The organism is Bacteroides cellulosilyticus (assembly GCF_020091405.1).
GTDB lineage: Bacteria > Bacteroidota > Bacteroidia > Bacteroidales > Bacteroidaceae > Bacteroides.
Window position 1 is genome coordinate 3,808,296 of record NZ_CP081903.1, and the last position, 115,343, is coordinate 3,923,638.

At 43.7% G+C, this 115,343-nt stretch carries 104 protein-coding genes and 7 pseudogenes (1 of these 111 only partly in view); 75 read left to right on the forward strand and 36 right to left on the reverse strand.

The genetic code is table 11. From position 1 onward, the window contains the following. Positions 1-248: 248 nt before the first annotated feature. The 4 genes from K6V21_RS13885 to K6V21_RS13900 form a co-directional block, all read right to left on the reverse strand. Positions 249-1,229 (reverse strand): lytic transglycosylase domain-containing protein, encoded by a 981-nt coding sequence (locus K6V21_RS13885; protein WP_224318975.1) that lies wholly within the window; start codon positions 1,227-1,229, stop codon positions 249-251. A gap of 209 nt (positions 1,230-1,438) precedes the next feature. Then, entirely contained in the window at positions 1,439-2,164 is a 726-nt protein-coding gene (locus K6V21_RS13890) for an SDR family NAD(P)-dependent oxidoreductase (RefSeq protein WP_224318976.1), read from the reverse strand. 33 nt (positions 2,165-2,197) lie between these two features. Next, the gene (locus tag K6V21_RS13895) at positions 2,198-2,623 is read right to left on the reverse strand and encodes a secondary thiamine-phosphate synthase enzyme YjbQ (protein WP_224318977.1); all 426 of its coding nucleotides are present in this window, start codon (positions 2,621-2,623) and stop codon (positions 2,198-2,200) included. Between the two features lie 97 nt (positions 2,624-2,720). After that, positions 2,721-3,581, reverse strand: coding sequence for an ion transporter (locus K6V21_RS13900; RefSeq protein ID WP_224318978.1), 861 nt, complete (start codon positions 3,579-3,581; stop codon positions 2,721-2,723). Positions 3,582-3,710: 129 nt separating this feature from the next. Between K6V21_RS13900 and K6V21_RS13905 the strand changes: the two genes are divergently transcribed. From K6V21_RS13905 to K6V21_RS13915, 3 genes are read left to right on the forward strand one after another with little or no spacing between them, the layout of a single operon-like run. After that, a complete protein-coding gene (locus K6V21_RS13905) occupies positions 3,711-4,457 on the forward strand; it encodes an SGNH/GDSL hydrolase family protein (protein ID WP_217715865.1) in 747 nt (248 codons plus the stop codon). Positions 4,458-4,480: 23 nt separating this feature from the next. Then, entirely contained in the window at positions 4,481-5,251 is a 771-nt protein-coding gene (locus K6V21_RS13910; protein WP_224318979.1) for an SDR family oxidoreductase, read from the forward strand. Between the two features lie 26 nt (positions 5,252-5,277). Further along, complete coding sequence (locus K6V21_RS13915; protein ID WP_007666016.1) at positions 5,278-5,742, forward strand: MaoC family dehydratase; 465 nt, start codon at positions 5,278-5,280, stop codon at positions 5,740-5,742. A 159-nt stretch (positions 5,743-5,901) separates the two neighbouring features. On the opposite strand, the gene K6V21_RS13920 is transcribed toward K6V21_RS13915, so the two are convergent. The 7 genes from K6V21_RS13920 to K6V21_RS13950 form a co-directional block, all read right to left on the reverse strand. Next, positions 5,902-6,903 carry an IS110 family transposase gene (locus K6V21_RS13920; RefSeq protein ID WP_224318936.1) on the reverse strand — a complete coding sequence of 334 codons (1,002 nt, stop codon included), beginning with the start codon at positions 6,901-6,903 and terminating at the stop codon, positions 5,902-5,904. Positions 6,904-7,249: 346 nt separating this feature from the next. Further along, on the reverse strand, positions 7,250-7,558 hold the full coding sequence (locus K6V21_RS13925; protein ID WP_224318980.1) for a nitrous oxide-stimulated promoter family protein: 309 nt from the start codon (positions 7,556-7,558) through the stop codon (positions 7,250-7,252). Between the two features lies 1 nt (position 7,559). Then, on the reverse strand, positions 7,560-8,114 hold the full coding sequence (locus tag K6V21_RS13930) for a GrpB family protein (RefSeq protein ID WP_224318981.1): 555 nt from the start codon (positions 8,112-8,114) through the stop codon (positions 7,560-7,562). 37 nt (positions 8,115-8,151) lie between these two features. After that, complete coding sequence (locus K6V21_RS13935; protein WP_007666010.1) at positions 8,152-8,424, reverse strand: zinc ribbon domain-containing protein; 273 nt, start codon at positions 8,422-8,424, stop codon at positions 8,152-8,154. Between the two features lie 38 nt (positions 8,425-8,462). Beyond that, complete coding sequence (locus K6V21_RS13940; protein ID WP_118423649.1) at positions 8,463-9,209, reverse strand: GNAT family N-acetyltransferase; 747 nt, start codon at positions 9,207-9,209, stop codon at positions 8,463-8,465. Position 9,210: 1 nt separating this feature from the next. Continuing rightward, positions 9,211-10,062 carry a GyrI-like domain-containing protein gene (locus tag K6V21_RS13945; protein ID WP_224318982.1) on the reverse strand — a complete coding sequence of 284 codons (852 nt, stop codon included), beginning with the start codon at positions 10,060-10,062 and terminating at the stop codon, positions 9,211-9,213. Between the two features lie 46 nt (positions 10,063-10,108). Then, positions 10,109-10,561 (reverse strand): GNAT family N-acetyltransferase, encoded by a 453-nt coding sequence (locus K6V21_RS13950; protein ID WP_007666007.1) that lies wholly within the window; start codon positions 10,559-10,561, stop codon positions 10,109-10,111. A gap of 400 nt (positions 10,562-10,961) precedes the next feature. Between K6V21_RS13950 and K6V21_RS13955 the strand changes: the two genes are divergently transcribed. The 13 genes from K6V21_RS13955 to K6V21_RS14015 all read left to right on the forward strand — a co-directional run bounded on the left by K6V21_RS13955 (position 10,962) and on the right by K6V21_RS14015 (position 22,996). Then, positions 10,962-12,710, forward strand: a complete 1,749-nt coding sequence (locus tag K6V21_RS13955; RefSeq protein ID WP_224318983.1) for a helix-turn-helix domain-containing protein — start codon at positions 10,962-10,964, stop codon at positions 12,708-12,710. Positions 12,711-13,102: 392 nt separating this feature from the next. Continuing rightward, positions 13,103-13,321, forward strand: a complete 219-nt coding sequence (locus tag K6V21_RS13960) for a hypothetical protein (protein ID WP_007666005.1) — start codon at positions 13,103-13,105, stop codon at positions 13,319-13,321. Next, positions 13,318-14,496 carry a DUF3575 domain-containing protein gene (locus K6V21_RS13965; protein WP_224318984.1) on the forward strand — a complete coding sequence of 393 codons (1,179 nt, stop codon included), beginning with the start codon at positions 13,318-13,320 and terminating at the stop codon, positions 14,494-14,496. Before K6V21_RS13960 ends, K6V21_RS13965 begins: the two co-directional genes overlap by 4 nt. Positions 14,497-14,517: 21 nt before the next feature. Then, on the forward strand, positions 14,518-15,426 hold the full coding sequence (locus tag K6V21_RS13970; RefSeq protein WP_224318985.1) for a FimB/Mfa2 family fimbrial subunit: 909 nt from the start codon (positions 14,518-14,520) through the stop codon (positions 15,424-15,426). A gap of 40 nt (positions 15,427-15,466) precedes the next feature. After that, positions 15,467-16,426: a fimbrillin family protein gene (locus tag K6V21_RS13975; RefSeq protein WP_224318986.1), complete on the forward strand. Its 960-nt coding sequence runs from the start codon at positions 15,467-15,469 to the stop codon at positions 16,424-16,426. Between the two features lie 28 nt (positions 16,427-16,454). Next, positions 16,455-17,345, forward strand: coding sequence for a fimbrillin family protein (locus tag K6V21_RS13980; protein ID WP_224318987.1), 891 nt, complete (start codon positions 16,455-16,457; stop codon positions 17,343-17,345). Between the two features lie 39 nt (positions 17,346-17,384). Further along, entirely contained in the window at positions 17,385-19,013 is a 1,629-nt protein-coding gene (locus K6V21_RS13985; RefSeq protein WP_224318988.1) for a fimbrillin family protein, read from the forward strand. Positions 19,014-19,150: 137 nt separating this feature from the next. Further along, entirely contained in the window at positions 19,151-20,605 is a 1,455-nt protein-coding gene (locus tag K6V21_RS13990) for a metallophosphoesterase family protein (RefSeq protein WP_224318989.1), read from the forward strand. 214 nt (positions 20,606-20,819) lie between these two features. Continuing rightward, on the forward strand, positions 20,820-21,281 hold the full coding sequence (locus K6V21_RS13995) for an HU family DNA-binding protein (protein WP_224318990.1): 462 nt from the start codon (positions 20,820-20,822) through the stop codon (positions 21,279-21,281). A gap of 177 nt (positions 21,282-21,458) precedes the next feature. Then, positions 21,459-21,626 (forward strand): hypothetical protein, encoded by a 168-nt coding sequence (locus K6V21_RS14000; RefSeq protein WP_224318991.1) that lies wholly within the window; start codon positions 21,459-21,461, stop codon positions 21,624-21,626. Between the two features lie 293 nt (positions 21,627-21,919). Next, a complete protein-coding gene (locus tag K6V21_RS14005) occupies positions 21,920-22,171 on the forward strand; it encodes a hypothetical protein (protein WP_117987381.1) in 252 nt (83 codons plus the stop codon). 1 nt (position 22,172) lies between these two features. Then, a complete protein-coding gene (locus K6V21_RS14010; RefSeq protein ID WP_224318992.1) occupies positions 22,173-22,583 on the forward strand; it encodes a type II toxin-antitoxin system VapC family toxin in 411 nt (136 codons plus the stop codon). A gap of 95 nt (positions 22,584-22,678) precedes the next feature. After that, positions 22,679-22,996 carry an MGMT family protein gene (locus K6V21_RS14015; protein WP_007665990.1) on the forward strand — a complete coding sequence of 106 codons (318 nt, stop codon included), beginning with the start codon at positions 22,679-22,681 and terminating at the stop codon, positions 22,994-22,996. On the opposite strand, the gene K6V21_RS14020 is transcribed toward K6V21_RS14015, so the two are convergent. Then, positions 22,986-24,161 (reverse strand): MFS transporter, encoded by a 1,176-nt coding sequence (locus K6V21_RS14020; protein ID WP_224318993.1) that lies wholly within the window; start codon positions 24,159-24,161, stop codon positions 22,986-22,988. The genes K6V21_RS14015 and K6V21_RS14020 overlap by 11 nt on opposite strands. A 43-nt stretch (positions 24,162-24,204) precedes the next feature. Further along, positions 24,205-24,648: an HD domain-containing protein gene (locus tag K6V21_RS14025; RefSeq protein WP_007665988.1), complete on the reverse strand. Its 444-nt coding sequence runs from the start codon at positions 24,646-24,648 to the stop codon at positions 24,205-24,207. 101 nt (positions 24,649-24,749) lie between these two features. On the opposite strand from K6V21_RS14025, the gene K6V21_RS14030 reads away from it, so the two are divergent. Then, positions 24,750-25,052, forward strand: coding sequence for a GNAT family N-acetyltransferase (locus tag K6V21_RS14030; RefSeq protein ID WP_021967813.1), 303 nt, complete (start codon positions 24,750-24,752; stop codon positions 25,050-25,052). Positions 25,053-25,121: 69 nt separating this feature from the next. After that, positions 25,122-25,958: a deoxyribonuclease IV gene (gene nfo, locus K6V21_RS14035; RefSeq protein WP_007665986.1), complete on the forward strand. Its 837-nt coding sequence runs from the start codon at positions 25,122-25,124 to the stop codon at positions 25,956-25,958. A 93-nt stretch (positions 25,959-26,051) separates the two neighbouring features. Here the strand turns inward: nfo and K6V21_RS14040 are convergent, their stop codons facing one another. From K6V21_RS14040 to K6V21_RS14055, 4 genes are all read right to left on the reverse strand, one after another. Further along, positions 26,052-27,350 carry a glycoside hydrolase family 28 protein gene (locus K6V21_RS14040; RefSeq protein ID WP_224318994.1) on the reverse strand — a complete coding sequence of 433 codons (1,299 nt, stop codon included), beginning with the start codon at positions 27,348-27,350 and terminating at the stop codon, positions 26,052-26,054. 177 nt (positions 27,351-27,527) lie between these two features. Then, positions 27,528-29,153, reverse strand: coding sequence for an RluA family pseudouridine synthase (locus K6V21_RS14045; protein WP_224318995.1), 1,626 nt, complete (start codon positions 29,151-29,153; stop codon positions 27,528-27,530). A gap of 65 nt (positions 29,154-29,218) precedes the next feature. Beyond that, on the reverse strand, positions 29,219-30,694 hold the full coding sequence (locus K6V21_RS14050) for a sensor histidine kinase (protein WP_117987375.1): 1,476 nt from the start codon (positions 30,692-30,694) through the stop codon (positions 29,219-29,221). A gap of 229 nt (positions 30,695-30,923) precedes the next feature. Further along, the gene (locus K6V21_RS14055; RefSeq protein WP_224318996.1) at positions 30,924-31,865 is read right to left on the reverse strand and encodes a GNAT family N-acetyltransferase; all 942 of its coding nucleotides are present in this window, start codon (positions 31,863-31,865) and stop codon (positions 30,924-30,926) included. A gap of 73 nt (positions 31,866-31,938) precedes the next feature. On the opposite strand from K6V21_RS14055, the gene K6V21_RS14060 reads away from it, so the two are divergent. The 3 genes from K6V21_RS14060 to K6V21_RS14070 all read left to right on the forward strand — a co-directional run bounded on the left by K6V21_RS14060 (position 31,939) and on the right by K6V21_RS14070 (position 36,092). Beyond that, positions 31,939-33,384: a DEAD/DEAH box helicase gene (locus tag K6V21_RS14060; RefSeq protein ID WP_118295159.1), complete on the forward strand. Its 1,446-nt coding sequence runs from the start codon at positions 31,939-31,941 to the stop codon at positions 33,382-33,384. A 206-nt stretch (positions 33,385-33,590) separates the two neighbouring features. Next, positions 33,591-35,195 (forward strand): sensor histidine kinase, encoded by a 1,605-nt coding sequence (locus K6V21_RS14065; protein ID WP_007665975.1) that lies wholly within the window; start codon positions 33,591-33,593, stop codon positions 35,193-35,195. A 39-nt stretch (positions 35,196-35,234) separates the two neighbouring features. Next, entirely contained in the window at positions 35,235-36,092 is an 858-nt protein-coding gene (locus K6V21_RS14070) for an MBL fold metallo-hydrolase (protein WP_224318997.1), read from the forward strand. On the opposite strand, the gene K6V21_RS14075 is transcribed toward K6V21_RS14070, so the two are convergent. Both K6V21_RS14075 and K6V21_RS14080 read right to left on the reverse strand, forming a co-directional pair. After that, the gene (locus K6V21_RS14075) at positions 36,085-36,264 is read right to left on the reverse strand and encodes a hypothetical protein (protein ID WP_117706544.1); all 180 of its coding nucleotides are present in this window, start codon (positions 36,262-36,264) and stop codon (positions 36,085-36,087) included. The two genes, K6V21_RS14070 and K6V21_RS14075, sit on opposite strands and share 8 nt — an antisense overlap. 27 nt (positions 36,265-36,291) lie before the next feature. Beyond that, positions 36,292-36,984 carry a glycine zipper family protein gene (locus tag K6V21_RS14080; protein ID WP_224318998.1) on the reverse strand — a complete coding sequence of 231 codons (693 nt, stop codon included), beginning with the start codon at positions 36,982-36,984 and terminating at the stop codon, positions 36,292-36,294. A 198-nt stretch (positions 36,985-37,182) separates the two neighbouring features. Here K6V21_RS14080 and K6V21_RS14085 point away from each other — a divergent pair, with 198 nt between their 5' ends. From K6V21_RS14085 to K6V21_RS14105, 5 genes are read left to right on the forward strand one after another with little or no spacing between them, the layout of a single operon-like run. Beyond that, entirely contained in the window at positions 37,183-38,379 is a 1,197-nt protein-coding gene (locus tag K6V21_RS14085; RefSeq protein ID WP_224318999.1) for a hypothetical protein, read from the forward strand. Positions 38,380-38,391: 12 nt separating this feature from the next. Then, on the forward strand, positions 38,392-38,943 hold the full coding sequence (locus K6V21_RS14090; protein ID WP_007665964.1) for a condensin complex protein MksE: 552 nt from the start codon (positions 38,392-38,394) through the stop codon (positions 38,941-38,943). Further along, positions 38,927-42,589 carry an ATP-binding protein gene (locus K6V21_RS14095; protein ID WP_224319000.1) on the forward strand — a complete coding sequence of 1,221 codons (3,663 nt, stop codon included), beginning with the start codon at positions 38,927-38,929 and terminating at the stop codon, positions 42,587-42,589. The genes K6V21_RS14090 and K6V21_RS14095 overlap by 17 nt, the downstream gene beginning before the upstream one ends. Further along, positions 42,586-43,455, forward strand: a complete 870-nt coding sequence (locus K6V21_RS14100) for a hypothetical protein (protein WP_224319001.1) — start codon at positions 42,586-42,588, stop codon at positions 43,453-43,455. Before K6V21_RS14095 ends, K6V21_RS14100 begins: the two co-directional genes overlap by 4 nt. A gap of 48 nt (positions 43,456-43,503) precedes the next feature. Beyond that, complete coding sequence (locus K6V21_RS14105) at positions 43,504-45,258, forward strand: SWIM zinc finger domain-containing protein (RefSeq protein WP_224319002.1); 1,755 nt, start codon at positions 43,504-43,506, stop codon at positions 45,256-45,258. A 241-nt stretch (positions 45,259-45,499) separates the two neighbouring features. Here the strand turns inward: K6V21_RS14105 and K6V21_RS14110 are convergent, their stop codons facing one another. Beyond that, complete coding sequence (locus K6V21_RS14110) at positions 45,500-46,240, reverse strand: HipA domain-containing protein (protein WP_224322045.1); 741 nt, start codon at positions 46,238-46,240, stop codon at positions 45,500-45,502. Between the two features lie 399 nt (positions 46,241-46,639). On the opposite strand from K6V21_RS14110, the gene K6V21_RS14115 reads away from it, so the two are divergent. The 6 genes from K6V21_RS14115 to K6V21_RS14140 all read left to right on the forward strand — a co-directional run bounded on the left by K6V21_RS14115 (position 46,640) and on the right by K6V21_RS14140 (position 52,715). Next, positions 46,640-47,071, forward strand: a complete 432-nt coding sequence (locus K6V21_RS14115; protein WP_224319003.1) for an HU family DNA-binding protein — start codon at positions 46,640-46,642, stop codon at positions 47,069-47,071. 56 nt (positions 47,072-47,127) lie between these two features. Beyond that, positions 47,128-47,220 (forward strand): smalltalk protein, encoded by a 93-nt coding sequence (locus tag K6V21_RS14120; protein WP_217713909.1) that lies wholly within the window; start codon positions 47,128-47,130, stop codon positions 47,218-47,220. Positions 47,221-47,426: 206 nt separating this feature from the next. After that, on the forward strand, positions 47,427-48,659 hold the full coding sequence (locus tag K6V21_RS14125) for a Cof-type HAD-IIB family hydrolase (protein WP_217713908.1): 1,233 nt from the start codon (positions 47,427-47,429) through the stop codon (positions 48,657-48,659). Then, positions 48,656-50,707 (forward strand): toxin-antitoxin system YwqK family antitoxin, encoded by a 2,052-nt coding sequence (locus tag K6V21_RS14130; RefSeq protein WP_224319004.1) that lies wholly within the window; start codon positions 48,656-48,658, stop codon positions 50,705-50,707. The genes K6V21_RS14125 and K6V21_RS14130 overlap by 4 nt, the downstream gene beginning before the upstream one ends. 14 nt (positions 50,708-50,721) lie before the next feature. Further along, on the forward strand, positions 50,722-51,765 hold the full coding sequence (locus K6V21_RS14135; protein WP_224319005.1) for an alcohol dehydrogenase: 1,044 nt from the start codon (positions 50,722-50,724) through the stop codon (positions 51,763-51,765). A gap of 146 nt (positions 51,766-51,911) precedes the next feature. Continuing rightward, positions 51,912-52,715, forward strand: a complete 804-nt coding sequence (locus tag K6V21_RS14140; RefSeq protein WP_224319006.1) for a TrmH family RNA methyltransferase — start codon at positions 51,912-51,914, stop codon at positions 52,713-52,715. Positions 52,716-52,993: 278 nt separating this feature from the next. Here K6V21_RS14140 and K6V21_RS14145 read toward each other — a convergent pair whose 3' ends face one another. Next, on the reverse strand, positions 52,994-53,803 hold the full coding sequence (locus tag K6V21_RS14145) for a hypothetical protein (RefSeq protein WP_224319007.1): 810 nt from the start codon (positions 53,801-53,803) through the stop codon (positions 52,994-52,996). A 338-nt stretch (positions 53,804-54,141) separates the two neighbouring features. Beyond that, positions 54,142-54,345 carry a hypothetical protein gene (locus tag K6V21_RS14150; RefSeq protein ID WP_224319008.1) on the reverse strand — a complete coding sequence of 68 codons (204 nt, stop codon included), beginning with the start codon at positions 54,343-54,345 and terminating at the stop codon, positions 54,142-54,144. A 563-nt stretch (positions 54,346-54,908) separates the two neighbouring features. Here K6V21_RS14150 and K6V21_RS14155 point away from each other — a divergent pair. The 29 genes and pseudogenes from K6V21_RS14155 (at position 54,909) to K6V21_RS14290 (ending at position 86,678) form a co-directional block, all read left to right on the forward strand. After that, on the forward strand, positions 54,909-55,256 hold the full coding sequence (locus K6V21_RS14155; protein WP_224319009.1) for a hypothetical protein: 348 nt from the start codon (positions 54,909-54,911) through the stop codon (positions 55,254-55,256). Continuing rightward, positions 55,229-56,212, forward strand: a pseudogene (locus K6V21_RS14160) (IS3 family transposase); the annotation flags it as partial. The gene K6V21_RS14155 and the pseudogene K6V21_RS14160, both read left to right, overlap by 28 nt. 277 nt (positions 56,213-56,489) lie before the next feature. Beyond that, positions 56,490-57,884: an ATP-binding protein gene (locus K6V21_RS14165; RefSeq protein WP_224319010.1), complete on the forward strand. Its 1,395-nt coding sequence runs from the start codon at positions 56,490-56,492 to the stop codon at positions 57,882-57,884. An 11-nt stretch (positions 57,885-57,895) separates the two neighbouring features. Next, positions 57,896-58,510, forward strand: a complete 615-nt coding sequence (locus K6V21_RS14170; RefSeq protein ID WP_224319011.1) for a hypothetical protein — start codon at positions 57,896-57,898, stop codon at positions 58,508-58,510. A 78-nt stretch (positions 58,511-58,588) separates the two neighbouring features. After that, a complete protein-coding gene (locus K6V21_RS14175; RefSeq protein ID WP_224319012.1) occupies positions 58,589-60,421 on the forward strand; it encodes a DUF262 domain-containing protein in 1,833 nt (610 codons plus the stop codon). Positions 60,422-60,670: 249 nt separating this feature from the next. Next, on the forward strand, positions 60,671-60,946 hold the full coding sequence (locus tag K6V21_RS14180; protein ID WP_224319013.1) for a hypothetical protein: 276 nt from the start codon (positions 60,671-60,673) through the stop codon (positions 60,944-60,946). Positions 60,947-61,430: 484 nt separating this feature from the next. Then, positions 61,431-62,015 (forward strand): metallophosphoesterase, encoded by a 585-nt coding sequence (locus K6V21_RS14185; protein WP_224319014.1) that lies wholly within the window; start codon positions 61,431-61,433, stop codon positions 62,013-62,015. After that, a complete protein-coding gene (locus tag K6V21_RS14190) occupies positions 62,015-62,779 on the forward strand; it encodes a metallophosphoesterase (protein ID WP_224319015.1) in 765 nt (254 codons plus the stop codon). Before K6V21_RS14185 ends, K6V21_RS14190 begins: the two co-directional genes overlap by 1 nt. Positions 62,780-62,792: 13 nt before the next feature. Beyond that, positions 62,793-64,106: a hypothetical protein gene (locus K6V21_RS14195; protein ID WP_224319016.1), complete on the forward strand. Its 1,314-nt coding sequence runs from the start codon at positions 62,793-62,795 to the stop codon at positions 64,104-64,106. Positions 64,107-64,299: 193 nt separating this feature from the next. Then, positions 64,300-64,620: a helix-turn-helix domain-containing protein gene (locus K6V21_RS14200; RefSeq protein ID WP_224319017.1), complete on the forward strand. Its 321-nt coding sequence runs from the start codon at positions 64,300-64,302 to the stop codon at positions 64,618-64,620. Positions 64,621-64,623: 3 nt separating this feature from the next. Next, a complete protein-coding gene (locus tag K6V21_RS14205) occupies positions 64,624-65,883 on the forward strand; it encodes a type II toxin-antitoxin system HipA family toxin (RefSeq protein ID WP_224319018.1) in 1,260 nt (419 codons plus the stop codon). Between the two features lie 326 nt (positions 65,884-66,209). Further along, entirely contained in the window at positions 66,210-66,431 is a 222-nt protein-coding gene (locus K6V21_RS14210) for a helix-turn-helix domain-containing protein (RefSeq protein ID WP_224319019.1), read from the forward strand. A gap of 2 nt (positions 66,432-66,433) precedes the next feature. Then, positions 66,434-68,938: a class I SAM-dependent DNA methyltransferase gene (locus K6V21_RS14215; RefSeq protein ID WP_224319020.1), complete on the forward strand. Its 2,505-nt coding sequence runs from the start codon at positions 66,434-66,436 to the stop codon at positions 68,936-68,938. Beyond that, complete coding sequence (locus K6V21_RS14220; protein ID WP_224319021.1) at positions 68,905-69,105, forward strand: hypothetical protein; 201 nt, start codon at positions 68,905-68,907, stop codon at positions 69,103-69,105. Before K6V21_RS14215 ends, K6V21_RS14220 begins: the two co-directional genes overlap by 34 nt. Continuing rightward, entirely contained in the window at positions 69,102-70,292 is a 1,191-nt protein-coding gene (locus tag K6V21_RS14225) for a restriction endonuclease subunit S (protein ID WP_224319022.1), read from the forward strand. Before K6V21_RS14220 ends, K6V21_RS14225 begins: the two co-directional genes overlap by 4 nt. After that, positions 70,289-73,483, forward strand: coding sequence for a type I restriction endonuclease subunit R (locus K6V21_RS14230; protein WP_224319023.1), 3,195 nt, complete (start codon positions 70,289-70,291; stop codon positions 73,481-73,483). The genes K6V21_RS14225 and K6V21_RS14230 overlap by 4 nt, the downstream gene beginning before the upstream one ends. Further along, the gene (locus tag K6V21_RS14235) at positions 73,483-74,193 is read left to right on the forward strand and encodes a M48 family metallopeptidase (protein WP_224319024.1); all 711 of its coding nucleotides are present in this window, start codon (positions 73,483-73,485) and stop codon (positions 74,191-74,193) included. The genes K6V21_RS14230 and K6V21_RS14235 overlap by 1 nt, the downstream gene beginning before the upstream one ends. Before the next feature lie 9 nt (positions 74,194-74,202). Beyond that, positions 74,203-75,450 (forward strand): AbiH family protein, encoded by a 1,248-nt coding sequence (locus K6V21_RS14240; RefSeq protein WP_224319025.1) that lies wholly within the window; start codon positions 74,203-74,205, stop codon positions 75,448-75,450. A 1,523-nt stretch (positions 75,451-76,973) separates the two neighbouring features. Further along, a complete protein-coding gene (locus K6V21_RS14245; RefSeq protein WP_224319026.1) occupies positions 76,974-77,288 on the forward strand; it encodes a hypothetical protein in 315 nt (104 codons plus the stop codon). 377 nt (positions 77,289-77,665) lie between these two features. Beyond that, complete coding sequence (locus tag K6V21_RS14250) at positions 77,666-77,953, forward strand: LPD11 domain-containing protein (RefSeq protein ID WP_224319027.1); 288 nt, start codon at positions 77,666-77,668, stop codon at positions 77,951-77,953. Between the two features lie 157 nt (positions 77,954-78,110). Continuing rightward, a complete protein-coding gene (locus K6V21_RS14255; protein ID WP_224319028.1) occupies positions 78,111-79,139 on the forward strand; it encodes a helix-turn-helix domain-containing protein in 1,029 nt (342 codons plus the stop codon). Positions 79,140-79,146: 7 nt separating this feature from the next. Beyond that, positions 79,147-79,722 carry an ATP-binding protein gene (locus tag K6V21_RS14260; RefSeq protein ID WP_258771452.1) on the forward strand — a complete coding sequence of 192 codons (576 nt, stop codon included), beginning with the start codon at positions 79,147-79,149 and terminating at the stop codon, positions 79,720-79,722. A gap of 317 nt (positions 79,723-80,039) precedes the next feature. Next, entirely contained in the window at positions 80,040-80,588 is a 549-nt protein-coding gene (locus K6V21_RS14265; RefSeq protein WP_224319029.1) for a hypothetical protein, read from the forward strand. Between the two features lie 490 nt (positions 80,589-81,078). Next, positions 81,079-81,165, forward strand: a pseudogene (locus tag K6V21_RS26750) (metallophosphatase); the annotation flags it as partial. A 496-nt stretch (positions 81,166-81,661) separates the two neighbouring features. After that, positions 81,662-82,818 (forward strand): annotated as a pseudogene (locus K6V21_RS14270) (site-specific integrase); the annotation flags it as partial. 574 nt (positions 82,819-83,392) lie between these two features. Continuing rightward, positions 83,393-85,201 (forward strand): reverse transcriptase domain-containing protein, encoded by a 1,809-nt coding sequence (locus tag K6V21_RS14275; RefSeq protein ID WP_224319030.1) that lies wholly within the window; start codon positions 83,393-83,395, stop codon positions 85,199-85,201. Positions 85,202-85,602: 401 nt separating this feature from the next. Continuing rightward, a complete protein-coding gene (locus K6V21_RS14280; RefSeq protein ID WP_224319031.1) occupies positions 85,603-85,875 on the forward strand; it encodes a hypothetical protein in 273 nt (90 codons plus the stop codon). 33 nt (positions 85,876-85,908) lie between these two features. Beyond that, entirely contained in the window at positions 85,909-86,076 is a 168-nt protein-coding gene (locus K6V21_RS14285) for a hypothetical protein (protein ID WP_224319032.1), read from the forward strand. Positions 86,077-86,081: 5 nt separating this feature from the next. Next, positions 86,082-86,678 (forward strand): annotated as a pseudogene (locus tag K6V21_RS14290) (GNAT family N-acetyltransferase). Positions 86,679-87,174: 496 nt separating this feature from the next. Here the strand turns inward: K6V21_RS14290 and K6V21_RS26680 are convergent. Then, complete coding sequence (locus K6V21_RS26680; protein WP_258770893.1) at positions 87,175-87,303, reverse strand: hypothetical protein; 129 nt, start codon at positions 87,301-87,303, stop codon at positions 87,175-87,177. Between the two features lie 315 nt (positions 87,304-87,618). On the opposite strand from K6V21_RS26680, the pseudogene K6V21_RS14295 reads away from it, so the two are divergent. The 6 genes and pseudogenes from K6V21_RS14295 to K6V21_RS14320 all read left to right on the forward strand — a co-directional run bounded on the left by K6V21_RS14295 (position 87,619) and on the right by K6V21_RS14320 (position 91,990). Continuing rightward, positions 87,619-88,153, forward strand: a pseudogene (locus K6V21_RS14295) (sigma-70 family RNA polymerase sigma factor). 31 nt (positions 88,154-88,184) lie between these two features. Further along, on the forward strand, positions 88,185-88,577 hold the full coding sequence (locus tag K6V21_RS14300) for a hypothetical protein (RefSeq protein WP_224319033.1): 393 nt from the start codon (positions 88,185-88,187) through the stop codon (positions 88,575-88,577). Between the two features lie 736 nt (positions 88,578-89,313). Then, the gene (locus K6V21_RS14305) at positions 89,314-90,522 is read left to right on the forward strand and encodes an AAA family ATPase (protein WP_224319034.1); all 1,209 of its coding nucleotides are present in this window, start codon (positions 89,314-89,316) and stop codon (positions 90,520-90,522) included. Between the two features lie 12 nt (positions 90,523-90,534). Then, the gene (locus K6V21_RS14310) at positions 90,535-91,116 is read left to right on the forward strand and encodes an RloB family protein (protein WP_224319035.1); all 582 of its coding nucleotides are present in this window, start codon (positions 90,535-90,537) and stop codon (positions 91,114-91,116) included. 35 nt (positions 91,117-91,151) lie between these two features. Continuing rightward, the gene (locus K6V21_RS14315) at positions 91,152-91,598 is read left to right on the forward strand and encodes a hypothetical protein (RefSeq protein ID WP_224319036.1); all 447 of its coding nucleotides are present in this window, start codon (positions 91,152-91,154) and stop codon (positions 91,596-91,598) included. Further along, the gene (locus tag K6V21_RS14320; RefSeq protein WP_224319037.1) at positions 91,559-91,990 is read left to right on the forward strand and encodes a hypothetical protein; all 432 of its coding nucleotides are present in this window, start codon (positions 91,559-91,561) and stop codon (positions 91,988-91,990) included. The genes K6V21_RS14315 and K6V21_RS14320 overlap by 40 nt, the downstream gene beginning before the upstream one ends. Positions 91,991-92,049: 59 nt before the next feature. Here K6V21_RS14320 and K6V21_RS14325 read toward each other — a convergent pair. Continuing rightward, positions 92,050-92,187, reverse strand: a pseudogene (locus K6V21_RS14325) (IS4 family transposase); the annotation flags it as partial. A gap of 506 nt (positions 92,188-92,693) precedes the next feature. Here K6V21_RS14325 and K6V21_RS26825 point away from each other — a divergent pair. The 5 genes and pseudogenes from K6V21_RS26825 (at position 92,694) to K6V21_RS14350 (ending at position 99,513) form a co-directional block, all read left to right on the forward strand. Continuing rightward, positions 92,694-92,903, forward strand: a pseudogene (locus K6V21_RS26825) (helix-turn-helix domain-containing protein). An 83-nt stretch (positions 92,904-92,986) separates the two neighbouring features. Continuing rightward, on the forward strand, positions 92,987-94,411 hold the full coding sequence (locus K6V21_RS14335; protein ID WP_224319038.1) for a DUF3375 domain-containing protein: 1,425 nt from the start codon (positions 92,987-92,989) through the stop codon (positions 94,409-94,411). Then, on the forward strand, positions 94,408-94,992 hold the full coding sequence (locus K6V21_RS14340; RefSeq protein WP_007855929.1) for a DUF4194 domain-containing protein: 585 nt from the start codon (positions 94,408-94,410) through the stop codon (positions 94,990-94,992). The genes K6V21_RS14335 and K6V21_RS14340 overlap by 4 nt, the downstream gene beginning before the upstream one ends. After that, positions 94,967-98,362, forward strand: coding sequence for an ATP-binding protein (locus K6V21_RS14345; protein ID WP_224319039.1), 3,396 nt, complete (start codon positions 94,967-94,969; stop codon positions 98,360-98,362). Before K6V21_RS14340 ends, K6V21_RS14345 begins: the two co-directional genes overlap by 26 nt. Then, a complete protein-coding gene (locus K6V21_RS14350) occupies positions 98,359-99,513 on the forward strand; it encodes a Wadjet anti-phage system protein JetD domain-containing protein (RefSeq protein ID WP_007855926.1) in 1,155 nt (384 codons plus the stop codon). Before K6V21_RS14345 ends, K6V21_RS14350 begins: the two co-directional genes overlap by 4 nt. Before the next feature lie 463 nt (positions 99,514-99,976). Here the strand turns inward: K6V21_RS14350 and K6V21_RS14355 are convergent, their stop codons facing one another. The 5 genes from K6V21_RS14355 to mnmE form a co-directional block, all read right to left on the reverse strand. Then, positions 99,977-100,747 (reverse strand): hypothetical protein, encoded by a 771-nt coding sequence (locus tag K6V21_RS14355; protein WP_224319040.1) that lies wholly within the window; start codon positions 100,745-100,747, stop codon positions 99,977-99,979. 323 nt (positions 100,748-101,070) lie between these two features. Next, positions 101,071-102,411, reverse strand: coding sequence for a hypothetical protein (locus K6V21_RS14360; protein ID WP_224319041.1), 1,341 nt, complete (start codon positions 102,409-102,411; stop codon positions 101,071-101,073). Positions 102,412-102,414: 3 nt separating this feature from the next. Further along, positions 102,415-103,191 carry a metallophosphoesterase gene (locus K6V21_RS14365; protein WP_224319042.1) on the reverse strand — a complete coding sequence of 259 codons (777 nt, stop codon included), beginning with the start codon at positions 103,189-103,191 and terminating at the stop codon, positions 102,415-102,417. A 1-nt stretch (position 103,192) separates the two neighbouring features. Then, positions 103,193-103,777 carry a metallophosphoesterase gene (locus K6V21_RS14370; protein WP_224319043.1) on the reverse strand — a complete coding sequence of 195 codons (585 nt, stop codon included), beginning with the start codon at positions 103,775-103,777 and terminating at the stop codon, positions 103,193-103,195. 899 nt (positions 103,778-104,676) lie between these two features. Further along, positions 104,677-106,074: a tRNA uridine-5-carboxymethylaminomethyl(34) synthesis GTPase MnmE gene (gene mnmE, locus K6V21_RS14375; protein WP_224322047.1), complete on the reverse strand. Its 1,398-nt coding sequence runs from the start codon at positions 106,072-106,074 to the stop codon at positions 104,677-104,679. Between the two features lie 113 nt (positions 106,075-106,187). Here mnmE and K6V21_RS14380 point away from each other — a divergent pair, with 113 nt between their 5' ends. Then, on the forward strand, positions 106,188-108,146 hold the full coding sequence (locus K6V21_RS14380) for an ATP-binding protein (RefSeq protein ID WP_408912607.1): 1,959 nt from the start codon (positions 106,188-106,190) through the stop codon (positions 108,144-108,146). Positions 108,147-108,157: 11 nt separating this feature from the next. Here the strand turns inward: K6V21_RS14380 and K6V21_RS14385 are convergent, their stop codons facing one another. The 4 genes from K6V21_RS14385 to K6V21_RS14400 form a co-directional block, all read right to left on the reverse strand. Continuing rightward, on the reverse strand, positions 108,158-109,036 hold the full coding sequence (locus K6V21_RS14385) for a nucleoside phosphorylase (protein ID WP_007215880.1): 879 nt from the start codon (positions 109,034-109,036) through the stop codon (positions 108,158-108,160). Positions 109,037-109,136: 100 nt separating this feature from the next. Further along, positions 109,137-110,138: a flotillin-like protein FloA gene (gene floA / locus K6V21_RS14390; protein ID WP_007213154.1), complete on the reverse strand. Its 1,002-nt coding sequence runs from the start codon at positions 110,136-110,138 to the stop codon at positions 109,137-109,139. A 26-nt stretch (positions 110,139-110,164) separates the two neighbouring features. Then, the gene (locus K6V21_RS14395; protein WP_007215881.1) at positions 110,165-110,635 is read right to left on the reverse strand and encodes an NfeD family protein; all 471 of its coding nucleotides are present in this window, start codon (positions 110,633-110,635) and stop codon (positions 110,165-110,167) included. A gap of 6 nt (positions 110,636-110,641) precedes the next feature. Then, positions 110,642-112,072: a tetratricopeptide repeat protein gene (locus tag K6V21_RS14400; protein ID WP_217713885.1), complete on the reverse strand. Its 1,431-nt coding sequence runs from the start codon at positions 112,070-112,072 to the stop codon at positions 110,642-110,644. A gap of 232 nt (positions 112,073-112,304) precedes the next feature. On the opposite strand from K6V21_RS14400, the gene K6V21_RS14405 reads away from it, so the two are divergent. Together K6V21_RS14405 and K6V21_RS14410 are read left to right on the forward strand one after the other, a co-directional pair. Further along, entirely contained in the window at positions 112,305-113,060 is a 756-nt protein-coding gene (locus K6V21_RS14405) for an ATP-binding protein (RefSeq protein ID WP_029427707.1), read from the forward strand. Between the two features lie 30 nt (positions 113,061-113,090). Next, positions 113,091-113,459, forward strand: a complete 369-nt coding sequence (locus tag K6V21_RS14410; RefSeq protein WP_224319045.1) for a DMT family protein — start codon at positions 113,091-113,093, stop codon at positions 113,457-113,459. A gap of 30 nt (positions 113,460-113,489) precedes the next feature. On the opposite strand, the gene K6V21_RS14415 is transcribed toward K6V21_RS14410, so the two are convergent. The 3 genes in view from K6V21_RS14415 to K6V21_RS14425 are tightly spaced (at most 9 nt apart) and all read right to left on the reverse strand, a layout consistent with a single transcriptional unit that may run on beyond the window. Further along, a complete protein-coding gene (locus tag K6V21_RS14415) occupies positions 113,490-114,512 on the reverse strand; it encodes an FAD:protein FMN transferase (protein ID WP_224319046.1) in 1,023 nt (340 codons plus the stop codon). 9 nt (positions 114,513-114,521) lie between these two features. After that, on the reverse strand, positions 114,522-115,103 hold the full coding sequence (locus tag K6V21_RS14420) for a manganese efflux pump MntP family protein (RefSeq protein WP_217713881.1): 582 nt from the start codon (positions 115,101-115,103) through the stop codon (positions 114,522-114,524). Between the two features lie 3 nt (positions 115,104-115,106). After that, on the reverse strand, positions 115,107-115,343 hold the 3' portion of the coding sequence (locus K6V21_RS14425) for a DUF6048 family protein (protein ID WP_217713880.1). The gene runs 534 nt beyond the window's last position; 237 of the gene's 771 nt are visible here — the last part of the coding sequence; the start codon falls outside the window, past its right edge — the gene reads right to left on this strand; its stop codon occupies positions 115,107-115,109.

Below are 115,343 nucleotides of genomic sequence, written 5' to 3' on the forward strand. Positions count from 1 at the left end.
CCCTTTTTTGAGGGGAACTCTGTGCTTGTTTAGGAAATCCGTTTCGGCGGATGCCCTTCAGAATGCCTTGTAGGGCACTTTTTGAGCCGTACGCACGGAGCAAAAACTGCGTGCGCTTCCCGTTAAAACTCCTTGCGCTTCCATTTTCAACTCCTTGCGCTTCCATTTTTAACTCCGTGCGCACGCAGTTTTCACTCCTTGCGCAGGCGGTGGAAGAACCGATGCCGGAATGGTGTTAATTCCTTACATCAATTAATCACCCAATTCTTATTATGGGGTACCGTCCGCTTCGGGTCGTAATGCATTCCCGCCTGTGTCGGTATTTTAAGAACGTATGTACGCCCGCTTTTATTTTGCAGGGAGGTGTCGCGCAACCAGGGATTGGCGTCCTTCAGTTGGGCATAGGTGACGCCCTTGTTTCGGGCAAACTGCGCCAGGTTGTCGATACCCGTATTAACGGTGACCTCCGTATAAGGAATGGCCGGATAAAGCTGTTCCCGTTTCAGCAGGAAGCCGTAGCGTTGCGGATTACTGATGACGGCTTTGGCGGCAAGCAGGCGGAACATATAGCGGGAAGTCTCCTCAACCAGCCAGAGGTCTACGGCCTGGTCTACGAGTTGCTTTCTCAGTTCGGAAGAAATGCGTCCCTGTCCGCCATTGTAGGCGGCAGCTACACAAAGCCAGTTGCCGTATCTCTGGTAAGCATCTTTCAGATACTTGCATGCCGCGCGGGTTGCTTTTTCCACATGATAACGTTCATCAACGCTGGGGTTGACTTCAAGGCCGAATTCGCGTCCGGTGGTCTGCATGAACTGCCACATTCCGGCGGCTCCTGCCGGACTGCGGGCAAGGGTGTTCAGGTTACTTTCTATGACGGCAAGATATTTGAAGTCATCGGGCACACCGTTTTCTTTCAGTATCGGTTCGATGATGGGAAAGAAGCGGTTCGCACGCTTGATAGTCAGCATGGTGGTGGAGTGCATGTAGGTGAACGACATCTGTTCGCGGTCCATGCGCTCGCGGTGGTCGTAACGCGTCAGATCAATTTCCTGTCCGGCAAAGCTGATTTTATCCGGTACGGAAGGGGAGGTGACGCAATAGGGAACTTCGGATTTAACGGATTGCTGTTCAGGGTCCAGCGTACTATGTCCCAGCAGGAAAGGGAGTGCGGCGCCTGCACACAGGGCAACTGAGGCGACTATCAGGATGTGTATAGAGTTCTTTTTCATTTTCGGAATGTAGTTTAATTTGGAGGTCGAATATACGATATTTGCGGGAATGGGGCAAGGAATCGGAGCTCTTTATAAATAAGTAGTTAGTAGCAAGTAGTAAAGTAGTAAGTAGGAGATACTTCGAATTAGAACTACCTCTATAAACAGGACTATTCTACTAACTACTAACATGTACTAAGTTATTTTTTTAACGATACTAAGTATGCTCAGTTCCTTATAGGTAATCTTTCCCATAGCCACCGGGGTATCATCCTCCAAAAGAAGACGAGCACCCGATATCTGCCATCTATAACAACTACCCGTTGCTTTCGGTTCAGTGCGCGGACGATGCTCGTCGCTACTTGTCCGGCTTGCATCAGCATGGGGAATTTACCGCTTTTCAACAGGTCGGTGGCTACAAAACCCGGCCGTATATCCGTGAAGTGAATATTCAGGTGTTGCATCCGGGCGAGTTGTGCCAGGGCGTCGATATAGGTGTTCTGGAAACGTTTTGTTGCGGAGTAAGCCGGGGCAATGCCCAATCCCTTGGTGCCTGCAATGGAGCTGATGACGGCAATATGTCCTTCGCCCCGTGCTTTGAAGTAATTGAAGGCGGAGGTTACCATACGGGTAAAACCTTCCACATTGGTGCGGGCGGTGTTCAGTTCTATTTCGGGCAGCAGGTCAGGGTTCTGACTGCCGATGCCGGAGCTCAGGAAGAACAGATCCATGCCTCCCAGCTTCCGGATAAGGGTTTCCAGTTGGGTGGGGGCGTCTGTTTCCGTCACGTCCAGTCGTTGGATTTCTATTTGCCTGAGGGCGGTGGCTTGCAGGTTCTTCAAGGCCTCTTCCCGTCTTCCGGCAATGCCGATGTGCCAGCCTTGCTGAACCAGCAGCCGGGCTACTTCTTCTCCTATGCCGGAGGTGGCTCCTATGATAATGGCTCGTTTCATTATTGCTGTATTAGTAGTTAGTTTTCATATATTCTATTGTCCGATGACGGTTGCTACTATTTTTCTTCCACCGCCACGATTGCGGAATTCACAGAGGTATATACCTTGCCAGATACCCATATTCAGTCTGCCGTCAGTGATAGGTATGCTCAGACTATTACCTGTCAGGGTCGATTTGGCATGGGCGGGCATGTCGTCATCTCCTTCGCAGGTATGCATATAGTAGGGTTCCCGTTCTTTCACCAGGTGGTTGAAGATGGCCTCCATATCAGTCTGGACATCCGGATCAGCATTTTCATTGATGCTAAGCCCGGCACTGGTATGCTTGATGAACAGATGTAAGATTCCGGCTTGCGGCAATCGGGGCAGATTACGTATTATTTCATCCGTTATCAGGTGAAAACCACGTGTACGGGGACGTAGGGTAAATTCTCTTTGAGTAACAAAACTTTGTTCCATTTTATATATTGTTTAAATTAAGAATTAAGGATGAAGAATGAAGAATGAAGAATTTCCTTTCGGAGTACTTTTATAGCGCAGCTAGATTCTTCATTCTTCATTTCTCATTCTTCATTTCATTGAGTGATGAACCGCAATACTTGCAATATTGTGCACCCTCATCGTGTCCTCGCCTGTGACAGTTGGGACACTCTCTTGCCACATTCTTTTCATGTCTTTTCATCAGCGACACGGAGACAATTCCGGTGGGTACTGCAATAATCGTGTAACCTGTCAGCATGACACAACCCGAAAGGAATTTCCCCAGGGCGGTGACAGGAGTTATATCTCCGTAACCTACGGTGGTAAGGGTGACGCAGGCCCAATAAATACTGTTGGGAATATTGCTGAACTGTGTATTGGGTTTTCCTCCTTCAATCATGTACATCAGTGTTCCGATAGATATCACCAGAATAACCACAAACATAAAGAAAACTGCGATTTTCTTGCTACTGTCTCGTAGTGCTGTCAGTAGCATTTGCCCCTCTATCCAGAAGTTGAATAGCTTGAAAACGCGGAATATCCGTATCAGGCGGAAGGCCCGTATAATAAGCAGATAGCGTGCTCCGGGAAACAGGAAAGCAAGATAAAGAGGTAGTGTAGCCAGCAAGTCAATGATACCGAAAGCACTGAAAGCATATTTGGAAGGTTTAGGCGAACAATACAACCGGGTGATATATTCGAAAGTAAAGAAAGCGGTCAGTAAATACTCCATAACAATGAATGGAGTTTTCAGCCATACCGGTAATCCTTGCAGGCTTTCCAGGATAACAAGTCCTACGCTAAGCAATATGCACCAGATCAGGGTAACATCGAATAGCTTCCCGGCAGGTGTGTCAGCTTCGAATATGATGACATATAGTTTTCGCTTCAAAGCCTGATTATGCATCAGTTCTGTGAATTTATCTTTCAGTTTCATGTTTCGTAATGTTTGTCACAAAAGTAGGAAAACCTTTCCGAATAAGAAAAAGGGTACTTGACTTTTTGTAACTTGCTGGAATATGGAGTATATTTGTTACCTGTTTTCACGATTTAAAAGTAAACAACCATGAAAAGAATAATAACCTTTGCCATCGGGATTTTGTTCATAGCCCTGTCAGCTGTTGCCGGTGGACAGCGTGTCTTGTTCATCGGAGACTCTATAACGGACGGTAACTGGGGAAACAGTTGCGGAACCGCCAAGTCTTCTTCCCAGCGTACGCTTTGGGACATGAACCATATCTACGGCAGTGGATACATGTATTTGTGCGCTACTTATTATCAGGGCAATTATCCGGAAAAAGAATATGAATTTTTCAATCGTGGCATCAGTGGAAACACATTGGAAGACCTGGAAAAGCGTTGGGAGGCGGATGTGATTGATATGAAACCGGATGTTCTGTCCGTTCTGGTCGGAACGAACGATATACATTTCTATTTGCAGAGTGACAAGAAAAAGCCTTTCGATTTTGCGACTTGGGAAAAGCGTTACCGTTCGTTGTTGGATCGCTCTTTGCAAGCTAATCCTAATTTAAAGATCGTATTGGGCGCCCCTTTTGTGGCGAATACCGGAAATATGCGTAAGAGCGCTGATTTTGCAGAACGTGATAGTCTGGTACGTCGTTGTGCGGAGATCGCGAAACGCGTAGCGAAGGATTATAAAGCTGTTTATCTTCCTTTCAACAAGATGTTCGATGAAATATTGAAAACAATTCCAACATCTAAAGATACATATTGGATATGGGATGGAATTCATCCTACTCCCGCCGGGCACAAGCGTATGGCAGACCTTTGGATAGAATGTGTAAAGCTGTAATTCCTCTAAAAAATAATGAGCGTATGAATAAAGTATGTGTAGTAACAGGTGGAGCCGCCGGTATCGGTCGTTGCATTGTCGAGATGTTTGCGGAATCGGGATATACGGTGTATTTCATTGATAAGACACCCGAGGCGGTGGAACTGGCGGAAGGAAAGATGTCGGAAAGAGGGCTTTCGGTAACAGGCTTTGTCGGAGATATTGCCGAGGAACAGACGCTGCGGGATTTTGTAGACTTTGTCTTATCCATAGAAGATCAGATCGACTGTCTGATAAATAATGCTTGCCTGACAAATGGAGGTATATTGAGCAACTGTTCGTATGAAGACTTCCTGTATGTGCAACGTGTGGGAGTAGTGGCTCCTTATTTCCTGGCTCTGTCTTTTAAAGACTACTTCAGTGGTGCAGGAGCCATCGTGAATATATCTTCTACTCGTGCTTTCCAGTCGCAGGTCAATACGGAAAGTTATACGGCAGCCAAAGGTGGAATAACGGCTCTGACTCATGCGCTTGCGGTCAGTCTTTCGGGAGTTGCCCGTGTGAATTCTATTGCTCCCGGTTGGATTGATACGGGAAGCTATCATGAAGAGGATTATGTGCCGGCATATACGGAAGGAGACATCATGCAGCATCCCTCGCAAAGGGTAGGAGAACCGGCTGATATAGCCCGTGCAGTTCTTTTCCTTTGTGACGAACGGAACTCCTTTATCAACGGGGAGAACATTACGATTGACGGAGGCATGAGTAAACTAATGATTTATCATAATGATTATGGTTGGGATTATCAACCGTAGAAACTATTAAATATAAAAAGAGAATAATGGAAAAAGTAATTATCAACTCGTACGAGGAATTTGAAAAGCTGGTAGGCCAGCAGATTGGCGTTTCTGATTATGTAGAACTTTCGCAAGAGCGCATCAATATGTTTGCAGATGCTACGTTGGACCATCAATGGATACATGTAGACACGGAACGTGCAAAAACAGAAAGTCACTTCAAGACTACCATTGCGCACGGTTATCTCACTTTGTCTATGCTTCCGCATTTGTGGAACCAGATTATTGAGGTAAACAACCTGAAGATGATGGTTAATTACGGTATGGAGCAGATGAAGTTCGGGCAGGCGGTGTTGTCGGGACAAAGCGTGCGTCTGGTGGCGAAGTTACATTCGCTGGCAAATCTGCGTGGTGTGGCGAAAGCAGAGATTAAGTTTACAATTGAAATAAAGGATCAGCCTAAGAAAGCGCTTGAGGGGATTGCAGTGTTCTTGTATTATTTCAATTGAGGTATCCTTTTCTTTATTGGGATTGACTTATATCTGAGCGGTTATGAATCTTTTCACCACAGAGTAACACAGAATTCTAAGACCTGAGCAAATAATTCGGTCTAAAAACACTGTTAATAAAACCAAACGAGTAGTGGAGCGTAATGCTTCCCTGCTCGTTTATTCTTTATACGTGATTAAATCAACAAAGGGTGTCCCTCTTCTGACTACTGCAAACATTCTGCACACAAGTTTAAACTTTACCGCATTCAGCACTACTCCATGTTCTTTTCCCTCTTTTCTTTTCCTTTCATAATACTCTTTGAGTTCCTTATCCCATACAACGGCCGATCTTGCAGCCTGCGATAGATCCGCTTTCAATAGTCTGGCTCCCGTAGCACATACCCTTGTTTTCCCTTTCACACTGGTTCCTGAAGAATGTTCAAAAGGGGCAATACCCAGATAACAGGCATATTGCCGTGCGGTTTCAAATGCCTTGAAATTATTAGTATGTATGATTGTATTGATGGCATTAACACTACCAATCCCTTTAATGCTGTTAAGAAGCTGATAGTTTAAGTTCATAGTCGGATCAGAGCTGACAATCCCGTGCATCTCATCTTCTACGCTTTGAATTTGTTTTTCCAGAATCTTAACCATTTCTTCTGCCCGCCTGCTCGTAGAGGTGGACTCCCGGTCTTTTCTGTCCGTGATAAATCCCTTGTTTTCAGTCAGATGCTTAACCAGGCGTTTCCTTTCGGACGACAAGTCACGCAAGATAAGGACAGCACTGCCGGAAAGTTTGGAATAGGTCAATTCATCCCGATGCAAGTAACCGTAGTAAGCTATCCGCTCGGCATCCACACGGTCATTCTTTCCACGGACAAGCCCCAGAGAACGCTTTAAATCCAGAGGAGTGAAAGAACTGTAATCTTGTTTACATGACTCTAAAAACAGACATAAATCATAGCTGTAAATGCCTGTATTCTCCAAGCAGATGACAGTCTGTTTAGGAGAAATACGCTTCTGCTTCATCCAGGCAAACAATGCTTGATAACCCGTTTTATTATTCGAGACTTGCTTGTAGTTTGTCTCATCCGCATGTTTCTTTGCGGGATCGTAAATAACAACATCAAGTGTTTTTTTACTGATGTCAATGCCAATAAACCATTTCTTTTTCATAACTTCGCATTACTTATTTGAAGTTAACCATAGGTTGAACTCACTAAATCCTTTAATAGGCCAACGACCTAAAATTCTAATTGGGACGATTCAACTGAAAAGGGAGGCAGGACTAGTTCTGTGTATAGGGCTTCTGCCTAGATCTCACAATAGGTCACCCGCTTCCCTTGGTTAACTCTTATTAACTACAAAGGTAATATTTCAACCCTAAGTTTTAGTAATGCAAATCTAAAGGAGTCTCACAGAGTTTAATCAATTTGAAATCAAAAGAATAGAACTCCGTGATACTCTGTGTTACTCTGTGGTGAAAACTCATTTCTGCACAGATATGAATTGATACTCCTTCTTATTTCTTCCTAATATATTCCTGCCACAAATGCCGGATAGCCGCCACCGGATGATAGAGCAACATTCTCGGTCCTGCCCATCTCATCACTACTCTCATTCGTTCCCTCATTTCCGGCTTATAGCAATGCACGGTACAAATCCGACAAGTTGATTTCCCGTCTCCGAACGGACAACGTGAAAGCCGTGTCTGCGCATACTCCAACAATTCCCTGCATTGCGGACACAGTATTCCGTTCCCCTCTTTCTTCCGGCAGTAGAGGCGAATCATCTGTTCTACGGTTTGCTTTTCCTTTTCGATGCGGGACATACTATCTTTTACGGGCTAATTGAACGATGCTTGTGATAAACTCCGTTTTACTTTCTGTATAAGTATCCCTGTCATGTTCATATCTCTTTTTCAACTCCACCTTTAATTCTCCGTATTTGCGAGCAACTTCCGGATGAAGTTGAAGATAATGGCAGAATATGGGTTCATCCCAATCGCCGGCATATCGCACATGCAGGTGGTAAGCCTGACCTTTGAAGCCCTGAGGGGTATATCCTTTCATAAACATCATGTGCGGTGCCGGTTTACCGGGCTGATATGTATAGATATACCCTATGCTTTCAATCTTTCTGATAAAGGCTTCGGTGTCGGTATCTTCTTTTATCTCTAATAATATGTCTATGGTAGGTTTGGCTATCAATCCTTTTACGGCTGTGCTCCCTATGTGCCGGATGCGGAATATGCTTTCCCCGACAAAGGCTCGGAGTTGTTCTTCTTCCTGTATATACAAGTCTTTCCAATTCTCCTGATGTTCCGTCAGGAGAATTGGAAAGAGAGTCCATAATTCTTCATCAGACATATCATTCAGTTCTTTCATAACAGATATGGTTGATTAAGAAAGATATTCCTGTTGGTTAATTCTGCCAGCGTTTCAGCTTCGGAAACTCTTGCTTCATCATGGCAATTGCCTCTTCTTTAGTCACTTTCTGTTCCGAGTCTTTGTTGAATTCCTCAACAAACTGAGCACAGTGTTCTATCATTTCGTCCATGGTGCAGTCCTGAGTGAACTTTCCATTCTGATAACAGTAAGTACAGTAGTCTGCGCTGAGGCTACCGTCAGCATTTGTTCCGCAAACTTCATTGGATGTCAGCGGCATTCCGCAGCTCTGGCAAAATTTCATTTCCATAATTGTTCTTGATTTTAGAGTTTTATAAATATGTATTCTTATTTCAATTGCAGCAATTTCTTTAGCAATCCTTCATTCAGCAGATGTACAGTCTCGAACTTCCCGTTATAGAATACCGCCCAATTATTGAAGATGCAAGGCAGTTGCTTGGCTTTCTCCAGCGTGTCGACTTCTATCAACTGCAAAGGCACCTGATTATTCTCACAATAATTATAGATTTGCTCGATGCAGTTGGGAATGTAAGGACATTGCACGCCGTAATATATAGTCAGCTCTTTATTCTCAATAGTCTGTTTCCTTGCATCCGCCGTAAATTGCGGTTGGCTGCCGTCAAGGGAAAGAGCTAATAATTCGTATTCGTCATTAATGCTATCCACTACCTTGAAGCCATATTTCAGCATGAATTTCTTGTCGGACAAGAAAGGCTTCTTCTTTTTGGAAGACAGCACACAGATACCCGATTTCCCTTGTGCCTTGGCATCGTCAATGCACGATTGCAACAGGGCTTCTCCATACCCTTTCCCCTTGTAGCTGCCTGCCACCCACAGGCAGTAGATATACAGATAGTTATCCCCCGTCACAGGCACCCACGCCTTTTCCAGCGGGGCATACTCGATAAATACCTTGCCTTGTGCATCCAGTTTGCGGAAGACGTGCCCTTCTTTTACACGTTCGGACAACCAGTTCCGCTTATCATTTACACCTGTTTGGTGCTTCTTATCAGAAATGGCGCAACATAAATGTTCGCTCATGACATTATCTGGATTCAATGTGATAAATTCCATATTATTTCTTTTGTATTGGTATATAGATTTTTGTTATCTGTTTTGCCGGATTGTCCGACCACGTTACATATTCTTCAAAAGAGAGTGCATTGCGCAATCTTCCTTTTTCTTTGGAATAAATATAAGTATAGGCACGAAGCAAACCTGAATAGCTTCCCTTGTAAGTATAGACTGCATATTTCCCACTCTCTATCGTCAATGTTCCGATGGCACCCGATGGTTTTATTCTTTGCGCAACGGAGGCGCAGGCATAGAAACGGCATTGCTTTTTCTTTGTAATAGTCGGATCATCGAAGCTGATGCCAAACCAGCGGGTGGCTTTGGATTGTAGCTTGTTTTCCTTCAGAAATCCGCAAAGTTTTCCCCAACCGAGCTCGTAACTCTCTTTTTCTCCATACGGACCGATAATACGGATATAGGCTATGTACATTGGGGAAATGAGTAGGACTTCCGGTTCGTCCAATCCGATAAAAGCAATATCCTCTATCGGAGTTGTTTCAGGAGTGTTAAAGGTCAATGTATTGCCGAAAGCCACCGGAGAAACGCCAAAATATCGTTTGAATGCTTTTGAGAAAGATTGTGCCGTGTCATATCCCATCTTTTCGGAGAGTTCCTGCAAGGATAAATCTCGCGTTTGCAGATACATCACAGCCCTTTCCATTCTTTGGCGGGTGATGTATGCCGAAAGTGTTTCTTGCAGATAGGATTTGAAAAGCCGATGGAAGTGATATACGGACATGTGCATTTCCGCCGCCAGCATTTCTAAAGTCAATGCTTTGTGCAGATGGGTATGAATATAATCAATGACTTGATTTATTAATTCCTGATGTCCGTATGTGGTTTCTTCCTTCATTTGCTATGTTTTGATGCAAAGGTAGGGGAAACCTTTGGAAGAAGAATTATCCATTCTTGCTAATTTTTAAATAAACCATGTCCCGCAATTGTTTTCCGTCCTCATACATGGGGTGGTCGTAGTTCTTGATGAAGAAATCGGGTATCCGGTGGGAGTAGGTGAAGCCGCACCGTTCATAAAACGGTATGGTATAAGTACTGTCTCCTGTGCCCACTAACATCGTCTGATAGCGGTCTTTGTAGTGCTCCAGCAGAAACTTTATCAATTGTGTTCCATATCCTTTGCGCTGATAGTGCGGATAGGTTGCAATGTTCTTTATTTCATAGGTTCCGTTTCCTTCATCGGTGATTACGCAGGCGGCTTTTAAGTCTCCGTCGTAGAGGGCAAACATTTCTCCGCGTTCCAGATAAAGGTCAATCATAGATTCCTGCTCGTCTGCGAGAAGCAGGAGTTCGAGGAATTCTTTCTTGTTCTTTAAGATAGGTACGATATTAATCATATAGTATTGACTGAATTGTTTTCAAATTCCCCAAAGATAGGTAATTGAAACGGGACAGGCAAATACCTCCTCTCTTTTCTTGTCAAATAAATGAAGCGAACCGGTAGTTGCGGGTTGCGTCCTGTAGTGAACCTGATTCAGTCGTATACTGAATGCCATTCAGTCGTATAGTGAACCCTATTCAGTCGTATACTGATTATCCCCCCTTTCATAAGATGCTCAGGGCCGTTTTCAACGTGAAGTGGCATAACAGTATAAAATGCAGTCAATAACCGGTTTACATGAATCAGATTTTTTTCTTATTGAACAACAATTTTCTTGTGTTAATTGGCTGCCAATTGATAAATTTCTGTAGTTTTGTAACTTCTGAATTCAAAATTTATACTAACACACAACAAATATGAAATATAGAACTTGCCTGACAACACTTCTATACAGCTTCCTTTTAGGACTCATCCTGCCCGCTTCGGCACAAAATTCTCTTCAACACCAGAAAGACTCTTTACGTCATGCCCTCGAACATGCGGAAGGCATTGATAAGTTGCAGACTTACAACAAACTGTACTACATCTATATGGCAGAAGCCGGCGATGACCAGAAGATGGATACGCTGATGACGCTGTTTGAGCAGGCGGAAGCCGAAGCCATCAGGCAAGGCAACACACAAATGCAGGGAATGGTGTACGGCAATAGGATTATCTCCTATATAAACAGGAGCGAGCACGACAAAGTCATAGAAAAGGCGCCCGCCTATCTCGACTTTTATATCCGGCACGACTTGTGGAAATTCTATTATCAGATACACATGCAGCTTATCACCGCCTACAACCTGAAAGGAGACTATGAACTGGCGGCCGCCGAAGCCGGGAAAATGTATACCCGTGCCCGGGAGCGCAAGGACAAGGCAGGAATGGCAACCGCACTCTATGCCACCGGCATCATCTATAACCTGCAGAAGAGGCCGAAAGAGGAAGAAGACTGCTTCCGGGAGAGCATCAGCCTGTTGTGGGAAGTTTCCGGTTACGATAATATCCTGACGCAATCCTATGCCTTCCTGTGCGTGTCGCTTCGTGCACAGGCACGCTATGACGAGCTGCTGCAACTGGTGCCCGAATATGAAAAAGCCATCGCCCGCTTCGAGAAAGCCACCGGCAGGGTGCAGCCCGAAGCTCGGGGAAATCTTTATGTGGCACTGATGAACACCTATATAGATATTAAAGAATATGACAAGGCGGGCATATACCTCTCCAAACTTGAAGGTAGCGTCAACAACAGCATGTCGAAATTCGAACTGCTGCGGGCAAAGGCGCTGATATTGCAGTCGCGGGGAGATTACCGCACGGCACTTGCCGTTATCGACAGTGCCGTAATACAGGTTCAGGAATCGGCTTTCAACCTCAATGCCGTGCGTAAGATAAAGATGGAGATACTGGCACGGGCGGGGCGCAATGATGAAGCGTTCAGTCTGCTGGACGAAATCATTGCGGCGAACGACAGTATAAATAATGTGGAAGTCAACGCCCGCTTTGACGAACTGCGCACCCAGTATGAGGTGGAAAAGCACATTGCCGAGAAAGAGCGTAATTTCCATTATTTCCTGTTTGCCCTTGGCATTTGCCTGGTTTTGGTGTTGCTCCTGGCAGGCGTCTTCTACTATAACCGGATTATTTCTACCAAGAACCGCAAACTGTACGAGCGAATCAAGGAACAGGACAGGCTGGCGGAAGAACTCTCCAGAATGGCACAAACCTGCGAAAGTACCGCATCGTCGGAAGTCCTGCCGCAGACATCCGATACTGCCGCCACCGTTGAGCAGCACCGGCTGGTTGCCCGTTTGCGCGAGTATCTGCTTTCCGGTGATAACCTTTCTAATGCCGAGATGAACCGTGACGAGATTATCTCCGCGCTCGGCACCAATAAAAACCTGCTGACCGATGCCGTTAGAGCCGTGGCGGGGAACTCTCCCATGGAGTATATGCGCATGCTGAAACTGGACGAGGCACGCAAGATGCTCGACCATCATCCCGAACTTACGATTGAGGCGATAGCTTTCAGTTGCGGCTTCAATGTCCCGAGCACCTTCTACCGTCTGTTCCGAAAACAGTATGGCATCAGTCCGGCGGAATACAGGAAACAGGCAAATAAATGATAATTTGTCGCGCAAAGCGCGATAAGTAACGAGCTACAAGCTACAAGTGACAAGTACCTTTCGGCGTGATAGCCGGGCGAATTATTATTCGCCCACGAGTACAGCGCAGCAACTCGTTACTGGTAGCTCGTAGCTCGTAACTTAATTTAGCGGCTTTGCCGCTAAATTATCATTTATACTGCAAACTAATCATGAACATCTACTTATCAATCCCCCAAAAATCAAAAGCACGGTCCATCCGTGCTTTTTTGTGCCCACATGCCCCAGAAATGTCTGAGGAGGGTGTGTTGCAATATATTTGGGACAAAATGCAATAAAGTCGGGACAAAATGCAATAGTGTTTCATCCGTAAATCGCTTCTTTTGCAGCATGATTTCTAAAGAACAAGAGCGATGAACGAATACATGTATCTTCTTATTGTGGCATTCATTTTTTGTATGGTAATAGCCATTTTTTGCCTCTTCCTGTATTGCCGGAAGATTGAGCGGAAGTGCAACCATTGCATTGCGAAAAGCCTTCGCGAACTGGACCGTATGTTTAAAGAGCTGGAACGCATGCAGGTGGAAAGGGAAACTATCGAAAAGATACTTAAAATAAGGATAAACCTATGAAACACTTACAAAGACATCTACTGGTTCTGCTCCTGGCGCTGCTGCCGGGAGTGGCAAGTTTCGCCGGAGAAGCGGCGGACAGTCTCTACATCTTTCGCTTTGTGCAAGGAAAAGATGCGTTCTACGCCCCCTGGCGGGACAACAGTGCGCAGCTCGAAGCACTCCTGACCCTGCTACGTGCACACCGGGAGGCCATTCTTTCGGGCAGCATTCCGGTGCGCGTGGATGGATATTGCACCGGACAGGCTCCGGACGAAGAGAACCGGCGCATGGCTGCCGTGCGCAGCAACCGGGTGAAGTCGGAACTTATCGGACGGGCAGGAGTGACGGAAGCCTGCTTCGTGACCGCCAACCATGCCGTGGAGTACGCAGAAGGAGTGCGGAATGTAGTGACCGTGAAGCTGTGCATCCCCGCCGATATCAACGAAACGAAAGAAGATTTACCCGACGCGGCTGACACGGATTTAAAGATTGTTCAGCAGGAGCAGAAAGTTGTTCAGCAGGAGCAGAGGGCTGTTCAGCAGGGGCAGAAGGCTGTTCAGCAGGAGCAGAAAGCTGTTCAACAAGAACAGAAAGCTGTTCAGCAAGCCCAGAAGCCTGCCCGGCAAGCGAAGAGCGAAGCGGCAACCCCGGAACAGCCAACACCCACCTGCCGGAAAGAACAATCCCTTTCCCTTCGCACCAACCTCTTGTATGACGCCTTCCTGCTGCCTACCCTTGGCGTGGAATGGCGCATCAGCCACAGCATCGGCCTCAAGCTCGACGGCAGCTTCTCCTGGTGGGACGGCAATCACGGCAAAGTGCAGAAAGTGTGGCTCGTCAATCCCGAAGTGCGGTGGTATCTGCTGCGCGACAGACGCTTCTACGTAGGCGTCTCCGGCAGCTACGGCGAGTACAACATATATAAGTATCTGCCCGGTAAACTGCTGAAGGGCGACACCGGCTATCAGGGCAAGCTATGGAATGCGGGCGTGACGCTGGGTTACCAATTATCCCTCTCCCGCAGTTTCTCCCTCGACTTCAACCTCGGCCTGGGCTATACCCGTTCCGCCTACGACAGCTTCGGCATGACCGACGGCGTGCGTATCCATAAGCAGCAAGGCGGAACAAAGAACTTCGCCGGCCCCACACAAGCAGGCATCAGCCTCGTGTGGACTATCGGAAGCAACAAGTAGAACCATCTAAAACCAACGCATATGAAAAGGAACATCAGACAGTGTCTTATCGTAGCAGCCACAGCGCTATCCTTTGCCGCCTGCGACGTGAAAGACCCCATCTACAACACCCCGCACCCGGAGCAAGGGGCAATTACCCTCGTTACCGACTGGAGCGGCATCGGTGAGGGACTGACCGCACCCGCAAGCTATACGGTAGAAGCCGGCGGCTACTCCGCCACCCTCACCGGCACCACCAACCTGCTCGAACCTCTTTTTGAACCGGGCAGCTACCACCTGCATATCTACAACACGCCGCAGCACATCACCGTTTCCGGCATCACCGCCACCGTCGCCGGGGCTTCGGGCAATGTGGACGGTGCGGGCCCCTTCGTGCAGGAGATGCCCGGCTGGCTGTTTACGGATGCGGTGGATGCCGTGATAGAGCCCGATACGGAGCAGACATTCACCGCCGTGATGCAGCAGCAGGTGCGGCAACTGACGCTCGTCATCGAGCCTACGGGCAGCACCACGGACAGGATAGAGCACATCGAGGGCTACCTGTCGGGCGTAGCAGGTACGCTGGATTTTTCTGCCGGCATCTACGCCACACCCACAAACGTGGAATTGCAGTTCGCAAAGATAACCTCCGGCGCCAATGCCGGGAAGTACGCGGCAACCGTGCGCCTGCTTGGCATAGCGGGTGAGCAGCAGAAGCTGAACGCCATCATCTGCTTCACGGGCGGCAGCCCCGAAGCCCTGAATCTCACGAGCGACCTCACCACGGAGCTTGCCGCCTTCAACGCCGACAAGCGGAAGCCCCTTACCTTGGGCGGGAAAGTAGTGGAGACGCCTACCGGAGCCGACTTCTCCGCCACCATTACCGACTGGACACCGGGCAACGGCGAGGGCGGCGAAGGCGGCTCAGCCGGAATGGAAACGAACAATTAAATGAATTATCACTATTAATAACACTAAAAAAAGTAAGATTATGAAACTTAGAAACTTATCAATCATTGCCGCAGCAGCCCTTGCGCTTGCCGCCTGTAACAACGACAACGAAGTAATCACCGACAACTGGAACGGCGAAATCCGCCTCACCAGCGGCATCACCTCCCAGACCCGTTCCTACGGCCTCGACACACAGCTTGGCGCAGGACTGGAAGTATCTGCCTGGGTAGACGACAGCAAAAACCTCCCCCTCTACCAGAACAACGTGCTCACCGCCGACGGCACCGGCGGCTTCACTTACGCCAGCGACATGTACTACATCTCGCCCGACCCCGTGAACATCTATGCCATCCATGCCAACCCTGCCCCGGTGGGAGATGACTTCCCCGCATCGGTGTCCCACGAAGTGAAGGCCGGCCAGACCACGAAAACCGCCTACGCCGCCTCCGACCTGCTCTATTCCACCAAGCGGAACGTGGCCCCCACCGCCTCTAACGTGACCCTCACTTTCTACCATTTGCTATCTAAAGTAGAAGTAGTGCTGAAGCGCGGCAACGGCGCCCCCGACCTCACCGATGCCATCGTGACCCTGGAGAACACCGCCCTGAAGACCACCTTCACCCCCAAGAAAGCCGCCGACATGAGTAGCGAGGCCGAACGCCGGGCGATGATAGCCCTCGCCGCCGACCCCAACCCCGCCACTCCGATTACCATCCCCACGGTGGTGACGACAGACTTTAACGCCACCAATCTCCAGTACGCCGAAGCCATCGTGGTGCCCCAGGAACTAACCGCAGGCACCGTCTTTATCCGCGTGAAGCTGGCGGACAATACGAATTTCGTCTACAAAATCCCCGCCGGAGATGCCTTGGAGCTGCAAAGCGGCAAGCGGTACATCTATAAGATAACCGTGGACTATAAGGAACTGAGGCTGGAAACCGAAATCAAGGACTGGGAAACCGTAGGAGCACCCGTAGAAGGCTCTGCATTTCAGGAGTAACCCATAAACAATAAATATAAAGAAAAAAATGAAGAAGACGAACATACCAATATATATAATGTACCTGTGGGCAGCCTTGGTTTTGGCTGCCTGCACAGGCGATGACGACGCGGCATGGCCCGAAGGCGGCGTGCCGCTGGAACTCTACGCCGCCGTAGAGGGATATTCCTCCGCCAACGCCCAGACACGGGCTACCACTGAAAATAGGTGGGAAGGGGGAGAAGTGGTGGATCTGCGGATTAAGATCGGGGGTATGACTTTGGCATCATCCCTCGACGTCGATTCCGATGGAAAGCTGATTACAAATGATGTCGGCTGCACTTGGAAAAGCCCGGATGAAGAAAAGGAGATTTATGGAATATATCGTTCGCCGACAGCTTCTTCTTTATTCTCTGTACTGGCCGACCAGAGCAATGAAGGATATCAGGATAGCGACTACATGTTTGCTCCCCGCATCCTCATCACCGTAACGTCCCCCGATAAGACCCTCGTCTTCCGCCACGTCACAGCCAAGGTGGTGGTACACCTTAAAGCGGGCAACGGCGTGACCAACGATGAACTGCAGGGCGCCACTGTAACCTTTGAAAACCTCACGTGCACGGGAGGGAGTATCGATTCCAGCAATGGAACCGCAGAGCAAGTGCCCCCCGGCATCGACCACATCACCCCCAACGAAGTGACCCCTGCCGCCGACGGATACGTACGCACCGTGCGCGCCCTGCTTCCTCCCCAAAATATGTTGGGACGGAAGTTCGTGAAAATAGTCATCGGAGGAAAGACCTTCTACTACACCCCCGCCGCAGGCGAAGCGGACTTCTTCAGTGGCAAGATGTACGAGTACCGCCTCACCGTGACCTCGGAAGGTATCAAAAATATCGACATGGAAGGAGGAGGAGGTACGTGGCATCCGGTCGAGTAGAACAGTAGCAACTAAATTCATCAATAAAAAAGAGACCGTATGAAACAACATCATTCCATATTTCCCCCGGCAGCATCCCTGGCCTGCGCCCTCATCCTGATGCTGGCGGCATGCACGTCCGATGCACTGGACGAACTGCCCCCTGCCGGCACCGACCCCGATGCCCGCCCCCTCACCATCACCGTGAGCGACGGCGGCATGTACGCCACCGGGCAAACCCGCGCCCAGGAACGCGGTTACAGCACCGTCTTCACCGAAGGCGACCGCATCGGCCTCTACGTGGTGAAGGACGGAACCCTGGAGGTGAAAAACCTCTGCCTTACCCTACAGGGAGGCAAGTGGACGCTGCCTGCCGGCGCTTCCCAGCTTTTCTACTCACCCGATAAGAGTTATCATGCCTATTATCCCTACCAGAACGATAACTATATGAACGGCAAGGTATCGCCCGGCGACGAAGACTTCTTTAAGCTTTTAGTCGAGGCTTGGTCTGTTAAAGACAACCAGAGTACCTACGCCCAATACACAGCCTCCGACCTGATGACGGCCCGTGGCGTGTATAACAACCATACGCTCAGCTTCGCGATGGAGCACCGCATGTCTCTGTTCATCCTTCAGGTGCCTGCTACGAAATATACCTATACCGAAAAGATAGACAGCCGAGAGATTTCTAAGAGTTATTACCGCTACACGGCGGTGATCAGTGAAAATTTATATTGGCAGGAGAACCCCTATACGGCCCGCCTGTTGGTGAACACTAAAAGCCTCGCGCTCTTGGATCCGGGACCGTATAAGTATTACTACGACGGAACTGAGGAGACTTTCAATTTTGACTATTCCCAATTAAATCTTCAGCCCGGAAAATACACCGTCCACCAGGTTGACGACAGTAAGGTGACAGAAGTATTCCGGTCGTTAAAGGCGGGTGACTACTATATGCAGGACGGCAGCATCCTGCCCGGGGATGAAGATGTCAAGCCGTTCCGTGATGAACTACGGAAGAGTTGTCTCGGCGTAGTCTTTTGGGTGGGCGAAATCGAGGGGATGCACTGGACGCGGACCGGCGACAAAGCAGGCGACCGCCTGCTGATGCGCGACCATCCGGAGTGTGTGCACGGTATGGTCGTTGCGATGCGCGATGCCTCCTCTCAGGAGGTGAAGTGGGCCACCGGAAAGGGGGCGACTGAGGGTATTTATGAGTGGGCCGAATCATTCAAGGACTTCACATCCGGAGAGCAGGCCGATTGGGAAGAAATACAGAAATCCGATCTATCTTTCGGTTATTGCAGTTCCCGTTTAATGGCACTTTACGGCTCTCGGAACAGCGACACCACCTTTCCTGTCTACGATGCGATAGCCACTTATGCTACCGCGCGCCCCGCGCCCACAGGTAGCAGCGGGTGGTTCTTACCGGGCAAGAATGAGCTTGCCACACTGTGTTTCGGTGTGCCCACTAATTTTGCTGGCGATTACACGCAACTGAATATGCTCAAAAAAACAATCAATCCCCAGATTGATAAGGCGGTCGGTGATAAGCTTATCGGGAAGTATTGGAGCGGCAACGAATGGGGTAGTCTAGATAAGGTCTGGCATGTAGATGTCACCACCCCCGACTATGGCGTGAAGCTCAAAACCAATACCTATAAAGTCCGTGCCGTGCTGGCCTTTTAGCGGCCTGCGTGCGGAAGCTGCGAGATAAAACGATTTATTAACCCCCGTCCCGCCAAAGAAAGGAGGACACACAGCTACAGGACGGTGTGCTCAAGTGACAAGCATTATAAAGTAATAACCATTAAAAAAGAAATGATATGAGTTTAGGATGTTATCTGGAGTTTATAAACCGCTCCTTTAAGAGTATCATAGTCAACGTGAATATACGTGAAGCAAAACAATGGGAGAAGAATAGTGACAGCCCTGACATTGTTTATAACAATAGAAAGATTTACGATTATGACTCAAGTGATATGGAAATGAATGAATTTCTGACAGATTGCAATGGAGAATTCTTTTTCGAGATTGAAGTGGAAGATGAGAACGGGACAACTGAAAGACAGAGAGTGGTGTCAGATTCGAAAACACCTTATTTCAATTTGAAAGAAGGACGGCAAAGCAAGGTGCGCAGAAGTGTTTACTATTTCGTGGACAAGGGCTTCTTTGTGCGTGTAAGCCGTGGAAAAAAACTGCGTCGCATCGGGTATGAACACATAGACTACGGGGTTGAAAAAGGAATATTCAAAGTGGAAGTATTCAGCTGTTCGCAGAAACGTTTAGCTGTAGTGGCCGATTCGCATTTGTGTGACGACAATAAAGCGGAATGTAACGATTTTGTTGACAAAATAGTGAAAATACAAAACCGACCGGATTTTATTGTGATGTGCGGTGACTTGACGGGAAACAATTATCCGGCTGAAAAGAAAATAGTGGAAAAGGACCTGATTGAGGAACTTGAAGCAAGAAACTTCTCGGTATGCGAAGGATTGGGAAATCATGATGTGCGCCATTTCATTTCTGACGGCGGAATGATGAACTACATAAAGAAAAGAGACCGGAGTGCAGACGGCAAACTGGATGGCTATTACAAGGATGATAAGAAAAAGTTGCATTATCATTGGGAATTCCATCTGTGCAAGGATGAATACATGGTTATAGTGAACTGTTTCATGCTGAATCTGGTGCCAGGGTATGGCGAACTTGGACAAGTAGAAAAGTACAATAATAAAGAGAAATCCAAGGACGTTATAAAGGTGGAAAAGGATGAACGGAATCCGTTCTATTCGCTCGAATATCTGAAAACACACTTGGAGGGGTATGCAGAGGCTAATAGAGGAATGAAGAACTGTGGTACTGTTCGCCATGTGACCTTGTTGTTTTTCCATATCAACTATGAGAGTGAGTCCGCCGGAACAGACGGTTTAGGTCCGGAAAGATGGTGGCCTTACAGTGGTAGGGGAGCCTTTGGCAAGGTAATAGATAATAATAAGATGTGTCGGGTAATCGGTACGTTTTTCGGGCATAAACATGATTTGTCTACTTCCATCGAAACCTTGAAGACTCCGGAAACTGACTGGAACTATGACCTGAAAGGCTTTAAGGTGGCTTCATATCTGACAAATGTCACTTTCCTCGATTTAGAACTGGTAAAAGAAAAGGGAGAGTACGTCCTGAAAGGCTCGGTGAACTATCTGAAGACTAAAGATATTGATAAGAAACTCAGTGGCTGTAAAAAAGTAAATGAATTTTCGTTTAACTTCAACGACTTGTAACTTCCGTCATCATTTCATAAAGCAAACATCAGGCAGAATAAACCTTTACACTTTGCACATACACCGGAGCCTGCCTTTTTGAGTCTACGACAAGGCATCCTCAAGTCGGCGACAAGACCGCCTCGTGTCGGCGACAAGAGCCTCCCGAGTCAGCGACAAGAGAAACACAGGCTCCGGCGCATTTATTATTAACCTTTAAAAACAAGTAAAAATTATGCCATTCTGGAAAAAGATGCTTAATCAGAAACAAGCGGTTTACTACCCTCGCGCCATCGTGAAGGGCAAACCGGTGGAAACGGAGACCATTGCCAAGGACCTGGCAAAAATCTCCACAGTGAGTAACTCCGACGTTCAAGCCGTGCTGGGCGACATTGCAGGCGTGATGCACACCCGCATGAGCCAGGGCAAGAGCGTCCACATCAAAGGACTGGGCTACTTCCGCTACGTGCTCGACACCACCGGCGTGAAGGACCTCAAGGACTTCGACTTCGAAAAGCAGGTGAAAGCCGTCCGCGTGGAGTTCGTCCCCGAACGCTCCCGCCTCAGCAGCGGCGCCTACACCCGCGCCCTGGTGGACAGCGAACAACTGGAATGGATTGAACTTTCAGCCACCACCGAAGACCAGGACCCGTCGCAAGGCGGCGATGGCGGGCTTGACGAAAATCCGCTGGGATGAGGCTGAATAAGTCCGGGAGCGGTCACCGGACTTATATTCAAAAAAACATGCTCTTGCAAGGTACTTTTAGAAAAGTGAATGTTTGAATAAAATTCGCTTTTCTAAAAGTGTTTCGTTATATTGGCATTTATCCCTACTACAAAGAAGCCGGAGAAGATTTTTCTAAATAACGCCAATTTGATGTACGCCCTATCCGGTAAAATCTCGGAAGGTACAATGCGTGAAACATTTCGCAAGACCTTCGATCAGATTGCAGACCTGCCGAACAGCTACCTTGCTGTCGATGATATCGAGATAGGTAATGGAAACCGGATACCGCTTTGGATGTTTGGCTGTTTATATTAATGGCTTTCGTAAAAATAAGTTTGTCTGTCGGCAAAAACAGAAATAATGAGAGGATAGAAAAGCATCTCTATAAGAACTTTAACTATCTTTGTATCGTTATTCCCGACAGATAACTACTCAGGTATAATACATATTGATAATCAGGATGACAGATACTCTTTCCAAAACAAACTGCAATTAACCAGGTTAATATGAATTTCAACTACTGATTGGCATGAATAACTATTTTATATCGGGTTTGTTGTATATTGGGGATAAACCTGTATCTTTGTTACATTAAAAAACAGAGCGTTATGGACAATACATTAAAGCTGACCGAAACCTATTGGGAAATGCTAAAGTCACTGAATGATGATATAAAATTGCGATTAGCCACCCGGTTGACTGCTTCTGTTATTGCCGGTAAAGATGCCCGCAAAAACAGGACTGATGAGATGATAGAAAAGCATCTCGGTAAATGGAAGGATGAAAGAAGTGCCGAGGATATCATAAAGGACATTTATGCAGGACGGAATAGTATTAAGGCTCCCCTGAATTTTGATTAAAATGAATAAATCGTCAAAGTATTTGCTTGATAGTAATATTTGTGTCTATATCCTAAGAGGGAAGAAAGGCATGCGCGAACAACTTCAAAGAGTTGGGTGGGATAATTGTTGTATTTCGGAGATGACTGTTGCCGAACTTTTATATGGTGCTGAATGTAGCAGTGAGATTGAAGAGAACAAAAAAGAAGTACTTTCATTTTGTGCTGATATTGAAATCATTCCTGTAGGAGTGGCTTTATCAGAATATGCTCACCAAAAAGCAACTTTAAGGAAAAAAGGAAGCCTTATCGATGATTTAGACCTCCTAATTGGCTCTACAGCGGTAACTATTGATTGTATTATGGTCACGGAAAATGTGAAGCATCTTAATAGGATAGAGAATATTCAAATAGAAAATTGGATTGCCATTTAATGATTATTTTCTTAATGCTCGCCTCATCAGGCAGATTATCAATCCGATGGAATAAAGTATCTTTGCGCATCTTCTGCAATAATTCATGAAAAGTTATGGATCAGGTATCATTCCGAAATGAAGTATATAGCGTAGTCGCCTCCATCCCTTCGGGGCGCGTACTGACATACGGGCAAATCGCCTATCTTGTAGGCCGTCCCCAGTGCTCCCGCATGGTGGGACAGGCTATGCACAACGCTTCCGAAGAGCGGAACCTTCCTTGCCACCGGGTGGTAAACAGCCAGGGACGACTGGCGCCTTGCTGGACGGAACAACGCGAACTGTTGGAAAAGGAAGGTGTCGCTTTCAGAAAAAACGGATGCGTCGACCTCAAGGCATGTGGCTGGGAAATCTTGAAAGAATCTATTTCTTAGCAAAGATGTTGATAACCAACGAGCAGCTTGTCAGTAAAATACCTGTCCCTATCACTCCCGTCCAACCGAAATATTGCCACGAAGTTCCGGCAAGGAAAGTTCCCGTGGAACCTCCGATGAAGTAGGTAGTCATAAAAATCGTATTGATGCGGTTGGAGGCTTGCGGACAAAGGGCGAATGCACTTGTCTGGTTGCTAAGCTGAATGCATTGCATCCCTATATCTATCAATAATATACCGGCTATGATGCCTACATAGCTGTATTGTCCCACATACAGGGTGATCCATGCACTGATAATCAGCGTACAACCTATGTAAGTAAGCCGTTTCACTCCGAGAATATGTATATATCTGCCGATGGATGATGCCGTCAGTGCTCCGGCTATGCCGCAAAGACCTAACATACCTATGATATTGTTTCCCGCAAAGAAAGGTGCCTGCTCCATTTTGAAGGCCAGACAACTCCACATGGCAAGGAAGGAACCGAATGAAAAACCTGCACGTAGCGAAACGATGCGTAGTTGGGGGTATTTCCTGACTAAGGAGAACAGGGATTTCATCAAGCCGAAGTATGTCCCCCGGAAGTTGGAAGGGAGGTCCGGAAGTATCCTGATGATGACGATGAGGCAGACAATCATCAGTCCGGCGGCAACGAAGTAGATGAAACGCCAGCCCATGTATTCGCCTACGATGCCGCTCACTACGCGCGAAGCCAGAATACCGGTCAGCAATCCCGAAAGGATGATGCCCACATTCTTCCCTTTGGTTTCGGGAGTGGAGTATTGCGCCGCAAGAGGCATGAACACTTGCGGAATGACGGAACATGCACCTGTCAGCAGGGAGGCAAAAAGTATCAGGTGGATATTGGGAGCCAGGGCAATGGTGAGCAGGGAGACCACCAGCACGGAGATATTCACAAGGATGATGTTCCTTCGGCGGTATAAGTCTCCCAATGGAATGATGAAAAGCAATCCGAGCGCATAGCCTATCTGCGAGAACATGGCTATCAGATTGGCGGTGAACTCGCTGATGTTCAGATCACGGCTGATACGGTTCAGTAAGGGTTGATTGTAGTATATGTTGGCCACCGTTACTCCTGAAATGATGGCGAGTGTCCAAAGTAAGGACGACGGTATTCCCTGATTTTCCTTTAGTTCTTGTTTCATGCCGCAAAGGTAACTATTTCATGAAAAACGAACGCATATATTATCAATGATTCATATAGAAAGGCATCAGGCGGTGATAGGCTTTCAGGTATTTCTTCAATCTGCTGATTTCTTTTTCCCCTATGCAGGGCATACGACGGACGTCCATATTATCCGTCAGGTCGTGAATTTTAACGGCAATCGCGAGGGGATTGGTAGCGCATCTTCCGATGTATTCCTCGTAGTCTTCTTCATCGGATAGCTTCGTAACGCACCGCACGGCTTCGATGATTTCATCCGGGAAACCCTCTTTCTTCAGGTCTTCGCACGTCCATTCCGTGTCTTCCACCACATCGTGGAGGATGCCGACAATCTTTTCTTTCAGGTTACGTCCCATATTCATGACGCGGATGGGGTGGTGCAGGTACTCCTGTCCGTATTTATCTTTTTGTCCTTTATGAGCCTCGGTGGCGAGGGCGATGGCGTGAGAGAGAAGATGATTGTCCATAAGATTTTTTTTAGAAGTGTTCGATACAAAGTTACTGAAATCTGTTATTTAATATAGAGAGTCTTGTTATTTATTTATTCACCCAATAAAGGAAACAGATTATGAATATAGAACATTATCCCGAGAAAAAAGTTTTTCAGACAACGGTGGATGGGGAAACTGCCCGTCTGATGTATCATGTCACTGATGGTGCGCTGGATGTGCGCCATACGATTGTTCCCGATGAAATCAGCGGGAGAGGCATTGCCTCTGCTTTGGTAAAGGCGGCTTATGACTATGCTTTGGCCAATGGATTAGTGCCGGTGGCAACATGCTCTTATGCCGTGGTTTGGCTGGAAAGACATCCTGAATATAATGGAAAGACAGGAAAGGATTATGCCGGAGAAGGGACGTGTGCACTCTAAATTGATTTTGCCATCTTCGGATTTTTCTCTATCTTGCTTCCGTTTTTAATCATCATATAAAGAACAGATATGAAAAAATATATTGGAGCGCACGTGAGTGCAAGTGGTGGAGTAGAAATAGCTCCCGTTAATGCCCATGAGATAGGTGCGAATGCATTCGCCTTGTTCACAAAGAATCAACGGCAATGGGTAGCCAAACCGTTGACGGAGGAAAGCATTCGCGAGTTCAAGGGCAATTGTGAGAAATTCTCTTTTGATGCCCGCTATATCCTGCCCCATGATAGTTATCTGATTAATCTGGGGCATCCGGAAGAAGAAGGATTGGAGAAAAGCCGTGCCGCATTTCTGGATGAGATGCAACGTTGTGAGCAATTAGGCTTGCAACTCCTGAACTTCCATCCGGGAAGCCATCTTAATAAGATTTCGGTGGAGGAATGTCTGGATAAGGTTGCCGAGTCCATCAACATTACATTGAGCAAAACGAAAGGGGTAACGGCCGTTATTGAAAATACGGCAGGGCAGGGTAGCAATGTAGGTAATGAGTTTTGGCAATTGAAGCATATCATCGACCGGGTAGAAGATAAATCACGTGTAGGGGTATGCCTGGATACTTGCCACACCTATTCGGCAGGTTATGATATAGTAGGGGAATATGATAAAGTATTCCGTGAGTTCGACGAGGTAGTTGGCTTCAATTATTTGCGGGGCATTCACTTGAATGATACGAAGAAAGAGTTGGGTAGCCATGTAGACCGCCATGATAGCATCGGGAAAGGCTTGTTAGGGATTGATTTCTTCAAGCGTTTTATGAAAGACGAACGTTTCGACAACATGCCTGTCATTCTGGAAACACCGGATGAAACGCTCTGGGCGGAAGAAATAAAGTTGTTGCGTAGCTTTGAATAGTTATTTGTATGCTATATAAAAACAATAATTCCTGCAAAATTCGATTCTCTCGGAAACTTTGCAGGAATTATTGTCTATAGCTATTTCTTAATTTTATTGATTCACCTTCACATTATCCCATTCAAACGATGAGATCACTGACTTATCGCAATCTCCATTCTTCGCCTTGATATTCAGATTCTCGAACTTGAAATTCGACAATTTGTATTGTTCGGATGCACTTACGTTGAAGAATACATCACAATCGAAGTCAATATTACGCATCGTCACGTGGTCTGAGTAGGACATCGGAACATCCTTCCGGTCCTTGAGGTCAAAGAATTGTGTCCACGGCTTGACGTAGAGGAAACTCTTGGCATTTCCTTTGATGTCTTCAACAAGGATATACTCGTAATTCTGAGGAGTGTCGGCACGCATTTTCAACCATAGCAAGCGGCTTGCCTGATTGATTGTGCAACGGCGGAGGATAATATTACGGTTATGAATAGATTCGCTACCACAAGTCAGTGCACTATGGCAGAAACCATACGTACAATCTTCTATAATAATGTTAGTGTTACTTCCGTTGTTGGAATCCTTATCAGCCCACGGGCCTTTTCCACCTTTCAGAGCAATGGCATCATCGTTAACCGAGAGATAGCAATTCTTAACCAATACATTGCTACATACATCAATATCAATAGCGTCCGTGCTGGGAGCCTTGACCGGAGCTGCCGGAGAGAAGATGTATAAATTCAGCAATTTCACATTATTACATTTATAAATATGCGTTGTCCAGAACGGAGAATTGATGAGACGTACTCCTGAAATCTGTACATCATTGCTATTGGAAATGTGTACTAGGCGCGGACGCAACTCATCCATATTGGTACATTTAGGAATGACGGAACGGCGCAACCAGAAAGATTTCCAATAGCGCAGACCGTTACCGTTGATTGTGCCTTTGCCGGAGATGGTGAAACCATTGACTCCGTCAGCATTCACCAGTGCGGCGAAATACTTCAGTGATTGCCCCTCTATGCGGGTATTGATTATGGGGAAATTGCTGATATCATCGCTACCTTTCAGTACGGCTCCTTCTTCCAGATAAAGATGGGTTTTCGGTTTGAAGAAAAGCGCACCACTCAGGTAAGTACCTTTCGGGATGATGACTACGCCACCGCCTTTGGACGAAGCCTGGTCGATGACCGCTTGAATCTTTTCTGTTTGCATCAGGGTGCTATCATTTACAACGCTATAATCTGTAATCTTGTACTTGTCACCCAGTGTTTCAATATTTACGATTTCGTTTTGTCTGAACCAGTCGGGAATAGGAGTTCCGTCAGGAAAATTCTCTTGTGCGAAAGAGGACAGGCAGAAAAGTAAACTACATGCTAAAGTTACGAATTTCATGGTTTTAATCATTAGTTGGTTAATAGTGCTTGATCGGATAGATTTATCCGTTTGCAAAAATAGGGAATAAAATCCGGATATGGTGGGAATGAAAAGGTTCAATTCCTAAGCTATTTGTCAGTTTATATAGGCTTTTTGACTCTCTCTTGTGAAGGAGAAAAAGAGAAGAAGCAATCATCAGAAGTCAGCCTTTTCCGTGATACGGATGATCCGTCCGTCGGCGGGATGGGTAAATTCGATGGACTCGGCATGCAGGTAGAGGCGTTTATCCTTTCTCCCGTAAAGCTCGTCGCCTATGATGGGACAATGCAGACCTGACGGATGTGCGGCATGCACACGGAGCTGATGAGTGCGCCCTGTATGCGGATGAAAAGCTATGCGTGTGCATTTGTCCGTCCGCTCAAGAACCTGATAATGAGTGATGGCGGGTTTGCCGTACTCCATGTTCACCACCTGCCGGGGACGGTCCAGCGGATCCGGACAGATGGGAAGCTCGATGGTTCCCTCGTCTTGGGGAATGATGCCGTCGAGCAGGGCTATATACATTTTTCGGATGCTATGATTCTTGAACTGGGCTTGCAAGTGTTGATGCACCTTTTTATTCTTGGCAACGATTAAAAGTCCCGATGTAGCCATGTCCAGCCGGTGCACAATCATCGGCCCGTCGGCTTCCGGATAGAGTTGCCTTGCCAGACTATATACGGACTCCTTTTCACCCTTACCGGGCACAGAGAGCATTCCGGAAGGCTTGTTGACTACCAGTAACCATTCGTCCTCATAGACTATTCTTAATTTCCCGTAGCCCTGTTCCGGAAGTTGTAGCATAGGATTTTCTTCTACTTCCAACCCTTGAAGCATGTGTTGCAAGATAGGCTCGCACTTACCTTTACAAGCGGGATAATAATAACCATGATGGCGGATTTCGGCTTTGGGAGAGTTGCCCCACCAGAACTCTGCCATAGCAATGGGTTTCCAGCCGTGCAGATAGGCTTGTTGCAATAATTTAGGGGCGGCACATTCTCCGGCACCGGCGGGAGGAGTTTTGTGCACGGTTTGGCTGAATATATCACACAAGGTTTTCACCTCCTTCCGGTAGTTCAACATTCTGAATTGCCCGAATAATTGTTGTTGCAGGGCGGCGGAACGGCTTTTGCGTTCCACCTTCAACTCTTGAATTAGTTCTTCCCGGTTATTGACTTCCACTTGCAAAGCGGCTATCTTTTCTTTCCAGGAACGTTCCAGCCGTTTGTATTCCGCTTTTTGAAATTGGCTTTCGCGTATCAGGCGGGCTTCTTCTTCGGTAGTGAGTCCGGCTTCCTTTCTACGCAATTCTCTTTTCTCTTTCGCTTCTTTTAATTGTTGTTTGGCTATGTCCAGTGCTTCCCGGGCTTGTTGGTGGGTCCGGGTGAGCTCGGACAACAAAGAAGTGTATTCCTTGTCCTCTTCCAATTGCTTGATGCGCCGGTTGATGGCGGAGATGTTTTCCTCTTCGACTTTGAAGAAACCTTGCGGTTGCAACAAGTCATATACGGGCGGAACGAAGTAGGAGTGTTGGTTCTTCCCCGCCAATATGCCCGAAAACGCCGCCAGGTAACCAATCTCCCTATTTCCGGTCTGCACCACCAGCACTCCGAACATCTTCCCCCGACTTAGTTCTTCTTTCCATTCATGTTGCCGGTTGAGATAGTGTTGCACCTCTTCCGCCGCCATCACGCATAATGGATGGGGAGTGTAGCAGAAAGGATAAGTAAACCTTTCCGGAAGTGGAATATTTGCTATGGAAGTCTTGAAACGGTGCAACATAATGGCGCAAAGATACTCATTTCTTATAATAAGCGTATCATGGTGCCGTGCTTTCTGATTATATATTATCCGACGGAGAAAAGTTCTTCACTCTCATTATGGTAGGGTAGGGTGAAGGTGAACCGGCTTCCCTTTCCGGCCTCGGAGCTAACGGAGATTTTTCCACCCAGTTTTTCAGCTATGACCATGCTTATGGAAAGCCCCAGGCCGGTGCCCTGAACAAATTCGTCTTGCTTGTAGAAACGTTCGAATATCATCCGTTGTTCTTCTTTCGGAATGCCTTTTCCGGTATCTTCCACATAGATGGAAATTTCATAGTTCGAGAAGTCTATCTCATATCCCAGTTTTATGAATCCCGACTTGGTGAATTTGGCAGCATTGTTCAGGAAATTGGTAATGATCTGACTAAGCCGGTTCACGTCCGTATGGATGAAGAAGGTGGCATCGGGCACTTCTTTTATGAACTCAATCTCCTTGGGTATCAATAAGGAATGAGTCATGTACATATTGTCAATCCAGCTATTCAGGTTGCAAGTTGAAAAGGAGAAAGCCATTTTGCCGGATTCGATACGAGATAATTCCAATATGTCGTTTATGAGTTTTAGAAGAAGTTCGCAATTGCTATTGATGGTATTGATAAAGTCCGCTTTCTCGTCATCGGACAAGTCATCTTCACTGACCAACAGGTTGGAGAAGCCTACGATTGCATTGAGCGGTGTGCGTATCTCATGGCTCATATTGGCGAGGAATGATTGCTTAAGTTCTGCCTCTATCGCCAGGTCTTTGGCCTTCATCAACTCTTCTTCTTTATCTTTGAAGTGTTGCACATTAGTCACCAACCCTATGATGGAGGCGGTTTCCGCCATGGCTTTCGTGGGGTTGACATAGCGAAGTTCGTACCAGATGTACCCTTTGCCATTGAAGTTGCACCGGCATTGAGTATGTGCTTTTGAATCTTCCTGGCTCTTTACCCGGTAGAAGGTGGTCAGCACATCCGTTCGGTCTTCCGGGTGTATGGCCTCGGTCATCTCTTGTAGAGTGAACGTGCGGAAAGGCATGTCCAGATGCTCAAAGAATTCTTTATCGCATGAGAAGGTGTTGGTGGATTCCACATATTTCCAGGCATAGATATCGCTCTTTTCAAGTGATAATGATAGCAATTCCTTTTCCCTGATTAATTCCCTTTGGGTGGCACGTTTCCGTTTTGACTCCCTGAAATAGAGGAACAACGGATATAGGATGAAAAAACAAATGGCAAAGGCGCCCAGGGTAAAAATACCGATAAGTAGAGTTTTGTGATGCTCGATGCGGAAAGGTATTTTGATTATGGTGTAGTCCTCCTGCGAAGTCTCTTCTGCATTGATTTCTGTATTCAGAATCTTATTAAGGTTCTTGTAAACGGGTAACAACTGTTCGTAAGAGTGTGTGAGGATGTGGTGGCATTGGGTATATTGCACTTTTTGCGCATGCATCTTTGTGAATAGAGCAAGGAGAATTAAAATGACAGATACCCTTTTGAGTATCCGATATCGTTTTTTCATAGAGTCATTTTTTTGAGCTATATTATTTGTCATAAAAGCACGCGCCTATATCCGTTACCAGTGGAGATTCTAAAGAAAATCTCATTCGCAAAGTTACACGATTATTTTGAATTCCCACACAAATGGATAAAAATGTGAGGATTAACTTCGTTTGTATCGTAACGCTGAATTTATGATGTCTTAAAAAAGGACTATATGAATGTAAATCTTATTTTTCCCTTTTATAGACTCATTTTTGATGTTTCGGATTTGTCAGGTAATAGCATTGATGGTCATATACATGTCCGTCATAAGTCACTTCGGCCTGATGAAGCGTACCCTCATGCACAAAGCCCTGGCGTTTCAATACTTGTTGAGAGCGCTCGTTATGGGGGTAACAGTTAGCGGTGATAAGACTTAGTTTTAGCGTGCCGAAACCGTAGTTTAGTACCGCTTTTACCGCCTCCGTCATATAGCCTTTTCCCCATTGAGCCTCGTCGAGCCAATATCCCAGCATACGTACTTGCGGGTTTTCGCGTCTAGGGTCGGCGATGATGCCGATGGAGCCAATCAATTGCCCGTTGTCTTTCAGGGTAATGGCCCATACCCCTTTCTGGGATAAGAATACGGAGCGAAGTACTTCCCGTGATTCCTCCAGGCTTGCGTGAGGTTGCCAACCCGCATTGTTTCCTATGTTGGGGTTTCGGCAACAGGCAAAGAGGGCCTCTGCATCGCTCTCCACGAAGGGGCGTAGTAGCAACCGTTCCGTTTCAATTGGGGCGTCGGGTTCTTCCGAAGTTTCTTCTTTCCGATAGACACATTCTACGCGGTTTCCGTCAGGATCAAGTATGACGCTTTCGAAATAACCATCGCCTGAAGTGCGCGGTTCTCCGGCTATGGTATAACCGTCTGCCCGGAGTTGTTCCGTAGTCTTGAGTACGTCCTCTTTGCTTTGAAAGGCAAGGGCGAAGTGGGTGAGACCTAACCTGTTTTCTTCTATCAGAGTGTTTTGCACGTCCGTGCGGCTCATTAATTCTAATGACGGACCTTCATCAAAGTAGATGAAGTATGATTCGAAACCTTTCTTGGGGTTGATATATTTTTCGTTGCTCTTTCCGCTAAAATACCGGATATAGAAGTTCCTTAATTCCTCCAGGCGGAAGGTCCAGATGGCGATGTGATGTACTCTCATGATTCCTTTTTCATGCAAATATAGTGATAATTCCCTGTAAAATCGTACCTTTGTGCCGTAATAAAAAGAAATGATGACATTTAAACAGATGAATATTTCGGAGCCGGTGTGCCGTGCGCTCCTCGAAAAAAACTATTCTACCCCCACACTTATCCAAGAACAAGCTATACCCGAAGCCCTGACCGGCCGTGATTTGTTGGGACTGGCGCAAACCGGAACCGGCAAAACCGCCGCTTTCGCCGTACCCATCATCGAGCAATTGCTTGCCGCCCCTATGCCCCAACGCAAAGGTGCTCCGCGTAGCATCCGTGCGCTTATCCTGACCCCAACCCGGGAGTTGGCGATTCAGATTGATGAATCGTTGGCGGACTATACACGCTATACGACCTTGCGCCACACGGTTATCTTCGGCGGAGTGAAACAAAAGTCGCAAACCGATGAGCTTCGTGCCGGGACGGACATCCTGACGGCTACTCCCGGACGTTTGCTCGACCTGATGTCGCAAGGCTTTATCCGCCTCGACGATGTTCGCCACTTCGTTCTTGATGAGGCCGACCGTATGCTCGACATGGGATTTATCCATGACGTCAAACGCCTCTTGCCCAAGCTCCCGCCCAAGAAGCAAACCCTTTTCTTCTCGGCCACCATGCCCGATAGTATCGACCGTCTTGCCAAGAGTTTGTTGCACAATCCGGCGCGTGTGGAAGTAACTCCGGCATCCAGTGTTGTGGAGATTATCAGCCAGTCCGTCTACCGGGTAGAGAAACCTCAGAAGAAAGAATTATTGGCTCAATTGTTGCTCGGAGAGGCAGGCCATCAGGTGCTGGTTTTCTCCCGTACCAAGCATGGAGCGGATAACATTGCCCGCTACCTGTCTCGTCGTGGCATTGCTTGCGAAAGCATACATGGAGACAAGTCACAGAATGCCCGCCAACGTGCGTTGAGCAACTTTAAGGAAGGGCGTTCCAATGTGATTATTGCTACGGATATTGCTGCTCGGGGCATCGATATAAAAGGTCTGGACCTGGTTCTCAATTTTGATTTGCCCGACGTTCCGGAGACCTACGTGCACCGTATCGGACGTACGGGACGTGCGGGTTGCGAAGGACGTGCCATTGCTTTTTGCTCAAGCGAAGAAGCCCCCATGTTACGTGAGATAGAGAAACTTACGGGTATAAAGCTGGTGCAACAAAAGCACAATTTGCCTTCTTTGGGAGAGCCTGCCGCTTCTCCTACTACTTCTTCTACCCAAAACATTGCACCCAAATCGCAAAGCCGCACTCAGGGAGGAAGACCTCAGAACAATAGGAGGCGGGAGGACAGAAAGAGACCGGTCGAACCAACCGGAAGCACTCAAAAGGCGGTGGTATCTGCCGAAAAGCCCAAGCGGAATAATAACCGTCCCGAAAGACCTCGACCTGTCCAGCAATCCGGGCAAAAGAAGTCGGGTTCAGGGAAGCCGGAGCCGTCACCTAAAAGTCCGGCAAAGTTGCGTTCGCGCTACGAAAACTATGATTGAAAGTTGTATATGCTTTTGAAGTACTTGTAAAATAAAATAGGTTTCCCTTTATCTTACTTTGTGTGAAAAGGAAAATATTTAATATTTAAAAACTTGGTAAAAATGCTCTATTGTCTTTAAAAGTTTGTATATTAGCGGCTTGAATGCTTGGAGGAAAAAACGAGAATTCGTTCCGAGTAGTCTAAACTTAAGGAACTAAAGATTATATGACCAAAAGCAAGGAAAGTTTAAGTGTATTTCTACTTCAGTTTTTAGAACGGTTGAATGGCCATGAATCTATTGAAAGGAAAATCACGAAGTCGTTGATAGACATTTGTAATTACTATGGATTCAAGAAAGGGTTTGTTTATCAAACGGATGGCTTCCGCTATTTCTTTTTGAAGGAAACCATCGGAAATGAAGGTGGCACCCTGAGGTCTCGTTTTGAAATGGGAGAGATGACCACACAACATTCTGATCGTATAGAGGCTGGAAAGAAACCCTTTTATACACGTAAGGGTGGGAATATATCTTTGTCCGATATGGATATTCTGGATTTTTATGGAGTGGATTCTTTGCTAATCAGGCAATTCGAAGATTCCGAAGGCAAGATTATCGGATTTATCGGGTTTGCGGATAGGGAAGAAGCCTCGATACCTTTCGCCGAAGACGAGCTCCAGATGATTCATCTGATATTGGGCTCGCTCTCCAAGGAAATAGCGGTCAGGGAATATAAGGAAAGAGAAGTGCGGGCAAGCAACACGCTGGGTAGCATTATGAACAATATGGGAGTGGACATTTATGTGAACTCTTTCGATTCTCATGATATGCTATATGCCAATGCGTCTATGGCCGCCCCGTATGGCGGCATCAGGCATTTTGAGGGGAAGAAGTGCTGGCAAGCGCTCTACACCGATAAAACGGGCGAGTGTGAGTTCTGCCCTAAAAGGCACTTGATTGATGAAAACGGCCAGCCCACCAGGGTTTACTCCTGGGACTATCAACGCCCGTTCGACAAATGCTGGTTTCGCGTGTTCAGTGCCGCATTCCCCTGGATAGACGGACAGATGGCGCACGTCATCACCAGTGTCGACATCGACCATCAGAAAAAGATAGAAGAAGAATTAAGGATAGCCAAGGAGAAGGCGGAGAATCTGGACCGCCTGAAGTCGGCTTTCCTGGCCAATATGAGTCATGAAATCCGTACTCCGTTGAATGCGATTGTTGGTTTTGCAAGTATGCTCGTTGAGGAAGATGACAAGAAAGAACGTCAGGGGTATATTGAAATCATGCAGGAGAACACAGAGTTGCTCTTGCAATTGATATCCGATATTCTGGATTTGTCGAAGATAGAGGCGGGGACGCTCGACTTCAATATGGGGTATCTGAACATCAAAGACTTTTGTGAAGACATACTTCGCGGTTATGAAATCAAGGAAGATAAGCCCGTGCCCGTATTGCTGGCTTCTAATTTGCCCGATTATCGTATTTATACAGATAAGAAGCGTTTGATGCAGGTTGTCACTAACTTTATCAATAACGCCCTTAAGTTTACGAGCGAAGGGCAAATCACTCTTGAGTATCACTTTAAGGAGGATACCAATGAGATAGAATTCTCCGTAACAGATACGGGTATTGGTATTGCTCCGGATGCGGTGGGGCAGGTGTTCGACCGCTTTGTGAAACTTAATACTTTTTCCAAAGGCACCGGTCTGGGATTATCCATCTGCCGGAGTATTATCGAGCATCTTGGCGGCACTATCGGGCTTGAGTCTGAGGTAGGCGTCGGTAGCCGTTTCTGGTTTACGCATCCTTGTGCCGAGTCGGCATAATCAAAGCTATTATTCATGAACTAAAAAATTAGTAGACCAATGAAGAACAAAACATGGAGATATTGGGTTGTTGCATCAATTGTATTGTTGCTGGTAGGTTGTGGCGGCGGTGCAAAGAAACAAACTAATGAGGAAGTAAGTATGGATAGTACAACTATGGCATGTGACGGTTTGAAAACCTTACAACTGGATGGAGTGAAGGTCACCTGGATACAGGATAATGCAAAAGAGCGTCTTATGGAGAGGACGCTTTTCGCCGATGCCAGTGATGAGCTGATAGATAGCTTGAAGTTGGCGGATGGGATACCTTCGTCCATGAGCACTTTTCTGGTAGAAACGGATGGTGTCCGGATTTTGTTTGATACGGGAATGGGAGCGCCGGATAGCCGTCTATTGTCGGGGTTGGCCTCTTTGGGAGTAACCCCCGCTGATATCAAGTATCTGTATCTCACTCACTTCCACGGTGACCACATCGGAGGGATGATGAAGGGAGATAGCATTGTCTTCCCTAATGCCGAGGTGTATGCATCGAAAGTGGAGTATGATGCCTGGCTCAAGATGCCTTCCGATAGGAATGCGCAAGTGGTGAAGACCATGAACGCTTATAAGGATCGTTTACACTTGTTTGAATTTGGTGAAACCTTGCCGGGGAATGTGGTTACCATGAATGCGGAAGGGCACACTCCCGGCCATACGGTGTACCAGGCGGGCAAGCTATTGGTGATAGCCGATTTGATTCACGGAGCCGCCCTTCAATTGGAACATCCCGAAATCTGTGCTGCGTATGATATGGATAAGGATGCGGCGGTGAAGTCACGTAAACACTTCCTCTGGTATGCCAAGGAAAATGGATTGACAATGGCGGGAATGCATTTGCCGCCTCCGGGGTTTAAATAGTACTTTCCGGATGGGATATGATAGGGGGTGTTTCTTCACTCCCTTTTGACTTTTCCTCCGTTTTCGGGCGCTTGGCAGGGGAGGGCTTCTTCCCGTATTTGCGTTCTTTTTCCCAAGCGGCTTTTCTTGCTTCGTATGCTTCGTATTGCTTTTCTAAATAGTTGTCGGCCATGATTTTATTGTTTTAATTAGAGATTGTTCATCGTTGGGTGGGCAATGAAAACTCTTGCCAGTCATATTCCTCTCCGTTCTCGTCGGCTACGGCAATGCGGAAGATGACTTCTCCCGTCTTTATCCGTTCTCCGGCGCTGATGTTGGCGGTGTATTTCACGCCTTCGCGGGGAGCGATTTGTTCTATCATGACGGATGGCGAGATATAGATGTGCTTCATGCCCGTGACTTCCGCCACTACCGGCACCACGTTGAAGGCGGTCCTGTTTCCCTCGTTCATAATTTCGAAGACGACTTTGCAATTCTCACCCGCATTGATTACGTGGTCGCGGCTATCGTCAATGAAACGTATATTGCGTATCTTCAGGTTGTTGATGGCGGAGGGGCGCGCTTCCGGTCGGGAATTATAGGTGGGCTGGGTTCTCTCTACCCGGTAGCTGTATTCTTCCGTTTGTTTGGGGGCGGTGGCGGCATTGGCAATGGCGGCTCCGGCAATGGTTCCCACAATAGTGCCGATGGCAGAACCACGGTAACCTCCTCTCCATCCTCGGTTGTTCTCGCCTATCAGCCCGCCGATGGCGCCTCCTACATTGCCTCCGATGGCGGCTCCCGCCAATACGGCGCCCGGGTCACCCGCCGCCATGCGGTTGGTGCTACATCCGCTACACAATATGGCTAATGCCAATATCCCTATAAAATGCATGCTAATCAGTTTCTTCATATCAAAATCCTATTTAGTATGTATATGCGCATTAGAACTCTGTAAAGGTATGGATAAAATTTTGTTTGCTGAAGTGCGGCTTCTGTTTTTATTGTTCACTTTGGCTGGAAAAGGTGGTTTTATTGAACAAAAGTTCTTTAGAATATTGTGGGATTGAAGGATATAGTCTATTTTTGCGGGAAATAAAAAGTAAGGACTATGAGTACTTTTCGTTCCATAGAAGAATTAGTGAAGAGCCTTGAACGCGAGAAAGAACTACTGAAAGAAATGTTTGCCAAGCGAAAGTCGCTTTCGTTTCGTTATGATTATGCGCTTGAGATGACAGAGTATAAAGAAGAGCGTATCCGTTATCTGATCGACTACGGTGTAATACGTGACACGGGTGACTTTCTTGAAATGGAAGATCTCTATCTGAAGTTCTTTGAAGACGTGTTGGAAGTGAATGAAGAAATCAACGTGTCTTTTGTACAGGACTATCTTACCCGCCTCAATGAAAATATAGATTATTACCTGAAAGAAAGTAATGAAAAGCGCAAGTATAATTATCAACGCGAAGTTAAACGCTGCCTGAAAAACATTGCCCTTACCACTGTCCGTAATGTAATGGACCTGAAAAGGAACATGGATAATACTTATAAGAATGAACCCAACTACCAAATAAAAAAGGCGAAGTTAATAAGACTAAGCGAAAAGCTTAAGAACATCTCTTTGCTGATAACTAAAAGTGAGGAGCTGATTGATAACCAGCAACCGGTCTTTTTCCGCGTAGCCATGGATGTGCAAATGCGGAATGTGGTGAGCGACGTCAAGCTGCAATTGAACGATTCTTATCATAATCTGCTTGAAATTCACCGGCAGATTGTCCATTACCTGAACCTGATAGACTATCAGAACCGTATCTTTGAAAAGATAAGGAAACTGAAGTATCTGAAAGACCAGTTCCTGTTGGAAGAGAACACGACTATCCGGCAAGTTGTTTCGCAACGTCATCCGTTATGGATGGAACCTCAGACGAACTACCGCATAAAATTGTCGATAGATTATCTGCGAACTTCGGATGAGGCTTTTCAAGCCGTCAGGAAGTTGGCAGCACAGCAAAAGAACAGGAAGCATGGTCCGAAAAATCTGGCTGAAGCTATTCCTGAAGGGTATTTGGATAATCAGTCGCAACAGATTGACGCGATAAACCTGCGGGAAGTGTACAACGCTTTTATGGCCTCCGGGATGCATCTGTTTGGTTTCGTGATGAACTATCGCTTTCGCAAGGAAGTATCCCGTGGAGATAAACTGATTTATTTTTGTCAGTTGGCTTCCCAATATGCTGATGAACTCAATTTTACGGAAAGCTATGAGTGCTCGGGCAATGTGGAATATCCTTTGATTTACGCCAAATAAAACTTTTTGAATATGAAATATACCGAAGAGATTTTCAATATACTTAGTAAAGGAGGGTTTATTTCCTCGAACAGTATTTCCACTCAGGTGAAGCGTTATTATGATGCTATTGAAGAGGACTTACCCGATTATTATGAATATTATCAGGGAATCGGACTTTATCTGGAAGGGGGAGACGGTTACTATCATTTTACGCGCAAAGAGGCGAAAGTGGATTTGGAGCGCAAATTGGAGGCTGCCTTGAAATGGATTGATTATATGAGTTTCTTGAAAACCTATCATTCGGCTTTCGGTCCCGGATTCCTGTTTCGTGCGGCTGATATTGAAATTCAGATCGGTTGTGATATGGAGTTGAAGGAGAAAGCTTCCAAACTGTTCTCCGACAAAAAGAAGCATGAGGAAGTAGTGGCTAAACTGATTAATGAACTGGAAAAGATGGGATTTATAGAAAAGGAAAATGAAGTGGACGGGACATACAAAGTGCTGACTGCTTTCCATTATATGGAAGAATTGATTGACTGTATCACTATATCGGAGGAGGTGCAAGATGAGATACCTGAATAAGATTATTTTTCTGAACAGTGCCCATATTCCTTATGCAGAGGTGAAACTGGATGGTAATGTACATTTCATTGGTACGCAGGGAGTGGGGAAGAGTACATTGCTCCGCGCTTTGTTGTTTTTCTACAATGCCGATAAACTTAAGCTCGGCATCCCCAAGGAGAAGAAGAGTTTTGATGCATTCTACTTCCCATACTCCAATTCTTACATCATCTATGAGGTGATGCGTGAGAATGGAGCCTACTGTGTGGTGGCTGCCAAATCACAGGGGAGAGTGGCTTTCCGTTTTGTAGATGCTTCGTTTGAGAGGGATTGGTTCATCAATGAACATAATGAGGTGTATCCGGAGTGGGGGCGTATCCGCGAACGTATCGGTGGAAAACGCCAGATTACCTCGCAAATCACCGTCTACGAGATGTATCGTGACATTATCTTCGGCAACAACCGTAAACAGGACATGACTCCTTACCGGAAATTCGCCATCGTGGAAAGTGCCAAGTACCAGAATATTCCGCGTACCATACAGAACGTCTTCCTCAACTCTAAGCTGGATGCCGATTTTATAAAAGATACCATTATTCGTTCCATGACCGATGAAGAGGTTTTTGTTGACTTGAGTTTTTATCGAAGCCAGATAAAAGAGTTTGAGCAGGAGTATAATGACGTGATGCTTTGGTTTACCAAAAACAAGAATGGCGAGATTCCCGTGCGGAAGATAGCGGATAAGGTGATAAATTCGTATCGTGACCTGATTTATTCCCACAAACAGATAGATGAGGAACGTGCCGAGTTGAACTATGCTGAGAAACAGGCGTTGCAGGAAATCCCTCATATCAGAGAGAAGATAAATAAAACGGAGGTTGAACGTGAACGGTCTATCCGGCTGATTGATGAATTGAGAGAGAAATATAATAAGGAAAGAGATACTCTTGTTAGTGGCAAAGGTGGCATTGAGACGTTGTTGAAGCAGGTGCATGAAAAACGACTCCATTATGAGCAAATCAACATAGAGGAAATCATAAAGCGGGTGGCACAGGAGGGATTGCAAAACGGAGAATTGGCACGCATCTCGATCATGAAGGAAGAACTGACACGGGCCTATCAGGATGTGCTGTCCAAATACAGTTCGTTGTTTAAGAATCTGGATGCCGATTTGAGTTTGTTCGAAAATAATAAGCAGACTCAGATTCTCGAAAAAAGATCATCTGTTGCCGAACGTCAGGAGAAAGCTATGGCACAGTCTCGCGCTGAAGAGGATAAAGTGCGGGAGGCGTCTGAGGAAAAGCTGCAAACGGTGGAGCAACGATTGGCACAACTGCGTGGCGAGGAGATGCAGATGAAATTGAAGCAGCAGAAAATGCTTCATGAAGAACACTATAAGAAAGAAATTTCTGATTGTGAAGCTGGTATTGATGAATTGCGCAGAAGGGATAAGGAACTGGATTTGCAGATACGTCGGCAGCAAATGGACATCGGTCAACGGAGGAATGAATGTGAGCTAAAACGCAAAGAGTTGGAGATGGCGGCTCAGAAAAGCATGGATGCAGTGCGTAGGGAAAAGGCGGATGTAGAAGGACAGTTGCAGGCATTGGATGCATTGATAGAGAAGCGAGAAGGTTCTTTTTGCGATTGGCTGGAACAGCATAATCCCGGTTGGCGAGAAACGATAGGCAAGGTGGCGGATGAGGAGTCGGTGTTGTACAATCATGAATTGAATCCCCGTTTGACGGATGATGCCGGGACTTTATTCGGCGTTTCATTGAACTTGTCGGCCATTGATCGAAGCATCCGTACTCCCGAAGAGATGAAACAAGAGCGGGCAGCGAAGCAGATCGTTTATCAAGAACATTGCAACCGACTGACACGATTGGCTGAGGAATTGAATGAAAATATAAGTCTCTTGGAGAAGAAGTACTCCAAACAAATCAGGGAAATGGCTGAGCAACAACATCTGATGGAAGCTGAGCGAGGGCAAATTCCTTATAAGCTAAAGAATCTGCAAGCGGATCATGCTACTTGGAAAACGAAAGAAGAAGAGTGGAAAAAAGTACGGATGGAAGAATTTCAGGCTGGTCTGAATGAGATTGCTCATCGGTTCTATCTGGCGGATGAAGAGAAAAAGAAATATCTGTCTGAGCGTGAGAAACAGTTGAAGGCTTGCCAGAAGAACTATAAAGATGCTAAGACAGAGCTTCAGCTTGAATTGGACCGTTATGTTAACGAAGTTCGGCAGGAGATGAATCGTCATAAGCAATTGATTGAAGAGCAGAAGAGAGAACTCCGGCAGGCACAGGATGCTGAACTGAATGGCAAGGGAGCTGATGTGGCAACCATTCGTAAATATGATGAGAGGTTGGCAGAGATCAGGGAAGAATTGAGGTATATCAGCGAGCATCGCAATCAGGTGGCTTATTATGAAAAGGATAAGCAAGAACTCTTTGATAAAGAACCTGCCATGCGTAGCCGGAAGAAAGAATATGAGGCCAAATTTTCGGCTTTGGACGAGCGGTTTGCACTGCGACGGGAGAAACAACAAAACGGGCTGAAAGAAATAAATACTGTTTTGGAAAAGCTGAAGTTGGAATTGCAGATATTAGAAAGCGGATTAGCGGAAGCAGATGCCTTTTTGAATGACGAAACTTTTTGTCCGGCCGGAGCGATGGAAGTGGGAGAGAAGCCTACCAGGAAAAACTGTGATACTCTTGTGAAGGAACTTAAGTCGCTCATAGTCTCTTTTATCAGAAAGACGGAAGATTTCAAGAAAGCCGTGATGCAATTCAAAGGTTATTTTTCTGCGAAGAATACATTTCATTTCCGTACTGAACTGATTGGCGAACAGGATTACTATGACTTTGCTTCGAACTTATGCGAGTTTGTAGATAATGATAAAATTTCTGATTATCAGAAGCATATCAGTGGACGATACACTGATATTATCCGGCGTATATCGAAGGAGGTGGGAGACTTGACCCGAAATGAGAGTGAGATTCGTAAAACCATTGGTGATATCAACGATGATTTTATAGAACGGAACTTTGCCGGAGTGATAAAGGAAATATCCCTCCGCCCCTTGCCGAGCAGTGACAAACTGATGCAGTTGTTACTGGAGATAAAAAAATTCAGTGATGAGAACCAACATAATATGGGAGAAGCGGATTTATTTTCGCAGGCTTCCCGTGAAGACGTCAATGCGACAGCGGTACGTTATCTGTTGTCGTTCATGAAACATTTATTGGACGATCCGGGCAGAAAACAATTGGCTTTGTCGGATACTTTCAAATTGGAGTTTCGGGTCAAGGAAAATGATAATGATACGGGATGGGTGGAAAAGATTGCCAATGTGGGTTCTGATGGAACAGATATTCTGGTGAAGGCTATGGTAAATATTATGCTTATCAACGTGTTCAAAGAAAAGGCGTCCCGTAAGTTCGGTGACTTCAAGATACATTGCATGATGGATGAGATAGGTAAATTGCATCCCAACAACGTGAAGGGAATTTTGGACTTTGCCAATTGCCGGAATATCCTGTTGGTGAACAGTTCGCCTACTACATATAATGTGGAGGATTATAAATATACTTATTTATTGAATAAAGATGGGCATTCTAATACGCAGGTGGTGCCTTTGCTAAAATATAGTAAGGCATGAGAAATGGGAAAGAATATGTTATGACCGTGGCTGCGGCGCGTAAGGTTGCGCGGATGTTGAACGGTGAATCTGTGGGGTATTCCTCGTTTCCCGTATCACTGGCAGAAGAACTATTGGAAGAAGGTGTTTTGGTGCAAAGTTCTTATGGGAGGCGTGGCAGTTATCGGATATGTGATGTGGAAGGATGTCGCACTTTTCTGGCCCAACGTTATTCCATAAACGGGAGTTTGGAGGAGTGGATTGAGATGATGTCTCGTCAGGAAGCGGTGTCGCGTGCGGAGCAGGTGGCAATGGCAGGCAATTCTAAAGTTCGGAAAACTCGTGGGTTTAAGGGATTTCTCGTGAATAGTTATAGTCCGATAGAGGCAACTTTGCGTGAGCAGCCGTTAGTGATTGAACCTGTGCAGGGTGCTTCTATTTTTATAGAAGATTATGAGCACTTTCGAATTCCCGATGATGTGGTTGTGGTAGGAATGGAAAATGGAGAGAATTTTCAGCGGATTCGTGGGCAGCAATATTTATTTGATGACTTGAAAGTTCTTTTTGTGTCCCGTTACCCTCAATCAACAGACTTGCGCACTTGGTTGCAGATGATTCCTAATCGTTATATTCATTTTGGTGACTTTGACCTGGCGGGGATTGAAATCTTTCAGAGAGAGTTTTACGTTTTTTTGAGAGAACGTTCTGAGTTTTTTATCCCGGCAGATGTAGAGGAACGGCTGAAGAATGGTAATCGTAAGCTTTATGATGTGCAGTATGCCCGGTATAAATTTATGGATATTATGGATGAACGATTGGTACCTCTTGTTGAGATGATCCATAGATATGGGAAGGGGTATGAGCAAGAAGGGTATATAATCGGGTAACGAGAGATGGCTGATTTTGATAATAACAATAACTAGAATCAATATTTTGTGATAACAATATCTAATTTTGAAAAGTATGTTCTTCCTCAGATTTTGATGCGTGGTGAAGACTATTATGAATCCGATGCTGTATTGGAAATCGAAGAGGAATCTCCGGGAGAATGGATTGCAACGGTTTGCGGTACGGAGAATTATGAGGTAACTGTATCGATGGAAGGGAATGAGATTATTGCTTGGGAGTGTGATTGTCCTTACGATGGAAACATTTGTAAACATGTGGTGGCTACGCTTCTGGCAATTCGTGACAGTCGAAATAAAGTAGCCCGTTTCTTGTCAGCTAAAGAAGCTGATTCTCAAGTAAGCATACCGGAAAAGAATGCGGCTAAAATGGTGATGGATGAAGAAGTGGAGCAGATTCTTTTATTTGCAGAGCCGGATAAGTTATCCGATTTTGTTCTGAAATATGCTTCTTCACATTCTGATTTTAAATCAGCGCTGCTTGAAACGTTTTTGCCGAAGAAACCGGTAGCCAAACTCTCAGTGGACTATCAAATGGAGATTGAAAAGTGTTTTAACTCTGCATATAAAAATGGCCCCAAGCGAGGAAGGTATTATGAGCCTGAGATTGACTGGGATGAGGTATCCGGTAAAGTAGATGGATATCTGGCTAAAGCAACTCTGTTGCTTCAACGGCAGGATTTGGAAGAGGCGGCGACAATTGCACTCCAGATACTTCGCTCTATAGGGAATAATTATATTGAAGAAGATTTTCTGTATAATGATGACGACATTGATTTTGAAATCAGTTGTGAAGATGCCGGAGATTTATTGCTCGAAATAGTTAAGCATTCGGGTGCATCACAGGTCTTGAAGGAGAATATATTGAATGAAGCCACCAAAATATCCAAAATGGTGACATATCGTGAATATGAACTTTATGACATGGATGAACTGGTGCAGCAGATTATGCTTTCGGTACAATCCAAGGAAGAGGCTTTGTTAAGTATAAACCATCTTATAGAGGAGAGGAAAGAACACCGGGAACTTTATAAATTAGTACTTCGGAAGGTAGAAATATTGGAAGAGCTGGGTAAGACGGTTGAGGCTGAAGCTACGCTTTCTGAATTCTTGTATTTACCTGAAATAAGAAGACGGGAAGCTGAAAAATTACTGGATGGGAAATGTTATGAGAAGGCTATCAGTATGCTGAATGAGGGGATAGTGATAGCTGAAAAGGCAGGCGAGTATGGTATATTAAGAGAGTGGCGGGAACAATTGCTTTCCATTTATGAAGAAGTGCATGATATCACCAAGGTTATTGAGATGTGTCGATTATTATTTATTCATACGAATGGAAGTCTGGATTATTACCATAAGCTTAAATCGTTGATATCTTCCACGGATTGGAAGGAGTATTTGAGCACATTGTTGCAGGAAACCACCTTCTTTGATTACTGGGGTAGTGGAAATACTAAAGCGGAGATTTATATAGAAGAAAAAGAGTATGATAAATTATTCAGCTTTTTATCTACTGTGGAATACAGGCGTTTGGACGCTCTTGTGCAGTATGCTTCCCATCTGAATGCCACCCATTCCTCTGAAATACTTTCTCTGTTTACGGATGATCTTCGCGTTTATGCGGAGAAAAATCTGGGAAGAAGTCATTATGAGTATATAGCCCGGGTGCTGCGGGGTATGCGGAAATTGAATGGCGGGAAGAAGGCTGTGAAGCAATTGGTGGAAGAATTCAGGGTTTTGTATAAACGTCGTCCGGCGATGATGCAGGAGTTGGGGGAATTCTAGATTTAAGTTGTTGTAATTTTACGTTTGTCGGGGGTGCTGGTGCACCCCCTTGGCGCTGGTCGACCCGACCGATGAGTTTGAAAGAAGAGTAGAGCATGACACAGTTTATTTTACGCCTCCCCTGTGCAGGATTATAATACAAAAGTCCCTGCTTATTATAATTCCCCAGCTGAAGAGAAGATAAATGTGACAGTTGAAGGCGGAGGCTTTTTTAAGACAACGGTTTATGGGCGTCGATTTTTCATTTTTTCCACATCAGGCGAACAGGCTTTTTATCCGGCAGTCGGTTATCGATATGGTGGTAATGGGCAAGTCTATCGAGTGGTGCTGGCAGAGGACATGCTTTTCCGGTGCGTTGCGTAAAAGAAACGCCTTGATGAGTAAATACCGTTTTTTGAAATCGCCACACCAACATCTTCCGTCTATAATCCACGGACAGCCAATATTGACGTTTTAATATATCCGACAAAAAAGAACGCTCAATCAATGCCTTTTCCATCTGATTTTCTTTTGCAAATGCATCTAATTCTCGTTTTACAACCCGCTCCGGAAGCCCGATGCGACGACCAGATTCTTCAAAGTCAGTTCTACTCACTTGATGTGTATCCGAAAGTTTCATACCTTCGCGGAATAGACCTTTGTCAAGGGCGAAAATACGGGGCTCTACTAAATGTAGGGAAGTGTTTATCAAATCGTAAGCCGGAGAAAGACGATACTCCTCGTCTTTATTAATCAGCGAAAAATTCTTTAGATGAGCATCGTCATTGAGAGTGATAAAGTTAAACACTACCAGACGGAAGAAACGGGCTACATCAATGGGAGCCGCTTTGACATACCGGCGAATTATTTCGGCACAGTCTTCGTAACTGGCATTACAATATTTATAATCGCTTCCACCATGTGCTTTGGTATATCCCAGCAACGCTGCAAAATCTTCCTGCTGATACTTTCCGCTGGAATGTATGTCAAAACGGCGAGTAATGTCATCCTACACTCTGAATTCTCCGGATTTACTACCGTGTTTTCTTCCTTTTCGAAAAGAAATGAATCAAACTTTTGATGCGGTTGTTCTGATTAGGAATAACTAACTTCAAGCTGTGCATCAATTAACTTCCTACAGTGCAATAATTAATTTTCTTTCATGCAAGAAATTAGTAGGTTGCTTATGTCCATCCAATGGGATGTTTATAATAAACCTATTGGATGTCTATAACCAACCAATGGGATGCTTATAGACATCTTACTAATTTCTTGCATGAAAGAAAATTAATTGATGGAGCGAAGAGAATTAATTCAGGCATCGCTTGAAGTTAGTAACGCTTAGGTACGCAAACTAATCATGCGAATCAGAAGTTGAAACAGATTCATAACCGCCCGGTAAATGTTCATTTCGGTAATCACCTATAAATATGGTGTAGCGATGGATCTGAAACAGATTGCGAAAAGGATCAGCCGACTTTCCGGTGTGAGTGAAGGTGTGGTGAATTCTGTGTTGAAAGATTTCCGCACGGAGTTGAAAGAAGAGTTGCTTTGGGGACGGTCGGTGAACATTGACGGACTGGGATATTTTTATCTTGCTGCCCGTAGCAAGGGGACGGAGACGGCAGAGGTGTTTACGGCGAATGATATCACCGGTTTGCGTGTCTGTTTTCGTGCCAATAAGGAAATCCGTATTACGGCTAACGGAAGCATCCGCTCCGAAGGACTTAGCCTCAAAGATGTGGATCGCATCAATGATGAACTTCCGACCGAAGAAAGCGGTGGCGGTTCGTCGTCAGGTGAAGGTGGACTGGATGAAAATCCACTTGGATAGGTTCTAAAGCCAAGGGCTTTAAGAATTAAAGAATTAAGAATTAAACAATTGTATTTATGAAGAAGTCTGTTTGGAAGAAAATTCTGAGAGTGGTGATGGCTATTGTTTCGGCCGCACTGGGAGCACTGGGAGGCGGCGCGATGAAATGATGACGAGGACGTAAAGGCCGAGTCAAACTAAGAGAAAGGGAAGTGTCGGAATTCAGGCACTTCCCTTTACTTTTACGGCTTTTGCCGTGAACTGAAGTCCCCCTGTGTAAATGATGAATAAAAATGTACGAGAAAAACCCCGTCACTTATTGTGTTTTCTCTCGAATAACTTTACCTTTGTTTCATTAACTCAAAACCGGTAAGTCATGAAATACAAATTATTAGTTCTTGATGTAGACGGAACTCTGCTCGATAGTGAAAAGAAAATCAGTAAGCGCACGCTGGCCGCCTTGTTGAAGGTGCAACAGATGGGCGTGCGTATCGTGCTGGCTTCCGGCAGACCGACGTATGGCCTTATGCCTATTGCCAAAACTTTGGAATTGGGCAATTACGGAGGCTTCATCCTCTCCTATAATGGTGGGCAGATTATCAATGCCCAAAATGGCGAACTCCTGTTTGAGCGCCGGATAAACCCCGAAATGTTGCCTTATCTTGAAAAGAAATCCCGCAAAAACGGATTTGCCATCTTTACTTATCACGAAGATACCCTTATCACCGATACACCTGAAAATGAGCACATACGTCAGGAAGCAGAACTGAATGGACTGAAGATTGTGACGGAAACGGAGTTCTCGATAGCGGTGGACTTTGCCCCATGCAAGTGCATGCTGGTCAGCGATGACGAAGAAGCGCTGGTGGGCTTGGAAAATCACTGGCGCCGGAGATTGAACGGAGCGCTGGACGTATTTCGTTCGGAACCCTATTTCCTCGAAGTGGTGCCTTGTTCCATTGATAAATCCAATACGCTGGGCGCTTTGCTTGAGAAACTGGGTGTTAGTTCGGAAGAAGTCATCGCCATTGGCGACGGAGTTTGCGATGTCTCCATGATACAATCCGCCGGGTTGGGCATTGCCATGGGAAACGCGCAAGACTCTGTAAAGGTTTGTGCCGACCGGATTACCGCATCCAATGACGAAGACGGAGTGGCTGAGGCGGTAGAGAAGGCCATCCTTGCCGAAATCCGCCCCGCCGACGTACCCTTGGAACAACTCAACCAGCGTGCACGCCATGCTCTGATGGGAAATCTGGGCATACAATACACTTATGCTTCCGAAGATAGGGTAGAGGCCACCATGCCCGTGGACGAACGCACCCGCCAACCTTTCGGCATTCTGCACGGAGGTGCTAGCCTGGCACTGGCGGAGACGGTTGCCGGACTGGGTTCGATGATACTTTGCAAGCCGGACGAAATAGTAGTCGGCATGCAAGTCAGCGGAAACCATATTTCTTCGGCTCACGAAGGAGACACGGTAAGAGCGGTGGCGACTATTGTGCATAAAGGCCGTTCCTCACACGTCTGGAATGTAGATGTGTTCACCTCGACGGCTAAACTGGTGTCTTCGGTGCGCGTGGTGAATAGCATATTGAAAAAGGGATGATTGAACATGAATTGGACAACGGGCCGCAAGAACAACCCGTTGAACCCGTGAAGAAAAACAATACCCGGAAAATAGTAAAAAGAACTTTCACTATTGCCGGACTGGCATTGGCGGCATATTTCCTATACTCCATGGTTCATCTGTTCGTTTCGCCCGACCGCAATATCCAGCAAATCTATTTGGTGCCAGAAGATGCCGTCTTCATCATCCAGTCGTCGGCCCCGGTTGACGATTGGGGAAAGTTCAGCATGAGCGCCACGTGGCAATGCCTGAAGCGGGCGAAAGCCTTCGAGGACGTCACCCGGAATGTGGAAACGCTCGACACCGTGGTCCGAAGCAATAAAATGTTGTTATCGCTTGTGGGCAAACGGGATATGCTCATCTCGATCCATAAAGTCCGTGCCCGCGATTGGGATTTTCTGATTGTGCTGGACATGCAAAAAGCCTCCAAGATGGACTTGTTGAAGGATCAGCTTGAAATGGTGCTCACCATGGCGGGCAGTTCCGTAACCAACCGGATGCACAACGGGATTAACATCCTCGAAATGCGCGATCCGGATACGCGCGATATTTTTTATTGCGCCTTCGTGGACAACCATTTTGTAGGTTCCTATACCTCCAAACTTGTAGAGTCGGCCATCGACTCACGCAACAAGCCCAAAATCGGTCTTGATCATTCTTTTATCGAAGCCGAAAAACTGGTGTCCGGCAAAGGACTTGTCCGCGTTTTTATCAATTATGCACGCCTGCCCCAATTCCTGAATATTTATCTGGGAACCGGAAACGAGTACATCAATATGTTCAGCAATTCCATGGATTTTGCCGGACTCTATTTCAATACCGACCACAAACGGATGGAGGTGAAAGGGTATACCTTGCGGAAAGACACCGCCGATCCGTACATCATGGCCTTGCTGAACTCGGGTAAGCACCGGATGAAAGCCCACGAAATCTTGTCCGGCAGGACGGCACTCTATACCAACATCGGTTTCAGCAATCCGGTGACATTTGTAAAAGAACTGGAGAATGCACTTGCGATCCACGACCCGCAATGGTGCGAATCTTATAGGAGTTCCCGGAAGAAGATTGAAAGCCTGTTCGACATCTCTCTGGAAGAAAACTTCCTGAGCTGGATGTCAGGAGAATTTGCCATCACCCAATCCGAGCCGGGGCTGTTGGGGCACGATCCGGAATTGATTCTGGCCATCGGCACCAAAAGCATTAAGGATGCCCGTAAGAATATGGAGTTTATAGAAAAGAAGATTAGGCGGCGCACCCCGCTCCGGATAAAGACGGTTGATTATAAGGGATTTGAAATCAACTATGTGGAAATGAAAGGCTTCTTCCGTTTGTTCTTCGGAGGGCTGTTTGACAAGTTCGAAAAACCCTATTACACGTACGTGGACGATTATGTGGTGTTTAGCAACAAAGCCTCGTCTCTGCTCTCATTTGTAGAAGATTACGATCAGAAGAACCTGTTGAAGGATAATCCGGGCTTTAAAAATGCCTTCTCGTACCTGAATTCGAGCTCTACCGTTTTCTTATATACGGATGTACATAAGTTTTATTACCAGTTGAAGCCTATGATGAATGCCGTTACGTGGGGAGAGATACAATCGGACAAGGACATTGTCTACTCATTTCCCTATTGGACCATGCAGATTACGGGAGACGGCCAGTCCGCCTCGTTGCAATGCGTGATGGACTATAAACCTTATCAACCAGAAGAAACGGCCGTAGCGGTGGTAGTCGACGACGAAGCCGACGAAGTAATGAACGAAGATGCCGAAACGGAGAAGGAGCAAATGAGTGAGTTGCAATGCTTCTATGTTGAGAAATTTGAGGGCAACGTCTTGCGGGAGTTTTATCCCGAAGGAGCGTTGAAGAGTGAAGCGGAAGTGAAAGAAGGAAAACGTCACGGACGCTATCGCGAATATTATGAGAACGGCAAATTGAAACTCCGCGGAAAATACGGAAATAATATACCCAAGGGCACATGGAAGTACTATACAGAGGAGGGAGAGTTTGAACGGAAAGAGAAGTTTTAAAAAAGAGAAAAACAATGCTTGCATATACCTATATTGAACATGGAAAATTTGAACTTATAGAAAAACCGAAACCCGGGTTGAAAGATCCCTGCGACGCCATTGTCCGCGTGACGCTCGGTAGCATCTGCACCAGCGATCTGCACATCAAGCACGGTAGCGTGCCGCGTGCCTTGCCTGGAACTACGGTGGGGCACGAAATGGTAGGCATCGTGGAGCAAGTGGATGCAGACGTTACTTCCGTCAGGCCCGGCGACAGGGTTACGGTGAACGTAGAAACCTTTTGTGGCGAATGCTTCTTTTGCCGACACGGATATGTGAACAATTGCTCCGATGCCAATGGCGGTTGGGCACTGGGCTGCCGCATCGACGGAGGTCAGGCCGAGTACGTCCGCGTGCCTTATGCCGACCAGGGACTGAACCGCATTCCGGATGCGGTGAGTGACGAACAAGCGCTCTTTGTGGGCGACGTGCTTGCCACGGGTTTTTGGGCGGCTCGCATATCGGAGATTACCGAAGAAGACACGGTGCTCATCATCGGCGCCGGCCCTACCGGAATCTGCACCCTGCTTTGCGTGATGCTCAAGCGCCCTCGTCGCATCATTGTTTGCGAGACGGCGCCCGAGAGAATCCGTTTTATGCAGGAGCATTATCCGGACGTACTGGTGGTGAAGCCAGAGGATTGCCGGGAGATTGTGTTGCGGAATAGCGATCATGGCGGAGCCGACGTCGTGCTCGAAGTGGCAGGAACCGACGAAACCTTCCGTTTGGCGTGGGAGTGTGCACGTCCCAATGCTATTGTCACCGTGGTGGCCCTCTACGACTGCCCCCAGGTGCTTCCCTTGCCCGATATGTACGGAAAAAATCTGACCTTCAAGACCGGTGGCGTGGACGGGTGCGATTGCGCCGAGATACTTCGCCTGATCGAAGAAGGTAAGATAGACACCACGCCGCTTATCACACATCGCTTCCCGTTGTATGAGATTGAGGAGGCTTACCGGATTTTTGAAAACAAACTGGACGGGGTGATGAAAGTTGCGGTGTCTGAAAGAGAAGAGTAAGAATTTGGAACGGAAAAGAAAGGAATGAAGTTACGAGCTACAGGCTACAAGCTACAAGTGCCTTTCGGAACATAGCGCAGCTACTTGTAGCTTGTAGCCTGTAGCTCGTAACTGATTCATAACCATATTAAAAAGAATACAGCCTTATGCCCATTATTGAAGTATCCTCCTTGTCGTACCCCGGAATCGAGGTATTCTCCACCCTCACCGAGGCCCAGTTGCGCAACCGCATCGAGCCCGATAAAGGCCTGTTCATAGCCGAAAGCCCGAAGGTGATCCGTGTAGCATTGGATGCTGGATATGAACCTCTGGCCCTCTTGTGCGAGCAAAAACACATCACCGGTGATGCCGCTGACATCATCAGTCGTTGCGGCGACGTGCCCGTCTATACGGGCGGGCGGGAGTTGCTCGCCACGCTGACGGGCTATGTTCTGACGCGCGGAGTGTTGTGTGCCATGCGTCGCCCCGTGCTCCGCACGGTGGAAGACACGTGTCGGGATGCCCGGCGCATCGTCGTCATCGATGGTGTGGTGGACACTACGAACATTGGTGCCATTTTTCGTTCGGCGGCCGCCCTCGGAATGGATGCCGTGTTGCTGACGCGTAACTCTTGCGATCCGTTGAACCGCCGTGCGGTCAGGGTGTCCATGGGTTCGGTCTTTTTGATCCCCTGGACGTGGCTGGACGGCACTCTCAGTGATCTGGCCCGCCACGGCTTCCGCACCGCCGCCATGGCACTTACGGACGATTCTATCTCCATTGTCGATCCTGTCTTGACGTCCGAACCCCGGCTGGCCATCGTGATGGGGACGGAGGGAGAGGGGCTTCCATCCGATACGATTGCGGCGGCGGACTATGTAGTCCGTATCCCGATGGCGCATGGGGTTGATTCGCTCAATGTGGCGGCAGCGGCGGCCGTGGCATTCTGGCAACTTCGTATTGCGGATTAAAACTACTATTGTTTTAATTTCGATGAGTATCATATAGGTAGCTAATAATTAGCAATCTGAAGATTTTTCGTATGACACTTTCTTTTTTGCTATTTTCGGTAGCTTGAGAGTGGCTCAAAGAGCGGGTAGTCTGTCACGGAAGTGTGAGAAAGGAATGAGTGTGAGGTGATAAAGTGATAAAACTTTTTTCAACCCATTATATAATAAACAAAAATATATTCTTTTGCATATTATATGATGGGTTGCTACATTACAATTAATATTTTTTCTTTTCGTCTTTATTTAACTCTTCGTATATATTCATTCTTGATGGCGGTGAAATTTTCTTTTACCTGATTGTATTCGGCTTCTTGCTTCTCTTCCAATTCAAGATCTAATGCATATATTTCGCTCGTTATTTTATTGTCTAATTTTGTTTTTTCAGCTTGGGTCAATATATTGTTGAATCGGGAAAATAATTTCACTTTCAGATCCAATAGTCTTTTTTCGAACCGTTCAAGGTCATATTTCAGGTTGTAATCAAGATAGGTATTGGAAATATGTTTCTTTTCACCTTCTTCATTATACTCAATTACTTTCTCTTTTTTCTTCACCGCATTGAAAAGGGATGAAACGGACTCATCAAAATCCTGAAGGATAAAATCTATCCATTTATTATATATATTAATTTTGAAGCGCGAAACGTTGACATTCTCGGGCAAAGGATAGAATAATAATATGAAATTCATCTGCGTTTGAGGTAAAAGTTGCTGTCCCTCACCTGCGTAGTTTACGGGTATATTTTCGTAGCACATAAACTCGCCCTCATGGATAAACCCCTCTCCATCCACCAATAAAACTTCATTAGAGGCGAATGTCCAATTCTCATGTCCTCCGATGTTTTTTATGTTTAGGACCAATTTATCAGCAGTAAATTTGGATTTAGTTTTGCTATTTCCCATCGTTAACTGGGCTGGACAATCTTGATAGTATTTTTTTTCTTTAATATAACGACAGTTCTTGTTACATTTTATCTCGACGTTTCTCTCGAATGAGAGGATGGTATAGATAAAGCCTTCATTTTCTTTTGGAATATTAATCTTGCTCATATAATATATTTTAGTGTTTTAATTTGTAAATTGTTGGTGATTAGCTAGCATGTCTATTTGCCGATGCAGAAAATGTTTTGTATCATTTTTGACTTGTAATAAATTGATATTTAATATATTATGTTTTTATGAAATGCTTCGGGGGACAAACTGGGGACAAAAATTTGCTATCCAAAAGATAAAAAGAGCAAATATAAGGTCTATCCCTTGATGTTTTTTAGGCCAATTTTTTTGTCCTTCGGAAAGAAAAACAATCCTGTTCTCATCATACGATGATATTCGAAGCACACTGCAAATATAATAAAGTTTAGTCTGTTTTTTGTATATCTCTTCAAGTTCTAAACTAAACGGCTTTTATAAGCTCCCAAAGCCATACCTATTTTTCTTTTGGCCAGCAAAATTGTTAAAGGGACATCACTTTGTCCTTCCAACTCTATCTCTTTTTCACCAGTCGTTGTTTGGGCTATGTGCTTTGGCGGTATATCCTTTGTTTTACCTTTCCCTGTTTTAGCCTTTTTCTTACTTTCTCCATTATTCCGCATATCCCCTTCGGGCTACCTGATGTGAATTGTGTGGCAAAGGTGCTTGTCATGTCTCTCTTGTCTGCAAGGTCATAGCCTTTGAGTTCACAACCAAATCTTCACCTTCTGATATGCAAATAAAACAGCTGGTAATATAGAATTGCGTAGATGCTTATGTACAACCTCTGTTTTTGCAAGTACACCGAATGTAGGGATAAATGCAAGTTGTTGTATCTCATTGTTTTGCATATACGTGTTGTACTGCATCTTTTCAGCCTTTTGCAAAATATCTGCTATCCGATACAACGCACTGAGTGATAGGGAGTTTTCGCATAGATGTTACAGAATCTTTGTTGAATCCAAAGATTGTGGCTTTCTTGGAATTTCTTTGGTATCATTATGTTTTTTGTGTGAATGTTGCACCTCAAAAAGTAGACACTGGAAGGTAGAAAAAAGATAGAGATTGGTTATCTTCGTAAGTGGATAAAGGAAGCGCCCTGTAGAGAGGGGGTAGCCCGAACGAAAGGGCGCTTCCTTAGCCCGTTTTGATTACCCCTGTCATCTACCGGAAAGGAGAAACTTTTATGGCAAAACATTTGAATCCATTGGAAAAAGAGTTCTTGATACGTAAGTTCAAGAGCAATTCCTTGATTAAGTTAAGTGACTTCTGTACAGTCAACAACATCTCTGACACAGCCTTCAAAAAATGGATAAGGCAGTATGATGAAGGTGGCTTAGAAGGTCTTGCGCGTGCTGACGCAGAGCTAAAGGGTGTTCTTCCTGAGGGTCTCAACCCTACGGAAGAAGCCTATAAGCGGGAGATTCTGCGACTCCGCATAGAGAACGAGCGTTTAAAAAAAAATTATGTGGTACGTCAGACCGAGGATGGGCAAACGGAGTATGTTCGTTTAAAGCCGAAGAATTTAAAATAGTCGATATGTTGTCAAGAGACTTTGCGATAGCGGATATCTGCCCCATGATGGGTGTGAGCCGTGCCGGCTATTATAAATGGAAGAGGCGTGAACCTTCTATGCGTGACATCACTAGGGAAGCGATGGTCGAAATCGTCGAACAGATCCATACGGAGCATCCGTCACATGGATACCGTTGGACGGCTGCTTATATACGTCATAATCTCAACCTCATTCTCAGTGACAACTTCGTCTATAAGTGCTTCCGATATCTTGGAATACAGTCTGAAACCTGCCACAAGGTGCATTATAAGCCTCGCAAGGTACGTGATCGATATCCTAATCTGATATTTTCCACATGGGATACGGTCGACCGTCCCCGCCAGGTGATAGTATCTGACATGACTGTACTTAAGTTCTGGATATTCTATTTTGAGCTGACTTTCTACTTTGACGTATTCACTAAAGAGATATTGTCCTGGAAGTTGGCCGAGCGTAGGGGCGCCCGTGAACAATATGTGGATGGATTGAAAGAGGTAGTGACCCTGTTGAAGGGCTCTTCCGAGTCTGTTGTACTTCATACGGATCAAGGCAGTGTTTATTCATCAATGGCTTATAATGACCTTATAAAAGATACTGTGATAGTAAGGTCTATGTCACGTGCCGGGAAACCCACAGACAATCCCGTAAATGAGGCTCTTAATGGATGGATAAAAGAGGAACTGATGATAGACTACCGAATTGACAATTGTCGTTCGCGCGATCAGGTAAGAACTGTTTTAGAGAACTACATGGAATACTACAATAAGCAGCGCCCCTGTTTTGCTATTGGGTATGATACTCCCGTAGGCTATCGGAAGAGATATTACAAAGGTGAATTAGACAGAAAAGACACTTTTTCTAAGAGGGAACTATCCGAATTACCGAAATTTGTACAGAAGAGGAAAAATCATGCTGATAATCAAAAGGTTGAATAAGATGTCTACTTTTAAAAAGAAAAACTTGTGAAAATAGATGAGAATGTCTACTTTCGCAAAAGAGAAATTAAGAAAAAGTGTAGTATTGACTACTTTTAAAAATAGTATTAACTAAAGATTATTTTTAGTGTCTACTTTATTGAGCTGGTACAGAAAAGATATGATTCGTTGGAAAAAGTGTGCTATTAAAGGTGGTATTCGCTAGAAAAAATGTGTGTTCTATGGCATATTCGCTGAAAAAAATGTAACTTTACAACCGAAAGAATAAGATTTAATTATGCTTAAGAGAAAAATAGAAACATTTTTAGTCAAGTGGAAGAAGTCTGAAGACAGAAAGCCACTTGTGATAAAAGGCATCCGCCAATGTGGGAAGACATATATTGTCCAAAAATTCGCAAAGGAGAACTACGAGAGTGTGGTTTATATGAACTTCATTCTCGAACCCGACAAGAAGTCTGCTTTTACTGGCAATATAGATGTTGATACTATCATTCTCAACCTCTCTGCTTTGATTCAAGGCAGTCGTTTCATCAATGGGAAAACGTGCATTATCCTTGATGAGATTCAGGAATGTAAGGAGGCAAGGACAGCCTTGAAGTCATTTCATATAGACGGTCGCTTTGATGTCATTGCCACAGGCTCTCTTTTAGGCGTGAAAGGATACGGTAAGAGTAAGAAGAAAAAGGAAGAGGAGGAAGGGCAAGATTCTGTTCCCGTAGGATATGAGACCGTGATTGATATGTATCCATTGGACTTTGAGGAATTTTTATGGGCAAACGGAATTAGCGATATGGTTATTGATTCCGTCAAATCCTGTTTTGAGAACGAAAGTACTGTTCCTGATGGGATTCATAAGGCAATGATGGAACTGTTGTACAGATATGTCATTGTCGGCGGTCTCCCGGAAGTAGTGAACTGTTTCCTTGAAACTAAGAATATTGAGCTTATATATAAGGTGCAGCGCAACCTTATAGCTGAATACGAAGAGGATATGGTTAAATATGCGGATGATCCAAACAAACCTCGTATCCGCGAATGTTTTGAGTCTATCCCAAAACAATTAGCTAAAGAGAACAAGAAATTCCAGTATTCTGTAGTCAAGAAAGGTGGACGGGCCTCACAATATAGAGGTAGCATTCAATGGTTGGAGGATGCAGGAATAGTGCGTAGATGCTATAACACGCAGATTACGGAACTGCCGTTAGAGGGTAATTCCATCAAAGACAGTTTCAAGGTGTACACCACAGATATAGGTATCCTTGTGGCAATGTTGGATTATGGTACTCAGGCAGATATTTTAAAGGGTAATCTTTTGGGATACAAGGGAGCAATCTTCGAGAATCTCATGGCTGATTTTTTATGTAAGTCCGGGCAAAAGTTATATTATTTTCATAAGGATAGCGGCCTTGAGTTGGACTTCTTGGTAAGATTCAAGAGTGAATGCGTTATACTTGAAGTAAAGGCAAAGACCGGTAAGGCAAAAAGCATGACTACGGTTCTTAAGAACAAGGATGTATATCATGTCAACAACGCAATCAAGCTCGGCCAATACAATGTAGGACGTGAGGAGGATATATTGACCATTCCGTTGTACATGGGATTCCTTGTTGAAGACAAACTTGCGGACGTTATCATTCCTGATGTTGATGTGAGTCTATTGACTACTATTTAATTTTATAGATTATGGCAAAACAGATATTAGTTGGAATCAAAAAACAGAGTTTGAATGAGGTGGCTCACTACCTTATGATATACTTCCCATACAATGAGGAGATGTGTAGCTATGCCAATGATTGGCTTGGTGAACTATATGAAAACAAATATCCTTTGGTTTCTAAAGGGATGTGGTCAGGCATAATTGATTTGAAAACTCATAAACTTCTTGATTGGAAGCCGGAATATGGAGATTTATATTTTCAAGCCAAGGTATGTGATAGCGGAACCTATATCTTGCTTGACAAAGACAAAAAGGTGATATGTAAAATTGCAGATTATGTACCCAATGGTTTAATTCCGGAGGCGGCTGATTGTGGGGATTATATCCGTCTAAGAATCAAGCATGACGGTATGATAGAAAATTGGATCGAGAAGCCGGACTTTTCCGATTTTATAGAAGATTCTGAAACCGTTGAGAAAATTGATACGAGCATTAAAGAAGAACCCATACTTGATACCAAAGTAGAGTTCACTTATAGCCAGCTGATGGCAAATTTGCTTCGTCTTCCTAAATACTTACAGATGGAGATAGGTAAAGCGTTGATTGCTAATGCGTCAGAAGGGTTTGAAGAGGATGAATGAGTAATTGGGCAGAAATAAACATAGGTGAAAATTCCCAATATGTATGATTATTTGTAAAATAAAGTAAAGTATAACATCATGATACAAAGCGTTAATAAATATCATATCTACGAGATTCTTTCATCGGATGGTAATTTTTACTATACCATTCCAAAGTATCAACGTGAATACACGTGGAGTTATCGTGAATGGGAAGCTCTTTACGATGACATCAGTGAAAACAACGATGAGTATTTCATAGGGTCTATCATATGCATTCCTTTGGGAGATGCCATCAATCCTTTTTTGGAGGTGATAGATGGTCAGCAGCGACTGACCACCATAAGCCTATTCCTAACTGCTATCTACACTCGCTTAAAGGAACATGTAGACTATTTGAGCGAGGATGACGGCGACGTGCTGCCGTCATTAAGGAAGTCGCTGAAAAGCAAAAATTCTCCGAACGAAATGAAATTGGTACCACAGGTGCAGAACTTCAATAAGGATGACTATGATTACCTATTGAACGAGGTGGGTTTGCGAAAAGCTACTGCACCAAAGCACGCTTATTACCCCATGAGAAAAATTGCTCGCTGCTACACCTATTTCTTAAAGCGTCTCGATAAAGAGATGGAGGGTATGGATGGTGATAATGCTGTCTATTTCTTGTTAGGCAAGTATAATAAAGTGAAGCAAGCTATGCTGGTTAAGATAGAGGTTTCTACTCATTCTGACGCTTACGTGTTGTTCGAATCACTGAATAACCGAGGAACACCATTGACTGCGATCGATCTGATGAAGAATCTTATTATGGCACGGGCGGAGAGTAACAATCTGACTATTGATGACTGCTTCAACCGTTGGCAGATGTTGCTCAGCAACCTATCCGATGACTATGGGATACAGGAACGTTTTTTTCGTCACTATTATAATGCCTTCAAACATCGTTTGAATGAGCCTTTCCAAAGTAATAACGACCGCAAGAAAGACCCATTGGGTGTCGTGGCCACTCGCTCTAATTTGCTAAATATATTCGAGAACCTTATTAATAAAGATTTACTATCTTTTCTTGATGATATTTTGCATTGTGGACAAATTTATTCTTGGCTCATTCTACAAGATTCTGCAGAAACGACCTATCGTAAAGCTCTGGAAGACCTCGACCATATCCAAGGTGCACCTTCTTATCTTCTTCTCATGTACTTGATGAGGAATAAGAAAGAACTTGCTATTACGGAGAATCAAATCAATCTGTTCACCAGATTACTTTCCAAGTATTTTGTTCGCAGAAATATTACGGACTATCCGAATACACGTGATTTGACGCGGATTTTTATGGATATTATCAGTAAAATAGAGGAGTCGAACTCTGTTGGAAACGATGTAATGACACTGATTGTAGATATGCTGAGTACACCTGCCAATTGTGCTTCAGATGAACAATTTCGCCGCAGTTTGGAGGGCGATGTATATAAAGATAATGTAGGTGCAACGCGCTACATACTTTGTAAACTCGCAGAGTCTGCCATGACACAGGAGACATGGACTGATTTATGGAGGCGCACTGATAAAAAGGTGTTCGTATGGACTATCGAACACATATTCCCCGAAGGGGAAAATATTCCACAATGTTGGGTGGATATGATTGCTAATGGCGATAAGAATTTGGCCCAAAAGTATCTGGAGGAATACACCCACAAAATTGGAAACCTTACCATTACGGGCTATAATAGTACACTTGGCAATAAGTCATTTGAAGAAAAACGCGACCGAAAGAATAAGGACGGAAAACGCTTTATAGGTTATAAGAACGGGCTTGAAATAAATCGTGAGATAGCTACTAAAAATATATGGACGATTGAGGATATTAAGGCTCGTACCACTGACTTGGTAAATAAGTTGATAGAAATCTATGAATTTCCAGGGAAATAGACGACTCATAGTTGTAAAATATCATAAAATGTACGGTAGTGTAAAATAAAGCTTGGCGCAGTTTTCGATTAGTATTTACACCCATACTGATATAATATCAAATATTTGTACCAACTTTGTACCCGAAAAGGTACAAAGAGATTCTACGTCATCAAACTGAATAACATTTAAAAGTATAAAATTCTATGGATATATTAAGTCTTACCAAAGTAACATCATTGTTCATACTAACTTTAATAGAAAGAGACGATGGACAAAAGAAACAAATTTTGGAGACGCCAACAAATGGCTCGTGTGTTTAAGGCTCGCATGATTCTTTATGCCGCTTATGGTCATTGCATTATTCGTGAGGATGGAAGCTATTATGAACATCCTCATTGGTTTGAATTGGCAAAAGACAAATGGGCACAAGTTTACAAAACTACAGGTACTCCGTGTGGCTGTTGGATGTGCAGAGGATTTGAATATGACCGCAAGGAGTATAAAAAAGAGACTCGGCGGATTATTCGGGAATCAATGGAGTAGGCTAAATGATCAGAAGCTGAATCTGTGTTTTATTGCATAGATTCAGTTTTTATTATGTGGGGCATATAGGCGGCTACATGGATTTTCTCGGAAAGTGATGTAGGATATGGAATTTATTTGCTAATTTTGCGCCGATTTTGAAACGATATAAAAACTAACAATGCAGAGAAATAGAATGAACATATTATCGAAGGTCACAATTTTGGGTAATAAACGTCCTGAATCTGTGTTGAGTGTTCATGTCTTTGGCATTGAACCTTGTGTTGTAAATACTTTCCAACGAAGAACATAGCATGGTGTAGTTTATTCTACTCTGATTGAAAATATAAACTGAATAGTTGGAGAGTCTTTACCAAACTTTCCAACTATTTTGTTTTATACCCATTTGTGACAGTTACCTAACGATGCTTTTCTGTCATTTCCGTCTGATGGGTGATTGGCAAACGATTATTAACGTGCAGTGATGCACATAAATTGAGAAGAGATGAATTATAAATTTGATGGCAGCAAGGTATTCTTTACATCTGATACCCACTTTTATCACGGAAATATCATTCGTTTCTGCAACAGACCTTTTAATGATGTGGAAATGATGAATGAAACGATTATCTCCAATTGGAATAATACAGTTGGCTTGGACGATATTGTTTTTCACTTGGGTGATTTCTGTCTTGGCGGTTCAGCCGAATGGACTAAAATACTTGATAGATTGAACGGCAAGATATATCTGATTCTTGGCAACCACGATTTGAAGAACTTGAGACAGGGTTATGTCGATAGATTTGAGCATTTGGCTATGCAGATGCACATAGAGGTGAACAAGCAGAAGATATATTTGAATCACTATCCGTTTCTATGCTTTGATGGCGGATATAAAGATGTATGGCAACTGTTCGGTCATGTGCATACAAGGAATAATAACACCGGAATTGATGCCACACGACTTCAACACCTCTATCCGACACAGTATGATGTCGGGGTTGATAACAACAACTTTATGCCGGTTTCATTTGCACAGGTGAAGACAATCATTGAAAAACAGATTAAACAATCAAAAATGAAAGAGTAATGAAGATACAATATATGAGCGATTTACATCTGGAGTTCGGGGAGAATAGCAGATATTTAAAGCATAATGAATTACCTGTTACCGGTGATATGCTGGTTTTGGCTGGAGATATATTCTATCTTGATAGGATTGCTCCTATGGTGAAATTTTGGAAATGGGCTTCAGATAATTACAAGCAGGTTCTGATAGTTCCAGGTAATCATGAATATTACAATTATTCAGACGTGATGGAACGAGGGCTGCAATGGAAGTGGATGTTCCGGAAGAATGTAGGGTACTATCAGAATCAAGTAATCCGTATCGATGATACCGACTTTGTTCTGAGTACGCTATGGTCGCGGATTAACCCGAATGACAAGTATTTCGTGTGGAAAGGTATGAACGACTTTCGCCAAATCAAGTTTGACGGAAAATTACTACAGGTGGAGGAATTCAATTGGATGCACGAAATCTGTATGGATTTTATCCAGAAAAGCGTCGAAGAGAGTACGGCGAATCATATTGTGGTGGTTACTCATCATTTGCCTACTTTTAAGGTGGTTGTGCCACAACACAAGAACTCCGTACAGAACAGTGCATTTGCCAGCGAATATGGGGATTGGATTGCCTACAGCCGAATAAATGCTTGGATTTATGGACACTCGCATAGCAATATCGACACAGAGATTGGTAGCACTAGGGTAATCTGTAACCAGGTGGGATATGTTTTTGCGAATGAGCACCTTGTAAATGGATTTAATCCGGAAAAGTATGTTGAAATTTAATAAACATAAAGCAATGAATGCAAGAATAATAGATAGAAAATTCTTTGTCGATTTGGCGAAGGAGGTTGGCTTGAACGCTTCGCATATAGAAGCAATGGGTGAAATGCGCCATTGTGAAATCATCGTTAGTGGCAATATGCTGAAACGTCTGGTTGAAATTCAGCGTCAGTTCGAGCGACTTGCCATAATGGGGGATGATGAGCATCGTGGTTTCTACATAGAGGTGCCACGCCCTACTCCTGAGGAGTGGGGTGATATTGAGGAACTAATTGCTTCGGGAGAGTATCAAAGCAAAGAAGCGTTCTTTGCGGACTGGCTCGCATTCAATCCAACGGAAACGCAGTGGTTTCATGTTGCTTCTTATAGATACGAAGAGTTCCGGTCGATTCGCGTTACAGACCGAAAACATACGCATTTCGTTATTACGAATCGCTCCTCTTGTGCCGACGGAGAATCAGATAACGCATGGTATTGTGATTCCCTTGCCCGATTCTTCGACTATTTGCAGAGGCTGGTTGATGTTCTTGTTGCAAATCCCGATGGGTTCAACGACTATGTGGCGCACAATCTGCCGTACCAGCAACGGACTGGGCGGATTGCACGAAAGGAACTCAATCGGATAGCACCGGAGTTCAAAATTGAGGTGGAAGATCGGGAGACTGCTATAAAGGCTTTGGAGGATTCAGTGGAGGAACATTCCAGACCTCATCTGAAGACTATGACCACCCGGCAATATTGTATGTATTACCGCATCGCTAACGAGGTGTATGAAGCATACTACCGGAAACGAGGTGTTGGAAATCGTATCTACAAAGAACAGCCGAATGTTCCGGAAGAGCTGCGAGATATAGCCTACTACACGCGAGTAAAGTTCGTAGATGTAGATAGACTATACGACATTGACAGCCCAGAGGATTTTATACGGTTTGCAACAGACCATTATAGCGAGCTGGGACTTTCGCGCCTGAATGTCATTGCATCGAAGGTGTCGCAGCAGGGTTGGATGATAGTTGTCTCTAATAGCTATTCGGCAAATGTCGGATTGGCCATTGAGGTTGCCACTGCTTTATATAAGACCGGAGTACCGCTGCTGATTCACGATGCCGAAAAACTCTTGAGGATTCTGCGTGAAGAAGGTTATGTGCGGCTGATTCCCAATTCGTATCATAACTATATGGGCTATCAGGAGGAAGATACTGTTTACGAACTGCCGTGGGAATACGAATGTTCGGACGATGGTGAATCGGTGTTGACTTTGGAGCAATACAATTCGATTGTTTCTCTTGCAGAATGGCAGGATGAAAAGTTGGTGAATCCAGTCGCTTGACGCTTAAATTGAGGAGGTTGGCTCTTGCCTTAATCATAGTCATTGACAAAGGCTAAGAGTCGACCTCTTCAAAACTTGGTGGAGAAATCTGTATTTGCATAGCCATGTCTTTTAATCTTGCGATTTTTTATCTGCAATACATCATTAAATAGATAAAAAGTAATATCTTTGCATATTATATGATGAGTTGAATATGACTAAAAATACAATGGGGACTAAGTTGCCCCGGAAATTAGAACAAAAGATGGCGGTTGTGGGAGAACAGATTAAACTAGCTCGCTTACGCAGGAATTTGAGTGTGGTTCAGGTGGCGGAACGTGCTACCTGTTCTCCGTTGACCGTGTCCCGAATAGAAAAAGGTGCACCGACAGTTGCAATCGGAATCTATTTGCGAGTGCTGTATGCTTTACAGCTTGATGATGATATTCTGTGGCTGGCCAAAGAAGATAAATTGGGGAAAACATTGCAGGATTTGAGTCTGAAGACTAGGGAACGTGCCTCAAAAAAGGAATAAACGATGAAAACATTATATGTATATGCCGATTTTGATTGGCTTAAGGAAACAGAAATTGTTGGCGAGTTAGGCTATGAATCTCTTCGTGGTTCGGACAGTTATTGCTTTACCTTCAGCGATGAATGGTTGAAAAAACACGGAGATTTGTTTTTGAGTGATGACCTGAATAATTATCCGGGACAGCAATATACGCAACCGGAGAAAGATATATTCGGATGTTTCTCGGATTCATTGCCGGATCGTTGGGGACGAACATTGTTGTTGCGACGTGAGCAGATTACTGCGATGGAAGAGAAACGACTGGTACGGAGACTGTCTTCTTTCGATTTTTTGACCGGTATCGATGATTTTTCCCGAATGGGTGCTTTCCGTTTCAAGGAGTCAAAAGACGGGGGATTTATAAATGTAAGTGAGTCGTTGAAAATTCCACCTCTGACTGATATAAGGGAGTTGATTGCAGCCAGTGCGGAAATCGAGAAAAGCGAAGAGGGGAATGTCCTGCCTGATAAGAAATGGGTTGCCCAACTCGTGCAACCGGGTTCTTCATTAGGTGGAGCAAGACCCAAAGCCAGTGTGATTGACACGGATAAAACGCTTTATGTCGCCAAGTTCCCTTCTCGCAAGGATGATTACGATGCCGGACTTTGGGAGCATTTCAGCCATCTTCTTGCGATAAATGCCGGTATAAATGCCGCGAAAACCAAAGTACTGGCAACAGGTGAGAAATATCACACCTTGCTTTCGCAACGCTTTGACAGAACCCAAGAAGGGAAACGGATTCACTTTGCTTCTGCCATGACTTTATTAGGACTCAATGACGGCGACAACGCAACTACGGGACACGGTTATCTGGATATAGTCGATTTCATAATCCAGAACTGTACGAATGTGGAAGATAATCTGCAGGAACTCTATCGCCGTGCAGCTTTCAATATCTGCATCGGCAATAGCGATGACCATTTCCGCAATCACGGTTTTCTTTTGACTGCAAAAGGTTGGACACTTTCTCCTGCATACGATATGAATCCTACTCTGAATGAATATCAAAGTCTGCTTATTTCATCCACTTCCAACAAAGCTGACTTAAACATTTTGCTTGATGCTTGCGAAGATTATATGCTTAACCGAAAAGCTGCAAAGAAAATTATTTCTGAGGTAATTGGAGCCATAAAAGAGTGGCGAGAATTGGCGACAAGATTAGGGATTTCCAAGAGAGATATGGATATGTTTGCCGGAGTGTTGAATAAACGATGTAAGGAATAACTGTTTCTGCGTGCCAAATTACCAAGCAAAAATGCGCTAAATTGCCAATTAGAATGAGGTATAGGGTTGATTTTGTATGTGATTGAGTAATAAGACAGGATTGAGGTATTATGCTGCACAAACATTATGTTCGTGCAGCATAATATTTTTGATAAGGTGAAATTCATTGATGGAATAGATAAAAACGACACATGTGTTCTTTTTGCATAGCTTTATGACAACTGTAGCCATTCCTTTAAATGATGTTTTTGTCGCTTATATACTTGGCTATATGGGGAATTTGATGTATTTTTGTTTGCAATTTAACGAGGATAATTTAAATACTAATGTCGAATAATCAACAAATAATGCTGAATAGAATAAAAGTGGTACTTGCAGAAAAGCAAAGAACCAATAGATGGTTGGCAGAGCAAATGGGTAAGTCCGAGAATACAATTTCAAGATGGTGTTCCAATAAGTCACAACCATCCCTTGATATGTTGGTTAAAGTTGCAGAATTACTTAATGTTGACCCTCGTCAACTCATAAATGGTAAAATAAAAATTTAGTTATGGCAATAAAGAAGACTCAATTATATAGCATACTTTGGGAAAGTTGCAATATCCTACGCGGAAGCATGGACGCAAGTCAATACAAGAACTATGTGTTGACTATGCTATTCTTGAAGTACATCAGTGACAAGGTACAATCCGATTCAGACATATTCTTTGACCTTCCTGAAGGATGTTCTTTCAATGACATCGTTGCTCTTAAGGGGAAACCCAATATAGGTGAGGAGATTCAGAAAAAGCTCCATGCCATAGCCCGAGCGAATCCTCGATTAGATCACATTATCAACGAAGCTGATTTTGATGACTCAACTAAACTCGGAACAGGGAAAGCTAAGGTTGATACATTGACAAGCCTCATTTCTGTTTTTCAGCGGGATTTCCTTGATTTTAGTAAGAACCGTGCTGGCGATGACGATCTTATCGGAGATGCGTATGAATATCTGATGAAGAATTTTGCGGCAGAGAGTGGTAAAAAGAAAGGTCAGTTCTATACTCCTGCTGAGGTTTCTCGCTTAATGGCTCGTCTGATAGGCATACATAAAGACAATCGGCCACAGATTTCTATATATGACCCGACTTGCGGCTCGGGATCATTGTTGCTTCGTGCTGCTGCGGAATATACCAAGCATCGTGACGGCGTTTCTATATTTGGCCAAGAACTTGATGGGGCAACACGAGGTATGGCGGTTATGAATATGTATCTTCATGGTTATGACGACCCGGAGTTGGAAGTCGGAGATACAATTGAAAAGCCGTTCCTCAAATCAACACCAAATCAGCTGGAAACATTCAACTATGTCGTTGCCAATCCTCCATTCTCTCAGAAGGGATGGATAAAGGGAGAAATTAAAATCAATGACACTTTCGGTCGGTGGGGAAATTCAGACAATCTACCTCCTATTCCTCCTGTTGGCTATGAAGATTACGCATTTTTGCTTCACATTATCAAGTCAATCAATTCGCAAGGGCGCGGAGCTTGTATATTGCCAAACGGAGTTTTGTTCCGTGGTAATGAAGAAGAAGCTGTTAGAAGGAAAATTATTGAGAAACGGTATATCCGAGGCATCATAAGTCTGCCTACAAACTTGTTTTTTGGTACTGGAATTCCTGCCTGCATTATCATTATTGACAAAGCTAAGACTTCGACATCAAAAGGCATTTTTATGATTGATGCTCGCTCAGGATTCGCAAAAGATGGAGCAAAGAATCGACTTCGTGAACAGGATATTCGTCGCATATTTGATGCATGGGAAACGCTTGAAAATCTCGAAAAGAACGGTAACCTTGATGATAAAGAGGAAGCCATACCTCATTTTGCCCGATTCGTACCTTACACCGAAATTACCAACGAGCGAAATGGCTGCAATCTCAATGTGTCACGTTATATAACGCTAGTCGATACTGAAATTCAGCAAGATCTTTATGCTCACCTCAAACTAAACGGAGGATTACCTGTCAAGGATGTAGAAGATGGATTTTCTTATCTTTGGCGACACTGTCCAACACTCAAAGACGAGCTGTTTGAGCCATTGGAGGAAAACTATTATAAACTGCGCGTCGGACGCAACGAGATTCCAAACACTATTATACACAATAAGGAATTCAGTACTTTAAGTGGATTCTTCTCTGATGCAATAGAAGAATGGTATAAACTTGTGTCACAACAGATGTTTGCGCTTGCTCCCGGATGCCAGCCTAAAAAACTTATAGCAGACTGGAGTGAGTCACTCCTTGAGATGCTCTCTGAAATTGATGGGCTTGTTGGCAAATACACGATATATGACATATTGCTCAACTATTGGAACTCAGCCATGCAAGATGATTGTTATCTGATTTCTCGCTATGGTTGGACGGTAGAATTGTCGTGTGATGTTCTTACAACCGATAAAAAGTCTAAAGAGGTAAAGTTTGTCCCTAAAAAGAATCCCACCTTCAGGGATTACAATTGCGATTTGTTGCCGGTTCATGTTGTTGTCAATCACTATTTCAAGGAAGAGAACGATGCGGTCAATGAAGCTGAAGAGCGTGTGTCACAACTCAAAGGTGAGATAGAACAGATGGAGGAGGAATACCCCGAGGAACTTAACGATACTGTTACCGAAATCATAAGTAAATATATCTACGCTATATGTCCTAAACCTTTGGAGGGAGAAAAAGATGTTTTAGAGACATATCTTGCTATTAACGAAAAAGGAAAGATTGGCAAAGAGAAACGCGAAGCTATTATCGCCAAAAATCGGAATGTATTCGATTGTCTTAGCGACATGAGTGTAAGTGCAATTAAATATCGATTGAAGGAAGTTGTTAATTATGCGGCATTGCCAGATGATACCATTAAGTTATATAAAAAATATATTGACTTTAACAGAGAGTTGGCTGATGCTAAGACAGATGTTAAACAAAAGATATCAAAGTTGACCAAACTTGTTGTTGCAAAATATCCTACTTTACAAGAATCGGAAATTAAGGTATGGTTGTCAACGACAAATGGCATACTGCTATAGTTGGAGGAGCAATTAGTGCGGCTTTCGATGTAACCGTGGATATTGAACAACAAGTTACTGCTCTTGTTGATCGTTATGCTCACCGCTTATCCGACATTGACGCTTCAGTACGAGATCTTGAAGAAAAAGTAAATTCTCACCTCGCTAAAATGGGTTTTGAATTATGATTGAAACTAAATTCAAACAAACAGAGTTGGGATTGATTCCTATGGACTGGGCGGTTTTCCGTTTAGGAACTATAAGCGACATTAAAACAGGTCCCTTTGGTTCTTCATTACACGCATCTGATTATGTTCGTTATGGTACACCAATTATTACTGTCGAACATTTAGGTGAACCGTACATACTTCATGCTACGAACACACCATTAGTTGGGGAAAGAGATAAGAAACGTTTGGCTCAATATTCTTTACGGACAGGCGATATAGTATATAGTAGAGTCGGTTCTGTTGACAGAAATAGTGTTGTAACCGAACAAGAAGAAGGTTGGTTATTTTCTGGACGATTATTAAGAGTCCGAAATACTTTTGGTTATAACGCATCTTATTTAGGCTATCATTTAAATAGTTATTCAGCAAAACAGCGTATCATTTCTGCTGCTGTTGGATTGGGGATGCCATCAATTAATACAAAAATATTAGGAGAACATTCTGTTATTCTACCAAAAGACGTTAACGAACAAACGAGAATTGCAGAAGCATTGAGCGATGTAGATAAGTTAATTCGTGAACTTGATACTCTGATTGAAAAGAAACGGTCTATAATGCAGGGGACTATGCAAGAGCTCCTAACCGCTCATTGCAGATTACCAGGTTTCGTCCATCCGTGGAGGAATACTTTAGTTGAAAAATGTTGTAAAATAACCACAGGAGAGAGTAACACTCAAGATCAAATTGAATCAGGTATATATCCATTTTACATTCGGTCGGCCACAGTCATGAGAAGTAATAGCTATATATTCGATTGTGAAGGTGTTATAACTATTGGGGATGGCCAAATAGGAAAGGTGTTTCATTATGTCAATGGAAAATTTGATTTACATCAACGATGCTATTTAATGTACGACTTTGATGATACAGATGTAAAATTCTTTTACTTTCTATTTTCATTTTTCTTTTATAATCGAGTTATTGCATTATCAGCAAAAGCAACAGTAGATTCCGTCAGAAGAAATATGATTGCAAAAATGAAAATAAATATACCTTCAACGATGCAAGAACAAAAAGCCATTGCCAATATTCTGTCTGACATGAATGATGGAATTGAAGCAATAGAGGCAAAAAGGGATAAATATATTGCAGTCCGTCAAGGCATGATGCAGCAGTTATTAACAGGAAAAATCCGTTTAATATGAACACGATACCATTAGTAGATTCGGAACGCACAACTCAAAATCGTGTTGTTAATCTCCTCCACGATTATTGTGGCTATCAGTATCTTGGATATAAACAGGATGCCGACAACCTTCCAATTATTCCTGAAATTCTCGGAAAGTTTATAAAAGATACACAACACGCCTCAAATACGGAGATTGATAAAGTTCTTCGCTTGCTCGATTTGGAAATAAGCCGATGTCATGATAAGGACACGTTGTTTCAGAGCAATCTGAACTTTTATAACTATCTGCGCTACGGAGTAAATATTCAAGGAGATGACGGACAAAGCAAAACTGTTAAGATTATTGAATGGTCCGAGGATGATGTGGCCGACAATATATTTTCTTTGGCAGAGGAGGTGACAGTTCGCCGTAATATAGAAGAATACCATACACGGCGTCCTGACATAGTAGTATATGTCAATGGAATGGCACTTGGAGTTATTGAATTGAAGAAATCAACTGTTAGTGTTAAAGACGGTGTGCGCCAACAGATTCGTAATAATGGTAGAGATAATGAAATATGCCATTTTTTTGTACCTGCCCAATTTCTTTTTGCCGGAAACGATAGTGAAGGAGTGCATTATGGTACAATACTGACTCCGGAAAAGTTTTGGTTACGCTGGAAGGAACCAACGGGTCAAAGTTATCCCAATGATACGTCCACTCCCGAACCAATTCCTGAGCTATTTCCAAGAACAGAATTTCCTAATGAACTTGATCGTTCATTGCTTCAGATGCTTGAACCGAAAAGAATTTTGCGTCTTATCCATGACTGCGTTGTATATGACGGAGGTATTAAAAAAGTTTGTCGTCCAAACCAATATTTTGCATTCGAGGTAGCAAAACCACGCATCCGCAATAAGCAAAGTGGTATTATCTGGCACTCGCAAGGTGCCGGCAAAAGTTTGATGATGGTATGGTTGGCTCAATGGATATTGGAGAATATGCCAAATGACCCGCGTGTTGTTATTATCACCGACCGTGATGAGCTCGACAAACAAATTGAGAATGGATTCAAAGATGCCGGTCATAAACCAATTCGTGCCAAAAGCGGAAATCATCTTCTTTCGATGCTGTCAGAAGTTGAACCTAATTTGATTTGTACCCTTATCCATAAATTCGGTATTGCAGGACAGGAGGAATCTGCTTTTTCTCCAGAGGAGAAGAAGCTCCGGGGAAAGCGCTCTCCTGAACAGTATATGGCTGCACTTGCCGAAAAACTGCCCCAAGGTTTTAAGGCTAAAGGCAATATATTTGTCTTTGTTGACGAATGCCATCGTACACAAGGTGGTATACTCAACAAAGCCATGAAAAAAATTATGGGCGATGATGTTATGCTCATCGGTTTTACCGGTACTCCATTGCTGAAACAACAAAAGAGTAAACTTACATCGAGAGAAAACTTTGGCAATTATATCCACACATATAAATTTAATGAGGCGGTTAAGGATCAGGTGATTCTCGACCTACGTTATGAAGCTCGCGAAATAGAGCAGAATCTTGAAAACGAACAGGCCGTTGACCAACTCTTTGAACACATTACACGCAATCTCAGTCCGAAAGCAAAAGAAGAGTTAAAAAGCCGATGGGCTGTAATGAAGAATCTTTTTTCGAGTCGTGACCGCGTGCGTAAGATTGTAGCCGACATTGTAAAGGACATGCAACTCATATCATGCCTTCGGGAAGGTTGGGGTAATGCAATGCTGGTTTGCGATAGCATTTATCAGGCTTATCGTTGTTGGGAGGTCTTTCAGGAAACACAACTTAAAGGACATTGTGCAGTCGTTTCAAGTTTTAACGGTAAAGATGCGAGTCCGGAAGAATCATCTTCGGGCGAAACACAAAGCGAGGCTGAATATAAAGCAGAGATGGCTAAAAAGATGTTTAAGGACCGCACTCCCGAAGAATTTGAGGAATGGGCTAAGACTCAATTTGTCGACCATCCAGGTGACATGAAACTACTGATTGTGGTAAGTAAACTACTTACTGGTTTTGATGCTCCATCGGCTACCTATCTCTATCTTGATAAGAAAATGGAGGGGCATGATTTGTTTCAAGCTATCTGTCGCGTAAACCGTACAAACAACGAGTATGAAGAAAAAGAGTTCGGGTATATAGTCGACTACAAACAACTTTTTAAGAATATTGAAGATGCGGTCAATGATTACACTACTGGAGCATTTTCAGATTACGACAAGGAAGATGTGAAAGGATTGTTAACGGATCGATTTGAGAATGCCAAGCGCGATTTGGACACGGCACTTGAACGTGTAGAGCATCTTTGTGAGCCTGTTGCTCATCCAAAAACGACCAACGAATTTTTTGATTACTTTGTATTCGACCAACGCAGCACGGAGCCTGATGAAGAAGAAGCTGCAACTATCCGAAGTGCCCCCATACGCGAAGCCTTCTATAATGCTGTAAAAATTCTTGTGACCCGCTATTCTGCAATTGCGCTTGAAATGGAGAGAGCTGGTTATACGACTGAAGAGGCGCAGACTATATTTGAGCGTATCAAGAATTTTGATAATATTCGGAATGCCATAATGCGCCGTGCCGGAGATATTGTTGACATGAAACTGTATGATCAGCAGATGAGAAACATACTTGATATGTATATAGATGCCAAGCCCTCGAAGGTGCTCGCCATGCTTGAAGACTTTTCATTTCTCGACCTTGTGCTTGACGGTAACTCAGAGGAAGCAGAACATGAGGCTGAGGAAGCACTTGGAGGAAAGGATGGTGTCGCATCAACGATTACTGCCAATGTTCGTCGTGTAGTTAACCGTAAACGTGAGAGTAATCCAGAAGAATATAGAAAATTCTCAGAACGCATAAACCGACTGCTTGCGGAGTATCGCCAAGGAGTTCTTGACTATAAGGAATATCTCAAAGCAATAGCTGAGTTGACTCGTGAACTTGGGAATCGTACATTCGATCCTAGACTCGACACTCAAGGCAAACAAGCATTATTTGATAATCTAGGCGAAGATGTTGCATTAACTCTGGAGGTCTATCAACTTATCAAAGTTAATGCTAAGCAAGGATTTAGGACGAATGATGTAAAGAAATCTAAACTTTGTAGGGCCTTAGAATCATTTACTGCATCTAAACCATTTGATGTAGATGACATCCTTCGTATTGCAATAAATAATCCTGAGTTTTAATGCACACCATAGAAGTAGCAGATATCGAAATTGAGGTTGAACGCAAATCCATTAAAAATTTGCATTTGGCTGTCTATCCTCCAGATGCGAGGGTACATATCTCTATGCCTGATTATCTGACAGATGATGATGCTAGAAATTTTGTCTTGCAAAAATTGGAATGGCTTCGAACTCAGATAGAGGAAGTTCTTGCACAGCCTCGACAAACGAAACGGCAGTTCGTATCGGGCGAGAGTCATTATTTATTTGGTCAACGGTATCAACTTATTGTAGAAGAGTTGCCTCACTATGCAAATAGTATGGAACTTAAAGGTAACAAACTTTATATGTTTTTGAAACCTGACACTTCTATTGAAACAAGAGCAGAACTAATGCGTACTTGGTATAGGTTGCATCTTAAAAAGGAACTGGCATCAATGCTCCAATATTGGGCTAATGAACTTGAAGAAAATCCTTTTGAATGGCAGGTCAAGCAGATGAAGACTGAATGGGGCAGTTGTATTCCCTCAAAGCGTCTGCTTATCTTTAATCTTGAGCTTGCCCGAGTACCACGTGAGTGCATTGAGTTTGTGATTGTACATGAGTTCTGTCATTTTAAAGTCGATAATCATAACAAAATTTTTGAGATGTTGATGACCAAACGTCTTCCGAATTGGCGCACTTTGCGCCAAAAACTGAATGCATTTGTAGCACTACCATACAAAGAATAACGCACACTTATGAATCGAATTATACTAATCGGCAACGGCTTTGACTTGGCACATGGGCTTCCTACTAGGTATGAAGATTTCATAAACTGGTATTGGGAGAAACGAGTTGACTCTTTTACAGGAAATATTACGTCCATATCAGAGGACTGTCTTTGTTCTATCAAAATTATTTCAGACAATTACAATCGTTGTTGGAATGTCTTTGCATTTTGTCTTCCTAAGTTTTTTAACAAACCGTCTGGTAAAGAGATTATTGATAGTATTGCCAATGACTCTAAGTCCTTTGAACTTTCATTGTCTCCATTTTTTTTAAATATATGCACTTCTATTGAAACCAAAGGATGGGTTGACATTGAAAAGGAGTATTATGACTTATTAGGAAATGCAATTATAAATCCAGACAACTGCGATTATACTATTTCTGAACTCAACAAGCAATTACATTATACTCAGGAACTTTTAGCTCAATATCTTTCTTCTATTACAACTTATAATATAAAGTGCAATAAGGAGATACAACGTCAAATTTATGGAAATATTCGTAAAGAAGATGTTAGTATTTCACAATTACAAGTTTACTATGACTACGTAGATTATTTAATCCAACAAGACAATGTGTACCAACAGTTACTCTGTAGATATGGTTATGAAGGTTCCGATAGGCACTTTATGGCAGAGGATATCAAACAGCTCAGAAAGCAGTTTGTAGGTTCGTCAGAGATAGAAGAAATTTACCTAAAGGATTTAATAATTCCTGAGAATATTATGCTACTTAATTTTAATTATACTGAAGTAGCAGACAAATATGGGTGTTTGAAAGTTGCATCTACAAACCATATTCATGGAGACTTGAATAATCCCGATAGCATAATATTTGGCTATGGTGATGAACTTGATGAGGATTATAAAGATCTCCTTAAACAATCAGATAATGAGTGTTTAAGAAACATCAAATCTATAAAGTATTTAGAGTCGGGAAAATATCGTAATTTACTTCAGTTCATTGAATCTGCTCCATATCAAGTTTATATCATGGGGCATTCTTGTGGCAACTCAGACCGAACGCTGCTAAACACCTTGTTTGAGCATAAAAACTGTGTTTCAATAAAGCCATATTATTATCAAAAAGATGATGGTTCAGATAACTATCTGGAAATAGCACAAAATATATGTCGTAATTTTACGGACATGAAGCTAATGCGTGATAGAGTCGTAAATAAAATGTTTTGTGAACCATTATCACAATATATTAAATGATTTTATATGGCAATATAGAAATACGAAATAGCACAGCAGAGTTCCTGATTTTTCAATTAGAGGGAAAAGAACCTTTCCATTAGTGTCATCAGTGTGTGAACAGGATATAGCTTTTAATTACGAAACAATAAATTATATGGTAGTATTGTAAGATTTTAGCGCATCAAGGATAATTTCGCTAGACTCGGAACCATTGATGACAACTTCTGGAAATATTAAAATAATGATGATAATATTTTTCGAATACTCCAATCTGAATATCATTTGCTGTAATTTTATCTATATTAATTTGTATATCAAAATTATATCATGTTCGTATGTATTTGTAAATTAGAGTTTCGAATAACTTTGCAAAATGATAATTTTCTGAAATTTTACCCGGTTGGATAAGTGTATGTGTCCAAAATACTTCGAGGGACAAACGGGGGACAAAAATGCGGAAAAAATAAGCAAACAAGAGAAAATATGACTCTCAAAACAGCTTATTTAACCTCTATTTAAGTGATTTTATGTCAATGTGTTATGGTTGGTTTTTTGTAATGCATTGATAACCAGCTGTTTGGGTTATTTACCGATGCGGAAAATGTTTTGTATAATTTTTGACTTGTAATAAATTGATATTTAATATATTATGTTTTTTATGAAATGCTTCGGGGGACAAACTGGAGACAAAAAATTGCTGTCCAAAAGATAAAAAGAGCAAATATAAGGTCTATCCCTTGATGTTTTTTAGGCCAATTTTTTTGTCCCTTGGAAAGAAAAACAATCTCGTTCTCATCATACGATGATATTCGAAGCACACTGCAAATATAATAAAGTTTAGTCTGTTTTTTGTATATCTCTTCAAGTTCTAAACTAAACGGCTTTTATAAGCTCGCAAAGCCATACCTATTTTTCTTTTGGCCAGCAAAATTGTTAAAGGAGACATTACTTTGTCCTTTCAGCTCTGTCTCTTTTCACCAGTCGTTGTTTGGGCTATGTGCTTTGGCGGCATATCCTCGGTTTTACCTTTCCCTGTTTTAGCCTTCTTCTTACTTCCTCCATTATTCCGCATATCCCTTTCGGGCTACTTGATGTGAATTGTGTCGCAAAGGTGCTTGTCATGTCTCTCTTGTCTGCAAGGTCATAGCCTTGGGTTCACAGCCAAATCTCCACCTTCTGCTTCACAGAGGTCGTATTTAGCCGTGAAACCTTGCATAAGGAGCCATGACACCTTTTGAGGCGACATAATTAAATCAAGCCCGAAAGTAGTAGATACTACAAGAGGGAAAAACAAAAGGAACTTATATACAAATTTACAGCAAACAAACTCCCTCCCCCCTTCGGGGTACTCCCTCTATAAACAGAAAGAGAGTTTAAATACTCCTGATCTTCAGTAAAAAATACCAGTTCCTCCTCTGTTTATAGAGGAGGTGGCGGCAAAGCCGACGGAGGAGTTTGAGTATCAAAACAAGCATCACCGACACATACTGTAAAGTAGTATATAATCACCAAACAAAAAACAATCTTAAAATTTAAGCATTATGACATTCAGAGAATTTATGAAAGAAAACGGTTACGAAGTACAAACAACGTTTTGGGAAGATTTTTCGATAGCAGAGCGATTTGGCCTTTCAGCTATTCAGGACACGTTCAATCGTGCTTTCAAAGAGTGGAAAGAAGATTACGAATTTTTAACCGAACTGGTATTGGTGCTTAACTATAAGATATGGCAATACCACGAAAAAAGACCGGAGTTTGCGGAACTCTACAATACCCTTTGGGAACAGACCGACCAATATGCGATGGAGAATCTGAAAGATGAAGAGCTAAGTTATTTCTTTGATGTAACGGATTAAGCGTAGGAGTGTAGGGAGCCGGCTTCGGTCGGGTTCTCTTCCGTGCAGATCCCTTTTTATTAGTGCGGATTCCCCTTTTATAAATTCCTTATATACCCTTTTTATTATTCTGCATACGCCTTTATCTACTCCGTACCTATCCCGAAAGCCCGGTTATTTTTGTCTGCAAAGTTCGATTAGCGTCTGCCAGTCCTGTCAAGGACCGCTTTGCTTGCTGTCGGAAAATCTTCCTCTCCGACTTTGTTGGAGAGCGTATTTTCCGCACCCTCCTTGCCTGGACAGTCCGCCAATCCCGTGGGCAGAAAAAATAATCAACCTTTCGATACAGTTAGGTATCAAAGGGAAAAAGAAAAATCAACTTGAAAACAACAGAGATTATGAGTACAGTACATCAAATAAGCCCTAACGGCGAAATAACAATGGATTATATAATGCAGCGTGATTTAACATTCAGATACATGTTGTTAGGGCGTTTACAAGTAGATTGCGAGTATTATCTTGGCTTTGGCAACAGAAATACAAAATGCCTGTGGGCTGGTAGCGAAGAACGACAACTTGATTTTATGATCAAACTGTATGATAGTTTCAGCGCAGACGAAAAACCGGAGTGGCTGACAATGGACGAAATTGTTGCATATGGTAAGAAGATGGCAGTGAAAGAATAGTAAAATTGAAGTGGAGAAAAAGTGCGGTAATCATAAAGATGACTGCCGTAAATGGGCAGAACTGGAATATACAGTTTTAGCCCTTATTTTTTGTGGGAGAGATTTCGCTGGCACGATCCCCTTTTATTTTACATTGTCATGTGTTACTGACATAAAATTGTGTTGCACAATTTTCGTTTCTATCGGAATAGCCATTTGTATCTTTTGGGGTTGGATTTACCTTGTTGGAGATTACGATTGCAGAATTACAGAAGCTACGCGAAAGCAAAGACCATATAGTATTAAGGAGGCAAAGCATAATTACCCGTTTGCCGGAGGAAAACACGTTGATCTGAAAGACAGGCGGTGGTGTGTATTGGGGTATATTGTCGCGTTGGCGAATGAAAAGGGTGGACGATTGGTATTAGGAATGGTAGATCATATGCCCCATGCGGTTGTCGGTTCGGATTTTGCAGAAAAAGAAGTGGGAGAACTCACAGATGAAATCTACGAAAGATTAGGAATGAGGATAGAAGCTACCAAACTTTACGAAGACGGTAAGCATGTGCTTGTACTATCTGTTCCATCTCGTCCCGTAGGTAGGTTGTTGAGATTTGAGGGCGTACCTCTTATGCGTACAGGGGAAAGCCTGCGGGCAATGTCCGATGCCGAGATTTTCAGGATATTGTCTGAACAGGAACCGGATTTTTCAGCCAAGATATGCGAGGGGCTTACCATAGAGGATTTGGATAAGGAGGCCATAGCAGAAATGAAAAACCAATATGCGCGAAAGCAGGAAAATCCGTTGTTTCAAAACTATCCCGACGAACAAGTGCTATCTGATTTGGATTTGTTGAAGGACGGGAAATTGAATTATGCGGCACTTATTCTGCTTGGGAAATCCGAAGCCATACGGAAATATCTCCCTCAGAACAATATCGTTGTAGAGTTCAGAACATATCACTCGATGATACAAGATACCGCTCGCAAAGAATTTCAGTTGCCGTTATTCATAGCGATTGACAAGGTATGGGATTACATCAACCAGCCTGCCAGCAACCCGCTTCTGCATTACAATGACGGCCCCTTATATATTCGATATACCATCGTTCAACAAGGAGGCAATCAGAGAGGCGATATTGAATGCTTGCTGCCACCGCTCAATGTTGATTTAGAGCGATGTCGTCATCAAGCAGTATCCCGATAGCATAACCATTACTAATGCCGGTGGCTTCCCGTCCGGAGTGGATATAAACAACATCTTGACGGTGAATAGCGTTCCCCGCAGTAAGTTGATGAGCGAGATATTGCAGAAGACCGGATTGGTGGAACGTTCCGGTCAGGGGGTGGATAAAATGTTCTACAACTGCATTATGGAGGGGAGAGTACTGCCTGACTATTCGGGAACAGACCCGTATCAGGTAAGTCTCACCTTCAAAGCTCCTATACTTGATACGGCCTTTGTTATTTTTGTCAGGAAGGTACAGGATAATAGAGCTGCGGCCGAGCAACTGAATGTCTTTGAATTGCTGGCTTTGTACAAAATAGCAATGAGGGATTACGAGGGGCTTGATGAAAAGATTTTAAGAAAATTGTTGGAAGAAAACCTTATCGTTTACGAAAATGGCTCTTATCATTTGTCCGAGGAATATCGGAATGAGTCAGCAGAAAGACTGAAAGGAATGAATATGAACCATCTCAAGTTGGTTTCAGACTGTTTTTATAAAAATGGTTATATAAATCGTTCTCTTCTCAAAAAGGTATTTCAAGACATGTTGTCCGAAAAATAAATTAGAGGCTTGATTTCAAAGATGGAAAATGCAGGGATTATACAGAAAGATGGTGCAGGCAAATATCCCCGTTATGTAAAAGCATCGGATTTTCCATCGATTGTCTAGGGCCGCAAGAATCAATTTTAGGGCCGTAAGATTTCAACTGTCTGTTTATCAGCTTATTTGATTAGGACCGCAAAAGTCGATTTTACGTCCACAAAGATTTCCGACAATAGACTGAAAAATATGAAAAATCCTTGTAATAATTTGGTGATTATCGCAGGGATTTGATTTTTTAGCACTCCTAATCAAAAGATTTAGATAAGCGGAGCCTTATGATCTACTTTCCATACAATGAGGAAATGTGTAGTTATACTGATACATGGATGGGTGAACTATATGAAAACGAGTATCCATTGGTTTCTAAAGGGGTATGGTCAGGAATAATCGATTTGAAAACTCATAAACTTCTGAATTCGAAGCCCGAATATGGCAGTTTGTATTTGCAAGCCAAGGTATGTGATAGTGGGACCTATTTCTTACTTGACAAAGACAAAAAGACAATATGTAAAATTGCAGATTATGTTCCTAACGGTTTAATTCCAGAGGTAGATGGTTGTGGCGATTATATTCGTCTTAGAATCAATGAGGATGACATGATAAATTGGTTTGAAGAACCGGACTTTTCTGACTTTATGGAAGACTCTGAGATTGTTGAGAAAATCGATGTGCACATTAAAGAAGAATCTATACTGTATACCAAAGTCGAGTTCACTTATAACCAGCTTATGGCAAAATTGTTTCGATTGCCTAAATTCATACAGATGGAAATAGGAAAGGCGTTGATAGCAAATGCTTCGGAAGAATTTGAAAAGGAAGAGTAAGAACATCCTTCTTGAGTTACATAGTTTATAGTAATGAACCCTGCTAAATTATATCTTCACTGATATAATATCTATATTCATATAAACTCAGTTTCTTGTTCTGTCATGCGGTATATGGAGTTTATTTACTAATTTTGCACTGATTTTGAAATAACATAAAACTAACAATGCAGAGAATTTGGATGGGCATACTATCAATCACCACAATTCAGGGTAATAAACGCTCGGAATGTGTGTTGAATGTTCATGTCTCCGGCATTGAATCTCGTATTGTAAATACTTTCCAGCGAACATAATAAAGTACATTTTACTATACTTTGATCTAGAATAGAGACTGAATGGCTGGAGAGTCTTTAGCAAACTTTTCAACTATTTTGTTTTATACCCATTTATGGCAGTTGCTTTTGTGATACTTCTCTGTCATTTCCGTTTGATGGGTGATTGATAACTTGATTATTAACGCGCAGTGATGCACATAAATTGAGAAGAAATAAATTATAAATTTGATGGCAGCAAGGTGTTCTTTACATCTGATACCCACTTTTATCACGGAAATAGACACTGTCTGGAATTTTGTGTAAATGGAAACAGGATTCACTTGTAAATTCTCTTATATCTGGATTCTGTTTTCAAATATAAGCATAAATTGGTTCATAATTTGAATCCCGTATTTTCCATTTACACAAAATATTCTATAGTGCCGAATTATACAATTTATTAGTGCTTCTCGTATAACACATGAGCAGATGTTTCTTCTTGTCGTATACCATCTTTTATCATAATAGGACGTGGTAAAACCTGTATCAATCTATTATAAACGCAGAAAGAAAAAGCAAGGTTGATGATAATACAGCAGGAATGCAGTCTATTAAGCAGTTAGGTGTTTAACTCATAATACTGCATAAGCAGAAAAAGGAGGTCCGCTAAAAGCTGCGAAAGACTTCAGTTCCCATATCGTTACTGATATAACAGGAACAAAAAACGGCACAACGGATTCTATTTCAGTAATTTGCACAGCTTTTCATACCTGAGGACAACTCGCTTGATATTAACTTTGTAACGATCAAAAAAGTATGGAAACGAGTATGGGCAGATCGACCTTCAAAATTCTCTTCTACGTGAAGAAGGGCAGCGAGAGAGCCAACGGCTATCTCCCCCTGATGTGCCGTTTTACGGTGGACGGCGAAATCAAGCAGTTCAGCTGCAAGCTGGACGTGCCCCCGAAACTTTGGGACGTGAAAACGGCACGTGCCACGGGCAAGAGCGCCGAGGCGCAGAAAATCAACGCGGCGGTTGACCGGATACGTGTGGGCGTGAACCGCCGTTACCAGGAACTGATGCTGTCCGACGGCTATGTCACCGCCGCCAGGCTGAGGGACGCCTGCCTCGGGCTGGGCGTGAAACGCGAGACGCTGCTGAAGCTCTTCGAGCAGCACAACGAGGAGTTCATCAAGAAGGTGGGACACAGCCGCGTGCAGGGAACATACAACCGCTACCGTACCATATACAGGCACCTGTGCGAGTTCGTCCCGAAAGTGTACCGCCGTGACGACATTCCCCTGAAGGAACTCAACCTGACGTTCATCAACAACTTTGAGTATTTCCTGCGTCCGGAGAAGAAATGCCGCACCAATACCGTATGGGGTTACATGATCGGGCTCAAGCACATCATCTCCATCGCTCGCAACAGCAGCGCGCTTCCCTTCAACCCATTCGCCGGGTACATCAACTCCCTCGAGAGCGTTGACCGGGGCTACCTGACGGAGCGTGAGATACAGACGCTGATGGAGGCCCCGGTGAAAAGCGGGACCTGCGAACTGGTACGCGACCTCTTCATCTTCTCTGTGTTCACCGGACTGGCATACGCGGACGTGAAGGCACTGACGACCGACCGGCTCCAGACCTTCTTCGACGGCAACCTCTGGATCATCACCACCGGCGCAAGACAAACACCGAGTCCAACATCCGCCTGCTGGACGTTCCCAAGCGTATCATAGAGAAGTACAAGGGGCTGTCCAAGGACGATCATGTATTTCCGGTACCGAGCAACGGCAGATGCAACACCATATTGAAGGAACTTGGCAGGCAGTGCGGTTTCAAGATACGGTTGGCCTATCATGTGGCCCGGCATACGAATGCCACCACCGTGCTGCTCTCGCACGGTGTACCCATCGAGACCGTAAGCCGTCTTTTGGGGCATACGGATTTGAAAACCACCCAGATATATGCGAGTGCGCCCAGAGTGGTCGCTTAATAAATACTTCTTTATCAAGAAGTTATGATTGGGTTCGATATAATCCTATCGTCAATCAGTTTATCCAAAGGGGAAACCCGATGGGGAGTGTAGCATACTGATTAAAGCTCCAAGTCCACTAATAGTCAAGTGGCGACTGAGGGGCAAGACGAAAAGACATACATAAGGATGAAGCCTTGATTGGTTGAACGATAGTTCGGTGGTACCAAATCTTGCAACAACGGAAGACTATTATACATACGTTGTTTCATAGTACTCTGCCTATTTTGTGCGTTAGTGCAGAGCATAAAGAACCGACTATGACACAGCCGCAATAAGCGGACAAGAACGAAAGTCGCATCCGACAGTATGACGTGCTAATAGTTATTAGGAGAACTAACTGGGGATTACCTAAGTCGGAACGCTGGAATAAACAGCTATAAAGAAAGCTTTTGAATATCCGATATGGTAACGGAACTTCCGTAGTAGTCCGAGCAAGGGAAAGCCTTGTACATGGCGAAGGGAAGTAGTCTGTAACTTTAATACAAACAACGGAAAACGTGAGAGGCGTATGAGAAATCCAGAGCAAGTATTAAACATTTTAGCTGGACACAGCAACGAGCCTGAGTATAAATACGAAAGGCTCTACCGTATTCTATTCAATGAACAAATGTTCTTTGTCGCCTACCAACGTATGTATGCAAAGCCGGGAAACATGACACCCGGCACAGATGGTAAAACAGAGGATGAAATGAGCATTGATAGGATAAACAAACTCATAGAGAGTATAAAGGATGAGACTTATAGGCCCAATCCTGCAAAGAGAATTTACATTCCGAAAAAGAATGGGAAGATGCGTCCGTTAGGAATACCGTCTTTTGAAGACAAATTGGTTCAAGAGGTAGTAAGAATGGTGCTTGAAGCCATATATGATGGACACTTTGAGTGGACATCGCACGGTTTCAGACCAAACCGAAGCTGCCACACAGCACTGAAAAGTCTACAAAACAATTTCAACGGTACAAAATGGTTCATTGAGGGAGATATAAAAGGCTTCTTTGACAACATAGCCCATGATGTGCTGATAGAAATAATGAAAGGTAGAATAGCAGATGACAGATTTCTTCGTCTGATACGGAAATTCCTCAATGCAGGGTACATAGAAGAGTTGCAATTCAACAAGACTTATTCAGGGACACCGCAAGGTGGTATCATAAGCCCTATTTTGGCAAATATATATCTTGACAAGTTCGATAAATACATGGATGAATATGCCGACAAATTCAATAAAGGGACAATAAGAAGTCGTAACAAGGACATTTGCAAACTCAACAACAGAGTACACTACCTAAAGCGTAGGATAAACGAAGTGAAGGATGCAAACGAAAGAACAAAAATGGCAGAAGAACTGCACGAAAAGCAGAAGCGGATACTAACAATGCCAAGTGGCAACGATATGGATAGAAATTTTCGCAGACTGAGATATGTGCGCTACGCTGATGATTTTCTAATCGGGGTTATCGGAACGAAAAACGAATGCGAGAAAATCAAAGCCGACATCACTAGGTTTATGCAGGAAAAGTTAAGGCTGGAGATGTCACAGGAAAAAACTTTGATTACAAATGCACAAGACAGCGCAAAATTTTTTGGTTACGAAATATATGTCCGTAAAGACTATGCCACAAAGAGAAACAGTAACGGAACAGTGCGCAGATACTTCAACGGGAATGTGATATTGCACGTTTCAAGAGAAGTAATCAAGAATAAACTGCTCAGCCTCGAAGCCATGAAAGTTGTCACCAAACACGGCAAGGAAACATGGGTGTCAAAAGACAGGGCTTATATGATTGACAATGAAGCGCACGAGATTGTATCTCAGTTCAATACCGAAATACGAGGGTTCTACAACTATTACTCAATAGCAAACAATGTATCGGCTTTGGGACGCTCTTTCGGTTGTATCATGAAGTTCTCCATGTACAAAACTCTTGCTCAAAAGCTGAATATGTCAGTGAGAAAAGTCATTGAAACATACCGTAAGGACAATCTCTTTGCCGTGCCTTTTGTAAACAAGGGAGGAGAAACCAAGTACAGGGTATTCTACAATGAGGGTTACGCCCGTAAAACGGATTGTGAAACAGCCCCAAGTGATAATCTGCCGTATATGTTCAAAACGCCATCGTTGAGTCTGATAGAAAGGCTTACAACAAAAACGTGCGAACTATGTGGCAAGCACGGAGAAGTGGTAATGCACCATGTCCGCACTCTCAAAGAGTTAAAAGGTAAAAATGACTGGGAACGCAAAATGCTCTATATGCACAGAAAGACTTTGGTCGTATGTGCGGAGTGTAACGCAAAAATCCAGAGCTGTGGTGAGTAAAATGATGTTACAGATGGAGAGCCGTATACATGGAGACGTGTAAGTACGGTTCGGGGGCAGGTAAACGAAAACCTACCGCTGTAAAGCGGAAAGGCGTTGTTTGCCGAGCCTACGGATAACCAACCAGAAGATCAGCAGCGACATGGAAATCCTGTCCCATAAGCTGGAAAAGATGGAGAAGGAGATATGCGATGCCATCTGAGGAAATGATATTTACGAAACGGACGATTTTTCTCCTTCCTCATCAAAGTTCGTCCGTCCCTGCGGGACTCCGCGTTTTCCCTTCGGTTTCCAGCAGAAAATTTCCGCATGGTGAAATTTTCTGCCGGAAAAACGCTCCGAAAACGCAGGGACGGACGTGAGGGGGATTCAGAAGGCGAAAACTGCGATCGACGTAGTGCATGTGCGACAAGGAAAAGAACTGTCCAGGAACCCCTTTTCATGCCGTACCCCGGCATGAGACCGCTTTTCTCTCCGACTGTGGGGAAGGCTCTCCTGCTCCCTCTGCATTGCATGTACGGGTTGTCCTGCCCGTATTCACGTCCGCCGGTATTGCCTGCCCTTTCCTTGGGAGAAACGGCTTACCGCAACGGGCGGTGTGGCACAGACTTTTCCGGATATGGAGGAACATTCTGGAAAAAGAATGGAAGACGGGCTATTATTTGGCTGTATAACAACAAAGTTGTATTTTTGCAAAAAATAATATTATGGCTATAACTATCAAGAACATTCCGGTTTTGGAAGGCGCTACGGCGGAAGATTTCGTACGCAGTGCAGACAAGAACGCTGCAAAGGTAACACCCCGGTTATCAGTGGCGGCAAAGAAACGGTTGCGAAAAGTATTGGAAAAGTCCCGTTCATTCCGGTTCAATTAACAGCAATGGACGGTATTTCTTTATATGATGATTGTGTCATGCTTGCCTATAACAAGGAAGTACGGAGGAATTGCCTTCCTTTCACTTGTGGCGAGAATGACCTTGATGATTTTTTCTCAATGATGCCGATCTGTATGCGGATGAACTCCTTGGAAAAACATATTGTTGGGTGACGACTGAAATTCCGCATCGTATTGTGGCCTTGTTTACCTTGTCCAATGACAGTATCAAGACCAGATTAATATCCCCAATGATAAAAACAGGCTGCAACGCAATATTGTAAATCCTAAACGTGGACGCAGCTATCCGGCCGTGCTGATAGGAAGACTGGGTGTCAACCGGGAATATCAGGGTACATCAAGCCACGTAGGACGGCAACTGATGGCTTTCATAAAGACTGGTTCCGTCACGAGGACAACAAGACAGGATGCCGTTTTATCGTGGTGGATGCATACAATGGGGAAAAGATTCTCGGGTATTATGAAAGAAACGGTTTCGTTCCACTCTATAAAACAGACGTGATAGAAAAGCAATATTATGATATTCCGCAAGATGAACCTTTGAAAACCCGTCTGCTGTATTTTGATTTGAAAAAGGACTGACATAATATTCAGTAAAATCCTTTGAGGTGACAACGGGTTCCAAAGACGGGCTGTCGCTACGATTGCCTGCCATATGACACCGGCCGTTTTCTTGATGGCGGGCGGTGGATTTATCGTTACATTTCATGGGCAGCCAATCCGGAATGACAAGTAATGCCGCACCTGTGGCATAATAGAGCATTATTTTGAAGGCGGAGGCTTTGTCCGGTTCTTCTTTTTCCAAGGTTTTCGTCGGATGTCTCCAAGTTTGCCACACTTATTTTAGAATAGTCCGCATTATCAGCCGGTTGCGAGTTTCAGTCTGCCGTTCCGATTCTCTTTATCGCATCGTAGCATGTCGTTGATATATTCCAAATACTTATCCATGAATGGGCGACTTATAATTTTGTCTCAGGCAAATATCGAGACGCACTCCTGAATAAAGTTCATGATTTAAAGGACTCCGTATTCCGGAAGGGGCAACGCACACGCATTTTTCCAACAGCCGACCTTCCTGTCACTTCCCTGTAATCCTCCTCAAAATCAACACTTCCGTATAAGCTGCATGAAAGCCCGGGCACGCTTCCTGTTTCCAATCCCATATCCGCTCCTTCTGCAATATCACATATTGCCGTTCTCTTTTCATATCCTTGAATATTTCTCCAAACATACCGAAGACAGAAAAACTGCATGGAATTTTAAATTTTCACCGGACAGGCAGTAAACAGAAGGAATCCGTCATCCTCATTTCTTGCGGCAAAAATAGTTGTTTTTCAGGCCGGTCCCGCAAGGCGGCCCTTCGGGCTGGTTGCACGTGAAAAAATCTTCCTCAGGCTTCGCGTGAGCGTATTTTTTCACGGCAAGCCTTGCCGGAGACCGCCGAAAAACAAACTGGAGGAAGCACAAGAAATAAGAATGCCTACCCGTGTAGGCCATGTATAACTCAAAAAATTATAAGGCTATGGCAGACAAGAGCGCAGAAAAGGAAAGACTGTTCAACGAGTGGTTCACAAAATCCTATGACAGATTGAGAGGGACGTTACGCCGGTACGGAATGCTGGACGAGGACAATTTCCATGACACCTACCTTTTCGTAAGAAGGCAGGTGCTGGTTCCCGGAGACATAACGGACTATGACGCGTATTTCATCGGATGCTACAAAAAGGCGGCCCTGGTAAAGATTAAAAGGGAGAACCGGTATGCACACCCTGAAGATGATTTCTTCCTCCGATGTGGCGAGGAGGCAGAATTCCTTTCCGAGGATGACCTGAACGGGTGCGAGAGGCTGGTTAAGGACATACTGCGTTTCGTAAGGCCGGATGTTCATGCTCCGGTTCTATGAGGCGCAATTCTCGTTCAAGGCACTGGCGGAATGCATGGGCGTATCGGCATCGGCCATATCGCAGAAAGTATACAGGATAGTGGACGCGGTACGTACCCACAGCGGTTTCGCATGGAGAAGCCAGATGCTGGCGGTGGAAAGCTTCATGTATTGAAAAAATCGTTTAACGGAAAAGTAAGAAAGTTATGGCACTGATAGTATACAACAGGGAAAACTCCCGTCCGCAGGAAGTCACATACAAGGGAAAGCGGACCATCAACCTTGACAGCAGGGGAACCGTCTATCTGTCAAAGACGATGTCAATCGAATTGGGAATCCTCGGCGGCGGACGGGTGAACTTCGCCCACGACGACGAGACGGGTGACTGGTATATCTGCCGGGCCGACGACAGTGAGGGGTTCATCGTCTGGAAGGACAAAAGAGGCGCAAGGTTCTCGGCGGGGTTTATCGTGCAGAGGCTCATGCGGCAGGCGAAGGTGGAGAGGAAGAGCGTGCAGTTCATGATGGCGAGGATGCCGGTGGAGATTGGCGGGGTGGCCTATTACAAGATACTGCTCTCGAACCCGATACTGAGATAGAGGCATGGGCCGGAGGAGTCCGGCTATATATGACATAACGGAAACAGGCGCATCCGACGGGACAGGAGCCCGGGGGATGTGCCTGTTTTTATGAGCCGCCATGTTTACGCACGGACATGCGGTTGTCACCGGCCGGCATAAGGTCACTTCGGCAAGACCGGGAAGCGGCATTGCCGGAGGATAATGATATCAGTACGGGATGTGCCGTCATTACGGGAACGGCCGTTCCACCGGTACACGAACGGCCCACCCAATTTCAGAATGACATAATAACATAATAAAATAAGGGCCTTTTTTATAACGGAATCCCCGTATCTTATTGCCATACCGGAAAAATGTTTCCATGTCCCGTCATGTTATGCCAATGTTGTCACCGGATCATAATTTATTATATACTTTTATATAGAAATGATAGAGGTTTGCTTCCCACATTTCTGTCCGGATAGATACGGTGTGTCCACCTTACATTAGAACCCCTGTGGTGATTAGCATCAGCAAACATACGTCTTATTTCTGCTTCTGTACATAGATAGTCATCTTCATGGCTTCTTCTGTAGGTATACTTACCTTTTCCTTGTTGTGATCCAAGATTTTTAAATGATTGATATTGCCTAAGGTTATAATAAATTTAATAGAATAGATATTAGTTTGTGATATTTGTAGAAATGATGCAAATAGATGAATCTTATTTGTGGATATGGATATTTAGTTATATATTTGTGGAAAAACAAATTGTATGATAGCAGAAATTAGATTTAAGAACATGTTCTCATTTAGAGACGAGGCTATATTAAGTTTTGAAGCTGATAGAAGTAAGGATATGGAATCATATCATGTTGTTGAATTGGGTGGCGGTGTGAGACTATTGAAAGTGGCTGTTATTTATGGAGCAAATGCTTCGGGTAAGAGTAATATTATTAAGGTTTGTGATTTTATCAAGTCATTCATTACTTATACTCCACTTAATAAGGCAGAACAAATTCAAATAGTCCCGTTTCTCCTGAATAAAACAAGTTCAAGGCAGTTATCTGAATATTCGATTTCGTTCTATTTGAAGAATGAGGAGAAAGCTGTTTGTTATATCTATTCAGTAGCTTTAGATAGATGGCACGTAGCAAAGGAAAGTTTAATTTATTATCCAAGTCAACAGCCTGCTACTATATTTGAAAGAAATACTGAAAATAACGTATCTGTTATTAAATTTGGACAGAAAATCAAGATGTCGCAAGCTGTCAAAGAGGAAATAACATTGAAGTGTTTGCATAATATGTCAGTTTTTGCTGCCTATATGCAGGTGAATACACATATTGTAGAACTAGAGAAGGTTCTTCAGTATCTAATCAATCAGGTTATGCCGGCTATTGTACCTGCATCATCTTTAAGTCGTTATGCCGAAGAATCAATCAAGAATGAGTTAGCAAAAGATTATATTTTGAGATATCTGCAGGAAGCAGATTTTAATATTTCAAATATTACTTCCAAAGAACAAGAAACGCATAAAGGGCCGATTAATTATACTATGTATCAGCATAAAGTTTCATCTGAGTATGGTAACAATGATTATTATGAGTTCTCGGAACTGTTTGAATCGGATGGTACTATTCGTACATTTGGCTTGGCTGCTCAAGTACAAAAGATTCTTGAAAAAGATGCTTTTCTCGCAGTTGACGAGATTGAATCTTCTCTTCATCCGAAATTGATAGAATACATCATTGAACGTTTTCTAAAAGAATCAGAACAGGCACAGTTGTTGCTCACTACGCATTATGATGGACTGTTAGGAGAGGAAGATTTGCTTAGAAAAGATAATGTTTGGTTTACTGAAAAGAATCCGGATGGATCAAGTGTACTGTATCCTCTGACAGACTTCAAGGGATTGAATAGGATCAGTTCTTTCCAAAAGGCATATAAGTTCGGTAAATTCGGTGCAGTTCCTAATCTATAATCGTGTATTTTTATGAGAAAAGCAAGAAAAAATACAGCGACCAGACAGATTATTCATATCGTCGGTGAGGGTTTGACTGAATTATTCTATTTCAGTCATTTGAAAAAAATACTTGGTTATAGATACTCTATTTCTCCTCGTTTATTTGAAAACAATAGTATTGAGAAAATAGAAAAGAAAATAAAGGAACTTCTGGATGAAGATGTCTTTGTAATATGTGTTTTTGATGCTGATGTTAGCAGGCGTTCTGATGCAGAGAATAAAAAAATGGTATCGCTCAAAAAGAAATATGAAAATAATGCTAATGTGATTCTTTGTGATAGCTTACAGTCAATAGAATATTGGTTTTTACTACATTTTGAAGATACATGTCGACATTTCCAAGATTCAGCAGCAACAGAAAGAGCATTAAAGCAATATCTGCCAACATATGATAAAACTCGGAAATACCTTGAGAAGGATAAATGGGTTAAAGAAATGCTTGCAGACTCAAAAATGGATAAAGCATGTGAATTGGCCGAAAAATATAAAGGTAGAGATTCTTATAGCGAGATTTATAAGGCGATTAAAAAAGTTAGTGAATCGTTGCAATAAATATGAATTGATGAAAAAAAGATTTATATATTGTTTTGGGAATCATAATTAGTGGAATTGCTATCGCATTTATCATTAATACGATGTTGACATATGGTAATGTTATTAAAACAAACCTTTCGAATGATTCTTGGTTAAATTTTTGGGGAAGTTATAGTAGTGGAATTTTTGCTGTTGTAGTAGGTTATCTTGCTATTATTTATAGTAATAGAAATAGTGAGAAAGCTATTATGCAACAAGATAAACTGTTAATTCATCAACAAAATATTAAAAAGTTGGATGATTATAATAACTGTCTAAAAAATAATTTGGCTTTACTTAATATAGTAGATGTTATGGGAATTACTGTTGGTCTTGACCATCAGAATATATCATTATCTAAATCAGAAATATGTCAAATGAAAGGTCGAATCTATGCAACAGATTTTTGCAGTATAGATATGTGTTTGAAGTTGATGTACAACGCCAGAAAACAAATTTAGAAAAGACTTATGAAGAATGCTGGATTAAAGCACGTATTGGACTATCGGATTTATTGGATCAAGAACTCTCTTTTATAGAACGTGTTAATCAAAACAGATATGATATTCAAATAAAAGAGAATAATATGCATCGAAAAAATATCTTATTGGAATTAAGTAAACAAGCGGTAGATATAGAAAAGAAAAAGTTATTTCTGCAAGAGATTAAGGATGCTAACATGGAACTGGAACGATTAGATAGAAAAATTATTTCATACTATGATGATGTTGATAAGATGACCACTTTGATTAAAGATTTTTCGCTTGAATTAAATAGTACTATAAAAGTCTTATTTGATATTTCTTTATTGCTTATTAAAGAGAAAGAGGCTCAATTAAAATTAGAAAAATAAGGGTTTAGTATATATATTAAGTTTTAGGATCACTAGTGTTCCATTAAAATTGGTCCAAATTAAAATTTAAATAAACTTGGCCCATTTGGTCCGAATCGTTCTTTGTCATTTTGAAATTTAGTTTTATCAAAGGAGTCTCTCAGTTGAGTTTTATCCGTCAATGAGATGCTCAATATTTGTAGTACTTTGTATGTACTTTACTAGTCTACATACTAAATAAGGCACGCTATATTTATATTTCTGCAATTCTATATGATAAGAACCGGTAAGTTTGACTTTTTTACGATATCGGAAGTGGTAAGGTTTATGAAGAAGTTTTCCTAATACTGGCGTTTCCTCCTAATCAAATATGTCTATACAGATTTTCCGGTAGTTGAGGAAGGCTTGCTGTTAAACACATAATAAATAAAGCTTGTAAATAGAGAAGGCTGAAGAATAAAGTCATAGAATTTAGCGTATGATCTTTTCTTTTTATCACTGAACTTATCGTTTTTCATTAATATTCTGTAATTTTGCCACACAATTGAGAAATATATAAAATATGGTAACTATATATTGCCTTAAAGTGTGATCCTTGTTAAGCAGTAGGATATAGAAAATATAAACCTTCTATAAATCGTATAATCGTGTATAGAGGGTTTTGCTGTAAGATAGTATATAGTCACTTAATATTTTTGCCCTAAATAATATATAATGTATAGTCATGGATAAGGACATAAATCGTATCAAAGTAATGTTGGCAGAGAAGAAGCGCACAAACAAGTGGCTTGTAGAACAATTAGGAAAGGATCCTGCTACAGCATTAAAATGGTGCACGAATGCAGCATAATCCAGCCTCGAGACTCTACTTCAGATAGCAAAGGTGCTAGAAGTAGGGGAAGAAGATGTGCTCGTTTATCCTTCAAAGATGTGACAATAACATATAAGAAATATACTGATGGATTTCAAACAAAATAACTTCGAATAACATTCATGCAAGTAGAAGAAATAACACAAATGTTACGAGAGTCACCAAGCATACGACTCATAAAATCAAGAAGTGTGGATTTCTTCTTGTCTTTTGTCATTGAGGCGTTTGAGGGACAGTCGGCTATAATGCAGGAACGCTTGCACATGCTACTGGAGAACCGACTGGATGAGCAGGAAAATGCGTTGGTGGAGGATAATCTTGAAATGACAAGACTAGGGGAGTCGAACGAACAGAAAGCAAAACGACTCATCAAAGACTGGACAGACAAGGGATTCTTGACCAACTATCAGAACGAAGAGGGAGAGGTGATATACGAGATTTCGTCGCACACAAGCAAACTGATGGATTGGGTGGTGAGCTTGAAAAAAGAGGATTACATCGGTACGGAATCGAAGTTCAAGACGCTGTTTGCCCAACTGAAGGAATTGGTGGAATACTCGAACGAGGACCGCGAGAAGCGACTGGAACTGCTCCGAGCCAAAAAGATGGAGATAGAGCATCAGATTCAGCGACTGGAGATGGGCGAAGAGGTCGAGGTGTATGAGGACTACCAGATAGAACCACGATACAATAGCTTGAATAAACTGGCTAAGGAGCTGCTTAGCGATTTCAAGGAGGTGGATGACAACTTCAAGGGGATTATCAAAGAGATATACGAGCGCCAGACAGACAATGCGGAGAAGAAAGTATTGCTGAACTACATCTTTGATGCGTATGGCGAACTGAAACAATCGCAACAAGGCAAGAGTTTCTATGCATTCTGGGAATTCCTGCTCTCGGCCGATCTGCAGAAAGAATGGGACGAGTTGACTGGTGCACTCTATGAAACACTGGAGAATAGAGGCATTGATGCGCATGACATGTTTCTTAGGGAAATGAAAAAGCATCTGTTTGACGCAGGCGAGAAGGTGGCGAAAACCAACGATCGCATGAGCGAGAAACTGAGTCGCATCATTCGGCAGAACGGACAGATGAATGCAGAGGTGACAAAGCAGGTGATTAACGATATAAAGAAACTGCTCATCGAAGCCACCAAACAGAAAGAGAAACCAGAAGCTTCGCTTGAATATGAAACTATCGATATCAATCTGCCAGTCGAGCGCCCTCTGACTCTGACTCCTATAAAAGAGACTGTGTATAAGGATAAGCCTGATATAGCTGAACTGAGTCTGGACGACTTGGAGCGCATAGGCAAACTCTACAATCCGTTTCACATCGATCGTCAGGTGCTGAGAGACCGCATTAACGAGGTGCTGTACGACAGGCAGCAGACGACACTAGCAGAGGTGATAGAACGGAACGAGGGTGTGGAGAAAGGTCTGTCGGAAGTGTTTGGATACATTGGCGTGCTGAAGGAATATAAGACTGTGGTAAACGAAGAGCGCCAGCAATATATTGTTTTTGCAGAAAACAAAACGATATCAATTCCCGAAATCATAATAACACGATGAACGCAACAAATATACAACCATACAGCAGGGCTGTGGTGAAACTTCTGAAAGGCATCGTAGAGAAAGACGATGTAGTGTGGAATGATGTACTCGACTACCAGAGCGAGATACTGGACTATATCAGCGTGATGGGGCTGGAACTCATCGTGAAAAAGGATGAGGGTTTTGCCTTTGTCAAGCAACTGAAATTGGACGATGACAAAACGTTGAACATGACGTCGAGAAGGTTGTATGGTTTTGAGGTGTCGGTGATACTCATCGTGTTGAGGCAGATACTCGAAGACTTCGACAGCAATCCAACAGAGTCGCAGGCTTCGTACAAGTATGTAACCGCCACTGAAATAAAGGAAGAGGCGGAACTGTTCCTGCCCACCACCTTCAATCGTGCCAAGTTTGAGAAAGACCTTGACCGCTATATCGACAGCATCGTCAGCTTTGGTTTCCTTGTGGAAGCAAAGCATGCTGAGGGCGAGAAACGCTATAAAATACATCGCATCATCAAGGAGAAGGTGACACTGGACGATCTATTGGAATTCAAAAACAAACTGAACGACTATGATGCAGCAGATGAATCTCTTTAATACCAGTCCGGAAGTGGCAGGCTTCAAGCTTGACTATTTGGAAGTGTGGAACTGGGGTACATTCGACCAAAAGGTGTACTGCATGAATACGCAGGGCAATAACTCGCTGCTGACCGGTGCCAACGCATCGGGCAAGAGTACGCTGGTAGATGCTCTGCTCACGCTGCTAGTGCCACTGAAGCGCCAACGATTCTACAACCAATCATCGGGTGTGGAGAAGAAGGGCAACCGTACAGAGGAGTCGTACTTCTTTGGCAACTATGGCAATCAGCAGCAGGAGGGTGCAGCGAGCACTACCACGCTTAGATTGCGAGACAAAGGGGCACGTTCGGTACTTCTTGCATCGTTCTGCAATGTGGACAAACGTGTGGTGACGCTGTTTCAGGTGCGCTACTACACTGGCGAGGAACTGAAGGTGTTGTTTGGCATAGCTCGCGAACCGCTGACTATAAAGCGCGACTTTTCGGAGTTTGACCTGCATGGCGACTGGCGCAAGCGACTGACGAAGAAATACAATACGAACGACACAAGACGCAAGATAGAGTTTTTTGACGGCCCGGTTGCGTATGGCGAGAAGATGATAGCCCTCTTCGGAATGCGTTCGGACAAGGCGCTTACACTCTTCAATCAGATAGTGGGCGTGAAAGTGTTGGACGATCTAGACAGTTTCATCCGTACGAATATGCTCGAGGAAATGCCGGCTGAGGAAAAGTACCAGGAACTAAAGGACAACTTCCAAAATCTGATGGAGGCGAAAACCAATATCGATAAGGTGAAGGAGCAGATTGCCCAACTGGAACCTATCAATACATTGGCAAAGGAACTGATGGCGATAGACACGCGCATAGCTGAATTGGAGCAAGAGAAGAGTGTGGTGGCCTATTGGTTTGCTGCGCGAACGGTGGATTTGTGCAACGAGGAGTTGGCGCGCTGCAAGAGCAACTTGAGAAAACTGGAAGATGAGTTGAAGGCGTTAAAGGTGAAGAAGAGTGAGCTGGAACAAGAGCAGACGCGCTTGTCGGTGGCTATTGAGAAGGACGAGGTGGGTCAGCAGATACGTGAGATTGAGAAGGAAATCAATCAGAAGGTGAAGATGCGTGATAACCGCAAGGCCAAAGCCGAAGAATACGATAAGCTGGCAAAGACGGTGGAGCTGACACAAAGTCCTGATGCAGAGGTATTCGATGCCAATCGTGCGACCGCCAAACACGAGAAAGATGCTCTGCAGGTAAAGATTGACAGGCAACTCATGGAAGAGAAGCGTCAGGCACAAAACCGTCAGGATGAAATCAACTGCACGATATCAGAGCGAGTGGATACTATACGCTATCTGCAGCAGCATAAGAACAATATCTCTGGTCGTGTGGCTGAGATTCGTGATGAGATACTGAAGGCTGTTGGTGCAACCGCCGAAGAGATTCCATTCATCGGTGAACTGATACGTGTGAAGGATATTGAGTGCGATTGGGAGTATGCCATCGAGCGTATTCTGCACAATTTTGCATTGAGATTGGTGGTGCCAGAGAAGTATTACAAGCAGGTGAATGAGTATGTGAATGGTCATAATCTGCGAGGACGCATCGTGTATCAGCGATACGAGGGCACAGAGCCTCTTCGTGAGTTTGAGGATAGGACATTGAAGGTGGATTCGTTGCTCCGTAAGGTTGAATACAAGCCAAAGTGCTTGTATTTGGATTGGCTTGAGGATAGGTTATTTGCTGAGTTCAACTATAGTTGTGTTGATTCGCTTGCGGACTTCAACTATCTGCAAGAGAAAGCAGTAACGAAAGAGGGACTGATAAAGGCGAGAGGTGGTAAGCATGAGAAAGACGACCGACCAGAGACACGAGGCAAGGAACACTATGTGTTGGGCTGGGACAATAAGGAGAAGATTGCCATGCTACAGGCGGAAGTACGCCAGTTGCAGCAGGATGAAAAGGAGGTGGCAACCAAAGTCCGTCGTATAGAGGCAGATACAAAGAATGCTCAGGAGAAGCGAGAAACCTACTCGAAGCTGTTTGATAAATACGATAAGTTTGATGATATCGACTGGTGGTCGTGTGCACTCGTCATTCAGCAAAAGGAAGAACAGAAGCGACAACTGGAGGAGACCAATGATAAGGTGAAGATGTTGCAGGGGCAATTGGAGAGGGTGAGAAAGGAACTTGGTGCACTTGAGGAGAAGTTTAATGAAGCTATCGGTAACAAAGCATTATTGGAAAATCGTGAGAATATACTCAAGAAACAGAGCAATGATTGTGCTTTGGCTTTGGCTCAAATAGGCGTTGTTGATACCGATGCTTTTGAGTCGCAACACACAGATTTACTGAATGTGGCATTGGTGGGTTTGGACAAAATGCGTGACACGTTACAGAGTGACATCAATTCCGCTTTGCGGAAACAACGTGAGACGAAGGGTAGCAAGAGTGGCGATTTGAAGAACCTGATTTATCGCTTCAAGAATCCCACTGAGGAAATTACCGCGAAGTATCGCGATTGGCGTTCGGACGTGAACCGTTTGCCCGAAGCCGTGGAGTTTGTGGGCGAATATCAGACCTATTACCAACGATTGCTGGACGAAGATCTGCCTGGGTTTGAATCGCGCTTCAACAAGTATTTACAGGAGAATATCATCAACAAGGTCAGTGCATTCAATATGTTCTTCCAGAACTGGCGCCAGTCTATCACCAAGACCATCGACCAATTGAATTCGTATCTTGTGGGCATCGATTTCAAGGATGCTCCAAAGACGTATATCCAGTTGGTCGCAGCCAAACGATTGAACGTGGATTTGAAGGAGTTCCAAGACCTTCTGAGCAGTGCGATCCCGAACATCCATGAGATGAATTCGACAATCGATGGCAGCAGGATTCATTTTGAACAGCATATCGAACCACTGATGTCTCGTTTACAAGACGAATCATGGCGAAAGTTGGTGATGGACGTGCGTGGATGGTACACATATAAGGCGGAGGAGTTTTATCAAGACGATGATCAGAAGCGTAACACCTACGAGGCTATGGGACAGCTGTCAGGTGGCGAGAAGGCGCAATTGACATATACCATCCTGGGGTCAGCTATCGCTTATCAGTTTGGCTTGACTAAGAACGGACTCGACTCTTCGTTCCGCTTCATTGCCATAGATGAGGCTTTTCGCGCACAGGACGAGGACAAGGCTCGCTATCTGATTTCGCTCTGCAAACAACTCCACCTGCAGTTGCTCGTGGTGACTCCGAGTGACAACATCCACATCGTGGAGAACGATATTTCGTATGTGCATTATGTGGAGCGCAAGGGCGACCGTTCTGTACTCTATAATATGCCTATCAGTGAGTTTAAGGCAGAACGTGAAAGGAGTATGGAGGTATGATAACGGCAGCAGAAATACGTAAGAAGACAGAACGCAAGTATGTGGATTATTTGCGTTCAGTGGTTGCTGGCTCTGAGTTTGAACCAATTGTGATTCCTTGCGATAAGAAAGCGAGCGCATCGATGGATGAGTATCAGCACGAACTAACGGACATCCGTTCGCAATCGAAAGAGGTGAAGGGCTTTGGTTACACGATTGAGTGGAAAACAGTGAAAACGAAAGCATTGGGCGAACAGGATCTGCCTGAGCGTGTGTTGTTCAGGAGTGCATCGGACGTTGAGCGCTTCTTGCTGAAGGGTGGTGAAGTGTCACAGTTTCGCAAGGATGTGGCGATGTTGTTTAATGAGTTTCCGCAGCTTCGTCCATGGGTGGAACGCTATCCACTTAAGGTGATCGAGAATGCTTCCTCTTGGCCTGATTTGTTGAAAGTTTTGCGCTATTTTGTGGCGAATCCTTGTCCTGAGTTGTACATTCGTGAATTGCCTATTGAGGTGCACACCAAGTTCATTGAGCGCAATAAGGGAGTGCTTCGTGAGTTGCTGGATATTGTCATTGTAGAGCATGTCTGTTCGGATGAGAAGGAGTTCGAAAAGCGCTTTGGATTGCGATACGATGAGCCATGGGTGCGCATTCGTGTGTTGGAAGCATCGATTGCGAGTGAATACTTTTCTGGTGTAGACGATCTGACGATGCCTCAGAGTCAGTTCTGTGCGTTATCGTTGCCTGTGCAGAAGGTGTTTGTGGTGGAGAATAAAGTCAACTTCCTGACTTTTCCCAAGTTGGCAGGAAGTCTGCTGATTTGGGGGCATGGATTCACCGTTGGCATCCTCAAGTCTGTTCCATTCATGCGGCACGCTTCCCTATACTATTGGGGCGACATTGATGTACAGGGCTTCGAAATTCTCTCGCAGTTCCGCAGTTATTTTCCCCAGACGCAAAGCCTTCTGATGGATCGCGCTACCTTTGACACCTATTTTGAAGGCGACAAAGGCACTCCAAGCAATGTATCAAAGCCTCTCCATCTTACCCCTGCGGAAGCCACACTGTATAATCATATCAAGTCTCACAACCTACGTCTAGAGCAAGAGAAAATTCCGCAAAAATGTATTGAAAATATATTCAATAGTTCGTTAAAAATTAGCCAAGTCTAAGCGGTTCTGCGGTAAATAAAAGTAGTTCTTTGAAAGTTTTGTCAATTAATGTCGTGTCTGCTTGAATGGCGAACACGCCGTTCAAGCATATTGGCATTGTGTGTTACCGACTTGCATGAAGAAATTGAATATTTGATTTTCATTCTTTTGCAAGTGCCCTTGGCGAGATTGATTGCAGTAAGCGAAACGTTGAAGTGAAAGGCCATCTTTCTGAACAAGTCTTGACTATTACAGCTTACCATTCAAAAGCTTAGTTACTTCCAAAATAGATGTACATAATATGTCAAACTTGCGTTTTTACAAGTCTTCTGAGTCGTTTAGAAGCAATCTTTTCTCATTTTTTTGATTTACCATATGTGGCATGATAGATATATGATTTCCATCATCTCGGTTAAACCTTACATCTTTTGTTCTTGTAGGTTCATGCCACTAAGTCGAGTTAAATTTTGATTGTCTTAAAACTTCAATCTGCCAGCATCTTTAATAACAGATAATATTCTTTCTTATGTCTTTCCATCTTCGCTAAGTCTTTGTCTGTCGGGTGTAGAATGCGGGTAATATCCATATTGTACTGAAGGTCATTCAATTTGACTTTGATGGCCAAACGATGTCCGCGGAAACGATTGATATATGTTTCACGATTGCTAGTTGTGCGGAAGTCCATTAGATCGAGAGTCTCTTCAATCTCGTCCCATTCTTGCTTTTTTAATTTGTGGTATTTTTCGTTCGGAAAGGATCCTACGATATCTTCAAATTCATAAATCCAGTCATGTTTTTCCTTGTTCTTCTCCCAGTCATCCAGTATCGCTTTCAGTTTTCTAATGATCTCTTTTACGGTATGACCTGTATCTTCAGTTGCATTAAACAGAAATCCCACGGTTTTTTCTTTCCAGTCGAAACCGTTTCGTCCGACAGTCGATAAATGTTCTTCAATGTAATCTTTACCTGCTTGATCTACCTGTCCTTTGTGCAATTCTTTGGCCAACCGTGCCGCTGCGTATGCTACATGTATCTTATATCCCATGATATCTTCATAGGCATCTTTTGTTTCTTTTGCAGCTTGAGGGTTAAACGTTCCCAAGTATTTGATATATTTCATATAAGTTCGTTCTCCCGCACCTGATAGCCCTGACATAGTGTCAAGTAGCTGGTCTGCAATCCGATCCAATACATTAATATCTTGGATATTGTTGCGCATTGCTTCATTCAACCGTTTTCCCGCCTGTTTCGCCATTCGTTATTCCAATGCGATGCTCTGCTTGCAGAATGCTATAAAATTAGAGTTAAGTTTCATCCTTTTACACGCTTCTTTTTAATTAATTCCTCTTGTTTTTAATTATATAGTTAATTATAACATGTGTGTGTCAAAACTCAGTTTTTAAAAACATGAACTTATAATCTGAAATTTGAGCATCCTAAAAGACTAAAGAAAGGGTCATATCATTACTCAATACAGAGCTTGATACGACCCTTTTACGTGTTATAATTACTATTTGTAACTTTTCGGGGCTGTCATTTTGGTTTTGACACATCTCCATGTTGCTAATGATTATGGGATTATATCCCGTTTTTGTCAATGTTTACTTTTTCTATTTCATCCCATTCTGCCAGAGAGATAATGTCATGGTATTGTTTCAATGATAAAACATTCTCCTCGCTATCCATACATTCGTATTCCCATGGAAGTTGATAAACGGTTCCTTCTTCATGATGGCCCATGTAGTCGTGAAATGTGTACGGAATCAATTTCACATGGTCCTTCTCCTTGAGTATTCGTAAAAGTTTGGCAGCGTCGTGTATTTCCAAAGGAGCGCCAGTCTTGTAAAGTGCAGTGGCGACTTCTATCGCGACATCCGCATACGCTGAGTAGCTGTTGGAAACAATGATTCTCCAACCGGGGCTGTCAAAATCCGATGCGAGTACATTCAGCCGCGACAATCCCAGTTCCCCATAATGGTCTGAGGCGAATTTGTTGAAATCCGTTTCACTGTCGAGATCGTATTCATCTTGCAAATCGCAGAATTTAACCATGTTGTAATATGCGACATCTTGTAATTCCAATGGTACTCCATTCAGGAAGGTCCGCTTCTTTCGTGTAGTATCAAACCTTTCAAAATACCGGTCATAGGCTTCATGAGCGATCCGATAGTATTTGCAATACGAACATATCGTCATTGTATCTAACAGTCGCCCGAAATTCTTGCAGACGGAATCCTCCAGTGCTTTTATTGCAGTCTCCTCGTCTTCGACTTCAATTTTAAATCTCGGTTCGATTCTGTTGAACTCCTTTCTCGCAATTCTTCCGTTTCGCTGCTGGTAAGGAAGATGATTCGCCACATAATCATTGAACCCCTCCGGATCTTGTATGATAGCATCGATTAGCTTCTGAAGATGTAAGGCCAACTTTACAAAGAAATCCCTTTGCCATTCGGGATAAAAACAATCACCTATTCTGTCTCCATATCGGGAATAATTCGCAATAGTAAAATACGAGTGTTTCCTGTCTGAGAATTGTATGGTACGATTTTCTTTATATCTGGCGGAGCTAACATGATACCATACCATTTCCCTGGGATTTGACAATTCCCAATCCCGGAGGTATTCTTCCTTGCTTTCATATTCTCCGTCTGCAATCGACGCTTCGCAATCTCCCCATTCTTCCTGAGTAGGGCGGGGCAATTCGATATAAAATCCTCTGTATTCATTGTCACCCATCTCTTCCAGTTGAGCAAATTGCTCCTGAAGTTTAACTAACATCTTCAATGTATCGTTATCAACCACGATTTCTGTATCGCGCCCGCTTCCGAGCTGTTCGAATATCGCAGCATTCAATCCGCATTCTTTCGCCAAGTCTATGAAAAGATGCCTGGTAAAGATTGTCTTCTTATGTCGTTCCATATCTCATTCGTTTTCAATCGTTAAAAATTTCCCCGGATCAAATCCATTGATTACATGCTCGTTTTCAAATGCATATCCCATCTGGTTGCAAATCACTTTTGTACTCCCGATTTCTGTGTCGATATTGGTATGCGAATGTCCGTAAATCCAAGCATTGATCCGGCTGTTACCGATCAGGTCTCCGTATTCACTGGCAAAGGCACTGTTCAATACGGAACCTTTATGCTGAGGAGCAACAACCTGCAAAGTAGGCAGGTGGTGAGTCACGACCACTATGTGTTCTGCCGTACTTTCGGCAAGACTTTTTTTGATATGCCCTAAACAGAAGTCATGCATCTGATTATATGCTTCCGTTTGGAGCAGTTTCCCTTTGTACATGGTCTGACGGAAATCGTTAAGTCCTTTCCAAACGAAATATTCGTCTACCGGTTCGATATGCGACCAAAATGTGCTCATTATGAAATCGGTATCGTCTATTCTCAATACTTGATTTTGATAATAACCGACATTCTCTTTGAACATCCATCGCCATTGTAATCCCCGTTCCATCACATCGCAATAATTGTAATATTCATGGTTCCCGGGAACAATAAGAACCTGCCTATAGTTTTTAGATGCCCATTCCCAGAAATTCCCCAAAGGAGCTACTCTGTCTTTCAGATAGAAAATATCTCCGGCCAATACGAGTATATCGCCCGTTACCGGAAATCTGTTTTGTTTTATGTACCTGCTGTTCTCCCTGAACTCAAAATGCAGATCGCTCATATATTGTATTCTCATATTACTTATTTTTATTTGCTTGTTCAACCTGTTTTTGGATTATCCTCTTTACCTGCTCAAATGAGACCGGAGTAAAGTCATTATTATCCACTCCCACATCATATTGCGTCGGAAAGAGCATATCCAGCCGTGAAGCGTCTTTTCCCGTATTATTCTTGCTCGTATGCACATGCCCGAACAGTTGCCACATATTCCTGTAAGCACCTCCATAGCAGAGGAACGGATAGTGGTTCAGGTAGATTTTCTGCTTGTCGACCTCTATGTGCATTTGCATGCTTGTCAATTCAAACCTGCTGGCGTACCCTTGCCTGATATTTTTTAGATCATGATTACCGAGAATGAGATAGATTTTTCCATTCAGTCTGTTAAGAATCTTGGTCCATTCATGGGATCCTCCCAGGCAAAAATCCCCCAGATGAAACACGATATCATCTTGATCAACTACCCGGTTCCAATTTTCGATCAGCGTTTCATTCATATCTTCTACATTCTTGAATGGCCTCTTGCAAAAGTCAATGATATTCGAATGATAAAAGTGCGTGTCCGATGTAAAATACACCTTGTTTCCGTCAAATTTGTAATTCATTTTGCTCTCTTTTGTGCACATTGCTGTGCGGTTAATTAAAATTGGTTGTTCTTGTGCTCATTGTACGGAAATGACGGGAGAGGAATTGCACGGAGCAAACAGTCACCAATGGGCATAAAACAAAATAGTTGGAAAGTTCGGTAAGGACTCTCCAACTATTCTGTTGTTTATTTTAAGATCAAGATACGAGCATCTATCGCATCTTATCTCCTATATCTGTTCGTTGGAAAGTATTTATGATATTCTCTGGCGTTTCAATGCTCCAAACATGAAGAACATACGACTGAACTTCGAAGCATTTGTTGTCTCGAATTGTCGTTTGGGATAATATGTTCATTCTATTTTGCTGCATTGTAAATTTTCAAAAGAGGCGCAAATGTACAGAATAATTTCGCAATACTCCAAATATTTTTCAGTGAATTCTTCAAATCACCCTATAAAAATCACTGTGAGACTTAAGAGGATGTTCAATATGCCATGATTCGAATACTTCGCAATAATTGTTGGGAATATTTATCAAATGTATTATATGAAATCTCATTGGTGATGATTTCTGCTGTTATATTCAAATATACCAATCGCTTGATTATCAGAATCTATTTTGGCTGAAAAAACAATTCAGTTCTATTCGAATATTATCTGTAATTTGGATAAGTTTTAGTGGCACTGATAAAATTTGCCTATTTATCACTGTTAAATTGTATGAGGGACAGAATTTTGTCCCTTGTATCCGTTCAGGGAACAAACGGGGGACAAAATCATGAAAAATTGATACAATACTTTATTATTCCTTTGCATTTAATGTGTTGATTATCAATGTCATCTAAGTTGGACTGTTTCTTCTTTTACTTTCTATTGTATATTGTATAATATGTTGATAATCAATAAGTTATATACTACTATTTGCCGATGCAGAAGTGCTGAAATATATTTTGTAGCACCATATCATTCGTCACCTCCCCCGCAATGTCGCTCAAATGGAAGATGCACTCCCTGATGTCCTGGGCCACGAAGTCCCCGGAAAGATTGTTTGCCAATCCCTGTTGTACGCGTTCGATGGCTTCTAAAGCATGCGTAAGGGCTTCGTAATGGCGGGCATTGGTCACTATCACGTCGTTCTGGGTTATCGTAGGCAGATTGGCGGCGGCTATAAGTTTCTTTTGAAGCACATCCGTATTTTGCCTTTTCTTGGCGGAAATAAAAATACATTCGGCGTCAGGAATGATGGAAGAGGCCGCAGACAGCACCTCATCAGAATGAGCCGTGCCCAACAAATCCGCTTTGTTGAATACCAATATCAAATGCTTTCTTTCCAGGCGCGGAAGTATCTGCCCCGATAGCTGATTCATTTGCGACGTTGCGTCCGTTGCATCAATCATCCAAAGCACAATCTCCGCTTGTTCCAGTTTTTGGAACGTGCGCTCTATGCCCAGACTCTCAATCGTATCATTGGTCTCGCGGATACCTGCCGTGTCAATGAAACGGAAAGTAATACCGCCGATATTGGTCGTATCTTCAATCACATCGCGTGTAGTGCCGTGAATGTCGCTCACGATAGCCTTGTCCTCGTTCAGCAATACATTGAGGAGCGTTGATTTCCCGGCATTCGTTTCGCCGATGATGGCTACCGGTACGCCGTTTTTGATCGCATTTCCTACGCTGAACGAATGTACCAGTCGGGAAATGACCCCCTCGATATGATCCGCCAATCGGCAAAGCTCCGTTCTGTCCGCAAACTCCAACTCTTCATGGTCGCTGAAATCCAGTTCCAGCTCAATCAGTGAAGTGAAGTGTAGCAACTGGTTGCGTAGCTCCGTAAGCTCCTTGCTGAATCCGCCACGCATCTGGCTCATGGCAAGGCGGTGGGTGGCGGCAGACGAAGAAGCAATCAGGTCCGCCACGGCTTCGGCCTGGCTCAAATCCATCTTGCCATTGAGAAAGGCGCGTTGCGTGTATTCCCCCGGTCCCGCCAGGCGGCAACCGTGCTTGATGAGCAATTGCAAAACCTGTTGCAAGATATAGCTCGAACCGTGGCAGGTGATCTCCGTACTATCTTCGCCCGTGTAAGAGTGCGGGGCGCGAAACAGGCTGACAAGAACCTCGTCGATGATTTCCTCGCCATCGTGTATCTTCCCGAAAGTCAGTGTATAAGGTTTGCAATTCGCCAGCGTTTTACCGGATTTTGCCGGGGTGAAAATGCGGCTGGTGATACGAATGGCGTCCGCTCCTGAGACGCGAATGCTTCCGATTGCTCCTCCTTGGGCCGTGGCAATGGCACAGATGGTATCCTGATTCATCATAAAAATTGTTATTTGCGTTGCAAAGATAGCCTTTTGGGGTAAAAAAAAGAACGCGATTGTATATTACTTACTCTTTTTTATTACATTTGCTCAATTTTCGTAGCCTTTACATGATACACTTTGTTATTATGGCGCAAGACAAAATAAAAATGCATGATTCCGCTTCTCATACTACCGAGAAAGACGAGAACACGGAACTACTGAAAGAGAAATTATTGAAGGTCAACTCCGTTCTGGCTGCCCATCAAATTGCTCTTTGGGAGATAAATATCAATACCTTTGAGTGCACTTTCACTCAGGAATATTTCGAAAGTTTAGGCTTGGATAAAGTCGGCATCCGTTATCAGAATTTGGAAGAGTTCTGTAGCTTTGTGCATCCCGATGATAAGCATTTGGTGTCGTTGGATGGCTTTCAAAAGAAATTGGATGGCTTTGATGAGTCCAATGTCTTACGGGTGCGTTGCGTAGGCGCGCATGGCGAAATAGTCTGGTTGGAGGACCACCTCTTATCTGTAGAGAAAGATAAAAGTGGAAATCTGGAAAGGCTCTTATGCTATACCGTGAACGTCACCGGGCAGTGCGAGCGCGAAGCACACATATCGCGCGTGGAAGAGCGAAACCGGAAGATAATACAGGCATTGCCTGAATTTATATTTATTTTGGATCAGGATTTCTTCATCACCGACGTGTTAATGTCTTCTGACACCATTTTGCTCCATCCCGTTGAACAGCTACGGGGAGCGGACGGGCGCACTATCTATTCTCCCGAAGTCAGCGACCTGTTTCTACGGAACATACGTCAATGCCTCGAAGACGGGGAGTTGAAGGAGATAGAGTATCCTCTGGATGTGGATGATTGCGAAAGACATTATTTCCAGGCACGCATCGCTCCGTTCGAAGATAATAAAGTGATGGCATTGATACACGATATCGGTGACAGGGTGCAACGCTCCAATGAACTCATCGAGGCGAAGCAACGGGCAGAAGAGGCTGACCGCATGAAATCGGTGTTTCTGGCCAATATGAGCCACGAGATCCGCACTCCTTTGAATGCTATCGTGGGATTCTCTGAAATCATAGCTTTGACGGAAGATGAAGTGGAGAAAGCCGAATACCTGAACATCATTCAAAAGAATAGCAACCTGTTGTTGCAACTCATAAATGACATTCTGGACCTTTCCCGCATCGAGTCGGGAAAATCGGAAATGAACTTCCAGTTGGTCGAAATGACCGGACTGATTGACGAAGTGGAGAAAGTGCATCGCCTGAAAATGAAAACAGGCATCCGACTGAATGTGATACGTCCCGATGAAGAAATCTGGATTATGGTGGACCGGAATAGGATTACGCAAGTGCTGTTCAACTTCCTCTCCAATGCCATTAAGAATACCCATGAAGGGGCCATCACCCTGGGGTTGGAAGCCTGCGGAGAATGGTTGAAGGTTTATGTAACGGATACCGGTTGCGGCATTGCAAAGGAGAAATTGCCCTTGATTTTCAACCGTTTCGAAAAGCTGAACGATTTTGTTCAGGGCACAGGTCTGGGGCTTCCCATCTGCCAGAGCATCGTGGAGAGATTGGGAGGAAAGATTTCCGTAGAGTCCGAAGTAGGAGTGGGGAGCACTTTCGTGATGACCCTTCCTTACCGTCAGTTTGTGTTGGGAGCGGATGGTGAACCTGTTGAGATCAATGCCCACGTAGAGCGAAGATCAGACGGCAGGAAGAAAATTTTGATAGCCGAAGATACGGAGTCTAACTTTATGCAGATAAACATTTTGCTGAAGAAGGACTACACCATTTCGTGGGTTACCAATGGCGAAGAGGCCGTAAATAGTTTCTTGCGCGAGCGTCCCGACCTGATATTGATGGACATCCGCATGCCAGTGATGAACGGTATTCAGGCTACGGAAAAGATACGTACCATCGACATCGATCTGCCTATTGTTGCGGTGACGGCCAATGCTTTTCTGATAGAACAACAACAAGCATTAGCCGCCGGATGCAATGATATTATTGCCAAACCATATACTTACGAAAGATTGAAGGAAACAATCATCAAGTATATTTGAGTGGGTGTTTCTTAAATTCTGTCCAGTACGGTTTTTATCAATGTGTCAATCGTATTCTTGTAGCCCGTATTGGCTTCTTTAATCAACCGGTTGGCTATGACCATGCATACCGTGGTCGCCTTATGTCCCATCAGGCGGCTCAAACCGGCCAGTGCGGAGCTTTCCATCTCGAAGTTCGTAATGCGATAGCCATTGTATTCAAAGTTCTCGATCTTTTCATTTTGCTTCGGATCGGCCAGCGGAATACGTAGTTCGCGTCCTTGCGGACCAAAGAAACCACCGGCGGCAATCGTTACACCGCGTACCATATCGTCTCCGGCAATGCGCTCTATCAGTTCGGCATTGGCGTCGATCACGTACGGAGCAGGTGCGCACATATTTCCCGACCATCCCATGTGGTTCAGGAATGCACGTTCAAATGGCAGGTCGCACACTTCATTGCGCCCTGAATAGAAGTTCAGCAGGCCGTCGAAACCAATGGACTTTTGCGAGCAGATAAATGTACCTACGGGCGTATTCGGTTGCAAACCGCCACAAGTACCGATACGTACCAGTTCTAACTGGCGAAGTTGGGGCTTTTCTTCACGTGTGTTGAAGTCGATGTTGGCCAAGGCGTCCAGTTCGTTCATCACAATATCGATGTTGTCGCAACCAATACCCGTAGAAACCACCGTGATGCGTTTGCCCTTGTAGGTACCTGTAATGGTTTTGAACTCGCGGCTTTCCACTTCACATTCTTTATTCTCAAGGTGTGAGCCTACCAGTGCCACTCTGCCAGGGTCGCCCACCAGGATTACTTTGTCTGCCAGCCACTCAGGCTTTACGTGCAGATGAAAAACTGAACCGTCATCATTGATAATAAGTTCGGAAGATGCAAAATACTTTTTCATATTCTGGATTTTTTGGTTGATACGTTTATAAATAGAAAACGCCGGAACGGGATTACTGTTCACCGGTTCCGACGTTTTTCTGGAGCAATAATTCTACCGGTTATTTACTCAACGGCTGGTTTGAGTTGTTTCCCGATGGTTTGGCTATGGTTTCACGCATGGAAGTATCAGCTTCGATGTTCTTCATCCGATAATAATCCATGATGCCCAGATTACCGTTACGGAATGCTTCTGCCATGGCCTTAGGTACTTCGGCTTCCGCCTCGATCACCTTGGCGCGTGCTTCCTGAGCTTTCGCCTTCATTTCCTGTTCGCTGGCCACGGCCATTGCACGGCGTTCCTCAGCTTTGGCCTGGGCGATATTCTTATCGGCATTTGCCTGGTCTATCTGCAAAGCCGCACCGATGTTCTTACCTATATCGATATCAGCGATATCAATGGACAGGATTTCGAAAGCCGTACCGGCATCCAGACCTTTGCGGAGCACTAGTTTGGAGATTGAATCCGGGTTTTCCAATACTGACTTGTGGTTTTCGGACGAACCGATGGAAGATACGATACCTTCGCCTACACGGGCCAGAATAGTGTCTTCACCGGCACCACCTACCAACTGGCGGATATTGGCGCGTACCGTTACACGGGCTTTGGCTATCAACTGGATACCATCTTTAGCTACGGCGGTCACCGGAGGTGTATCGATCACCTTCGGGTTTACCGACATCTGAACGGCTTCGAACACATCACGTCCGGCAAGGTCGATTGCGGTAGCCATCTGGAAGGATAATTCAATATTAGCTTTAGAGGCGGATACCAAGGCGTGCACCACTCTTTCTACGTGTCCACCGGCCAGGTAGTGAGCTTCCAGCTCGTCGCGGGTAATGTTGCTCAATCCGGCTTTGTGTGCTTCAATCATACCCGGTACAATGATGTAGGGAGGTACGTTACGGATACGCATTAAAAACAATTGCACCAATGAAATCCTGACTCCCGAAACTTTGGCGGACAACCATAGGAAGAAAGGAACATAGTGGAAGAACAGTACGATGAAGATAATGCCTCCTATCACAAGAAAGGCAGTTAGGTACATAGTGTCTACGTTCATGATTTATAAGATATTAAGTGTGAATATTAATCTTTTTTCTTTTCTACCATGATAACGCCGTCCGTTATACGGTTTACAATGATAGGGGTTTTTTCATTCAGAAATCCGTCCATGGATTTCACTTCCACGATGTTGCCGTCTATTTCGGCATTGCCGATCAGTGCCAGGCGTGTAATGGCCACACCCGTATCGCCTACTTTTACTTGATCCGCGGCCGTACGGTCTACCTTCGATGTGATATTCTTCTTTAACGCCACTTTATCCAAGGTCTTGGAGCGCATGAAGAGTATCAATGAACCTATGCAGGCTATTGCCGATACACCGAGCGTGATGAAACCAGCCGTTGTACCCAGATAGGCAAAGGCATAGTAGTTGGCATAGATCATGCAAGCTCCGGCCAGGATTCCGGCTATGCTGATGCCCGGGATGACGAACAGTTCTACCAAGAATAGGATAACCGCCGCAACAATGAGTACAATGATGATAAGTATGTCCATAGTTTTCTATTTAAAGGATTGTTTTTCTGTATTACGCACTTCAATGGCGGCCTTCTCCAATTCAACTGATAATTGTTGTATCTGCTTTTCCAGATCGAGTATAGCGGGAGCCAGTTTGCCTTTATCGCTTTCCTTGGCGCGGGAGTACAAGGAACGTTGCTCTTCCAATTTGTTTTGCTGCTGTCTGAAGCTTTTCTCCAACTGGCGGTATTTGCTGAATAAGCTTTTGGCCTGAGGAGATTTGAAATCACTCCATTGATAATACGTAGTGTGGTCATCAATTACAAATTCAAAGTCATAGCTCCGTTCGGCTTGTGGCTTTTCACTGATAGCGGCTTGCAGACGGCGTTTGGCGTCAGATACTGTATTCTGATCTACCCATGTATCTTTCAAGGAGTGAATTTGAGCAAGTCGGACAACTTTTTTCTTGTCCATAGCTTCGTAGTTATACACCCGTTTGGAAGAGTTGGGAATAAATACGTAAATACATACTTTTCCTTCCGGCTGGTAGCGATCGGAAGCAAACCATCCGAGGTTGTTGAACTCGTCGATGGCAAACATATAGTCGTTATAGGGAGAATTGAATGGCATGCCCACATTCTCCGGAGTCAGATAAGTGTTGGTATTCGTATTGTAGCGGGTAACGAATATGTCGTATCCACCTATTGAATTCTCACCGTCGGCGGCATAGTAGATAGTGGCACCATCCGTCAATACGTACGGATAATTGGCGTTGATGGAGTCGTTGATGCTACCGGGCAATAGGCTGCCTTTACTCCATTCGCCTTGCATCTTGTTGCGGGCAAGGATGCTGAGTTTGCCATCAGGCTGGCGTTCACCGTAATAAATCTTATTACCGAGTTCAGTTTCGTATACAGTAGCTTCTATTTCTTCTTTATTCTGGAAGAAATCGTTGTACGTGAATAATTTACCGGATTCCGGACTGATTTTATAAGCTTCCAAAAAGCGGTCTTTATCCACTACGATACTATCGATAATGCACACTTCTTCAATGCCTTTTAGCATGCGGAGATTAGTCTTGCTCTTTTCCAGAAGTTTTTCAGCTTCTGCGGTAGGTCTTTTTCGTTTGGAAAGATCACTGATATACTCTTCGTAACACTTGATGGCATCTTCAAAACGATACAGGTCGTTATAATTTCGTGCCAGATACAGTTGTCCGCTGGGGATACGTTTCTTAACGGCTGTTTCCAGGTATTTCAGGGCTACGTCAGGTTCTCCTGTTTCCAGGCAGCATACACCGTACCATAAATTATAATTTCCGTTTGCCGGTTGTGTCCTGACGAATTTTTTGAAAACGGGTTTGGCTTTTTCGTACTGCCCCTTGTTGTAAAAAGCTTTAGCTTGTTCCAACGTCTGTGCCGATGCACCGACTAATACGAGACAAAATAGAAGGAGTAAAATATATCTCTTTTTCATGCTAGTTATCCAACTTACAAATTCGAATGTTCAAAAATACAAATTAATCGGGAATAATGCTGATTTCCGTTATTCTATTATGTTAATTCTTCTTTAAATCATTCTTTTCTCTTACTTTTGCAGGACAAAAAGTAAAAGAGCTACAAGCTACAAGTAGTTGCGCAACGTCCGCATGGGACTTGTAGCTCATAGCTTGTAGCTCGTAGCTTGTAACTCGTAGCTTTGAATCATTATGGCGCAATTTACTGAAGAAGAGAAGACCATCCGCCGCATAGAAAAGCGGTTTAGCAAGGGACTGGTAGAATATGGGCTGATAGAGGATGGGGATAAAATCCTCATCGGGCTTTCCGGTGGCAAAGACTCTTTGGCATTGGTGGAATTGTTGGCGAAGCGCGCCCGTGTCTTTAAGCCCAGATTCTCCGTGGTTGCCGTTCATGTGGTTATGAAGAATATACCTTATCAGAGTGATTTAGCCTATCTGCGTGAGTATGTTGAGTCGTGGAATATCCCTTTCGTACTGTATGAGACGGAATTCGATGCAAGTACGGATACGCGTAAGTCACCTTGTTTTCTTTGTTCATGGAATCGGCGTAAGGCGTTGTTTACTGTTGCCAAGGAACAAGGTTGTAATAAAATAGCATTGGGACATCACATGGATGATATTCTGGAAACATTATTGATGAATATCACTTTTCAGGGCGCATTTAGTTCCATGCCTCCTCGCTTGGTAATGAAGAAGTTCGATATGACGATTATCCGTCCGATGTGCTTGGTACATGAGTCTGATTTACTGGAACTGGCACAGATAAGGGGATATCGGAAACAGGTGAAGAATTGCCCTTATGAAGCGCAATCCCATCGAAGCAATATGAAAGACATTCTGCATCAACTGGAAGAAATGAATCCGGAAGCTCGTTATAGTCTTTGGGGAAGTATGGCAAATGTTCAGGAAGAGCTTCTTCCTAAAAAAGTTAGTAATTTAGATTAATTAATCATCGCTTAAATATTCATAACTGAAATGAAAGGTCTTTATACGATTCTGCTTTTAATTGTCTCCAATGTCTTTATGATTTTTGCCTGGTATGGTCATCTGAAGTTGCAAGACATGAGAATTATTACAAACTGGCCGCTTTATGCCATCATCTTATTTTCATGGAGCATCGCTCTTGCGGAGTATTTCTGTCTGGTTCCGGCCAACCGTATTGGGTTTATAGGTAATGGCGGTCCTTTTTCATTGATACAGTTGAAGATAATTCAGGAGGTGATTACTCTTATTGTTTTCATTGTATTTACTACTGTCCTTTTTAAAGGTGAAAGCCTGCACTGGAATCATTTTGCGGCATTTATTTGCCTGGTATTGGCAGTGTATTTTGTATTCTATAAATGATAATTTAGCGGGCATCCGCCCGCTAAATTATCATTTATTTGTTATAAACCGTTCCATCCCTTTCGTATAGTATGTTTGAAGTTCTCCATTCTCATCCGTGTAAATAAAGCACGCATCGATATCCGGATGGGCATCGGCGAAGCGTTCCGCTTCTTCCAGTCCCATCACCATGAATGCGGTGGCATAAGCATCAGCACTCATACAGTCTTTGGCTACTACAGTGGCAGATAAGATATTGTGTTGTACGGGATATCCTGTTCTTGGGTCTATAGTATGTGCATATTTCTTTCCGTCTCTATAATAGAAGTTGCGATAATTGCCTGAGGTTGCAATGCCCACATCCGTTACATTCAGTACTGTTTGTAGCTCCTGATTAATGGACAGTGAATCATCAACCGGCTTATTGATTCCAATACGCCATAGATCTTTCTTGGGATTTTCTCCCCGTGCTACGATCTCTCCGCCTATATCTACCATGAAATTTTTGATGCCTTTCTTTGCAAGAAACTGTGCTATTACATCCACTGCATATCCCTTGGCTACTGCACTACATGAGAGCATCATGCGCTCATCCTGTTTCACTACTTTACCTTCTTCTGACAGATTCACTTTCGTATATCCTGTAATTTCCAGCAGGCTGTCTACCATAGCGGAGTCAGGAAATGCGCCTTTCTTGAAACCAAACCCCCAGGCATTGGCCAGTGGAGCAACCGTAATATCGAATGCACCATTCGTTTCTTTGGATATTTCCATACTACGACGGAATACATTTGTAAAGAAGGTATCCGGTACAATATCTTCATTACGGTTGATTCGTGTAATTGTGGCCGTATCATTGAAGGGAGATAGCGAACCGTCAAATCTCTTCAATTCTTCATCGATTTCAGCTTTCAGATCACCGTCATATTGATAAGTTATATTATAAACTGTGCCGAATATCAGTCCGTTGACTGTATAATAAGGTTGCGTACGGTTATGACGTGCAAGTATCCAGATTGTTCCCAATACAAGCAGGGCAATCCATAAGAAATTTCTCTGTACTTTCTTTTCCATAAGCGAAGTTTAACTGAAGAACAAGTGTTCTATTAATATTTTTGTTCCGATGATAATCAGGATAATACCTCCCCAAAGTTCTGCCCGCAACTTTCGTGCAATGCCGCAACCAAAACGGATACCGAACAGTAATCCTATGAGGGACATAACGAAAGATACGAAACCGATAACAGAAATAGGTGCCAGTATTTCCGAGAAATCCCGCATCCCTAGAAATGCAAATGAGACACCGATGGCCAGTGCATCTATGCTGGTTGCGATGGCTAATGCGAGCACTACTTTCAGACTTTTCGGGTCATACTCTTTTTTGCAATCCTCGTCTTTGAAAGACTCTCTGACCATGCGTCCGCCCAGGAAAGCAAGGATGATGAAGGCAATCCAATGGTCCAGACTTTCTATCAGGTGGCTGAACGTGCTGGCACCTATCCACCCGAGGAGTGGCATGATAGCTTGGAATAATCCAAAGAAAAAAGCCATGGTCAGCATGGGCCGCCATAGCGTACGTTTCAGAAGAATACCACTGGCTATGGAAATTGCGAAACAGTCCATCGCGAGTCCCACGGCAAGAAGCCAAATCTCTAATCCGGTCATAATTTAGTAGGGTAGTTTATATGTGATTGTATAGGTTACACCCATGGTGTTGGAGCCATATTTACCGAATCCGGGTACATACCACGGATCACCATATTCTCCGGTTGATGAACTTGTGCGGAATTTGAAGCGTAATCCCCAGCCCATGTAGAACTGTTTCCAGATATGTGCGCGTATGCCAACGCAGAATTCAAACCATTGCATTGAACCTTTCATTCCTTTATGGTTGAATGGTACGCT

Bases quoted from the DNA above. Each gene is read 5' to 3' on its own strand.
- K6V21_RS13965 (WP_224318984.1), top strand. From the start codon at position 13,318: ATGAAACACTTACAAAGACATCTACTGGTTCTGCTCCTGGCGCTGCTG.
- K6V21_RS14285 (WP_224319032.1), top strand. From the start codon at position 85,909: ATGGCTATAACTATCAAGAACATTCCGGTTTTGGAAGGCGCTACGGCG.
- K6V21_RS14185 (WP_224319014.1), top strand. From the start codon at position 61,431: ATGAATTATAAATTTGATGGCAGCAAGGTATTCTTTACATCTGATACC.
- K6V21_RS14050 (WP_117987375.1), bottom strand. From the start codon at position 30,694: ATGAAAAAACGATATCGGATACTCAAAAGGGTATCTGTCATTTTAATT.
- K6V21_RS14170 (WP_224319011.1), top strand. From the start codon at position 57,896: ATGGCAAAACAGATATTAGTTGGAATCAAAAAACAGAGTTTGAATGAG.
- nfo (WP_007665986.1), top strand. From the start codon at position 25,122: ATGAAAAAATATATTGGAGCGCACGTGAGTGCAAGTGGTGGAGTAGAA.
- K6V21_RS14020 (WP_224318993.1), bottom strand. From the start codon at position 24,161: ATGAAACAAGAACTAAAGGAAAATCAGGGAATACCGTCGTCCTTACTT.
- K6V21_RS14085 (WP_224318999.1), top strand. From the start codon at position 37,183: ATGAGTACTTTTCGTTCCATAGAAGAATTAGTGAAGAGCCTTGAACGC.
- K6V21_RS14065 (WP_007665975.1), top strand. From the start codon at position 33,591: ATGACCAAAAGCAAGGAAAGTTTAAGTGTATTTCTACTTCAGTTTTTA.
- K6V21_RS14130 (WP_224319004.1), top strand. From the start codon at position 48,656: ATGATTGAACATGAATTGGACAACGGGCCGCAAGAACAACCCGTTGAA.
- K6V21_RS13945 (WP_224318982.1), bottom strand. From the start codon at position 10,062: ATGAAGGAAGAAACCACATACGGACATCAGGAATTAATAAATCAAGTC.
- K6V21_RS14225 (WP_224319022.1), top strand. From the start codon at position 69,102: ATGATTGAAACTAAATTCAAACAAACAGAGTTGGGATTGATTCCTATG.
- K6V21_RS14265 (WP_224319029.1), top strand. From the start codon at position 80,040: ATGATCTACTTTCCATACAATGAGGAAATGTGTAGTTATACTGATACA.
- K6V21_RS14345 (WP_224319039.1), top strand. From the start codon at position 94,967: ATGATGCAGCAGATGAATCTCTTTAATACCAGTCCGGAAGTGGCAGGC.
- K6V21_RS14340 (WP_007855929.1), top strand. From the start codon at position 94,408: ATGAACGCAACAAATATACAACCATACAGCAGGGCTGTGGTGAAACTT.
- K6V21_RS14075 (WP_117706544.1), bottom strand. From the start codon at position 36,264: ATGGCCGACAACTATTTAGAAAAGCAATACGAAGCATACGAAGCAAGA.
- floA (WP_007213154.1), bottom strand. From the start codon at position 110,138: ATGAACGTAGACACTATGTACCTAACTGCCTTTCTTGTGATAGGAGGC.
- K6V21_RS14135 (WP_224319005.1), top strand. From the start codon at position 50,722: ATGCTTGCATATACCTATATTGAACATGGAAAATTTGAACTTATAGAA.
- K6V21_RS14300 (WP_224319033.1), top strand. From the start codon at position 88,185: ATGGCACTGATAGTATACAACAGGGAAAACTCCCGTCCGCAGGAAGTC.
- K6V21_RS14310 (WP_224319035.1), top strand. From the start codon at position 90,535: ATGAGAAAAGCAAGAAAAAATACAGCGACCAGACAGATTATTCATATC.
- K6V21_RS14005 (WP_117987381.1), top strand. From the start codon at position 21,920: ATGGACAATACATTAAAGCTGACCGAAACCTATTGGGAAATGCTAAAG.
- K6V21_RS14305 (WP_224319034.1), top strand. From the start codon at position 89,314: ATGATAGCAGAAATTAGATTTAAGAACATGTTCTCATTTAGAGACGAG.
- K6V21_RS14370 (WP_224319043.1), bottom strand. From the start codon at position 103,777: ATGAATTACAAATTTGACGGAAACAAGGTGTATTTTACATCGGACACG.
- K6V21_RS14055 (WP_224318996.1), bottom strand. From the start codon at position 31,865: ATGAGAGTACATCACATCGCCATCTGGACCTTCCGCCTGGAGGAATTA.
- K6V21_RS14230 (WP_224319023.1), top strand. From the start codon at position 70,289: ATGAACACGATACCATTAGTAGATTCGGAACGCACAACTCAAAATCGT.
- K6V21_RS13940 (WP_118423649.1), bottom strand. From the start codon at position 9,209: ATGGAATTTATCACATTGAATCCAGATAATGTCATGAGCGAACATTTA.
- K6V21_RS13910 (WP_224318979.1), top strand. From the start codon at position 4,481: ATGAATAAAGTATGTGTAGTAACAGGTGGAGCCGCCGGTATCGGTCGT.
- K6V21_RS13950 (WP_007666007.1), bottom strand. From the start codon at position 10,561: ATGATTAATATCGTACCTATCTTAAAGAACAAGAAAGAATTCCTCGAA.
- K6V21_RS14280 (WP_224319031.1), top strand. From the start codon at position 85,603: ATGTGCGACAAGGAAAAGAACTGTCCAGGAACCCCTTTTCATGCCGTA.
- K6V21_RS14045 (WP_224318995.1), bottom strand. From the start codon at position 29,153: ATGTTGCACCGTTTCAAGACTTCCATAGCAAATATTCCACTTCCGGAA.
- K6V21_RS14335 (WP_224319038.1), top strand. From the start codon at position 92,987: ATGTTACGAGAGTCACCAAGCATACGACTCATAAAATCAAGAAGTGTG.
- K6V21_RS14175 (WP_224319012.1), top strand. From the start codon at position 58,589: ATGATACAAAGCGTTAATAAATATCATATCTACGAGATTCTTTCATCG.
- K6V21_RS14125 (WP_217713908.1), top strand. From the start codon at position 47,427: ATGAAATACAAATTATTAGTTCTTGATGTAGACGGAACTCTGCTCGAT.
- K6V21_RS14385 (WP_007215880.1), bottom strand. From the start codon at position 109,036: ATGAAAAAGTATTTTGCATCTTCCGAACTTATTATCAATGATGACGGT.
- K6V21_RS13995 (WP_224318990.1), top strand. From the start codon at position 20,820: ATGCCATTCTGGAAAAAGATGCTTAATCAGAAACAAGCGGTTTACTAC.
- K6V21_RS13885 (WP_224318975.1), bottom strand. From the start codon at position 1,229: ATGAAAAAGAACTCTATACACATCCTGATAGTCGCCTCAGTTGCCCTG.
- K6V21_RS13935 (WP_007666010.1), bottom strand. From the start codon at position 8,424: ATGGAAATGAAATTTTGCCAGAGCTGCGGAATGCCGCTGACATCCAAT.
- K6V21_RS14200 (WP_224319017.1), top strand. From the start codon at position 64,300: ATGACTAAAAATACAATGGGGACTAAGTTGCCCCGGAAATTAGAACAA.
- K6V21_RS14395 (WP_007215881.1), bottom strand. From the start codon at position 110,635: ATGGACATACTTATCATCATTGTACTCATTGTTGCGGCGGTTATCCTA.
- K6V21_RS14180 (WP_224319013.1), top strand. From the start codon at position 60,671: ATGGACAAAAGAAACAAATTTTGGAGACGCCAACAAATGGCTCGTGTG.
- K6V21_RS14030 (WP_021967813.1), top strand. From the start codon at position 24,750: ATGAATATAGAACATTATCCCGAGAAAAAAGTTTTTCAGACAACGGTG.
- K6V21_RS14240 (WP_224319025.1), top strand. From the start codon at position 74,203: ATGAATCGAATTATACTAATCGGCAACGGCTTTGACTTGGCACATGGG.
- K6V21_RS14040 (WP_224318994.1), bottom strand. From the start codon at position 27,350: ATGAAATTCGTAACTTTAGCATGTAGTTTACTTTTCTGCCTGTCCTCT.
- K6V21_RS13955 (WP_224318983.1), top strand. From the start codon at position 10,962: ATGAAATATAGAACTTGCCTGACAACACTTCTATACAGCTTCCTTTTA.
- K6V21_RS14405 (WP_029427707.1), top strand. From the start codon at position 112,305: ATGGCGCAATTTACTGAAGAAGAGAAGACCATCCGCCGCATAGAAAAG.
- K6V21_RS14250 (WP_224319027.1), top strand. From the start codon at position 77,666: ATGAGTACAGTACATCAAATAAGCCCTAACGGCGAAATAACAATGGAT.
- K6V21_RS14365 (WP_224319042.1), bottom strand. From the start codon at position 103,191: ATGAGAATACAATATATGAGCGATCTGCATTTTGAGTTCAGGGAGAAC.
- K6V21_RS14380 (WP_408912607.1), top strand. From the start codon at position 106,188: ATGATACACTTTGTTATTATGGCGCAAGACAAAATAAAAATGCATGAT.
- K6V21_RS14220 (WP_224319021.1), top strand. From the start codon at position 68,905: ATGGTTGTCAACGACAAATGGCATACTGCTATAGTTGGAGGAGCAATT.
- K6V21_RS13960 (WP_007666005.1), top strand. From the start codon at position 13,103: ATGAACGAATACATGTATCTTCTTATTGTGGCATTCATTTTTTGTATG.
- K6V21_RS14275 (WP_224319030.1), top strand. From the start codon at position 83,393: ATGAGAAATCCAGAGCAAGTATTAAACATTTTAGCTGGACACAGCAAC.
- K6V21_RS14165 (WP_224319010.1), top strand. From the start codon at position 56,490: ATGCTTAAGAGAAAAATAGAAACATTTTTAGTCAAGTGGAAGAAGTCT.
- K6V21_RS14195 (WP_224319016.1), top strand. From the start codon at position 62,793: ATGAATGCAAGAATAATAGATAGAAAATTCTTTGTCGATTTGGCGAAG.
- K6V21_RS13930 (WP_224318981.1), bottom strand. From the start codon at position 8,114: ATGAAAGAACTGAATGATATGTCTGATGAAGAATTATGGACTCTCTTT.
- K6V21_RS14095 (WP_224319000.1), top strand. From the start codon at position 38,927: ATGAGATACCTGAATAAGATTATTTTTCTGAACAGTGCCCATATTCCT.
- K6V21_RS14350 (WP_007855926.1), top strand. From the start codon at position 98,359: ATGATAACGGCAGCAGAAATACGTAAGAAGACAGAACGCAAGTATGTG.
- K6V21_RS14025 (WP_007665988.1), bottom strand. From the start codon at position 24,648: ATGGACAATCATCTTCTCTCTCACGCCATCGCCCTCGCCACCGAGGCT.
- K6V21_RS14115 (WP_224319003.1), top strand. From the start codon at position 46,640: ATGTTCATTTCGGTAATCACCTATAAATATGGTGTAGCGATGGATCTG.
- K6V21_RS14205 (WP_224319018.1), top strand. From the start codon at position 64,624: ATGAAAACATTATATGTATATGCCGATTTTGATTGGCTTAAGGAAACA.
- K6V21_RS14100 (WP_224319001.1), top strand. From the start codon at position 42,586: ATGAGAAATGGGAAAGAATATGTTATGACCGTGGCTGCGGCGCGTAAG.
- K6V21_RS13925 (WP_224318980.1), bottom strand. From the start codon at position 7,558: ATGTCCCGCATCGAAAAGGAAAAGCAAACCGTAGAACAGATGATTCGC.
- K6V21_RS14190 (WP_224319015.1), top strand. From the start codon at position 62,015: ATGAAGATACAATATATGAGCGATTTACATCTGGAGTTCGGGGAGAAT.
- K6V21_RS14155 (WP_224319009.1), top strand. From the start codon at position 54,909: ATGGCAAAACATTTGAATCCATTGGAAAAAGAGTTCTTGATACGTAAG.
- K6V21_RS13890 (WP_224318976.1), bottom strand. From the start codon at position 2,164: ATGAAACGAGCCATTATCATAGGAGCCACCTCCGGCATAGGAGAAGAA.
- K6V21_RS14120 (WP_217713909.1), top strand. From the start codon at position 47,128: ATGAAGAAGTCTGTTTGGAAGAAAATTCTGAGAGTGGTGATGGCTATT.
- K6V21_RS14090 (WP_007665964.1), top strand. From the start codon at position 38,392: ATGAAATATACCGAAGAGATTTTCAATATACTTAGTAAAGGAGGGTTT.
- K6V21_RS14010 (WP_224318992.1), top strand. From the start codon at position 22,173: ATGAATAAATCGTCAAAGTATTTGCTTGATAGTAATATTTGTGTCTAT.
- K6V21_RS13990 (WP_224318989.1), top strand. From the start codon at position 19,151: ATGAGTTTAGGATGTTATCTGGAGTTTATAAACCGCTCCTTTAAGAGT.
- K6V21_RS13900 (WP_224318978.1), bottom strand. From the start codon at position 3,581: ATGAAACTGAAAGATAAATTCACAGAACTGATGCATAATCAGGCTTTG.
- K6V21_RS14060 (WP_118295159.1), top strand. From the start codon at position 31,939: ATGACATTTAAACAGATGAATATTTCGGAGCCGGTGTGCCGTGCGCTC.
- K6V21_RS14245 (WP_224319026.1), top strand. From the start codon at position 76,974: ATGACATTCAGAGAATTTATGAAAGAAAACGGTTACGAAGTACAAACA.
- K6V21_RS14420 (WP_217713881.1), bottom strand. From the start codon at position 115,103: ATGACCGGATTAGAGATTTGGCTTCTTGCCGTGGGACTCGCGATGGAC.
- K6V21_RS26680 (WP_258770893.1), bottom strand. From the start codon at position 87,303: ATGAAAAGAGAACGGCAATATGTGATATTGCAGAAGGAGCGGATATGG.
- K6V21_RS14015 (WP_007665990.1), top strand. From the start codon at position 22,679: ATGGATCAGGTATCATTCCGAAATGAAGTATATAGCGTAGTCGCCTCC.
- K6V21_RS14215 (WP_224319020.1), top strand. From the start codon at position 66,434: ATGGCAATAAAGAAGACTCAATTATATAGCATACTTTGGGAAAGTTGC.
- K6V21_RS13985 (WP_224318988.1), top strand. From the start codon at position 17,385: ATGAAACAACATCATTCCATATTTCCCCCGGCAGCATCCCTGGCCTGC.
- K6V21_RS14150 (WP_224319008.1), bottom strand. From the start codon at position 54,345: ATGCGGAATAATGGAGAAAGTAAGAAAAAGGCTAAAACAGGGAAAGGT.
- K6V21_RS14410 (WP_224319045.1), top strand. From the start codon at position 113,091: ATGAAAGGTCTTTATACGATTCTGCTTTTAATTGTCTCCAATGTCTTT.
- K6V21_RS14070 (WP_224318997.1), top strand. From the start codon at position 35,235: ATGAAGAACAAAACATGGAGATATTGGGTTGTTGCATCAATTGTATTG.
- K6V21_RS13915 (WP_007666016.1), top strand. From the start codon at position 5,278: ATGGAAAAAGTAATTATCAACTCGTACGAGGAATTTGAAAAGCTGGTA.
- K6V21_RS14080 (WP_224318998.1), bottom strand. From the start codon at position 36,984: ATGAAGAAACTGATTAGCATGCATTTTATAGGGATATTGGCATTAGCC.
- K6V21_RS14235 (WP_224319024.1), top strand. From the start codon at position 73,483: ATGCACACCATAGAAGTAGCAGATATCGAAATTGAGGTTGAACGCAAA.
- K6V21_RS14210 (WP_224319019.1), top strand. From the start codon at position 66,210: ATGTCGAATAATCAACAAATAATGCTGAATAGAATAAAAGTGGTACTT.
- K6V21_RS14415 (WP_224319046.1), bottom strand. From the start codon at position 114,512: ATGGAAAAGAAAGTACAGAGAAATTTCTTATGGATTGCCCTGCTTGTA.
- K6V21_RS14355 (WP_224319040.1), bottom strand. From the start codon at position 100,747: ATGGCGAAACAGGCGGGAAAACGGTTGAATGAAGCAATGCGCAACAAT.
- K6V21_RS13975 (WP_224318986.1), top strand. From the start codon at position 15,467: ATGAAACTTAGAAACTTATCAATCATTGCCGCAGCAGCCCTTGCGCTT.
- K6V21_RS14400 (WP_217713885.1), bottom strand. From the start codon at position 112,072: ATGAAAAAGAGATATATTTTACTCCTTCTATTTTGTCTCGTATTAGTC.
- K6V21_RS13970 (WP_224318985.1), top strand. From the start codon at position 14,518: ATGAAAAGGAACATCAGACAGTGTCTTATCGTAGCAGCCACAGCGCTA.
- K6V21_RS13920 (WP_224318936.1), bottom strand. From the start codon at position 6,903: ATGAAAAAGAAATGGTTTATTGGCATTGACATCAGTAAAAAAACACTT.
- K6V21_RS13895 (WP_224318977.1), bottom strand. From the start codon at position 2,623: ATGGAACAAAGTTTTGTTACTCAAAGAGAATTTACCCTACGTCCCCGT.
- K6V21_RS13905 (WP_217715865.1), top strand. From the start codon at position 3,711: ATGAAAAGAATAATAACCTTTGCCATCGGGATTTTGTTCATAGCCCTG.
- mnmE (WP_224322047.1), bottom strand. From the start codon at position 106,074: ATGAATCAGGATACCATCTGTGCCATTGCCACGGCCCAAGGAGGAGCA.
- K6V21_RS14145 (WP_224319007.1), bottom strand. From the start codon at position 53,803: ATGAGCAAGATTAATATTCCAAAAGAAAATGAAGGCTTTATCTATACC.
- K6V21_RS14140 (WP_224319006.1), top strand. From the start codon at position 51,912: ATGCCCATTATTGAAGTATCCTCCTTGTCGTACCCCGGAATCGAGGTA.
- K6V21_RS14360 (WP_224319041.1), bottom strand. From the start codon at position 102,411: ATGGAACGACATAAGAAGACAATCTTTACCAGGCATCTTTTCATAGAC.
- K6V21_RS13980 (WP_224318987.1), top strand. From the start codon at position 16,455: ATGAAGAAGACGAACATACCAATATATATAATGTACCTGTGGGCAGCC.